This window comes from Amycolatopsis sp. NPDC051373 (genome assembly GCF_040689465.1).
Lineage (GTDB): Bacteria > Actinomycetota > Actinomycetes > Mycobacteriales > Pseudonocardiaceae > Amycolatopsis.
The window spans coordinates 111,939-202,728 of sequence record NZ_JBFBAE010000017.1; the positions used below are offsets into that span (position 1 = coordinate 111,939).

Here is a 90,790-nt window from a genome sequence, read left to right on the forward strand (position 1 = left end):
CAAGTTCGACGGCATCCACAACCGCTTTTTCCTCGACCCCGTCCTCGGCCGCGGCTACCCGGCCGACGTGATGGCCGACGTCGAACACCACGGCGGCCGGTTCGCGGCGTCCATTCAGGACGGTGACACCGACCTCATCGCCGCCGCGATCGACTGGCTCGGCGTGAATTACTACGCCCCCGCCCGCGTCGCACCGCTGGACGACCCGCTCGCCACGAGCAACTGCCCGCTGCCCGGCCTACGAGGCATGGACGTCCTGCCCGCCCGCGGCCCGCTGACGTCGTTCGGCTGGGAGCAGACGCCGTCGTCGCTCACCGATCTGCTGGTGTGGCTGAACTCCCACACCGGCGGCCTGCCCCTGGTCGTCGCCGAGAACGGCGCCTCCTTCGAGGACACCGTCGTCGACGGCCGCGTCCACGACCCCGCCCGCGTCGCCTACCTCGACACCCACATCCGCGCCGTCCACGACGCCATGGCCCAGGGCGCCGACGTCCGCGGCTTCCTGGCGTGGTCCCTTCTGGACAACTTCGAGTGGGGCATGGGCTACACCCAGCGCTTCGGCGTGATCCACGTGGACTTCGACACGCAGGTCCGCACGATCAAGGACTCGGGCCGCTTCCTGGGCGAGGTTGCGAAGCTCAACCGATTGCCGTCCTGAGGAACGACGCCAGCGCCCTTCGCTGAACTGCAATGCTGGTTCGGGGATCGATCGTGCCGATCCTGAGCCACCGCGTCCGAGGATCGGCGGGCACCTGCGGGAGGATGGCCTGGACGTCGGTGAAGCTGTAGTGCACGGCGTCGGGCAGGGTGGCGTCCGGCTTGGGGCCGGTGGTGTTGTCCCACAACAGCTTCCACGCCGGCGCCGTGTGGTGGTTGCGTGGGGTTCCGTCCACCGCCCCCACGGCGCTGCGCCGGCCCGGGCGTGCGCGGCGATCCTCTTCCACTCCACAGTGCCGGCCTCGATACCCAACGCCGGCGCCGCGCCCTGGTCGAAGTAGCCGGCCGCCACGGCCGGCAGGTAGCGCGCCCTGGGCTCGGCCCAGGGGCGGCGGGATACCAGACACTGATCATCAGCTCGCGCCCGCCGCGCGCGGGGGCGACCAACCGCACGTCGCGCTCGCCGATCGCGCGGGGCCCGCCGGGTTCCGGCAACCGGACCACCATCTCCGCCCGGGCGGGAGCAACCGTCGCGGCCATCGCGAGCAGGCTTACCAGGAGCACCAAGGTTTTTCTCATGCCGCCTACCCTGGTGGCCGGGTCACCTGCGGCGCTTCACCCGACAGTCCACCCGGATCCCCGACTTTCGTCGACCCTCAGCCGATCCGCCGCGCCACAGCATTCGCGACACCGGACCGCGACGGCGACTCCAGCTTCCCCAGCAATCGCGCCACATGCGCCTGCACCGTTCGTCGCGGCAAAGCCAGCTCCGTCGCGATGTCCGGGTTCGACCGGCCCTCCGCCACGAGCGTCGCGATCCGGACCTCCAGCGGCGACAGCGAATCCCACCCACGCCCCGGCCGGGCGGCGGCCACGAGCCGCCCACCGCGGCGGACGCCGAGTTCGCGCAGGCGCTTCTCCGCCCGCTGCAAGTCCCAGCGGGCCGACAGCGACGCGTACAGCTCCGCGGCCTCGTCCAGCGCCGCGTGGGCCGCGGGCAGGTCCTCGGACCGGGCGAGCAGCACCGCCGCGTCCTCCAGCGCCCCGGCCAGCTCCGGGCGGCGGCCGACCGAGCGGAAGTGCTCCACGGTCCGCAGCACCGGTGCCGGGTCGCCGTCGATCAGGCCGCGGCACCAGTCCATCGCCGCGTGGGCCCGGGCCGGCTCGCGTTCCTTGGCGGCCTCTTCCTCGCACACCGCCAACCCGCGCAACGCGAGCGCCTGGTCGCCGGCCTCCAATGCCAAGCCGACGAACATCGGCAGCCACTGGTGTCGCAACATCATCTGGGCGTACGTCGGGTTGAGGATCGGCTCGAGGACGGCCAGCGCTTCCTTGATTTCCCCGCGCTGCCACGCGACCACCGAGTTGGCCACCAGCAGGAAGTCGAAACTCTCCCGCTCGGCACCGGTCGCCGGCGCGTACTCCTCGGCCGCGTCCAGATGCGCCGCGGCCTGCCCGCGCTCGCCGCGCCGGGCGGCGATCAGCGACGCCACTCCGTGCAGCAGCAACGCCGCCGCGCCGGGCTCACGCAGGCCGTAGAAGGTGATCGCCGGTCCGTCTTCCGTCACGGTGTCGAGCTCGACCAGCGCCTCGTCCCAGCGCCCTTCCCAGTACCGGTGGACCGCCACCGACACCTGCAAGCCGATCGGCATCGAATGCCGCTGCGCGATCTCGCCCGCCGCCTGCAGCGTGCGGTCCGCCTCGCCGAGCCGGTCGAGGTTCTGCAGCGTGAACACGCGGTTGTCCAGGAGATCCAGGTGCAGGTCGGCCAGCTCGTGTTCGTCGCCGACAGCGTCGACGGCCTCGTCGATGTGCGCCAGCGCGCTTTCGTGGTGGCGGCGCACGGAATCCACCAGCCACAACGTCTGCAAAGCGTGCGCCGACAGGTACGGGTCGCCGTCGGCCTCCGCGAGGGCCTGGTGCGCGCTGGCCTCCGCGACGTCGAGGTCGTCGAGCCCACCGCGGCGGAAGTTCGCCAGCAGGTGCCGGCGCCGCACGTGCCAGATCTCGGGCAGCGCCGGATCGTCCTCGGCCTCTTCGAGCGTCTGCACGGCGAACGCGACCGCCCCGCGCCGGAACCGCAGTGTGGCCAGCAGGTGCCGCATCTCGGCGACGTTCTCCGGATCCTGCGACAGCTCAAGCGCTTGCACGGCAAGGGTTTCCGGGTTGCGCTCCAGCCGGAAGAGCACCTTCGCCAACGCGGTGATCAGCGCCTCGCGCCGCGGGTCGGAGGCCGAGCACGCGGTGAGCGCCCGCTCCAGCAGCTCCACGGCGATCAGCGGCGCCCGGTTGGTCACGGCCGTCTGGTTCTCCGTGAGCCAGTCCAGCACCCATGGGTCCACAGTGGACGGAGCCGCCACGAGCTGCTCCGCCACCCGCTTCACGGGCGCGCCGATCCGCGCCAGCGCCTCCGCGGCCTGCCGGTGCAGGGCGGCGCGAGTGCCCGAAAGCAGCCGGTTGTAGAGCGCCTGGCGCAGCAATGGGTGCCGGAACGCGAGCTGCGTGCCCGTGTCGATGAGGACGTTGGCCGCCACCGCTTCTTCCAACGGCCCCAGCAGGTCCGACGGCCGGATGCCGAGCACCGCCGCGATGTCGCCCACCGCGAACTCCATGCCCAGCAGCGCACCCCAGCGCAGCACGTCCTGCGTCTCGGCCGGCAGGAAGTCGAGCCGCCGGTCGACGGCCGCCACGAGCGAGCGCGGCGTCTCGAACTCGGCGGGGTCGTCGACGTCGGCGTAGCCGCTGTCCACCTCCACCGCACCCGCACGCACGAGGACGTCGACCATTTCCTTGACGTACAACGGGTTTCCCGCGGCACGAGCGGCCAGCTCACGCAGGCCGGGGCCGGGATCCGCGCCGAGCAGCCCTTCGATCAGCCGCACGACGTCGTCCGACACCAGCGGTTCGAGGTCCAGCACCACGCCGTCGCGCGACTCGACGCCGCGCCGCAGCTGGGCGAGCTCCGCGCGATCGGGCGCCGGCCGGGTCGCGGCCACGAGCAGCAACGGCAGCTGCCGCGTCGCCGCGCACAGGCGGTGCCACACGAGCACGCTCGACTCGTCGGCCCACTGCAGGTCGTCGATCACGAGCACCAGCGGGACGTCGGCGCACAGCTCGTCCACCAGGGACAACAGCCGGTCGACCGCTCCGAGTACCGGGTCGCTCGAACCCCACGCGCGTTGCGCCGGCCCCTCGCCCACCAGCTCTTTCGCCACACGCGCGCGTCGCGGATCCGGTGAGGCGGCGTCGATCGCGAGGCACTCCAGCATCACCTGCAGCGGGAACCGGGTGCTCAGCTCGTCCGCCGCGACCCAGGCGAGCTGCAGCCCGCCGCCGGTGGCGTGGCTGAACACGCGGGTGAGCAGCTCCGACTTCCCGATGCCCGGCTCGCCCTCGATCCACACGGCCCGGCCCCGCCCGTCGCGGACCTCGGCCAGCAGCTCGCTCAGCTGCGCCGACTCGGCTTCGCGGCCGTACAACGGGCTGTCGTCCCCGTCGTCCAGCGCCCGGCTGACGCGCGGTGGCAGCACGGAAATCGGCTCCGGGCCGGCCGCGGGCTCCGGTGCCTTCGCCTTGGGCAGGTCCAGCGCGGGGTCCTGCTCCAGCACGCGCTGGTGCAGCTCCCGCAGCCGCGGCCCGGGCTCCACGCCGAGCTCCGCGCGCAGGGTGGCGCGGGCGTCGCGGAACACGTCGAGCGCGTCGGAGTGCCGGCCGCTGCGGTAGAGCGCGAGCATCAGCGGCTCGCGCACCGCCTCCCGTAGCGGGTGCTCACCGACCAGCACCGTCAGCTCTGCGATCAGATCTTGGTGGCCGCCGAGCTCCAGGACGGCAGCGGCGCGGCGCTCCAGCGTGTCGAGCCGCAGCTCGGCCAGGTGCTCGCGGTGGCGCTCGGCGAACTCGCCGGGCACGCCGGACAGCGCTTCGCCGTGCCAGAGGGCGAGCGCGGCGTCGTACTCCGCGGCGGCCTTGTCGTGATCACCGGCGGCGGCGTGCTGCTGCGCCTGCTCGCGGTGACGTTCGAACACCGCCGCGTCGAGGCCTTCGGGCTCCAGCGCGAGTGAATAGCCTCCGGCATCGGACACGAGCACGCCCGAGGCCGCCCACTTCGTGCGCTCGGGATCGAGCGCACGCCGCAGCCCCGAGACGTAGGTGTGCACGCTGCCCTCGACACTGGCGGGCGGCGAGTCGCCCCACACCCCCGCGATGAGCTCCGCGCGCGGCACGGAGCGGCCGGCGTTGACCGCGAGCATCGCGAAGATGGCACGCTGGCGCGCTGGCCCGAGCTTGATCTCGGCCGGACCCCGCCAGGCCCGCAACGGGCCGAGCACGTCCACCCGCAACCCGCTGTGCGCATCCCCTGGCATGCCGTTCCATTCGACGTACCGGTCTGACTCGACGAGCTTACCGGGAGCCGGTGATCACCCGGCATCGTACGAGTGGCCAGTTCCATCCGGGCCTAACGGCCAGTCCCGCTCAGCGGAGCGCTGTGGTGGCAAAAGCGGGATCATTCCCCCGCCGCGCGGCTGCGCACGGGATTCGCGCGGCGGATGCCGTGCGGGTGCATCCGGGTTTCGGCCCGGCGCACGTCCCACGCCGCGCCGAGCGTGGTGTAGCTGGTGAGCGCCGCGCGGAACGCCGAGCGGGCTTCGTCGAGGCGGCCGTGTTCCGCCAGCAGGATCGCGGCGTCCTCGGTGGCGCGCGCGTGTTTCAGCACCCGGCCGGCGGCCTCGTAGTGCGCGGCCGCGCCGAGGATCGCGTCGGGATCACCCGCGACCAGGCCGCGGCAGTGGGCCGCGGCGGCGGTGTGCGCGGGTGGGACGTCGGAGCCGTCGGTGTCACCCATCAGCCGCAGCGCCTGGTACGCGTAGTGCGTCTCGCCCAGCTGCATCGCCAGGCGCACCAGGTCCGGCAGCCACTGCTGGCGCGCCGAAGGCGGATAACCCTGGTCCAGCAACGGGGTCAGCGCGGCGAGCGCCGCCTCCGGGTTGCCCTCCAGTTCGGACAGCTGCGCCTCGGCGGCCAGCAGGTAGTCGCCGCCGTTGGGCTCCAGGCCCTGCGGCCAGTGCTGGTGCGCAGCGGCGTCGAGGTGCGCGCTCGCTTCTTCCGGCTCGTCGCGGTGGCTCGCGATCAACGCGCCGACGCCGTGCACGAGCAGTGCGGAACCGGGGCTGCGCAACACGTACGACGCCGTCTCGGCGCCGCCCTTGATCACCGTGTCGAGCTCGGCCAGCGCCTCGGGCCAGCGGCCGCGCCAGTAGTAGTGCACGGCGCCCGCGAGGTGCATCTCGCCGGGCACGGCGCGGGTTGCGGCCAGCCGGCGCGCGGTGCTCAGCGGTTCGGCGGCGTCGTCGAGGCCGTCGAGCACACCGAGTTCCGACAAGTCCGGTTCGGACGTTTCGTCCACGGCCAGCCGTTCCAGCGTCGCGCGCAACGTCTCGTGCCGGCCGCGCCACATCTCGGGGACACCTCTGTCGGCGAGCGTGCGCCGGACCTCTTCGGACGCTTCGGCGAACTCGCCGCGGCGGTAGTAGATGTAGGCGAGGATCCAGCGCATCTCCGCGGCCTGCCTGCTGTCCTCGGTCCGCGCGACGACCGAGCGCGCCTCGGCTTCCGGTTCGCGGCCGAGCCAGAACAGCAGCCGCGCGAGCGTGGCCGTGAGCGGTTCGCGGGCGTCGGCGGGCAACGAGGCCTGGGTGACCACGTGCTTGAGCAGATCGACGGCCATGCGCGGCGCCTCGGTGGCGACGGTGCCGATGTGCTCGGTGAGCCAGCCCGTGACCCACGGGTCGACCTGCACGGGCGCGGCGGCCAGCTGCTCGGCCACGCGCTCGGGCGACGCACCCGCGCCCTGGAACGCCTCGGCGAGCTGGCGGTGCAACGCGACGCGCATTGCGGCCGGCGTCTTTTCGTAGAGCACGCGGCGCAGCAGCGGGTGGCGGAAGGCGAGCAGCTCGTCGGACTCGGTGAGCACGCCTGCCGCGAGCGCCTCCTCCACGGCGCCGACGAGCGCGGTCGCCTGCCGCTCGGTGGCGATCGCGATGTCCGACAGCGAGAACTCCTTGCCCAGCAAGGCCGCCCAGCGCAGGACGTCGCGCGTGCCGCTGGAGAGGAAGCTCAGGTACAGCGTGATGCGCGAACCCAGCGGCGCCGGGATCGTGCGGCAGCTGTTGCCATCGACGATCGCCTGCGCGCCGTCGAGCATGATCATCGCGTTGGAGAGCAGCGTCTCCACGATTTCCTTGGCGTAGCGCGGGTTTCCCGACGCGAACGAGATCAGCGTGCGCAGCACCTGGCCCGGCGGGGCGCCGGCGAGATCATCCGCGAGGTCGCGGATCGCGCTTTCGGGCAGCGGCCCGAGCGTGAGCAGCTCCGTGCCGTCGGCCGCCAGCTCCGCGCGCAGGCCGTCCAGCTCGGCGGGACGGGGGACCGGGCGGCACGCGCCGATGAGCAGCAGCGGCAGCCGCCGCGTCTCGCGGCTCAGGTAGCGCCACACGCGCACCGTCGTGTCGTCGGCCCACTGCAGGTCGTCGACCACGAGCGCGAGCGGTTCGTCCGCGCACAGCTCGCGCACGAGCCCCAGGATGCCCTCCAGCGGGTCGGCGCCGGGGTTCTCGGCGAGCGCGACGGCGAGCTCCGCGCGTCGCAGATCCGACGCGCGCGGGTGCACACCCAGTGCGTCGAGCAGCGGCCGCAGGGCGAAGCGCTGGTCGAGCGCGTCGGCGGAGGCGAACAGCGGTTTGACGCCCGCGTCCTGGGCCATGAACAGGGTTTCGGCGAGCAGCGCCGTCTTGCCGATGCCGGGTTCGCCCTCGACCCACACCGAACGGCCGAGCCCGCCGGCGAGACCGGCGACGGTTTCGCGCAGCAGCAAAGTCTCGCTCGCGCGGTCGAAGAAGACTTCCGCGCGCGGCGGCAGTACCGGCAACGGGAAGCGCGGCACGCGGGCGGGCGTCGGCGCCGGCCGGGGCGCCGGCGCCGGGGTCTCCACCGCGGAACCGCCGCCCAGCAGGCGCTCGTACAGCTCGCGCAGCGCCGGCCCCGGCTCGGTGCCGAAGCCCTCGATCAGCTTGTCCTGCAAGTCCGTGTAGACGGCCAGCGCTTCGGCGCGACGGTCACCGAGCGCGAGCGCTCGCATGAGCAGCCCGTGCAGTGGTTCGCGGAACGGGTGTTCGCGCGCCGACTCGAGCAGTTCGTCGACCAGCTCCCGGTGTCCGCCGTTGTCAAGCACGACCTCCGCGCGACGCTCGACCGTCGCGAGGCGCAGCTCCTCCAGCCGGGTGCGCTGCGACGCCGCGAACGGGCCGGGCAGGTTCTGCAGCGGCTCGCCGTGCCACAGCGCGAGCGCTTCGTCGAGCTTCGCCAGCGCCGGGCCGCGTTCGCCGGCCGACAGGTGGCGCTGAGCCTGGTCACGCAGGGCCTCGAAGTGGTGCACGTCGATGGTTGCGGGCTCCACGCACAGCGAGTAACCCGACCCGATGGACGCGAGCAGTTGCGGCCCGGTGCCTTTCGCGCGGCCGGGTTCGAGCGCGCGGCGCAGGCCGGAGATGTAGGTGTAGATGCTGCCCTGCGCGCTGGCCGGGGGCGAGTCGCCCCACACGGCGTCGATCAGCTCTTCGCGGGAAACGGTGCGGTTGGGCGACATCGCCAGCACCGCGAGAACTGTGCGGCGGTGGGCGGAGCCGAGATCGAGCTCGGCGCTGTCGAGTTCTGTGCCGCCGCGCCGGGCGCGGACCGGGCCGAGCAGCCGGATCTTCGGCGCGGTGATACCGCCTGCCGCGCCGTCCGCTGCCGACATCGGTCTCCCTTCACGCGTTGACGGATCGTCACACGCCGGATGCCAGTGGTGATCTTACGCCCGAACGGGTGGTGGAGCGGGCCGGGGCCGGGTCTCGCCGGCCGCCCTGACCGTCAGTCTCGGGGCGCGGTGTAACGGCCACTCGGCGTAACGGCGAACACCCGGGAAACTCCGCTGCCGAGGCGCCGGTGGAACGGCAGGCAAGGATATCCGAAAATCGGGCATACCACCTGGTCTCCGGTTTCGCCACCCTCCGGTGGTGGGTCACGCTCGCATGAGCAGCCCGCGCGGCACGGGCGCGGGTTCTGGGGACGTGGTGGTGAGGAGAGCGTCGTGAAATCGATCCCTCCGACGGTGGTGCCGGACGGCATGCGCGGTGCGGCGGGTGAGTTCGCCCGCGCCATAGACTCGGCCAACGCCCATTTGAGGCGGGTCAACAGCGAGATGGCGGCGCTGCAGGCGTCGTGGCGGGGCGACGCTTCGGTGCGCTTCGGCCAGGCGATGAACGACTGGGAACAGCAGTACGACCTCATCCTGGGCCGGCTCGCCGACCTGCTCACGGTCACCGGCGGCGCGGCGGACGCGCGCCCGGCCGCCGACGAGCGGGCGACGCCGTGGACGGGTGGCCTGAGCGGGATATGAGCCCAGGGCGTTTCGACTTCACCGACGCCGACGAGATCCTCGACCGGATGGGCAGGACGACCGGCGGGATCCGGGCCGTGCTGGCGGAGCTGGAGTCCACTGTGGAACGAAATCTGGCGGGCTGGACGCCGGAGGCGCAGGCGCGCTACTGGGCGGCCAAGCAGGCCTGGACCGAGGCCGTCGGCCGCATGCCCGACTGCGTCGAGCGGGCGCGGGAGGCGTTCCGGGAGATCGCCGGGAACTCCGGCGCGGCGGGGCCGAACGCATGCGGGGTGTGCCGGGAGGCGTGAAGGCCGGCGTGAAGCCCGGGCCGACGGGCGGCTCAACCCTGCCGTCAAGACCTTCGTGAAGCAGTGCGTAGAGGACGTTGACCTGCGATTATAGGGATATTCTTCACGATCGCGGCGGGCGTGAAGAATCTTGGTAAGAAAACGTGAAGTCGTCCGCGCGAGACTTATCACCGTCAACCTGGAGTGGTGGTAGGAGATCTCGTGAAGCTCGTCAAAGTCGCTGTTCTCGCCTCGGACCCGATCACCAAGGCCGGCGCCGCGAGCCTGCTGGGTACCCGCGCCGAGCTGCAGGTCCTCCCCGAGGACTCGGCCGCGCAGGCCGACGTGGTCCTCGTGATGGAGGAGCACGTGACCGATCGAGTGCTGTCGCGGGTCAAGGAGCTGGGGCGCGAGTCCGAGCAGCTGGCCGGACCGCACCTCGTCATCGTCGCCGACCACTTTCGGGAGAGCGACCTGATGACCGCCATCGAGTGCGGCGTCGTCGCGATCCTGCCGCGCCGCGAGACCGGTGGCGCCGAACTGGTGTCCGCCGTGCTCGCCGCAGGCGACGGCACCGCCAGCCTGCCGCCGCGGCTGCAGGGCGCGCTGCTCGGCCAGGTCCAGCGCATGCGCCGCGACGTGCTCGAGCCCAACGGCCTCACCCTGTCCGGCCTCGCCGCCCGCGAGTGCGACGTGCTGAGGCTCGTCGCCGAGGGCTACGGCACGGAGGAGATCGCGACGAAGCTCTGCTACTCGGAGCGGACCGTGAAGAACGTCCTGTACGGCCTGATGACCCGCTGCGGCCTCAACAACCGTGCGCACGCCGTGGCCTACGCCCTGCGTGCCGGCGCCATCTGAACCACTCTCGCCGGGCGGCGACCGGGGCGGTGCCGCCACCCTTGCTTCGGGCCTTCTCCTTTTCGTGGGGAAGGCCCTTTACGTGTCTGTCCGTGGTGGTTCAGACGTCCAGGACGCGCAGGCAGAGGCGGCGAAGGGTGGCGCGCAGGTCGTCGTCGGAGAGGTGGTCCAGTCCTCGCAGCGCGGGGCCGAGTTCGGTCGCCGTCCAGTAGGCGGCTGTCTGGTCTGGCGTCGGGTGGTCGCCGAAGAGCAGGCGCAGGCCGCGCCGGGCCTGGTCGTCGAGCGCCTGGCCGATGCTCTCGTGCCGCCGTGCGCCCGGGTCGGTGCGGTTGAGCGGAGAGACGGACCGGTGGGCCACGACCTGGTCCACGAAACCGTCGACAAGCAGCTCGCGCCGCTGCTGTCCGGTTTGGACCTTCGCGGCCGCTTCGAGGAGTTCGTCGAACGCCGTGATGCTGCTCTGTAGGAGAGCCGCGAGAATGTCGGCCTTCGAGCGGAAGTAGTAGTAGACGTTGGCTTTCGTGACGCCCATCGTGTCGGCGATCAGCTGCAGTGACGTGGCGTCGAACCCGTGCTCGGCGAACAGCTCCTGCGCCGTGGCGAGCACGGCCCGCCTGGTCTTCTCGGCCTGTTCAGCCCGGGTGGGTGACACCCGGCGATGCTAACCCACGGCGTTCGGTGCGGGGATGGGCTACGGTGGTTTCATTAGCCGAATGGCTAATGAAATTCGAGGAGAGACACATGCGCGTACTGGTGACCGGCGGGACCGGCTACGTCGCCGGCTGGTGCCTCGCCGAGCTGCTGCGGCGTGGCTACGACGTGCGGACGACGGTGCGTTCGGCCGCCAAGGAAGCCGCGGTGCGCCGCGCGGTCGGCAGCGAGATCGACCCCGGTGACCGGCTGGAGGTCGTGGTCGCCGACCTGACGTCCGACGCCGGCTGGGCCGAGGCCGTGGCCGGCTGCACCTACGTGCTGCACGTCGCTTCGCCGCTGGGCGGCGAGGGTTCGCGCGACCCCGACGCGTTCATCGGCCCCGCGCGCGACGGTGCCCTGCGGGTGCTGAAGGCCGCGACCGAGGCCGGGGTGTCGCGAGTAGTGATGACGTCCTCGCTGGCCGCCGCCGCGCCGCCGATCGGCACGCGCAGCGCCGAGGTGTTCGACGAGACCCTGTGGACCGACCCCGACGATCGCCGCCTCAACCCGTACCGCCGTTCCAAGGCCGTGGCCGAGCGCGCGGCGTGGGACTTCATCGAGTCCGCCGGCGGTGGCACTTCGCTGGCGACGGTGCTGCCGGGCGCGATCCTCGGCCCGGTGCTGGAAGGCCAGGCGCTCGGCTCCGTGCAGCTGATCGGCGCCCTGCTCGACGGCCGCCTCCCCGGCGTCCCGCGGCTCGGCTACAGCGTCACCGACGTCCGTGACCTCGCCGATCTCCACCTTCGAGCCATGCTCGCGCCCGAGGCCGCGGGCGAGCGGTTCGTCGCCGTCGGCGAGTTCCTGTGGCTGCGCGAGGCGGCGCGCGAGATCCGCGCGAAGCTCGGCCCCGACGCCGCCAAGGTGCCCACGCGCGGTCTGCCCGACTTCGTGCTGCGCGGCTTCTCGCTCATCAATGCCGGCGTGCGCGAGGTGGCGCCGGACCTCGGCCGGAAGAACGTGTACACCTCGGCCAAGGCGCAGAAGCTGCTCGGCTGGCAGCCCCGGCCCGCGGCCGCGACCGTCGTCGACTGCGCGCGGAGCCTTGTCGCTGTCCACTGAGGACGGTTAGGGTGCGCATCATGGTGCAGACTGCGGTGGAGATCGCGCGCGCGGTGCGCGCCGGTGAGCTGGATCCCGTCCAGGTGACCAAGGAAGCCCTCGCCCGCATCGCGGCGGCCGACGGCGTGGTCGGCGCGTTCCGGCGCGTGCGCGCGGCGGAGGCCCTCGCGGAGGCGGCGGAGGTCGCCGCCCGCCCGGACCTGCGTGATTTGCCGTTGGCGGGTGTTCCGGTGGCGGTCAAGGACGTCACGGAGGTCGCCGGCGAATACGCGGGCTGGGGCTCGGTCGCCGGTCCGCGGACGCCGTTTTCTTCCGACGGGGTGATCGCCGCCCGCCTGCGCGCGGCGGGCGCCGTGATCGTCGGTCTCACCCGCGTGCCCGAGCTCTGCCTGTACCCGATGAGCGACGACCCCACCGCCGTCTCCCGCAACCCGTGGGAACCCGCGTACACGGCCGGCGGCTCCTCGGGCGGCAGCGCAGCCGCCGTCGCCGCCGGCCTCGTCCCCATCGCCCACGGCACCGACGGCCTCGGCTCCGTGCGCCTGCCCGCCGCCATGTGCGGCCTCGTCGGCCTCAAGCCCGGCCGCGGCGTCGTCCAGGAGCCCACCGAGGGCTGGTACGGCATGTCCACGCACGGCCCGCTGGCCACCACCACCGCCGACGCGGCCTTGCTGATGTCCGTGCTGGGCGCGCAACCTTCGCTGGCCGACGTTCCGGTGCCCGGCCCGCAACGCATCGCCTTCTCCACCCAGGTCCCCGTCACGCGCGCCCCGCTCCCGCGCCCGCTCGGCCAGGCCGTCACCCAAGCCTCGACGGTGCTGACCGGTTTTGGTCATTCGCTGACGGAAGCCACCCCGGCCTACGGCTTCGACACCATGCTCGCCCTCGTCGCCCGCTGGTTCGCCGGCCCCGCCTCCCAAGCCGACGCGGAGTTCACCTTCCGCCACCTCCAGCCCCGCACCCGCACCCACGTCCGCCTGGGCCACCTCACGCGCGCCTTCGTCCGCGACCGCTCCCGCACCACGTGGATCTCCCGCGCCGAGGCGTTCTTCGACTCCCACGACGTCCTCATCACCCCGACGCTCGCCACGCTGCCCCCGAAAGCCCAGCGCTGGCACCGCCGCTCCTGGCTCGCGAACGCCCTGCCGGCCGTCCGCGTCGCCGACTTCACGGGCTTCTGGAACCTCGCGGGCTTCCCCGCCCTCTCCGTGCCCGTCGGTCACCACCCGACCCTCGACCTCGCCACCTCGGTCCAGCTCATCGCCCCACCCGGCGGCGAATCGCTACTGCTGGGCCTCGCGGCTCAACTCGAGGCGGCAAACCCCTGGCCCCGCAGCCGCTGACCCTCGCCCCGGTGGCATGGCCCCGCCCTCCCAGGGGGGCGTCCCACGTCCAGTCTATCGGCCACCCCCGACAAAACCCGCTGGTAGCAAGGGAATCCGGCATTTCCTGTGGATAGGCGGCTGCCTGTGGACAACTGCGGGGCGGGGGTTGACAGACGCTCGCGCGGCCACCGTAAGAAACGACGAAGGCCGCTTCCCCGTCGGAGGGGGAGCGGCCTTCGGTCGTGAAGTGCGGGTCAGGAGTTGGACTTGCCGGCCACCTGGGAGACCGGCTGAGGCGTGGAGCCGTTGGCGTTCCCGGTGGGCTTCGCGGCGGTGGCGGCGTTGCCGTTTGCCGGTACGGGCTTGGGTTTCACCGTCGGGGCCGGGGTGGTCGGGGAGTCGACCGAGACGACCTCGGGCTTTGGCTTCGGGACCGGAACGGGCTTCGGCGCGGCAGCGGGCTTGGCAGAAGCAGCGGGTGCCGGCGCGGCAGCGGGCTCGGCAGAAGCAGCCGGGGCAGGCGCAGGCTTGGCAGCAGGCGCAGCAGCAGCAGGCTTGGCCGACATAGAAGAAGCAGCCGGATCATCCCCGCCCACCAGCTTCGACGCCGACGGGATCACCGACTCCGCCGGAAGCGCCGCCAGCAGGGTCTCGCTGCTCTTCAGCACCTCGTCCGCCATCGCCAGGTTCTTGCGCGCCTGCTCGCGGATCTCGGCGAGGCGTTCGACCTTGCGGGTCGCCGCGGTGGTGCGCTGGGCGGCCTGAGTGGTGGCTTCGTCGAGGCGCCGCTTGGCTTCCGCGGTGGCGTCGTCGACGCGGCGCTTGGCCTCGGCCGTCGCCTCGGCGATGCGGCGTTCGGCCTGGTTCTTGCTCGCCGTGCGCTGGTCGGCGATCAGCTTCTCGTGCGCGGTGCGCTCGGCGGTGATCTTCGAGTCGAAGTCGCGCTCGATCTTGCGGCGCTTGCGCTCGGCTTCGTTGTCGAGGAGTTCCCGGCGTTGCGCCGCCTCGACGGTGAGCCGCTGCACCTCGGCGCGCGTCTCCTTCAAAGCCTCTTCGTGCTCGGAGTGCAGCGCCTCGGCCTGCTTGTCGAGCTCCGAGACCAGACGCGTGTAGCGCTCGCGCAGCTTCGTCGACGCCTCGGTGGACGAAGCCCAGTGCTTCTCCGCCGCCACCTGCGCGCGCTTGGTGATCTCGTCCGCGCGCGCCTGCGCGAGCTGCACCGTGCGCTGCATGCGCTCGTCCAAGTCCTCGAGCCGCTCGGGCGGCTTCATCAGCTCCTCGACGCGGCCCTGCAGCTTGGTCACCTCGCCGCGCGCGGCCTCGAGCTCGCGCGACAGCGTGGCGACCTGCGTCGCCGCCGCGTCGCGATCACTGAGCAGCCGGCGCAGCTGCGCCTCGATGTGATCGAGGTACTGGCGCACCTCGTTGCGGTCGAAGCCGTGCCAGGCTTGGGTGTACTCGCGCCGCAGGGGCAGGAGGCCGTTGTCTCGCTCGGGAACCATGGGCCCGACGGTACCCGCGCACATTGTGTCGTCGGCGTCAGGACTGGTGATTCACCGCCACGTGTCGGGCCCTACCTGGTGATCGTCGCCTGAACGGCCTCACCCCGGAAACGCACCGTGACTACCAGTGGAACCCGCGCGACAGCCGCGCAAGCGCCATCGCAGCCCGAGACAGGTGTTTCTCGCCACGGCCGATCTTGAGCCGGCCCGAACCGCCGGCCGCCGTCGAGTCGGGGAAGATGCGGAAACCCTGGTACGCGATCGCGTCAGTGAGGCCCGGCGCCAGCGTGTAGGTGAGCCCGATGGCCTGCCCCGCCGGGGTGCCGATGTGCTTGGGCCGGTCGATCAGCGCCTTCATGACCATGTCGGCCGCCTGCTCCGGCGACTTCGTGGGGAACGCGTCGTAGATCTTCGTCGGCCGGATCATCGGCGTGCGCACCAGTGGCATGTGGATCGTGGTGAACGTGATGCCGTCACCGTGCGTCTCCGTCGCCGCGATTCGCGAGAAGTAGTCGAGCGCGGCCTTCGACGCGGCGTACGCGGAGAACCGCGGTGCGATGCCCTGCACACCGATCGACGAAACATTCACGATGTGCCCGAACTTCCGCTCCGACATGTGAGGCAGCACCGCGAGAATCAGCCGCACCGCGCCGAAGTAGTTGATCGCCATCGCGCGCTCGTAGTCGTGGATCCGGTCGTACGACAGCTTGATCGACCGGCGGATCGAGCGCCCGGCGTTGTTCACGAGCATGTCGATCCGGCCGTGCTCGGCCAGCATCGCGTCCACGGCCTTGTGCACCGACTCCTCGTCGGTCAGGTCCGCCGGGTACACCGACGCCGTGCCGCCGGCCGCGATGATCTCGTCGCGCACCTCTTCCAGCTCGTGCTGCCGCCGCGCCACCAGCAGCGGCACACCGCCCGCCGCCGCGACCTTCAGCGCCGTCGCTCGCCCGATGCCCGAAGACGCGCCGGTGATGATCACGCGCCGCCCGTCCAGCTCACCGCGCGGGCCGTGCTTGCGGGCGCGGAACGGGTCGAGGTGCTCGCGCCAGTAGCGCCACAGCGTGGCCGCGTAGTCCTCGAGCCGCGGCACCTCCACGCCCGTGCCCGCCAGCGCCTTGCGCGTCTCGGTCGACGCGAACACCGACGGGAACGCCATCGTCTCCAGCAGCACCGGCGGGATGCCGAGGCGCTCCATCACCGCGTCGCGCGCGATCGTGAAGCCGGGGATGTGCTCGCTGAGCTTCACCAGCCCGACGAGCCCCTTCGACACGCCCTCGCCCAGCTGCACCGTGATCGTCGGCGCGCCCGCGGACCGCGCGAACGCGTTGTACACCGACACCACCGGCTGCGGCTCGGGGTTCACGAGGTGGAAGGCGCGCCCGTCGAGGCCTGGCGTGGTCACCAGCTCCAGCAGCGCCTTGGCCACGTAGTCGACCGGCACCACGTTGGTGTCGCCGAGGTCCGGCCCGACGATCGGCACGTCGGGCAGCCCGGCGAGCTTGCTGATGGCCGGGAATAGGTAGTACGGGCCGTCGATCTTGTCCATCTCGCCGGTCTTCGAGTCACCGACCACGACGGCGGGCCGGTACACGCGCCACGGCACCTCGTGCTGCTCGCGCACCAGCTTCTCGGCCTCGAACTTCGTGCGGTGGTACGGCGTGATCAGCCGCTGCCCGACGTCGAACATGTCCTCGGTGAACAGGCCCTCGTGATCACCGGCCACGGCCACCGACGACACGTGGTGCAGTCCGCCGGCGCGCAGGTCCGCGGCGAGGTCGACGACGTGCTGCGTACCGTCCACATTGGCCTTGATGCTGATCTCGTCGTCGGCGGTGATGTCGTAGAGCGCGGCCAGGTGCACCACGTGGTCGACACCGCGCAGGGCGTCGCGGTCCTCCTCGGACACACCCAGCATCGGTTCGCCGAGGTCGCCGGTCACGAGCGTCACGCGGTCCGCGTGCGGCCACCCGTCGACCAGCTTCGCCAGCTTCTCCCTCGACGACGCGCGCACCACGAGGGCGACGCGTTCCGCGTCCGGCCGCATGAGCAGCAGCCGGGTGAACTGGCGGCCGATCAACCCGGTCGCACCCGTCACCAAGAACGTCGCCATCTCCATCACCCTCCGCCGTACAACGCTGGACCCTTGCCGCATTCTGCTGCATGGAAGCCGCGCTGACCACAGCGCGCCCGAGTGATGTTACTCGCTAGTAACTTGCGGTGAAACCCGGGTCCCGCAGGTCGGAGGCACCTTTTCCGGCGACGGTGTCCCGATGGGCGGTACGAAGTGACCGTTCGCGACACCCGCCGCGCGGAGCGAACGGTCCCCTCGCATCAGGTGAACTGCACGCCGTTGCCTGCCACGCAGGAGAAAAAGGCAGAAAAACCGGTGCCCCGGCGAAATCCCGCCGGGGCACCCTCGTCGAATAGCACGGCGCGAAAAGCGCGGTGAAAACTCGGTGGAAAGGATCAGACCGGATCCGCGATGACGACCCGGTTCTCCTCGTACCCGTCGGTCCCGCCGACCCACCGGCCGCCACAGGTCACGAGCACCACCCGGTGTGGCCCAGCCTGCCCGAAGAGGTCGTCGGCGCGGGCCGGCAGATCGTCCTTGTGCACGGTGACCAGTTGCGAGATCCGGTATTTCGAGCTCTTCCCCGAACTGTCCACAATGGTCACTTCGCCGCCGATACGCTCGTTCCACAGCTCGGCGAACGGCCCCGTCGCGCCCTTCCAGTTCACGTGCCCCGCGAAGACGCTGGCGCCGCTCACCGCGTCGAGCGCGGCGCCCCACCAGGCCGCCTGCCCGATGTCCGAGGGCACCGGCAGCGTGTTGCCCGGCCCGAGGCTCTGGCGCACCATCGCGGCCGTCCCGCCGCCGGGCAGCCGGAGCGTGCCCGGCTTCTGCGGCGCGAGCGGGGGCTGCTTGTGCTCCACCGGCGCGGCGGGCGGCGGCCCGGCCGGCGCGGTGGACGGTAGTGAAGGCGGCGCCGAAGAAGAAGGCGCCTCCGAAGGCGCAGCCGGCCGCAGACCCGCGAGGGCGGCGGCGGCCGGCTGAGCGCTGCCGGCCACCATCGCCATCGGGGGTGCGCTGATCACGACGGTGGCGAGCTCCACCACGAGAACGCTCGCCGCGCCGAGGACGAAACCGGTGATCAACCGGCTCTTGCTTGCCATACCCGTTCCGCTCTCACTACCTCCGGGACGCGCGCCGCGCGGCGAACCCGACCAGACCCGAACCGACGAGCGCGAGCACCGCGAGGCCGATCAGCCCCGGCGCGGAGAAGCTCGTCTCGACGGCGCCCTTCGCCATCGCCACCGGCTGGTCGCCCGCGGGGATCGCGTGGGGGACCTCGTTCGGCGTGTTGGCGAGGCTGAGCGCCAGTGTCTCGCCCGGCTTCAGCGAGCCGCACACCGAGGGCGGGTTCTTCGGGTCGAACGCGTTCTCGTAGCCCGGCGGTGCGTTGACCTCGACGACGCAGATGTCCTGCGGCGCCAGCAGGTTGTCCACGGTCACCGCACCGGTGTCGCCGGCGGTCGTGACGACCACGGGCTTGCCGTCGGGGCCGCTGAGCGGCTTGCCGTCCTGCCCGGTGGCGGCGGTCTTCTTGTCCTTGCCGGTGATCCGCAGCGTCGCGCCGCCGATGCCCTTGCCGGTCTTCGCGTCGGTCTTGGTCACCTGGACCTTGCCCGGCTTCGCGACGGCGACGACGCCTTCCGCGGTCAGCGTCTTCTCGCCGCCGGTGGAGACCACGTTCTGGATGCCGGTGTTCACCGGGTTCTGCACGTACGGCCGGTCGGCCGGGGCCGAGAGCGACGTCGCGAGCTTCGGCTGGTCACCGGTCGGCGTGAGCTTCACCGAGATCGTGCCGTCGGCGCCCGTCTTGAGCGTGGTCTCCGTCTGCGCGCCCTGGACGGTGGCGCTGCCGCCGGCCGTGTCGGTGGCCTGGGCGTCGTCCTGCGAGTCGGAGTCGGTGCCGGTCGTCAGCGTCGCGTCGGTGGCGTCGAGCTTGACCGCGACGTCCGGGACGCCGGTGCCCTTGGCGTTCTTCACGGTGACCGTCCAGGTCGCCGCGCTGCCGAGGTGCTGGTCCTCCTTCGGCGGCGTGACCGACGCGGTCCACGGGCCGCGGTTGGCCTCGGCGTCGGTGGTCAGCTTGGCGACGTCGTCGTACGCCGTGGGGGCCTTGTCCTTCAGCCCCTGCAGGTGCATGTCGATGTCGTAGCCGATCTTGTCCGCGGGCAGCGCCTGGTTGAGGTCGTCGTGCCCGGGCCGCGGCGCGGAGGTGTACGAGTGCAGCAGGTGCGCCAGCGCGGCGGCGATGTTCGCGTCCTTGGTGTCGCCGTAGCGCAGCAGCAGGTACGAGATGTTGGCCGCCTTGTCGGCGGGGATCTCGTCGCCCCACTTGGTGAGCAGCTTGTCGCCGGGCTTGTACTTCTCGTTCGAGTCCGGTGCCTTCAGCTGGAAGCTGACGCAGAACACCTGCTTGCCGGCGACGAGGTAGGACCCGAGCCAGTTGCCGCTGTGGTCCTTGTTGTCGAACCGTTGTGCCGGGACCTCGACGCCGATGCCCTGCTGGGTCGCGGCGTCGGCGGCGGTCGGGCCGAGTGCGGTGAGGGAGAGTGCGCCGAGCACGGCCGTGGCGACCAGACCGGCGGCCGCGCGCAGGCGAGCGCGCGGGCGTGAAGACCACCCCATGGTGTGTTGACTCCTTCAACATGCTCTGCAGTGACGCCTTTGCGTCGACGCAGGTCACACGATCGAACAACTCCCCGACACGCGTTCGGTCACATTCCGAACACGCGAAGTGAAGGTTCGCGGCTGATCACCCGGATTGTCTAGGGGGCCATCGGGTGACCTGCGGTGAACGGTCGTGATCTCAGTCGCATACGGTGTAGCCCGGCGCGGGTCCGGTCCCCTGATCGGGCAAAAGGGTAAAGTCTCCTTTACTCGACCGTCTCGACGGGAACCAGCAGGCCCGAGCGGTCGTTGAACCCCATGCAAGGTGCCAGCAGATCCAGGAGGATCAGGTGCGTTCCAGTAGCAACCCGGCGTTCCGCAACCTGTCCCGCGGTTCGGCCGCTTCAGGGCAGTACGGGCCGAACGTGGGCTTCGACCAGCGGCCCTACGGCACTCCGCAGGGCCAGGGCGGTGTGCCCGGCTACGGTCCCGGGCAGATGGCCGCCGGTTCCGCCGACCGTCCGATGACGGTCGACGACGTCGTCGTCAAGACCGGTCTTTCGCTGGGCACCGCGCTGGTGTTCGGTGTCGTCACGGCCCTGTGGGCCCAGACCCAGCTGGTGACCGACGCGCTCGGCCGCGTCACCGGCATGAACGGCGCGCTGCTCGGTGCGCTGTTCGGCGGCCTGATCGTCGGGCTCGTGCTGTCGCTCGTGATCATCTTCGGGCAGAAGGCGAGCGGTCCGCTCACGCTGGCCTACTCGGCCGCCGAGGGTATTTTCCTCGGTGCGCTCAGCGGGCTGTTCGAGCTGCTCTACCCGGGGATCGCGCTGCAGGCGCTGATCGGCACGGCGGGTGTGTTCATCGCGATGCTGGTGGTCTACAAGACCGGCGCCGTGAAGGTCACGCCGAAGCTGACCAAGTGGATCGTCGGCGCCGTGGGCGGCGTCGTGGTCCTGATGCTGGTCAACCTGCTCACCGCGCTGTTCTTCGGCTTCAACCCGCTGCGCGACGGCGGGCCGATCGCGATCATCTTCAGCCTGGTGGTCATCGGCATCGCGGCGTTCAGCTTCCTGCTCGACTTCGACCAGGCCGACCGCATGATCCGGTCGGGGATGCCGGCCAAGTGGGCGTGGTTCGCGGCTTTCGGCCTCATGACCACGCTGGTGTGGCTGTACCTCGAGATTCTGCGGCTGTTGTCCTACCTGCGCGACTAGTACTCGCGTCGGACTCCCGAGAAGGCGCTCCGTGTACTACGGGGCGCCTTTTCTGTGTACGCGTTCTGTACGCGGAGAAATGCTCTTCGCGCGACGGAGCGCGTACGCAGAGTGCTTGTGCGAGGCCAATTCCTGGCCGTGTCGGTGCAGGTGGAGGACTTTCCGCAGGGGCGCCGAGAACGCGAAAAGCCGCCTTCGCCGTGCTTCGGGCGAAATCGATGGCTTTTTGTCGGTGGCGTCCTCTAGCCTCGACGGCGTCACGCAAGGGGGACCCGCTGCCGTGGGCTTGCGTGCCTTTTTTCGCTCTCGACGATGGGGATGGTCCACCGCATGTCCGAACAACCGAGTCCGGCCGCGCCGGGCGCAGCCGGGCTCGACGACAAACTCGACCGTGGCGTGCTCAAGATCGCCTCCGTGGTGGTGCTCGGCGCCATCATGGCGATCCTCGACACCACGGTCGTCAACGTCGCGCTGCAGAAGCTCACGATCCAGTTCTCCACGTCGTTCGACACGATCCAGTGGGTCGCCACGGGCTACATGCTCGCGCTGGCCACGGTCATCCCGGTCACGGGCTGGGCGTCGGACCGCTTCGGCACCAAGCGGCTGTACCTGCTGGCCATCGGCACGTTCCTCGTCGGTTCGATGCTCGCGGGGCTCGCGTGGAACGTGGAGTCCCTGATCATCTTCCGGGTCGTGCAGGGGCTCGGCGGCGGCATGCTGATGCCCGCGGGCATGACGATTCTGACGCGCACGGCGGGTCCGCAGCGCATCGGCCGGGTGATGTCCGTGCTCGGCGTGCCGATGCTGCTGGGCCCGATCTGCGGCCCGATCCTCGGCGGCTGGCTCGTCGACGCCGTGAGCTGGCGCTGGATCTTCTACATCAACGTGCCGATCGGCGTCATCGCGTTCGTGCTCGCGCTGCGCCTGCTGCCGAAGGACAAGGCGACGAAGTCGGGCCGCTTCGACTTCGCGGGCCTGCTGATGGTGTCGCCGGGCCTGGCGGCCCTGATCTTCGGCGTCTCGCGCATCCCGTCCACCGGCACGGTCACGGCGATCCAGGTGTGGCTGCCGGCGGTCGCGGGCATCGTGCTGCTGGTGAGCTTCGTGCTGCGCGCGCTGCGGGTGGCGGACCCGTTGATGGACCTGAGCCTGTTCCGCAACCGGACGTTCTCGGTCTCGATGATCACGCTTTCGGTGTTCTGCATGGGCTTCTTCGGCGCGATGCTGCTACTGCCCACGTACTTCACCCTGGTGCGCGGCGAATCCGCGCTGCACGCCGGCCTGCTGCTCGCACCGCAGGGCTTCGGCGCGATGATCATGATGCCGATCGCGGGCCGCTTGTTCGACAAGTTCGCGGCCCGCCGCATCGTGCTGCCGGGCCTGGCGCTGATCGTAGTGGGCATGGTGCCGTTCACCCAGGTCACGTCGACCACGCCGTACGCGCTGCTGCTGTCGGCCGCGTTCGTCATGGGCCTCGGCATGGGCTGCACGATGATGCCGATCACGTCAGCCGCCCTGCAGACGCTGCGCTCCGAGGACATGGCCAAGGCCTCGACCACCACGAGCATCCTGCAGCAGACGTCGGGTGCCATCGGCTCCGCGATCATGTCCATCGTTTTGGCCGCCCTGCTCGGCTCCCGCTTCAGCGTCCCGACGAGCCAGGGCCAGCTGGCGGCCACGGTGGCCACCCTGAACCCCGCCACGCACACCGCCGCGTCCGCCCTCGCCGCCGGCGCCTTCGCGACGCCCTTCTTGATCGCCACGGTGATCCTCGCCGTGTGCCTGGTGCCCGCCGCGTTCCTGCCGAACCGACGCTTCGTCCCGTCGCCCCCTCCGGCACGCTCGGACGACGCGGCGGCCCCGATCCCGGTGGCGCCGCTGCACTGACTGGGTTTGCTTCACGCGAGAGGGCCGCTTCGCGCTTGCCACGGGCGGCCCTTTTCTTCGCGTGACCGGGCTTGCTTGGGCTGCGCCGTCGTGCTGCCTCCGAATATGGCCGTCACGGTGGCGCGTCGTCCGGCGACCGGTTTCCCGGCTGTCGCGGGATCATCGCGAGAACGGGCGCTCGCCACTCATTTTGCGGCCGACTTCAGCACTCTCGCGGAATCGCGCCAACGAACAAGTTGTGAGCAGCCTTTCCCGTCGGCGCTCGGTTTGCTTCGGCGGAAGGCGGCTTCGTCGACTATGGCGAGCACGGCCGGAGCCCGCAAGCACTGCGAGGAACCATCGAACGACCGTCGCGAGTCGCGAACGCGCCGTTGCCCGCGACCTGTTCATCCAGCAGTGCCCGAAGCGGCAAAAGGGCCGCCCGCAGCCAAAGTCGCGGGCGGCCCAAGCGCGCTACCTCAAAAAGCGGTCTACTTCAGGAAAGGCGCTCCAGCACCATCGCCATCCCCTGCCCGCCACCAACACACATCGTCTCCAGTCCGAACTGCTTGTCGTGGTGCTGCAGAGAGTTGATCAACGTCGACGTGATGCGTGCCCCCGTCATGCCGAACGGGTGGCCGACCGCGATGGCGCCGCCGTTGACGTTGAGGCGATCGAGGTCGATGCCGAGGTCGCGGTAGGACGGGATGACCTGCGCGGCGAACGCCTCGTTGATCTCGACGAGGTCGATGTCCGAAATGGACAGACCCGCGCGAGACAGTGCCTGCTTCGAAGCCTCGACCGGGCCGTAGCCCATGATCTCCGGCGACAGGCCCGTCACGCCCGTCGACACGATGCGGGCCAGCGGCGTGAGGCCGAGCTCGCGCGCCTTGGTGTCGGACATGACGATCACGGCGGCGGCGCCGTCGTTGAGTGGGCAGCAGTTGCCGGCGGTGATGCGGCCGTCGGGGCGGAACACGGGCTTCAGGCCGGATACGCCCTCGATGGTCACGCCGGCGCGCGGGCCGTCGTCCTTGGACACGACGGTGCCGTCGGGGAGGGTGACCGGCGTGATGTCCTTGGCCCAGAAGCCGTCGGCGATCGCCTTCTCTGCGAGGTTCTGCGAGCGCACGCCGAACTCGTCCATCTCCTCGCGCGTGATGCCCTTGAGCCGCGCCAGGTTCTCGGCGGTCTGGCCCATGGCGATGTAGACGTCGGGCACAGCGCCCTCACCGCGCGGATCGGTCCAGGTGTCCGTGCCCGACGAAGCGGTCGCCACGGTGCGGGCCTCGGCGTCGGCGAAGAGCGGGTTGTGCGTGTCGGGCCAGGAGTCCGAGCTGCCCTTCGCGAAGCGCGACACGGCCTCGACGCCCGCGGAGATGAAGACGTCACCCTCGCCGGCCTTGATCGCGTGCATCGCCATGCGGGTGGTCTGGAGGCTGGAGGAGCAGTACCGGGTGATCGTGCAGCCGGGCAGGTGGTCGTAACCGAGCTCGACGGCCACCGCTCGGCCCATGTTGAACCCCGACTCGCCGCCGGGCAGGCCACAGCCGAGCATCAGGTCGTCGATGTCGGCGGGGTCCAGCTGCGGCACCTTGTCGAGCGCCGCCCGGATCATCTGCACGGCGAGGTCGTCGGGGCGCATGCTGACCAGCGAGCCCTTGGCGGCACGGCCGATCGGGGAGCGGGCGGTGGAGACGATTACGGCTTCGGGCATGGCGTGACACTTCCTCGGGTCGGTGGCAACGGGCGGGCGCTAAGCGGTTGCTCACCATAGTGCCGCCTGTCACGCCTCCCGCAAAGCCCAACGCGACGCGGACCACTATCGGGCGCCGGCAGGATCTCCGCCGTGACCGGTCGGAACAGGGCACTGCGCACGAGCACGATCGTGTGGTGGGGAGCCGGCCTGATCCTGGTGGCCGTGGCTGCCGCCTTCCTCTGCGGGCCACGCTCGGCGGCGGCACCCCACAGGACACCGCCCGGCTCGACGCCCTGCGCACCGCCGCGAGCGTCGTAGGCACCGGCGGCGCGGCCGCCCTGCTGCTCGCCGCCCGTCGCCGGCGCTCGGCCGAGCTCGACCTCGAGCAGAAGGACCACGACGCGACCCAGCGCCGCATCACCGAGATGTGCGGCAAGGCCGCCGACCAGCTCGGCAGCGAGAAGGCCCCGGTCCGCCTCGCCGGCCTCTACGCGTTGAAGCGCCTCGCCCAGGAACACCCGCTCCAGCGCCAGACGATTGTCAACCTGCTCTGCGCCTACCTGCGGATGCCGTTCCGACGGCGGTCCGGACGAGCGGCAGGTCCGCAAGGTCGCGCAGCGGATCCTGACCCTGCACCTCCGCCCCGCAGAGGACGGCGACAGCTGGTTCTGGCCGAACGTCGACCTGGACCTCACCGGTGCGAAGCTCGTCGACCTGTCGCTGAAGTACTGCCGCGTCCACGTCGGCGGTGTTCGCCGACGTGGAGTTCACCGGGGCCACGACGTTCCGCTACACCAGCTTCGCGACCAAGGCGGATTTCACCGCGGCGACGTTCGCCGAGCCGCCCGACGCCGCGGGATCGAGCGCCGCCCGGAACGCCCACCCCGGGCGGGACTGTCACCGAAGAGTCGAGCCGCCCCGCCTGAGTGGACCGCGCCGCAGGTCCAGCGTTTAGGCTGGGCCTCGCCGCCGAGATCCGGCGCGGAAGGGCAGGAGCGCAGTCGTGGAGTACGCCGAGCACATCGTCGACCTCGTGGGGAACACCCCGCTGGTCAAGCTGAACTCCCTCACCAAGGGGCTCAAGCCGCTGGTGCTCGCGAAGGTCGAGTACGTGAACCCGGGCGGCAGCGTGAAGGACCGCATCGCGCTGCGGATGATCGAGGCCGCCGAGGCGTCGGGCGCCCTCAAGCCGGGCGGCACGATCGTGGAGCCGACGTCGGGCAACACCGGCGTGGGCCTGGCGATGGTCGCGCAGCGCAAGGGTTACAAGTGCGTGTTCGTCTGCCCGGACAAGGTGAGCGAGGACAAGCGCAACGTCCTGCGCGCGTACGGCGCGCGCGTCGTCGTGTGCCCGACGGCCGTCCCGCCCGAGCACCCCGACTCCTACTACAACGTCTCCGACCGCCTCGTCCGCGAGATCGACGGCGCCTGGAAGCCCAACCAGTACGCCAATCCCGCGAACCCCGAGAGTCACTACCTCTCCACCGGCCCGGAAATCTGGCGCCAGACCGAGGGCAAGGTGACGCACTTCGTCGCCGGCGTCGGCACCGGCGGCACGATCTCGGGCACCGGCCGCTTCCTCAAGGAGGCCAGCGACGGCCGCGTACAGGTCGTCGGCGCCGACCCCGAGGGCTCCGTCTACTCCGGCGGCAGCGGCCGCCCGTACCTGGTCGAGGGCGTGGGCGAGGACTTCTGGCCCGAGACCTACGACCGCGGCATCGCCGACCGGATCATCCCGATCTCCGACGCGCACTCGTTCGACACCACCCGCCGCCTCGCGGTGGAAGAGGGCCTGCTGGTCGGCGGCTCGTGCGGCATGGCCGTCGCCGCCGCGCTGAAGCTCGCCGAGAGCCTGACCGAGGACGACGTCGTGGTGGTCCTCCTGCCCGACGGCGGCCGCGGCTACCTCACCAAGGTTTTCAACGACGACTGGATGTCGTCCTACGGCTTCCTCCCGCCCGACTCCTCGGGCGCGACGGTGGGCGACGTGCTCACCAAGAAGAGTGGCTCCCTGCCCAGCCTCGTGCACACGCACCCGAACGAGACCGTGGCGGAGGCCGTCGCGATCCTGTCGGAGTTCGGTGTGAGCCAGATGCCCGTGGTCAGCGCGGAGCCGCCGGTCATGGCCGCCGAGGTGGTGGGCGCCGTCAACGAGCGCGACCTGCTCGACGCGCTGTTCACCGGCAAGGCCCAGCTCGCCGACAAGCTCGAGACGCACATGTCGCCGCCGCTGCCGACGATCGGTGCCGGCGAACAGGTCGGCTCCGCGATGAAGGCGCTCGAGGGCGCGGACGGCGCGTTGGTCTTGATCGACGGCAAGCCCGCGGGCGTCGTCACCAGGCACGATCTGCTCGGGTTCCTCGCCGGGCGCTGAGGGCGACACTGCGCTCTTCGTTACCGATCCGGCCACAGTCACGGCGGGGAAGGTTGCCGGCTGCGGCACTGTCCGGACAGGTTCCCGCCTGCTTCTGGTCGGATCGGTAATTGGCCTACCTGGGCCGGGGCGTTCCGAGCGCCCTGCCCCGCTATCCGATAGCGTGGGCGCGATAGAACTTTTTCGCGTCCTCGTCAAGGGGGTTCAAGACCCACATGAGTGCTCCGCAGCCACCGAACCAGCCCGGGGACGGCGGCGAGCAACCGCCGCAGGGCCCACCGAGTGGTCCCACACCTCAGCAGGACAGTCCTTTCGGCGCGTCGGAGCCGACCCAGGTGGTCCAGCCGGGCCAGCCGTACCCGTCGGCCCCGCCTTCGGGCGATGGCGGACTATTCGGCGAAGCCCCCGAGCCCACGCAGGTCGTGCGGCCCGGTGACGCGAACGCCGGCGGCGAAAGCCACTTCGGCGCCGAGTCGACGCAGCTCGTCCCGCCCGGCTCGCAGCCGCCGGCCATCCCGTACTCCCCGCCGCCGAGCGCGGCCGACAACCCCGCTGCCATGGGCGGCGGGTTCGGCCAGCAAGGCTTCGGGGCACAGCCCGGTGCTCCGGGTGCACCTGGTGGCTTCGGCCAGCCGGGCCAGCCGCAGGGCTTCGGCGCCCCGGGCGGGTTCGACCAGGGCCAGGGTGCCTTCGGTGCCCCGCCGCAGGGCGGTTTCGGTCAGCCGGGTCAGCCCGGGCAGCCGGGTCAGCCGGGCGGTTTCGGAGCGCCCCCGGCCTTCGGTGCCGCGCCTGTCGCGTCCGGTGGCGGCAACAGCATGTACGGCTTCATTGCCGGTGGCGTGGTGGCGCTGCTGGGTGTGCTGTCGCTGATCTGGTCGTTCCTCTACATGGGCGACGCGAGCGACTACTCGTCCAGCCTCGACCAGGCCCGCCAGTCGGCCGGTGACGCGAAGGTCGACGAGCTGCTGGGCCAGTCCGGCCTCGCCTCGCCGGGCGCCATCTGGTTCTACGTGATCATGGTCCTGGTCGGCGCGGTCGTCTCCATCGCGGGCGGCGCCGGGCTCATCCTGGCCGGGCGCCTCGGCGGGATCAAGAAGATCGTGCCAATCGTGGTCGCCGTGGGCGGCGTGCTTCTGGGCGTCTTCGGCGTCCTGCTCATCGCCGGCTCCACGCCGAACCAGGAGCTCCTCGACCAGGCCGGCGGCAACGGCGCCGACAGCATCGGCATGCCCACGCTCATCTTCGGCATCCTGATCTTCATCGTCGGGCTCCTCGGCCTGATCCCGCCCACCGCCCAGTTCGTCGGCCTCGGCGGCGGCACCCCGGGCGGCGCGGGCGGCTTCGGCGGCCCCGCGGGTGGTGCCGGTGGCTTCGGCCAGCCGGGTCCCTTCGGCCAGCCGCAGCAGGGTTTCGGTCAGCCTGGCCCCTTCGGCCAGCCGGGTCAGCCGGGTCAGCCTGGCTTCGGCCAGCCCGGCGAGCAGCCCCCGTTCGGCCAGCCCGGCTTCGGCCAGCAGCCCAACCCGAGCAGCGGCGGCTTCCCCCAGCCCGGCGGCTACGGCCAGCCTCCGCAGCCCGGCTACGGCCAGCCCGGCGAACAGCCCGGCAGCGGCGGTTTCCCGCAGCCGGGCCAGCCCCAGCCCGGCCAGGCCCAGCCCGGTTACGGCCAGCAGCCCCCTCCGGGCTACGGCCCGCCCCCCGGTTACGGTCAGCCCCAGCCGGGTCAGCAGCCGCCCCCGGGCTACGGCCCCCAGCCCGGGCAGCAGCCCCCGGGTTACGGCCAGCCGCCGCAGCAACAGCAGTGGTGACCAGCTGAGCTTCACGTGAAGGGCCCCTTCGGTGCATGGCATCGAAGGGGCTTTTTGCTGTCCGGCGGCTCTTCGGCTCCGCAACTGGTCGGACCCGCGCTCGCTTTTTGCGTCGCCGCCGGGCGATCGCTGCGGCCTGTCGTCTCGCCGGTCGCACGGCGGCCCGCGCCGCGCGGTGGCGGACCGTCGCGCTTGGTTGGCGCAACGGACTCCGCGGGGCGCAGGAGCATGGCGTCGAAGGCGCTTTGCCGCCGGCGGGTCTTCGGCTCTGCAGCTGGTCGGACCCGTGCTCGCGTTCGCGCCGCCGCCGGGCGATCGCTCGTGCCTGTCCTCTCGCAGGTCGCACGGCGGCCCGCACCGCGCGGCGGCGGTCCGCTGCGCTTGGCTGGCGCGATCGACTTCGCGGGGCGGCGGAGCACGGCATCGAAGGGGCCTTTTGGGCTGCTCGGTGGCTCTTCGGCTCTGCAACTGGTCCGACCCGCGCTCGCTTTCGCGTCGCCGCCCGGCAATCGCTGCGGCCGCTCTTTCGCAGGTCGCACCGCGGCCCGTGCCCGCCCGAGCCCGCCCGCGCCGCTCGGTGGCGGACCGTCGCGCTTGGCTGGCGCGATCGACTTCGCGGGCGGCAGAGCACGGTATTGAAGGGGCTTTTGCTGCCGGCGGCTTCAGCTCTGCAGCTGGCTCGACCCGTGCTCGCTTTCGCGCTGCCGCCGGGCGATCGCTGAGGCCTGTCCTCTCGCAGGTCGACGGCGGGCCCGTGCCCGCGCGCGGCGCGGGAGTGGCGGACTGGCGCGATTGGTTGGCGCGATCGGCTTCGCGGGGCGGCGGAGCACGGTATTGAAGGGGCTTTTGCTGCCGGCGGCTTCAGCTCTGCAGCTGGCTCGACCCGTGCTCGCTTTCGCGTCGCTGCCGGGCGATCGCTGCGGCCGCCCTTTGGCAGGTCGCACGGCGGCCCGTGCCCGGCGCGCCGCGCGGCGGCGGACCGTCCGCCTGGTTGGCGCAATTGGCTTCGCGGGGCAGCGGAGCACGGCATCGAAGGCGCTTTCGCTGTCCGGCGGACCATTGGCCCTGTAACTGGACCGACCCGCGCTCGCTTTCGCGCTGCCGCTCGGCGATCGCTGAGGCCTGTCCTCTCGCCGGTCGCACGGCGGCCCGTGCCGCGCGGTGGCGGATCGTGGCGCTTGGCTGGCGCAATCGACTTCGCAGGGTGGAGGACCAGGCTGGGCACCAGCGCGGCGTTGCGGAGAAGCAGTGAGCCGCGGAGTTCCGCAGGCCGCGATTGACCTCGCGGCGCGGAGGACGCGGCCAGGTCTCGCTCGTCGGGTTCGGATCGGCGATGCGCCCCGCCATAAAGGGCGAGCCGTGATGATTGGGAACCCGCGAAGCGTTGCTGCCTACAGTCGCCTCCGCGACCCTGCACCCGTTAGCCGGATCCCGGCACGGTTCGGGTTTGCGACCTTGGCCGCGGGCGGTGGCACGCCCGCCTTGATGAACTGCCGGACGTTGCCACCAACCGCCGACCTTTCGTGACCGGAAGACTGGTCGGCCCGTCGAATACCACACGGTATCGCGGTCTGCTCCGGCCGAATCAGTCCGCACCCCACCTCCGCGGGCATTTCCCCACTGTCGGCACTTCTCCCGTTGCGCTCCGGGAGCGTGGAGCCGCAACACGGCACCCCGGTCACCCACACAGCCGATCTTTGCGAAAAATTGAGAAATGCTGTTTTTCAGTAACGCTTCACCCTCCTGATCTTGAACTATTACCCGACCTGGGCGAAACGGGCACTGGTTGTTCATCGCTTCACCATTTCTCGTCCATGATCGCGATTTCCGGGCTAGGGTGAGCCGTTCGTTTTCGCCTTCGGCCCGAGGGGGAGCAGAGTTGAGCGGCCCGTACGGATCTCCAGCGCAGCAGCGGTCAGGTCCCGCGCACGGGGAACCGCCTGCGCGGCGCGGCCGTCCGTCCGGGGCGACGGCGTTGGTCGCGGCGCTGCTGGGGCTCGTGGCGGCCGGGGCGGCGGGCTACTTGCCGGTGACGTTGTTCATCGACATCCCTTCGGGGTTCAGCCTCGGCGACCTTCCTGTGTGGACACTCGTGGACCTCGGCGGCTACCTGGGTGCCGGGCTCTTCCTGCTCGTCGGCGCGCTTGCCACGATCTTCCGCGCCACCGCCGGCGCCGTACTGCTGATCCTCGGCGCGGTCATCGCCATCGGCGCGATTCTGCTGGAGCCGACGCTCGGCAACGGCGGCTACGCGGCCTACTTCGAGGTCGTGTTCGCGCTGAACGGCTTCGCGGCCGTCGACCGGGCCGTGCTGGTGGTGCTGGCGCCGCTCGTGCTGGTGCTGGCGGCGCTGCGCCCGACGTTCTCGTATCTCAGGTACCGGGCGTACGTGCCCGGACAGTGGTGATTTTCGCCCCGAAAACGGCTCCGGCCTGGCACGATACGAGGACATCTCCCCGCAGCCGGTGGGGGCCGGATTCCCGAGGACTTCCGTGAGCTATCCCCAGAACCCCGGCCAGGGGCAGAATCCGCAGCAGCCGTACGGTCAGCAGCCCTCCGGCCCACAGCCCATCCCCGGCCAGCAGCCCTACGGTCAGCCGTACCCGGGCCAGCAGCCGGCGCCCTACTCCGGTCCGCAGCCGATGCCGGGGCAGCCGTACCCGGGCCAGCAGCCCGTGCCCGGCCAGTACCCCCAGCAGTACGGTCAGCCGAGCCAGCCGTTCCCCGCGTACCCGGGCGGCCCGGGCGTGCTCCAGCAGAAGCCGGGCGGCGGAACCGCGATCACCGCGGCCGTGCTGGCGATCCTGGGTGGCGTCGTCGCGCTGATCGGGGTGATCGGCTCGATCGTCGGGCTGTCGGCGCTGCGCGGTACCGAGGTGCTCCTCATCGTCTCGCTGGTCGTCGAACTCGCGCTCGCCGGTCTGCTGCTCTACGGCGCCATCGCGCTGATCATGCACAAGCCGGCGGGCCGGATGTGCGTGATCATCGGCTGCGGCGTCTCGATCGCGTTCTCCGTGATCTCGGTGATCCTGACCGCGGCCGGCGCCACCGCTCTCGGTTCGTCGGCCGAGTTCCTGGGCTACGGCGTCGCGAGCGGCCTCGTCGCGCTCATCCCGCCGGTGGCCACGCTGGTCCTGGCGATCGTGAAGCCCACCCAGCTGTGGGTCGGGCTCGGCGCACCGGCGCAGCCGCAGTACCCGGGCACCTACCCTCCGCAACAAGGCTGGTGACGGACCGGTCCCGCCAGGCGCAATCGCCGCCGGGTGGGACCGCACCGGCGGGACCTGCGGTGACAGGTGGCAGCAGGCGTGAATTCCATCCCACCTGGCGGGATTGTCGGTACCGGGCCGTACCCTGGAACCATGGTCGACGACTACTCCGTGCTGGGCTTCGAAACACGCGCCATCCACGCCGGGCAGCAGCCCGATCCGCGGACGGGCGCCGTCATCGTGCCTATTTACCAGACGTCGACCTACGCGCAGGACGGCGTCGGGGGCACCCGCGAGGGTGACTACGAGTACTCGCGCACGGCGAACCCCACGCGCACCGCGCTGGAGCAGGCCTTGGCCTCGCTGGAGGGCGCTCGGCACGCGCTGGCGTTCGCGTCCGGCATGGCGGCGTCCGACGCGGTGCTGCGCACGACCCTGCGCCCGGGCGACCACCTGGTGCTGGGCAACGACGCGTACGGCGGCACGTTCCGCCTGATCGACAAGGTGCTGAGCCTCTGGGGCATCGAGCACACCGTCGCCAACCTCGCGAACGTCGACGAGGTCCGCGCCGCCCTGCGACCCGAGACCAAGCTGATCTGGTGCGAGACGCCCACCAACCCGCTGCTCGGCATCGCCGACATCGCGGCCCTGGCCGGCGTGGCCCACGACGCGGGCGCGCGCCTGGTCGTCGACAACACCTTCGCCACGCCGTACCTGCAGACGCCGCTGGCCCTCGGCGCCGACATCGTGGTCCACTCCACGACCAAATACCTCGGCGGCCACTCCGACGTCGTCGGCGGCGCCGTGCTGACCAACGAGGACGAGGTCCGCGAGCAGCTCTTCTACCTCCGCAACGCCGCCGGCGCCGTCCCCGGTCCCTTCGACGCGTGGCTCACGCTGCGCGGCCTGAAGACGCTGGCGCTGCGCATGGAGCGGCACAGCGACAACGCCGAGCTGATCGTGCAGACGCTCGCCAAGCACCCGAAGGTCTCCAAGGTCTACTACCCGGGCCTGCCCGAACACCCCGGCCACGAGGTCGCGGCCAAGCAGATGCGCCGCTTCGGCGGCATGGTGTCCTTCCGCCACGCCGACGGCGAGCAGGCCGCGCTGGAAGTCGCGTCGCGCACCAAACTCTTCATCCTGGCCGAGTCCCTGGGTGGCATCGAGTCCCTCGTCGAGCACCCGGGCCGCATGACCCACGCCTCCACGGCGGGCTCCACGCTCCAGGTCCCGGCCGACCTGCTCCGCCTCTCCGTCGGCATCGAGGACGGCACCGACCTGGTCGCCGACCTCACGGCTGCGCTGGGCTGAGCCCTGCGTTCTTGCGAAACCCCCGTGCCAACTGGTTGTGGCGCGGGGGTTTCTGTTGTGGCCCTCGCACCACAATCAGGTGGCACAGAGCCCTCGACTGGTGGACAGAGCGGTCGTCTGGTGGAGAGACGTCCGGTGGGCGGAGCGCTTGCCGGTGGACAGAGCGCTCGCCTGGTGGAGAGACGCCCGGTGGGCAGAGCCCTCGCCGGTGGACAGACGTCCGGTGGGCAGACGTCCGGTGGGCAGACGTCCGGTGGGCAGACGTCCGGTGGGCAGACGTCCGGTGGGCAGACGTCCGGTGGGCAGACGCCCGGTGGGCAGACGCCCGGTGGGCAGACGCCCGGTGGGCAGAGCCCTCGCCCGTGAACAGAGCGCTCGCCCGGTGGAGAGACACCAGGCGGACAGACCCCCGCCCTCCTCGGGGGGACTGCCCTGCTCCAGTTTATCGAGGTCACGGGCCTCAAAACGGTGGTCTGGAAATCTGTGGACAACTCAGGGTCGGCGGGATCTGCTGTGGATAACTCGGACGGACCGCGGACGGACCCCGGACGAACTTCGGACGGCGGGTGCCTGGACGTGGTCGCGCGCCGATGAATCGGGCGGACCCGAACACACAAGAACCCCGCACGAACTTCGAGGTGCGGGGTTCGAAGGACAGGTCTGGACCAGTCAGGGCCGGTAGCTGCTCGGCTGCGGACCCGCCGTGTGCATCGAGTGGTGGACCGCCTCCTGTTGCTCGGCGGGCGCGGCCGGGAGCTCGGAGCCGTCGATGCAGCCGCCGACGAGCTCGACGTGGTTGTCGTGGCGGATGTATTGGGGGTGGGCGCCGCAGCCGGCCGCGTCGACGGTGAAGTAAGCGGCGCCGGTGAGGGCGACGGCGGAGGCGACGCCCAGCACGACGGGCAGGACTCCGGCCGAACGGGTCGCGCGCGTCCCGCGAGGGGTCGTCGCGTTTTTCGCGCGGGCCATGGTCGCACTCCCTGATCACGTGAGGTTGCCGTTATCAGAGTACCGGTCCCGCGGCCGTGGCACCTCGGCCATCCGTCGGTGGCATCATCGCGACCTATGGAACTGGTCAGCATCGAGCGGATCGAGGAGGCGCGCAAGCTCCTCGAGGGCATCACCAGGGTGACCCCCATGGAACACGCCCGTGACCTGCGGCGCTTACACGGCGGCCCGGTCTACCTCAAGTGTGAAAACCTGCAGCGCACCGGCTCGTTCAAGATCCGCGGCGCCTACACCCGCATCCACGGACTCACTCAGGAGGAACGAGCCCGTGGCGTCGTCGCGGCCAGCGCCGGCAACCACGCGCAGGGCGTGGCGCTGGCGTCGTCGCTGTTGGGGATCTCGTCGACGGTCTTCATGCCGCTGCGCGCGCCCCTGCCCAAACTCGCGGCCACCCGCGGCTACGGCGCCGACGTGCACCTCCACGGCGCCGTCCTCGAAGAGACGCTGGCGGAGGCCATCGCGTTCTCCGAGCGCACCGGGGCGGTGTTCATCCACCCGTTCGACCACGTCGACGTGATCGCCGGGCAGGGCACCGTCGGCCTGGAGATCCTGGAGCAGGTGCCCGGCGTGAAGACCGTGCTCGTGGCCACGGGCGGCGGCGGCCTGGTCGGCGGCGTCGCGGCGGCGGTGAAGGGCCTGCGGCCAGACATTCGCGTGGTCGGCGTGCAGGCCGAGGATGCCGCCGCGTACCCGCCTTCGCTGGCCGCCGGCTCGCCCGTGCGCCTGCGTGAGTTGCACACGATGGCCGACGGGATCGCGGTCGGCGAGCCGGGCCCGGTGAGCTACGCGCACGTTTCTTCGTTGGTCGACGACGTCGTCACGGTCAGCGAGGAGTCGCTGTCCCGCGCGGTGCTGCTGTGTCTCGAGCGGCGCAAGCTCGTGGTCGAGCCTGCCGGCGCCGCGACGGTGGCGGCGCTGATGCAGCACCCGGGCGCCTTCGAGCCGCCCGTGGTGGCGATCCTGTCGGGCGGCAACGTCGACCCCGTGCTGCTCCAGCAGATCATCCAGCACGGCATGACGGCCGGCGGCCGCTACCTCAAGCTCCACCTGCGCGTGCCCGACCGGCCTGGCTCGCTCGTCTCCGTGCTGACGTGCGTGAAGGAGCTGGGCGCCAACGTCCTCGACGTCGAGCACTCCCGCATCTCCGGCAGCCTCGCCCTCGGCGAGGTCGACGTGGCGCTCGCACTGGAAACCCGCGGCCCCGAACACTGCAAGGAGGTCGAGGCCGCCCTCGCCGACGCCGGGTTCACCATCGTCCCGTGACCGTCCTCAGTGGACTGGTTGTTCCCCGGTGACCGCCGCCAGCGCCAGCTCTCGTGCCGGCTCACCGACCTCGGGCACCTCGAACCGCCGCCCGCGGATGTGGCTCAGCAGCTCGGGGTCCGGCGCCACGGCGTGCTCGCGCAGGTAGTACGCGACGGCGCCGGGCCACACCCAGCTGCCATCGGTTCGGAACGTCAACGGCACCACGTCCGCGCGCCCCGGATCGAACGCGTCGACGTCGAAACTCCGCGACGCCAACACGGCGGGAGCGGATTCGAGGTAGGCCAGCACCCGCTCGCGCTCCGCCTCGGGCAGCGCCTCCCGCTCCACCACGGGCCGCCCGGCTTCGTCGAGCCCGTCGTAGACCCGCGGCGTCCGCATCTCGGCCGCGGTCGTCGCCGGCGGATCCGCGACGCCGGGCTCAGCCGGTGCGACCGGGCTGGCTGCTTCCTCGGGTGGTGCGACGGGGCTGGCTGTTTGCTCGGGTGGTGCAGCGGGGCTGGCCGCTTCGTTCGGCGGTGCCGTGGGGGCAGCGCCACTTTCCGGTGCCAACGGAATGTCCTCTGGCGGCGCGACGGTTGCCGCCTCGGCCGCCGGTACGGGCGCGGTCGAGTCCTGCTGCTGAGTTGCGGGCGTTGCGCCCGTGTCCGGGCGCGGTTCAGTGCCGCTCTCGGTTGGTATGGAGGCTGCCATGCCGGCCGTGTCTCGCTGCTGTGCTGTGGGGGTGCCACCGCTCGCCGGCGCCGCGGCGGTGTTCTCCTGTGGCGAGGCGGGGGCTGCGCTTCCGTTCGTCGGCGCCGAAGTGGCGGCATCCTGTCTCGGCGTGGCAGGTGCGTCGGTGTGAATCGGCGGCACAAGGGGCGGTGGCGCCGCGCTCTGCGGTGCTGAGGTGCCTTCTTGCGCGGCTGCCGTGCGCTCGTCCGTCGGCACTGGCGCGGTGGTGTTTGTGCTGCTGCTCGCCGGCACTGCGGTGGCGTTGAGCTGCGGCGCGGCGGGTGCGACGCCGCTCGCCGGTGAGGCGGGCGCGTCGGCGTGAGGTAGCGGCGCAACGGGCGGAGGTGCCGCAGCCGGTCCGCCTTGCGGAGCTACCGCGCGGTCGGGCGGCGGAGGTGGTGTGTCAGGCGTCCACGGCGCCGGAAGTGGCGGCAGCCCCGCGCGGGTCCGCAGCCAAGGCGGGATGAAGGCCTCCGAGCGCGGGAAGAACCGCAGCTCGTCCTGGAAGCCGAGTTGCGGGGGCGGCCGGCGCCAGATCGGCTCGACGTCCGGGCGGAAGTCGAGGCGCGGTGGCTGCTGGGGGGTGAACAGGAGCGTCGCGCTGAGCCAGGTGCCGCGGCCGCGGCGGTACATGCCGCCGCGGAGGACGGCGAGGAGACGGACGGCCTCGGGGTGCGGGCGGGCCGGGTAGTCGCGCCCGTCCGGGGCCGTGGTGACGACGTCGGCCTCGACGTGCCGCCCCACGGCCCGGTACTCGACCCGCAGCTGCCGCCACCCGGGCGGCACGGCCGAGGCGCACGCGTGGCCGATCCGCTGGACGAGGTCCTGCTGCTGGGCCGGGCTCAGGGATACCGGCGGTTGGCTCAATGCGTCTCCCCGCGGTGAGGTCAGTTGCCGGCGGCGGCGAGCCGCTCGCGGAACCAGTCGGGCATGAACTCCTCGGCGCGGGGAAACCGCTCCTGCTCGATCGCGAACTGCTCCGCGGCCGGGTACGGGTCGAAGTCCGGCTCGTTGCGCCAGTTGTACTGGATCGTGAACCGGCTCGGCGGCTCGATGCCGAAGCGCGCGGAGAACCACGTCCCCTCGCCCTCGGTGTACATCCCGCCGCGCAGGCGCTGGAACATCTTCCACACGTCAACCGGCGGGTCCCACGGGCGGAACGTGCCACTGGGGTCCTTGACCCCGACCGCGACGTCGACGTTGCGGCCGACCATGCGGTAGTCGATCATCACCTGCTGCCAGCCCGGCGGCAGGGCTTCGACCACGGCCGTGGTGATCTCACCCAGCAGCTCGTTCTGCTGGATCGGGTCCAGCTCCGGCCACTTGAACGGCATCGGTCGTGTCCTCCTGATCGTTCGGACTTTTCGGGCGGGCCCATCATGGCACGGGCCCCGCGGTCACTCCTGGGCCCGCAGGCGGTCCTGCTCGCCGCCCTCGTCGAGCAGCTTCCGCAGCCACGCCGGCACGTGCTCGTCGTCGCGCGGGTACGCCTCCAGATCACGCGTGAACGCGCTGGGGTGCAAGGGCGGCCACCAGTTCGGGTCGAGGTCGAGGTCGTAGGTGAACTCCGGCGACGAATCGGGGCGCAGGACGACCTTCGCGGAGAACCACGTGCCACGGCCGGGTTCGTACATCTGGTCGCGCAGCGCGCGGAACGCGGTTTTGACGGGCGCGGGCAGCTCCATCGAGCCGGGGGAGCCGTCGCGCATCCGCACCTGCAGCGCGAAGTCGTTGGCCACCACGGTCGCCGACACCGTGAGCGCGATCTCCGCCCACCCGGGCGGCGCGGCGTTCCCCAGCGCCGTCGCGATTTCAGCGGGAACGGGATCGGTCACTGTACTGCCTGTTCTTTCCGAAGTTGATGTCCGCGGGGTTGTTCGGGAACTCGCGCTCCTTGGTCACGCGCGAGATTTCGACGGGTTTCCCGTTTTCCAGGACGAGGTGCCCGCCGGCGTCGGTCTTGTAGACCACTTCCTGCCAGCGCATCGTGACGCTCTCCGGCACGCCGTTGCTCTCGCCGTGCATGGCCACCTGGTAGTTCTGGATGTCCTGGCCTTCGGTGTTCGCGAACTTGCCGAGCTCTGTCTCCTGGTTGCGCCACGAAGCCTCGTGGATCCAGCCGTCGCGGTAGTTGCCGCTGTTGGACGCCGCCATCTGCGGGTGCATGTTGACGTACTCACCCGGGCCGCCCATCTCGTTGGCCGCGAGGTGACCGCCCGCCCAGCGCACCTTCTCGTACTTGTCGCCGTATTCGGGGTGGTCGGCGAACGCCTCCTTGCCCTCGCCGCCGGAGCGGTTCTGCGAGTTGGTGTCGCGGAAGGTGTCGTTGCGGCCGTCGAAGCTCGGGTCGCCCGTCATCGCGTCGGGCTTGCCGTTCTCGCCGATGTGGAACGTCCACGACTTGTCCGCGTCGTGGAAGTTCGGCACGCGGTACTGCGCGCCCGGGATCAGCGGGTAGCGCAGGTCGGGGTTGTGGTTGGGCGAGGAGGTGCCGGGCGTGGCCTCGACGTGCGTGACGTGGCCGTCGGCGTCGGTGTAGAACCGTGTGCTGGCACCGTTTTCGTAGGACACGTGGTACTCGGCGTGGCCCGCCAGCGGACGCTCGCCGTGCAGCGTCTGCGGCACGCCGTCCGGGTCCGGGTCGGCGTTGCTGGTCCGCGCGGGTACGTCGTCGATGTCGCGCGGCGAGTCGATGTCCGGGTGGCCGTCGCGGTGGCGCGGGCCGGCGAACTCGGAGTCGTCGGGCCGGTCCCAGTCCACGAACCGCCGGTCGAACTCCGGCGAGTCCGGGTTGTACGTGCGGGTCGCCGGAGGAAGGTCGAACTCCTCCTCGGGGATGTCCGCGGCGTCGTCGTCTCCCCGGGCGTGGGCGCTTTCGGCGTCGACGTCGTGCGGGTCGTGGTGGTGCGACTCGGGCGCGAATCCGTCCTGGCCGGCGTGGTGCGACGTGCCGTCCGGGTGGTGCACGGACCACTCGCCGTCCGGTGGGATCCGCGGCCGCATCCGGCCGTCCGGCCCGATCTCGTAGTCGGACGAGAAGACCCGGCCGTTCGAGTCGGTCCAGGCCGGTTTGGTCGGGGCCATGACGTCGGTGTCGAGCTCGCGCGAGAGCCGGTTGGCGAAGTCGTTGGAGCCGGCGTCGCAGCCGATCAGGCGGATGGGACGGCCGTCGTAGTCCGCGTTGTGGCGCAGGACGTCGGCGAACTCCTCCGGCGTGTAGTGCCGGTCGCCGATGCGCGCGTGCCCGTCTGCTGTCACGTGCACGTCGACGGTGTAGCGCCCGTCCGGATCCGGCTGCACGCGGTGGGGGAGGTCGCCCAGGTCCGTGTCACCGCGGTGGTACGAGCTGCCCGCCGGCGTGCTTTCGGAGTGGTGCTGGTTGACCTCGTCCGGCGTCAGCGGTTCGTCGTCGTGGTGGTGCGGTCCGCCGTCGTGATCGGGCGTGTCGTGGTGATCGGCTGGGCCGTGGTGATCGGGATTGTCGTGATCGGGCGTGTCGTGGTGGTCGGGTGAGCCGTCGGTGTCGTGGTGAGGTGCCCTGTCGTCCGGCTCGTTGTGATGGGGAGCGCGGTCGTTCGGCTCCCCGTGGTGCGGGATCCCGTCGCCCGGCTTGCCGCCGGGCGTCCGATGTGGACTGTCGGCCTCCGGGCGGGTCGCGGCCGGCGAGCCGCCACGCGCGATGGGCTCCGGCGTGTCGCTCGGCCGCCGCGGTCCGCCCGCAGCCGGGTCGCCCGGGCGGCGCGAGCCATCGGGGCCCTGGGGTGAGCGCGTGTTCGGGTCGCTCGGGCGGCGCGGTGAACCCGAGTCGGGTCGTCGCGACGAGGGCTCAGGACCCTCACCGGGCCGCCGTGACCAGGGCCCGCGATCGGGGCCGGTGCGAGGACCTGAGGGTTCCGGAGTGCGCGCGCCCGGGCTGCCCGGCGTGCCCGTCCAGCCACCGCCGCTGCCGGGCCGAGCTGCCGGTGTGCCACCGGGGACACCGCCCGAGGGCGAACCCGCCGGAGCGCCACCACCCTGCGGCGGCATCCCACCGGCGACGGGCTGATTCGGCGTGGCGGAGCCCGACGGGCTTCCGCCATCACCGGTGCGCGGAGCGGGCGCGCTGGGCGCCGGCTCGTCGACCTTCGGCGGCGCGTAGCCCGACGCCGAGGTCGAGCTGTCTCCCGAGCTTTGATGCGCGGACGGCGAGCTGCTCCCGGAAGAGCCGCCGCCCGAGTGGGCCGGTGCGCCGCCTCCGGACCCGCCGGTGCTGTGGGGTGCGGAGCCGCCGGACGGCGAGCTGCCGGCGTGTGACGAGCTCGGCGCGTCACCGGTGTGGGCGCTCGGCGCGTCGCCCGTGTGCGAGGGCGCGGAACTGCCGCCACCGGACGGCGAAGAGCTGCCCGCGTGGCTCGGCGAGCTCGGCGAAGAACCGGCGTGACTTGGCGACTCGCCACCGGACGGACCGCTGGTGCTGTGCGGCGCAGAGGTGCTGGAGGAAGGGGAATCGCCGCTGAACGTCGACGCCGAGTTGTCGCCGCCGGCCCCGCCCGTGTCGCCGTCGTGGGTGCCGTTGCCCGTGCTGCGGCGCGACGAGTCACCGGAAGAACCGTCCCTTGTGGAGGGACCGCCACCGTCGGGGCTCGACGACGCGGAGTCACCGTCACCGGAGTGCGAGCTGCCGGAATCCGAGCCGTCGGCGTCCGAGCCATCGGATTGCGAGTCGCCGGAATCAGAGTCGCTGGACCGCGAGCTGCCGGAGTCCGGATCACCGGAGTGGGAACTGTCGGCGTCCGAGTCCCCCGAATGCGAACTGTCCGAGCCATCCGGGCTGTCCGAACCCTCGCCGCTGGGCGAGTCCCCGTCACCGTCGGAACCGCTGTGGTGCGAACCGCCACCTGAGCCGCCACCGCCCGTGCGGTGCGCGAACCCGCCGGCCTTGATGTTCTTCGTGCTGATCACGTCGAGGCCCGTGACCTTGCCGGCCAGCTTGCCCAGGATCTTGATGATCTTCGTGAAGACGTCGGCCAGCTTGCCCAGCAGCGGCGACACCCGGCGCATCGTGTCGCACAGCTTGGTCAGCAGGCCGCTGATCTTCTCGCCCCACTTGGAGATCGCCGTGACGGCCTGCGCGACAACCAGCGGCGTGCCGAAGCCGAGGGAGAAGACCTCCTCCATCACCCACGAGATCAGCTTGCCCACCAGGTCGGCGATCAGCTGCCGCACGGTCTCCCGCACGAACGACACGACCTGGCCCATGATCATCGTGACGGTGCCGATCGCGCTCGCCACCGTGGCGGCTCCGCCGAGGGCCTCCGCGCACTCCGCTGCGCCCTTGCGGTACGCGTCGGCCGCGTCGCCCGTCCAATCCGCGGTGCCGGTCTTGACCGCGTTGGTGTAGTCGGCCTGCCTGTCCTGCAACGATTTCGCGACGTTGCCCCAGGTGTCCGCATAGGACTGGATCACGGGCGGGTTGCCCGCCACCGAGTCGAGCATGTGCTTCAGCGGCTGCACGTGCTCCATGAGGAACGACGCCACCGACGACATCAGGTAGCCGAACGGGTCGATCGCCGCGCCCGCGATCTCTCCCGCGAGGCTCAGCACCCCGAGGCCGCCCGAGACCCAGTCGCCGTCCTTGATGCCGTTGAACGCGTCCATCGCCGACTCGGCCACGCCGATGCCCGTGGCGTAGCCGTAGTCGCCGTTGCCCGCAGTGAGCGGCCCGGGGCCGTCCCCGTCCTGCTTCGCCTGGACGACGAGCGGGTTGCCGTCGGCCATCAGTCGGGGACCTTCGTGGAAGCGATGGCGTCGGTCGTGCCCGTTTCGTAGGTCTGGTACGCCTGTGCGGCATTGCGGACCTTCTGCGCCTGCGCGTCCATCGCCGTCACGGTGTTCTGCAACGCGTTGATGCCGAACTCCTCCACCGGGTCGAGCATGGCCCGGAACGGCTGGCAGAGGATGCCGTACGCGTCGGTGGGCATGCTGACCTGGTTCGCGGCGTCGACGGCCTGCCGCAGCCCGTCGCTGATCCCGTCGAGCTGGCCCGCGTGTGCCTCGAGGTCGCTGCCGACCTCGTATCCCTTAGGTGCCATGGTGTTCATCCCCCAGGATGGCTGTGTAAAACCGGAATCAAGACAGGATCGAGCCGCCGAAATCGTCGTCATCGTCGGACGTCTCGGCCCGGCGACGACGCGGTGGTGGCGGAGGCGGCGCCTGCTGCCGCGGCGGTGCGGCCGGCGGCGGGGGAGGCGGGTCGGAATCCTCGGGTCCGAACCGGTGCACCGGTGCCGGCGGCGGAGGTGGCTCTTCCGGCGGCGGCGCGGGGAACGTGCTCTTCGCGTCTTCCACGAGCTTGTCGCCGGTGGCGTCGCTGCCCAGCGTTTCGCTCGCGACCTGTTGCAGCAGCTCGGGAATCCGCGCCTGCGCCTTCTGCACGAGCCGCATCACCTGTGCCGACACCTCGGCCATCCGCTTGCCGCCGGCGGACTCAGAGATCACCAGGTTCTTCAGCAGTCCCTTGGCATCCACGGTCACCGTGACCGAGCCGTCCTTCGCCCGCTCGGTCACGGTCTGGCCCTGCATGCGGTCGGCCATCGCCTGGTAGCGCGCAGCCGTCTCCTGCAGCTGCCGGGTCCACCCGTCCACCATCCGCTGACTGGCGTCGACGCCGTCCGACATCGGGCCCCCGTTCCTCTCGAGCCGACTTCCCCACAGTGATATCCCCACAGTGACGGATCCGGTCCGCCCCAGGTTCCGGTGCCGTCCGAATTGATCCGATCGGCCCAGTTTGCCATCCGGGTCAACCGGTCTCTCCGGCACCTGAATCGACTGTACGTGCTCGCACCGACACAAAACGTGGCAAGCGGCCCGCCCGCGACGTTTTGTCGCGAACGGGCCGCTCGCACCACTCAATCCTTGACAAGCGCGCCGATCGAGGGTTTCCTGTGGCGCTGCAAGGGCGTCAGAGATTGCCCCGGCGCTCCTGCTCCCGCTCGATCGCCTCGAACAGCGCCTTGAAGTTCCCCTTCCCGAAGCCCAGCGAACCGTGCCGCTCGATGAGCTCGTAGAACACCGTGGGCCGGTCGCCGATCGGCTTCGTGAAGATCTGCAGCAGGTACCCGTCCTCGTCGCGGTCGACCAGAACCTTGTGCTCCTGCAACGTTTCGATCGACACGCGCACCTCGCCGATCCGCGCGCGCAGCTCCGGGTCCTCGTAGTACGAGTCAGGGGTGTCGAGGAATTCGACGCCCGCGGCCCGCATCGCGGTGATCGTCGCGATGATGTCGTTGGTGGCCAACGCGATGTGCTGGCAGCCGGCGCCCTCGTAGAACTCGAGGTACTCATCGATCTGCGACTTCTTCTTCGCCACAGCGGGTTCGTTGAGCGGGAACTTCACGCGGTGGTTGCCGTTGGACACGACCTTGCTCATCAGCGCCGAGTAGTCGGTGGCGATGTCGTCGCCGACGAACTCCGCCATGTTCACGAAGCCCATCACGCGGTGGTACCAATCGACCCAGTAGTCCATCTTGCCGAGCTCGACGTTGCCCACACAGTGATCCACTGCCTGGAACAGCCGCTTCGGCGCACCTTCAGGCCGCGTCACCGTGCTCTCGCGCGCCTCGAAGCCGGGCAGGTACACGCCGTCGTAGCGCGACCGGTCGATCAGCGAGTGGCGGGTTTCGCCGTACGTCGCGATCGCGGCCATCCGCACGGTGCCGTGCTCGTCGGAGACGTCGTGCGGCTCCTCGAGGATCGTCGCGCCCTGCGCGCGAGCGTGCTCCACGCATTTGTCCACGTCGGTCGTCTCCAGCGCGAGGTCGCTCACGCCGTCGCCGTGGCGGCGGTGGTGGTCGAGCAGCGGTGAGTCCGGCCGCACGCCGCCGGTGATCACGAACCGCGCCGAGCCGGACTTGAGTACGAACGCCTTGCGGTCGAAGCGGCCCGTCTCCGGCCCGGAGTACGCGACGAGCTGCATGCCGAACGCGACCTGGTAGAACCACGCGGTCTGCGTCGCGTTGCCGGCGACGAAAACCACCGCGTCGAGAGCCTTGACCGGGAACGGGTCGTTGGTGGCGTCGTGCTCGACGAGCCCCACGAGCTGACGGAGCTGGTCGAAGCTGACGTCGTCGAGTGCGCCCTGCGGATCCATGGTGTGGGTCATGCCCTGAAGCATGGGTCCGCCACGGCAAGATGAGCAACGGTCACCGAATTTGCTGGACAATCTGCTCAGCGGCAAGCCGTAAGCTGCGGTCAACATGGACAACCTGCGCAGGGAGGAAACCGTGCTCGACGAGCTCGACGCCCGGCTGTTGCTGCTGCTCACCGACTCGCCGCGCCTCGGCGTACTGGAGTGCGCGCGCCGCCTCGGCGTCGCGCGCGGCACCGTGCAAGCGCGCCTGGACCGGCTCACCGAACGCGGCATCCTCGGCGGTTTTCCGCCCGAGCTCGACCTCGCCGCGATGGGCTACGGGCTCACCGCGTTCGCCGTGCTCGAGATCGCGCAGGGCCGCCGTGGCAGCGTCGCCGAGGCGCTTGCCGCCATCGAGGAGGTGTGCGAGGTGCACGCCACCACCGGGCAGGGCGACCTGTTCGTCCGCTTGGTCGCGCGTGACAACGACGACCTGCAGCGCGTGATCGACGAGGTGGTCGGCGTGGACGGGGTGCTGCGCACGTCGACGTCGATCGCGCTGTCCACGCCGGTGCCGCCGCGTGTGCGTCCGCTGCTGGAACGCACCGCGCGCGGTTAGAACGCCTCGAGAGCGTGAGCCAGGTACCGCTTCGCCGAACGCTGCACGACCTCGTGCCCGTCGCTGCGCACGATCCGGTCCCACCACGCGCCGTAGATCGCGTCGAACGCGTAGGGCTCCAGCAGCTCGGCCGCGCGGCGCACCACGCTCGGGCGCTCGGGGATCAGGTTCGGGTAGCTGTACATGAAAGCGACGTGGGTGCGGTCGGGGATGACCTGCACGATGTCGCCCGACAGCAGCGCCCCGCGGCCCTCTTCTCCGGCCGGCCAGTGCAGCACCGTGCCGCCGGTGAAGTGCACGCCGAGGTTGATCAGTCGCAGGTCGTCGGCCACGTCGAGCGTGGTGCCCGACCAGAGCCGGATCGACGGATCGGGCCGCCCGATCCACTCCTGGTCGGCTTCGTGCAGGTAGATCGGCGCGTCGAACGCCTGGGCCCACTCGACCATCGTCGAGTAGTAGTGCGGGTGGCTGATCGCGATGCCGGTGATGCCGCCGAGGTCGTTGACCTGCCGCACCAGCTCGTCGTCGAGGTAGGCGGCGCAGTCCCAGAGGAAGTTGCCGGATTCGGCCCGTACGAGCAGTGCCCGCTGGCCGATCGCGAAACCGGGTTCGGAACCGATGCCGATCACGCCCGGCCCCTGCTCCTCGACGCGTGGGCGATACTCGCCACTCGATCGCAGCGTCGCGAGGTCGGTCCACGCCTGGCCGGTGAGCGGGACGTACTGGCGTTCGTCCTCGCAGATCGGGCAGTCGTCACGGGGCTCGGAGTACTGCATCGCGCAAGTGCGGCACATCGGTTCGGTGCTCATCGTGGCCTCCCAGTGGTGTTCAGGAGCCACGCTAGTCGCGTACCCGGCTCACGCGAGCCGGGTACGCGAAGACCGCGGTGGGTCAGGCCTCGCTGTAGGGCACTGCCTTGACCAGCGTGACCTGCTGCGTACGGCCGTTGGGCAGCTCGTACTCGCGCGACTCGCCTTCCTTGGCGCCGAGCAGGGCCTTGCCCAGCGGCGACTCCGGGGAGTACACGTCGAGCGCGCCCTCGGCGCCCTCTTCGCGGGTGGCGAGGAGGAACTTCTCCTCATCGTCGTCGCCCGCGTATTTCACGGTGAGGACCTTGCCCGGACCGGCGGTGCCGTCGTCCGCGGGGGCCTCGCCGACCTTCGCCGAACGCAGGAGTTCCTGCAAGTGGCGGATGCGCGCCTCGGCCTGGCCCTGCTCTTCGCGCGCCGCGTGGTAGCCGCCGTTTTCCTTGAGGTCTCCCTCTTCGCGGCTGTCGTTGATGCGCGCAGCGATGACCGGACGATTCTCGATCATTTCGTCGAGCTCGTGCTTGAGCCTGTCGTAGGCATCCTGGGTCAGCCAGGTCACCTTGTCGCTCACGGTCACCATCTCCTCGTCGGGCCTGCCAGGCTTGGGTGTTCAAGCCGGCCTCCGCACGGGCTCACTGCGCCCGCACGGCTGGGATAAAGGAAAAACACGGCCCGCCTCGGGCCGTGCTGGTGTGTCAGCTTATCACGGCACGCTGCAGCGACGCCGGTCCATTCCACGTCGCGCGGACACTCGCCGCGCATTTCACCCCGTTGGCCGCTATGGGGTTGACATGTAACGTGGTATGGAGTACGAGCAACCGTACACGTCGGCCGTCACCGGTTCCCCGATGCTCTTCACGACTGTGCTCACTCGGCTGTGGCCGGCCCCGGCGGGAACCAGCACCTCTCTCCGGCCGCTCTCGGAGCCGGACCTGTCCTGCACCCGCACAACGCACACCCCGGCCTTGTCGGGGTCGTCACGCGTGACGTTGATGGTGATCTCCATCGCGTTGCCCGGGCGGGGTTCGAACGCCACGCGCTCGGCGTCGATCGACGTCTGGCCGAGGTTGACGTAGGCGATCCACGCCACGCCGAAGCTCGCGACCACGGCGACCGCACCGAAAACCCGGCGCTTCCAGCGCTTCGACCCGGTCTTGGCGGGCGAGCCGTACCGGTCCGCGGGCGGCGCCGGGCGGGCGTCTCCCTCGGCGGTTGCGGTCTCTCCGGTCTGCAAGTCCGGGCCTCCGGTCGTTCTTGTCGTACCCGTGGGGACAATGGGTGGAGCCCGACTGGGGGCACCACCTGTCGTCGAGTATCCGCGAGCCGTTCCGGTGGCGTGGAGCCGGGGCAGGGTACGACGGAATAACGGACCACGAAAGGGTCGTTCGGAACATGGTGCGAGCTGACGAGCTGACGACGAGCGACCGTATCTCGAACCTGCGTCTCATGGCGGTGCACGCGCACCCCGACGACGAGTCGAGCAAGGGTGCCGCCACGATGGCCAAGTACGTGGCCGAGGGCCACGAGGTCATGGTCGTGACGTGCACGGGCGGTGAGGCGGGCAGCATCCTCAACCCCGCCATGGACCGCCCCGAGGTGCTGGCCAACATGACCGAGATCCGCCGCGATGAGATGGCGCGGGCCGCGAAGATCCTGGGGGTGCAGCACCGCTGGCTCGGCTTCGTCGACTCGGGGCTGCCCGAGGGTGACCCGCTGCCGCCGGTGCCCGAGGGTTCGTTCGCCGTGGTGCCGCTGGAGGAGTCCACCGAGGCGCTGGTGAGCGTGGTGCGGGAGTTCCGCCCTCACGTGCTGATCACCTACGACGAGAACGGCGGGTACCCCCACCCGGACCACATCCGCACCCACGAGGTGTCGATGGCGGCCTTCGACGCGGCGGGCGACCCGAACCGCTTCCCGGACGCCGGTGACCCGTGGCAGCCGCTCAAGCTCTACTACGTGCACGGCTTCTCCAAGGCCCGGATGACCGCCTTCGACACCGCGCTCAAGGCGGCCGGTCTGCCCTCGCCGTACGAGGAGTGGCTCAAGTCCTGGGACCCCGACCGGGCCGACATCATGGAGCGGGTGACCACTCGGATCGAGTGCGGTGAATACTTCGAGGTGCGCGACGAGGCGCTGAAGGCGCACGCCACGCAGATCGACCCGACCAGCCGCTGGTTCGCGGTCCCGCTCGAGATCCAGCGCGAGACGTGGCCGACCGAGGAGTACGAGCTGAACCGCTCCCTGGTGGACAGCACGCTGCCGGAGGATGATCTGTTCGCCGGCATCAAGGAGAAGGTGAGTCCATGAGTTTCGGTGTGCCGGCCGTCGCGGTCGCCCCGCTGACGGCGTCGGCCCTGTTCCTGGCCCAGCAGCCCGACAGCGGCGACAACGGCGGTCAGGGTGAGGACTTCGGCAAGTCGTCGCCCGTCGGCTTCCTCGTGCTGATCCTGTTCCTGATCGCGGTCGCGTTCCTCATCCGGTCGATGAGTAAGCACCTGAAGAAGGTGCCGGCGAGCTTCGACAAGGAAGAGCCGTCCTCGGATGCTTCGGGCGAAACGCCGGAGTCGGACGGCGCGGGCGAACGGGCCGAGGTGAAGGCCGCCGAGCCGGCCGACCCGGCGCGGGCCAAGTCCGACTGACCTCGCCCGCCGGGCGGGTTCGCCGACGCGCCTGACTCGCCTCGGCGAGCGCCATGTCACCCTGGAGGCATGGCGAACCGACTGGCGGACGCGACCAGCCCGTACCTCCTGCAGCACGCGGGCAACCCTGTCGACTGGCGTGAGTGGGGGCCCGAAGCGCTGGCGGAGGCGCGGCAGCGCAATGTGCCGATCCTGCTGTCGGTCGGCTACGCGGCGTGCCACTGGTGTCACGTGATGGCCCACGAGTCCTTCGAAGACGAGGGCACCGCGGCGCTGATGAACGCGCACTTCGTGAACATCAAGGTCGACCGCGAGGAGCGGCCGGACATCGACGCGGTGTACATGTCCGCCACCCAGGCCATGACCGGCCAGGGCGGCTGGCCGATGACCTGTTTCCTCACGCCCGAGGGCGAGCCGTTCCACTGCGGCACCTACTACCCGCCGACGCCGCGGCCGGGCATCCCGTCGTTCGGGCAGCTGCTCGTGGCCGTCTCGGAGGCGTGGGCCGAGCGTCCCGAAGACCTGCGCGAGGGCGCGCAGCGGCTGATCGGGCACCTCACCGAGCAGAGCGGGCCGTTGCAGGCTTCGGCGGTGGACGCCGGCGTGCTGGCCGGCGCCGTCGAGAAGCTCGCGGCCGAGGTAGACCCCGTTCACGGCGGGTTCGGCGGCGCGCCGAAGTTCCCGCCGTCGATGGTGCTGGAGTTCCTGCTGCGCCACCACGAGCGCACAGGCTCGGCCGAAGCGTTGGTGCTCGCTTCGTCGACCGCGGAGGCCATGGCTCGCGGCGGCATCCACGACCAGCTCGCCGGCGGCTTCGCGCGGTACTCCGTGGACGCCGAGTGGATCGTGCCGCACTTCGAGAAGATGTTGTACGACAACGCTTTGCTGCTCCGCGTTTACGCCCATTTGGCGCGGCGGGGGTCTTCATTCGCTCTGGGTGTCGCCGAGGGGATCGTCCGGTTCCTGGAGGCGGATCTGCTGACCGCGGGGGGCGGCTTCGCGGCGTCACTGGACGCGGACACCGACGGCGTCGAGGGACTCACCTACGTCTGGACGCCCGCCGAGCTGCGCGAAGTGCTCGGGGACGAGGACGGCGTGTGGGCGGCTTCGGTGTTTTCGGTGACGGAGTCCGGGACGTTCGAAAAGGGCTCGTCGACGCTGCAGCTGCCGGGTGCGCCGGAGTCTGCCGACCGGTTCGAGCACGTCCGCCAGACGCTGCTGGCCGCGCGGGCTTCGCGGCCGCAGCCGGCGCGCGACGACAAAGTGGTGGCCGCGTGGAACGGCCTCGCCATCACCGCGCTCGCCGAGGGGGGTGTCGCGTTGGAGCGTCCACAGTGGATCGAGCTGGCGCGTGGGGCGGCGTCGCTGCTGCTTTCCACTCACCTCGTGGACGGCCGATTGCGGCGCAGCTCGCGAGACGGCGTGGTCGGCGTGCCGGCGGGCGTCCTCGAGGACTACGCGTGCCTGGCCGACGGGCTGCTCGCGCTGCACCAGGCCACGGGGGAGCCGCGGTGGCTGGAGGAGGCCTCGCGGCTGCTGGACCTGGCGTTGACGCACTTCGCTTCGGACGCCGTGGGCGCGTATCACGACACCGCGGACGACGCGGAAACGTTGGTACAGCGGCCATCCGACCCCACGGACAACGCGAGCCCTTCGGGGGCTTCAGCGTTGGCGGGCGCGTTGCTGACGGCCTCGGCGTTGGCCGGGTTCGAGCAGGCCGCGCGGTATCGTGACGCGGCCGATGCGGCGTTGCAGCGCGCCGGCCTGCTCGTGGATCGGGCGCCGCGCTTCGCCGGGCACTGGCTTTCGGTGGCTGAAGCGGCGCAGTCGGGGCCGGTGCAGGTGGCCGTCGTGGGGGAGGCGCGAGCGGAGTTGGTCGCGGCGGCCGCGCGGCAGATCCACGGCGGCGGCGTGGTGCTGGGCGGCGCTCCGGATGCGCCCGGCGTGCCGCTGCTGGCGGACCGTCCGCTGGTGGACGGCGCTGCGGCGGCGTACGTCTGCCGCGGTTATGTCTGCGATCGCCCGGTGACCTCGGCGGAGGACCTGCTGGCGCAGCTCTGAGTTCCGCCCCTGGTGAACAGTGCCCTGTCTGACGTGTATTCGGCGTAGCTTGAGTAGCGAGGTAATCATGTAATCGCCGAGGCGAACATGTACACGCACGCACTTCAAGGTGGTGGGACACATGGGACGAGGTTGGAAGGGCCGCGGCGGCTGGCAGCAGGCCGAGGTGCCGTCGGCCGAAGACGCGGCCGCCTGGTTCGGCGGGCGCCTCCCGGACGGCTGGTTCACGGGCGACCCGGAGGTCACGGTCGACCGCGAGGAGATCATCATCGTGGGCGAGCTGCCCGCGCTGACCGGCGAGTTTGCCGACGACGCGGCCCGCGCGGCCGCCGAGGACGGCCGCATCAGCCGGTTCCGCGAGGACACGCGCGACGAGCGCATCGAGATCGCCCGGCAGGCCGAGCACCGCTACCAGCGCAAGGTCGCGTGGGGCGCCAAGCTGGGCGGCACGCAGGTGCTGTTCACGACGCTGTCCGCGCCCGTGATGACGCGCCTGCGTCAGCCCGAACGGCTGGTCCTCGACACGCTCGTCGCGGCCGGGGTCGCCCGCTCACGCTCCGAGGCGCTGGCCTGGGCCGTCCGGCTCGTGGGCGAACACGCCGACACGTGGCTCGCCGAGCTGCGCGACGCGATGACCAAGGTCGACGACCTGCGCTCGAAGGGCCCGGACCTGAGCTGACGGCCGGATATCGGCGGGGACTCTCGTGCTTCGGCGCGAGAGTCCCTTTCGTGTGTGTGGGGGCTTCGTGTGTGTGGGCGGCCGACGAATGCGCCCGGCCCGCGCGGGCCGTGGTCGGTGTGGGGTTGGCCTACGGAGCGAAGGTCCCCTTCGCGCGTGAGCCGAGCACCATCCGTCGCCGACGCTCGTTTGTGTCCGCAGCGACGCCGCGGCGCACAGCTTCTCGCCGCGGTGCAAAAGTCCCTCGTGCACAGGGGTCGCGCGCGTTTGTCGGCTGGGGTCGGTCGCCCGAACGTCCCCGTCCGGCCCGGGAACGCCACTGTCCCGGCAGAGTCCGCAGATCTGTCCGGGCCGGCCACCCGCCCGAGTCCCGCCGCCCCAGTACCCGCCGTGGTTGAGCGGCGGTGACTGACGAACTCATCGCCACGCGCTTTCCCCACCGGGACAGCCACCAAACGATCGAGTCGTCTTCGTCACCTCGACCTGCGACGACGCGGCGGCGCGGGCAGGCTTACCAGTGAGTAGCCGCCAGCCGCATCGGAGGAATCGTGGACATCCCTGCCGTTCCCGCGAAGGTGGACCCGGACGCGCTCACCGCCGTTCTCGACGGCCGCTGGGCCGAGCTGCGCCGCGGCGTACGCGTGCAGATGTCGGGCGAGGAGTTCCGCGACCCCGTGGACCTCGATGTGGAGGCGCACCGCGCACAGGTGCTCGACCAGCTGCGCGAACTCGCCGCCACGGACCGGCTGGCGCTCGGGTTCGACCGTGCGTACGGCGGGCAGAGCGACATCGGCGGTTCGGTGGTGTCGTTCGAGATGCTCGGCCTCGGCGACCTGTCGCTGATGGTGAAGGCCGGCGTGCAGTGGGGGCTGTTCGGCGGCGCCGTGCAACTCCTTGGCACGCAGCGCCACCACGAGAAGTACCTGCGGCGCATCATGGACCTCGATCTGCTCGGCTGCTTCGCCATGACCGAGCACGGCCACGGCTCCGACGTGCAGCACCTGCACACCACAGCGACGTACGACCCGGCGTCGCAGGAGTTCGTGGTCCACAGCCCGGATCCCGGCGCCACCAAGGAATACATCGGCAACGCGGCGCGCGACGGCCACGCCGCAGTGGTATTCGCGCAGCTCGTGACAGGCGGCGACTCCCGCGGCGTGCACGCGTTTTTCGTGCCCATCCGCGACGACTCCGGCGCGCCGATGCCCGGCGTCACGATCGAGGACTGCGGCCGCAAGGCGGGCCTCAACGGCGTCGACAACGGCCGCCTGGCGTTCGACCACGTCCGCGTCCCGCGCGAAGCGTTGCTGAACCGCTTCGGCGACGTCGCCGAGGACGGCACCTACTCCAGCCCCATCGAAAGCGACGGCCGCCGCTTCTTCACGATGCTCGGCACGCTCATCCGCGGCCGCGTGAGCGTCGGCGGCAGCGCAGGCAGCGCCACGAAACGCGCGCTGACGCTCGCCATCCGCTACGGCGAGCAGCGCCGGCAGTTCAAGAGCCCCGACGGCGAGGAGGTCGTGATCCTCGACTACCTCGGCCACCAGCGCAAGCTCCTGCCGGCACTCGCGAAGACGTACGCGCTGCACTTCGCGCAGGAAGAGCTCGTCGCGAAGCTGAACGACATCGCGCCCGACGCGCCCGAAGAGGAACAACGCGAACTGGAATCCCGCGCGGCCGGCCTGAAAGCCGCCAACACCTGGCACGCAACCGCCACGATCCAGGCCGCCCGCGAAGCCTGCGGCGGCGCCGGATACCTGTCGGAAAACCTGCTGGCCGGCCTCAAAGCCGACACCGACGTCTTCACCACCTTCGAAGGCGACAACACGGTGCTGCTCCAGCTCGTGGCCAAAGGCCTTCTCACGCAATACAAAGAGCACTTCGCGGACCTCAGTCCACTAGCGACCGCGCGCTTCGTCGCCGAACAACTCATGGACGTGGTCCTGGAACGCACCTCCGCCCGCAAGTTCGTGGAACGCCTGACGGAATTCGACGACGCCAAGGTGCTCTTCGACCGCGAATGGCAGCTGCGCCTCTTCGAGGACCGTGAGGAACATGTGCTGGACGGCGTCGCGAACCGCCTGCGCAAAGCCGGCGACGACCCGTTCGGGGTGTTCAACGCCGCGCAGGACCACGTGCTGCGCGCCGGCCGGGTGCACGTGGATCACCTTGTGCTGTCGGCGTTTGCGCGCGCGGTGGACGCTTGCTCCGATCCGGAGGCCGCCGCTTTGCTCTCGCGGGTGTGCGATCTGTACGCCCTGTCGGCGATCGAGGAGGACCGGGCTTGGTTCCTCGAGCACGGCCGCCTCACGACTTCGCGGTCGAAGGCGGTGAGCGCCGCGGTGAACGGTTTGTGCGCTGAGCTGCGTCCCCACGCGGGCACCCTCGTGGACGCTTTCGCGATACCTTCGCAATTCTTGGCCGCACCTATGCTGCGGGACTGACGCTCGGTAGTCCTTGTCTCGACGAGCGGCCGATCGGAAGCCACCTGATCGGCCGCTCGCTCACGCCGGGGTACCGTCGCTATTCTTGTGGCCTGGCACCATGGTGCGCCGGGGGGTTTCGCAGTCCGCAACCACCGGAGGTCCTGGCCTTGACCGCCACACGGGGGACCACTTTGTTAGCCGCCGCCACTGCCGGTTGGGCTACAACCTTTCGCTACGCCCTGCTGGTGCTGATCACCCGAGGAACTGTCGGGGCGGCGGTGTTGTTGTTGGTGCGGTAATCGGCGGTGACCAGCCGGCTGCCGAGCCGCGCCCGACGCAGGAACCCTGGTGGACACGTTCGCGGTCCCGTCCCCATTCCTGCCCGCATCTACGCCGCGGGACTGAGCCGGTATTGCCCGGGCGCGACGCCGAAGTGGCGTTTGAACGCGTGGGAAAACGCGTACGGAGAGCCATAGCCGACTTGGTGCGCGATGGCGGGCAGCGGACGGTCGCCGTCGCGTAGGAGCCGGGCGGCGGTGGCCATGCGCCACCACGCGAGGTAGGCCATCGGTGCGCGCCCGGTGAGGGTGGTGAAGCGGCGGGCGAGCGTCGCGCGGGAGAGGCCGACCTCGTCGGCGAGGTCTTCGAGCCGCCACGCACGGGCGGGATTGGTGTGCAGGAGGTCCAGCGCGGCGGCGATTTCGGGGTCCGCCAAGGCTTTCGGCCAGCCCGCACCAGGGTTTTCGGCGAACCACGCGCGCAGCAGGTACACCAGCAGGAGGTCGAGCAACCCGGCGACGGCGGCGTCGCGGCCCGGGTGGGCGCCGTTCACCTCGCCGCCGAGCAGCGTGATGGCCGCTCCCAGTTCGCGGTGCGCGCCGACGCGCGCGGGCAGATGCACGAGGTCGGGGAGACCCTCGACGAGGAAGTGCGCGCGTGAGCGGTCGAAGCGGTACTTGCCGCACAACAGGTCGGTGGGGCCGGAGGGATCGTCGACGGCCGTTTCGAACGGGACGGCGCGGCGGTCGTCGGGCGTGGCCGACAGCACGTGGGTGGCGCCGTGGGGCAGGAGGACGGCGTCACCGGGGCTGAGCTGGACCGGCTCGCCGCCGCCGCGCAGCCAGCCCGTGCCGCGGAGCACGACGTGAAAGCCCGCGCCGGCGTAGGGCGCGAACCGGTAGCACCAGTCGCCGCCGACGCGCAGCCGGTTCGACGACGGCTCACCCGTGCGCATCACGGCGATCGCGTCGCTGAGGACGTCCATGCGGCACAGTGTACTCCGGTGAGACTTTCGAGCATCAAACAGCGCATCTGACGCATTGGAATGCTCACAGGTGAGGATTACCGTCGAACGCATGAAACTCGGTGAAGTCGAAGTGACCAAGGTCGTCGAATGGGCGGGTGACATCGCGCCCATCCGGTCCGTACTGCCGGACACCCCGGCCGAGCTCTGGCGCGACAACCAGAGCTGGCTCGCGCCGCGCCACTGGCACCCGGAGGCCGACGCGTACCACGCCGCCGTGCAGACGTGGGTGCTGCGCAGCGAGGGCAAGGTGGTGCTCGTGGACACCGGCGTCGGCAACGACCGCGCGCGGCCGCAGATCCCGCTGTTCGACCACCTGGCCACGGACTTCCTGGCCGGGCTGGCCGCTGTGGGTGTCGGCCCCGAAGACGTGGACGTCGTGGTCAACACCCACGTGCACTACGACCACGTCGGCTGGAACACCCGTCCCGACGGCGACGGCTGGGTGCCGACCTTCCCGAACGCGACGTACCTCATTCCGCGCGCCGACGCGGAGTGGTTCGATCCGCGCAACGCCCACCGTCGCGCCGGCGTCGACCCGCTGCGGCTGCGCGGCAGCCACCTGGTCTACACCGACAGCATCACGCCGGTCCTGGACCGCGCCGTGCTGTGGGAGGACTCCCACCGCATCGACGGCAACCTCGTCCTCGAGCCGGCACCCGGCCACACTCCCGGCTCTTCCTTGCTGCGCCTGACTTCCGGCACAGACCGTGCGGTGTTCGTCGGGGATCTGCTGCACAGCCCCGTGCAAATCCTGGAACCCTCGTACAGCAGCTGCTTTTGCGAAGACCGCGCCCTGGCAGCTTCGACGCGCACCCGCGTGCTGGGCCGCGCCGCCGACCTGCACGAACTGGTCATCCCAGCGCACTTCGCGGAGGCTTCGGTCGCGGAAATCGAGCGCTCCGGTGACCGCTTCGCCATCCGCGCCTGGCGCGACGACGCCTGATCAGCCGCTCGCCGCAAACCGGCTACGCGTAGAGCGCCAACCAAATCGCCACATAATGCGACACCGCCGCCAACACCGTGCACGCATGGAAGTACTCGTGGTACCCGAAAGTCTCCGGCCAGTGGTTCGGCCACTTCACCGCGTAGAACACCGCGCCCATTGTGTAGAAGAGGCCGCCGACGCAGATCAGCACCAGGGCGGCGACGCCGGCGTGCTGGGCGAGCTCCGGCATGACGAAGACCGCCACCCAGCCCAGGGCGATGTAGATCGGCACCCCCAGCCAGCGAGGCGCGTTCGGCCACAGCATCTTCATCGCGACGCCCAAGATGGCGCCGCCCCAGACGATGGCCAGGATGATGTAGCCCGTGGGCTTCGACATGGCCAGCAGGGTGAACGGGGTGTACGTGCCGGCGATGAACAGGAAGATCATGGAGTGGTCGGCGCGCTTCATCCACTTGTACGCGCGCGGGCCCCACAGGCGGCGGTGGTACAGCGCGCTCACGCCGAAGACGCCGAGCACGGTCAGGCCGTAGACGGACGTCGCGAGGGCGGCCAGGGGCGAGACGGTCGACGCGGCGAGGCTCACCAGAGCGGCGGCGCCCACGAGGGCACCGAAGAAGGACCAGAAGTGGATGTGGCCGCGCAGGCGCGGGCGGGTGTCCACAGGCGCCGGGTCGGACGGTGGGGGTTCGGTCGTCACGCTCACCCGGCCAAGGCTACGGGAGCGTAGGTTTTTCGCCACCCCCCGTGGCGCGTCACACGTGTGGCGCGGGGGTGCGTACGCTCAGCCGACGTGAGCCTCCGGTCCTTGTTGTCCGACGTCGTCTACAGCGTCTACGGCCGCCGCCTGATCCAGCAGGCGCGGGGCCGCCATCCGCGGCACATCGCGATCATGCTCGACGGAAATCGCAGGTGGGCGCGGGAAGCCGGGTTCGCCGACGTGGCCGACGGGCACCGTGCGGGTGCCAAGAAGATCGCCGATTTCCTCAGCTGGTGCCGCGAGGCCGACGTCGAGGTCGTCACCATGTGGCTGCTCTCGACCGACAACCTCAACCGCGACCCCGACGAGCTGGAGCCGCTGCTCAAGATCATCACCGACGTCACCGACGAGCTCGCGGGTCCCGCCGTGCCGTGGCGGCTGCGGATCATGGGGGCGCTGGACCTGTTGCCACTGGACGTCGCGAAGAAGCTCACCGCCGCCGCGGCCCGCACGGAGGACCGGACGGGCATGGAGGTGAACATCGCGGTCGGCTACGGCGGGCGGCAGGAGATCGCCGACGCCGTGCGCAAGCTGCTGCTGCAGCACGCCGACGAGGGCACGTCGATCCGCGAGCTGGCGAAAATCCTCGACGTGGACCACATCTCGGAACACCTCTACACGTCCGGCCAGCCGGATCCCGACCTTATTATCCGAACGTCAGGAGAGCAGCGGCTTTCCGGATTCCTGCTTTGGCAGTCGGCGCATTCGGAATTCTGGTTCACAGAGGCTTACTGGCCCGCGTTCCGGCGGGTGGACTTCCTTCGCGCGCTTCGCGATTACGCGTGGCGCCACCGCCGGTTCGGCACCTGAGCCACCCGAGCCGCACTGGACTGGACATGAACGCAGCAGAAAGGCCCCGGAGTCGAGACTCCGGGGCCCTTCCATAGCCGAGATCGGCTATCAGCCGTGGTGCTCCAGCGAGTGGAGGACCAGCGCCGGGGTGGTGGCGATGCCCGTGTAGGCACCGGCGACCAGCGAGGCCGCGCCGAAGCCCAGGGCCCCGCCACCCTCGATGAAGGTCGCGTAGGCGTCGCCGAACGTCGGGTCCGGGGTGTAGCTGTGGTCTGCCGGCGAGGCGAACGCCGTGCCGCCGATCATCAGCAGGCCTGCGGCGGCACCGGCGACGATTCCAGCCTTCTTCAGCACTTCGCACACTCCTAGGTAGAGATATCTGGGATCCGGGGCACCGAAGTTTCCGGTGGTGTGTCCCGCAGTGAGAAAATTACCCGCTCCGAGGCCGAAATGAATGCCGGGTACGCCCATTGTGTGAGGCCGAAATCGCGTGGTTCACCCGGTCCGGTCCTGTCTTCAGGACGCGAAATGCATTCTCGTCCACCCCGTGGTACAAGCCTTTGCGCTGATCTTTCGAACGCGTTCGGTGATCTTTTTTCCATGATCACGCGACCGCGTGATCACTCGATTGCCAACTTGGTGACGTAGCGTGACAGTGACGGGGCGTCGATGTCGGACGACCTACGGTGAGATGACGAATGAGCGAATCACCTGTGTGGCTGCCTGCACGAACCGCGATCCGTCGGTACCTTCCGGAAGTGAGGGCACGCGTTCCGTGCGGGTCCTCACGGGAGGCCCTGGTCGTGGCGTTGATCGAGGGGGCGGCACAGCCGCCCACACGATGCACGAGGGGGCCGGCACCCGGCCCTCGTGGCCGCGCGCGCTGACGTAGCCAACGTCAGGGAGTGCGGACCCAGCCAGGGAGGTGCCCGGCCCAGCGAGTGCGGGCGTGGGGTGCAACACGCCCTCGAGGGAGATGCCGTCGTGACTGCGCAGCGTTCACCCCGCAAGGCCTCTGGCCGTTCTTCGACCGGTGCCTCTGGCCCGGAGAAAGCCTCGATCTCGCCCGAATCCGGGCAGTCCACTTACGTGCTCGACACGTCTGTGCTGCTCTCCGACCCGTGGGCGGTGACGCGGTTCGCCGAACACGCGGTCGTGCTGCCCCTGGTCGTCATCAGTGAACTGGAGGCGAAGCGCCACCACCCCGAGCTCGGCTGGTTCGCCCGCGAGTCGCTCAGGTTGCTCGACGACCTGCGGCTCAAGCACGGCCGGCTCGACGCGCCGATCCCGATCGGCGAAGAGGGCGGCACCCTGCAGGTGGAGCTCAACCACACCGATCCGTCGGTGCTGCCTGTGGGCTTCCGGACCGACTCCAACGACCACCGCATCCTCGCGTGCGCGCTCAACCTCGCGGTGGAACGGCCGTCGGTCACGCTGGTGACGAAGGACATCCCGCTGCGGGTCAAGGCGGGGGCCGTGGGTCTGGCCGCCGACGAGTACCGCGCGGGCGAGGTCACGCCGTCGGGCTGGACGGGCATGGCCGACGTGGACGCCCCTCAGGAACTGATCGACAGCCTCTTCTCGGGCGGCACCGTCGACCCGGTCGAGTACGGCGTGCCCGAGGTGGGTGAGCTCCCGTGCCACACCGGCCTGCGGCTGCTCGCGGGCAGCTCCAGCGCCCTGGGCCGCGTCACGGCGGACAAGCGTGTGCGGCTGGTGCGCGGCGACCGCGAGGCGTTCGGCCTGCACGGCCGCTCCGCCGAGCAGCGCGTGGCACTCGACCTGCTGCTCGACTCGGACGTCGGCATCGTCTCGCTCGGCGGACGCGCGGGCACCGGCAAGTCGGCGCTCGCGCTGTGCGCCGGCCTCGAGTCGGTGATGGAACGCCGCCAGCACCGCAAGGTCGTGGTGTTTCGCCCCGTTTACGCCGTCGGCGGCCAGGACCTCGGCTACCTGCCCGGGTCCGAGAGCGAGAAGATGCAGCCCTGGGCGCAGGCCGTGTTCGACACCCTCGGCGCGCTGGTCAGCCAGGACGTGCTCGACGAGGTCTTCGACCGCGGCATGCTCGAGGTGCTCCCGCTGACCCACATCCGCGGACGCTCGCTGCACGACTCCTTCGTGATCGTCGACGAGGCACAGTCACTGGAACGCAACGTGCTCCTCACGGTGCTCTCCCGCCTCGGCACCGCGTCACGCGTGGTCCTCACCCACGACGTCGCCCAGCGCGACAACCTCCGCGTCGGCCGCCACGACGGCGTCTCGGCGGTGATCGAGAAGCTGAAGGGGCATCCGTTGTTCGCGCACGTCACGCTGACGCGCTCGGAGCGGTCGCCGATTGCGGCGCTGGTCACGGAGATGCTGGAGGATCACGGCTGATCTGCTCGCGAGCCTGCCCGTCCCGATCTGGGGCGGGCAGGCTCCGGGCGGTGTCGGCCCATCGCTGGCGATTGCCCTGAGAACGGGCTTCCCGTGGCGCTGATTTCGGAAGTTGCGTGGCCGAGCACCCCGGCCGGGGTGGCGGTGACCCTCGGTCTCACCAGCCTGAAGGAAGCGGCCGCCCCTCCGCGAACCCCGCAGCCGACTGCACCCCGAGCAACGCGCGCTCGTGGAATTCCTCCATCGTGCGCGCGCCGGCGTAGGTGCAGGAGGAGCGGACGCCCGAGCAGATGGAGTCGAGCAGGTCCTCCACGCCGGGGCGGTTGGGGTCCAGGGCCATGCGCGACGTGGAGATGCCCTCTTCGAACAGCGCCTTGCGGGCGCGCTCGAAGACGTTGTCCGTGCGGGTGCGGGCGCCGACGGCGCGCTTGGACGCCATGCCGAAGGACTCCTTGTACGGGCGGCCCTGCTCGTCGTAGCGCAGGTCGCCCGGGGATTCGTGGGTGCCGGCGAACCAGGAGCCCACCATGGCGGCCGAGGCGCCCGCGGCGAGGGCCAGGGCGACGTCGCGCGGGTGGCGGACGCCGCCGTCGGCCCAGACGTGCTTGCCCAGCTCGCGCGCGGCGGCGGCGCACTCGGCGACGGCGGAGAACTGCGGCCGGCCGACGCCGGTCATCATGCGCGTGGTGCACATCGCGCCCGGGCCGACGCCGACCTTCACGACGTCCGCGCCCGCGTGGATGAGGTCGCGGGTGCCCTCGGCGGTGACGACGTTGCCCGCCACCACCGGCACGCTCGGCGAGATCGTGCGGACGGCCTTCAGCGCGGCGATCATCTTCTCCTGGTGCCCGTGGGCCGTGTCGACGACCAGCGTGTCGACGCCCGCGGCCAGCACGGCCTCGGCCTTCGCGGCCACGTCGCCGTTCACGCCGATCGCGGCGGCCACGCGCAGGTGGCCGCCGGCGTCGGTGGCGGGGGTGTAGACGCCCGCGCGCAGTGCGCCGACGCTGGTCAGCACGCCGGCGAGGCGGCCTTCGGCGTCGAGGCCGAGCGCGAGGCGCCCGCCGTGGGTGTGGAGCAGGTCGAAGACCTCGCGCGGCGGCGTGTCCAGCGGCACGGCGACGGTCGCGGGCTCCGCGATCTCGGCCAGGCGCGCGAAGCGGTCGACACCGGCGCACGCGGCTTCGTCGACAACGCCGACGGGGCGGCCTTCGCCGTCCACGATCACGACGGCGCCGTGGGCGCGCTTGTGGACCAGGTTGAGGGCGTCGGCCACGGCGTCACCGCCGGTGAGCACGAGCGGGGTGTCCCACACGGTGTGGCGGCTCTTCACCCACGTCACGATCTCGGCGACCGCCTCCGTGTCCACGTCCTGCGGCAGCACCACCAAGCCGCCGCGGCGGGCCACCGTCTCGGCCATCCGCCGTCCGGCGACGGCCGTCATGTTGGCCACCACCACGGGGATCGTCGCACCGGTGCCGTCCACAGTGGACAGGTCGACGTCGAAGCGGGACTCCACGTCCGAACGGTTCGGCAGCAGGAACACGTCGTCGTAGGTCAGGTCGTGAGCGGGCACGTGCCCGTCGAGAAAGCGCACGAGTCCCCAGACTACGTGCCTGACGCCGCAGACGCGAACCCGGCGTGACCCGTGGAACAATGCCGTTATGAACGGCCGTGACCGCGACGAATCGGGCCGAGCGCGCAACGCCCGCCCGCGCGACGGCCTCGGCCGGCCCCTGCCGTACGGCGCCGACGGCGTCGCCCGCCAGCCGGAAGGCGTGGTCCGTACCCCGGGCGAGACGCTCGCCGAAGCTCAGCTGCTCCTCGACGAGGGCCGTCCGTTCCACGCCCACGAGGTCTTCGAGGACGCGTGGAAGGCGACGGACAGCCCCGAACGCGAGCTCTGGCGCGGCCTGGCGCAGCTGGCCGTCGGCATGACCCACGCCCTGCGCGGCAACGGCACGGGCGCCGTCGCGTTGCTGGAGCGCGGTGCGGCGAACCTCGAGCCGTTCGCGGCCGCTCCGCCGCACGGGATCGACGTCCCCGGCTTGCAGGCGTGGGCTCGCGGGCTGGCCGGCGAGGCAAAGTCGCGCGCGCGGGCCGAACCGGTGGCACCGCGGCTGATCGGCTGATCCCTGTCGGTGCCGGCCGGCACACCGCTGCCGTGCTGACCGCTGTGGGTGCCGCGATCATCGTGGCCGTCGACGGCGGGCGTGACGCTGGGGGCTTTCGTGGAGCCGGTGAAGCTGCGCGCGGCCGACGCGCGCGGTTGCTGCAGGACCGCGCCGACCGTTGCGCGGGGTTGTTCCGGCCTGCTCGGGATGAGGGCGACTACATCGGGGCCGAGGCCTCGGCGTGCTTGCGTACGTGGGGGGCATCGGCCGGTGTCGCAGCGGAGCAGTGATCGTGCCGCGCGAGAATTGAAGCGGGCTCACCTCGGCAGGAGGAGCGGTGTTCCGGGCTCGATGACGCGCAGCGCGTGCTGGGGCACGGTCACCTCCACCTCGCCGTCGAACCCGTCCAGCCCGTCGAGGTCACGGTGCAACACGAGTGCGGTCAGGGGTGGTGTGGTGGCGAGCAGAACCCGGGCGAGCGGGAGCGTGCGGACGACCTCGACGACCTGGGTCCACACCCGCAGCGCGGGGGACGAGATCCGGTCCGGACCACCGATGAGGACTTCTTCCGGTCGATAGAACACCGTTCCCGGAGTCGCGGCGTCGCCGCGGACCGCCTGGTCGATCGGCAGGTTGCCGACGCGCAGGCCTTCGGGGCCGGGGGCCGCGGGGCCGAGTTCCGCCCAGCCGAGCAGGCGGGCGGTGACCGTGTCGGTGGGGTGGCGGGTGAGCTCGTCGGTGGGGCCGGTCTGGCGGAGGGTGCCGGCGTCGAGGATGGCCAGGTCGTCGGCGAGGCGGAGTGCTTCGTCGCGGTCGTGGGTGACGTGGATGGCGGGCACGGCCAGGTCCTGCAGTGTCGCCCGGAGCACTTCGCGCAGCTCTTCGCGGACGGGTTGGTCGAGTGCCGAGAGGGGTTCGTCCAGGAGCAGGGCGGCCGGTCGGGCGGCGAGGGCGCGGGCCAGTGCGACTCGTTGCCGCTCGCCGCCGCTGAGCGAGCGTGGCGCTCGGTGGGAGAGGTGCGTGATGCCGAACCGGTCGAGCAGCTCGTCGACTTCCGGGCTGCGCCGGCGGCCACGCAAGGCGGGTGCGAAGCCGACGTTGCCGCGAACTGACAGGTGCGGGAACAGGGCCGCGTCTTGGAACACCACGCCGATCCGGCGCTGGTCGGCGGGCCGGCCGGTGATGTCCTGACCGTCAAGGAGCACGCGGCCGCGTCCGGGGGTGCGGAATCCGGCGATGGTGTCGAGCAGCATGCTCTTGCCCGCGCCGGAGGGGCCGAGCACGACCAGGACGCGGCCCGGGGACACGGTGAGGTCCACGGGGCCGAGCCGGAATGATCCCGCCTCGGTGCGCAGGTCGGACACGATGAGCACGAGTCACCGCCGCGCGCGGGTGTTCCCCGCGACGAGCCAGCCCGAGGCGAGAGTGCGCAGCACGAGGAACGTGGCCAGGGCGACGAGCAGGAGCAGTACCGCGGCCGACGCGGATTCGGCGAGGCCCGAGGAGAGGAACAGGTTGTAGATCGTCACGGGGGCGGTGGCCGGGTAGTAGGCGAGGATGACGACGGCGCCGAACTCGCTGATCGAGCGGGCGTACACGAGCACCGCGCCGGTCAGGACTCCACGCCAGGCCAGCGGGAGGCTGACTCGCCGGAACGTCTGCCCGGCCGAGGCGCCCAGACTCCGCGCGGCGCGTTCCACGTTCGGGTCCAGTGCTTCGAACGCAACGCGTGCGCTGTTCACGGCGAATGGCGCGCTGACGAACAGCATCGCCACGATGATCCCGGCCTGCGTGCCGTAGAAGGACAAGCCGGTGGCCTGCAGCGGGGCGCCGAGCCAGCCCGTGCGGCCGAACACGAACAGCAGGGAGATCCCGGCGACGGTGTGCGGGACGGCCAGTGGCAGGTCCACGATCGCCTGTACGAGTGCGTGCCCGGGGAATCGCCGCGTCGCGAGCAGGTAGGCCAGCGGGACACCGAGCACCGTGGCGATCACCGCGGTGATCGCGGCGTCCTGGACGCTCAGCAACAGGGCGTCGCGGATCTCGTCGTTGGCCGCGGCGGCTCGGAGGCCGCCGGGCGAGGTGGCGGTGACCAGGCCGAGCACGGGCAGCAGGATGAACCCGAGCAGCAGCCCGCCGGCGACCCACAGCAGTGCCGGGAACAGCCCGTGCACCCGCCGGGGCACCACGCGTTCGGCCTTGTCGCTCATTCAGCCCCCGGACAGCTTGGCCGGAACTGTCTGCGGCTGCACCGACGCGGGCAGCTGCGCGCCGTTCGCGGTTCCCGCGACCGCCGGGTTGACCACGGTGAACCCGTTGTCACTCATGATCTTCTGCCCTGCCGGGGAGAGCACGAACTCGACGAACCGCAGCCCCGCGGCGGAGTTCGGTGCGTTGGTCGGCACGGTCAGCGCGTACACGATCGGCTTGCCCGTCCGCGGCCCGGACGACGTCGGCACGCTGACGGTCGCGTACGTCGCGGCCAGCGCGGGGTCGGAAAGGTCGATCTGTGCGGGCAGGTCCAGGAATTTCAGGTGGTGCTGCAAGGCGTCGGAGCGGTAGATCCCGAGGTAGTCGATCTGCCCCGAGGACACCGCGGGCAGCAGCTGCGTCTCGGTGCCGACCATGGTCTCCGGCGGAGAGTTCGCCAGCACCCCGGCCGACAGGTTCGGCTGGTGGTAGTAGGCCTGCGCCAGCGCGAGCATCTGCAACGTCTGGTAGCCGGACGGGTCGGTGTCCGGATTGGACCGGCCGACTTTCACCCCCGGCTGCGCGAGCACCTGGTACCAGTTGTCCGCGGTCAGGCCGGCAGCGCCTTTGCTCTGGTCGGTGTAGGCGAAGGTGATGCGGTTCGAGGCGAACCCGACGTACCAGTTCGCGAACTGCGTGCCACCGTTCGTGCCGTACATCTTCGACGGGATCAGCGAGTAGTCCGCCACGCCCAGCACGTCGACCGGGTTGTGCAGCTCGGTGATGCCCCGCACCACCTCGACACTCCCGGCGAACCGCGACTGCACCGTCACGCCCGGGTTCTGCGCCTTGAACGCCGCGATCATCGCCGCGAACGGCTTGGCCAACGTGCCCGCCCCGTTCACGATCAACGTGCCGGTGACCGGAGGAGCGGGCCCACTCGCCGGCGCCGCCGGCGACGACCCACACGCGGTCACCACCGCCGCCACCGCACCGATTGCCAGCACTCTGAGCCCGAAGCCCCGTCGCACCGTGCTACCTCCTGCCTCGTCGCAGAGTAAGCAAGGCTAGCGACCGTGAGGTATGGACGACAGCACCGAACAGCTCACGCGCCACAATCAGGACACTCGCGACGGCCTCGCTCGGCGGCCATCCCACCAGGCGCCTGGTGGACTGCCTCTGCCGCAAGCTGTCGCGGTCGCGCGACGACAGGAAGGGCAGCAGTGAGCTGGTCGACGGAGGTGCTCGCGTTCCTCGCGGGCCTGATCATCTCGACGGTGACCACTCCCGCCGGCGTGTCCGGTGCGGTATTCCTCCTTCCCGTGCAGGTCAGCATCCTCGGCGTCCCCAACCCGGCCGTCACCCCGACGAACCTGCTGTTCAACGTCGTCGCCGGCCCCGGAGCCCTCGTCCGGCACCGCCGGAGCGTGCACCTTCGCGGCAGGCTGACGCGTCTGCTGCTCGCCGGCACCGTGCCCGGGGTTGTGATCGGAGCTGTCATCCGCGTGTTCGCGGTGCCTGGCCCGCAGGTGTTCCGCCTCCTGGCCGCGGCCTTCCTCCTGCCCCTCGGCCTGTGGATCTGCGTCCGCACGCTGCACCCTCGCCCGCAGCGCTCCGACACACCACCGTCGCCGCGCGCGACCGTCGCTCTGGCGCTCGTGGTCGGCATCGTGGGCGGGATCTACGGCATCGGCGGCGGCTCGCTGCTCAGCCCGATCCTGGTCAGCCGCGGAGTCCCCGTCACCACCGCCGCCCCGGCCGCACTGGCATCGACCTTCGTCACCTCGCTCGTCGGCGCCGCCTCGTTCGCCGTGCTCGCGATGACCTCGACCGGCGACATCGCACCCGACTGGCTCGTCGGCCTCGCCTGCGGGCTCGGCGGGTTGCTCGGCGGCTACCTCGGCACCCGCCTGCAGCCCCGGTTACCCGAAACCGGGCTCCGCCTCCTGCTCGGCATCCTCGCCATGAGCATCGGCGCGCTCTACCTCATCGAAGCCACGCTCGCCTGATCCGACGGGCGAGAGTGCGCAGCTGATCAGGCGTTCGGCGTTTCGACCACAACGGTGGTCGCTTTGATCACCGCGACGGCCGGCGACCCGGGTTCGAGGCCGAGTTCCCTGACCGCGTCCGTGCTCATCAGGGAGACCACGCGGTCGCGGCCGCATTGGATCTCGACCTGGTCGGCGACGATCGACGTGACCAGCCCGACCATGCGGTTACGCGCCGAGCTCCCCACCGAGGTCGGGTCAGGCGCGGACTCGCCCTGGAGGCGAGCGAACTCGGCGAGTTCCGCACCGTCGATCACGGACCGGTTGACCTTGTCCTTGGTCGCGGCGAGCGTTCCGGCGTCGATGTGGCGCCGGACGGTGTCATCGCTGACGCCGAGCAGCCTCGCTGCCTCGGAGATCCGGTACTGCGACACCTCGGCAGCATAAACGGGCGGACGACCACGACACGGAATTTCCGAAGCGATAGAGAGCCACCTCGCCGCCCGAAACGGGGTGCGTTCACGAGCCCGGCGGCACACGTCCTGAGGTCACCAGGGCACGGGGCCGTCCTCGTTGAGGAACGTCCCGGTCGGCGCCCCGGCGCCCTGCGCGACCAGCTCGAGGACCACGCGCGCGCCCTGTTCGGCGGTGCGGGGGCCGGTGTGGCCGTTGAGATCGGAGGCGATGAAGCCGGGGGTGACGGCGTTGACGCGCAAGTGCGTGTACGCGGGGTCGGCGCGGAAGGTGGTCGCGTAGCGGATGGTGAGCATGACGAGCGCGGTCTTCGACGACGAGTAGGCGATGGTGTCCGTCGCGGCCGCGAACTGCGAGCCCTCGGCGGTGGTGAGGGCCAGCGACGCGGAGGTGCTGGCGACGTTGATCACGTGCGGAGCTTGCGCGGCTCGCAGGAGGCCCAGCATCCGGTGCGTGACGGCGGCGACGCTGAAGAGGTTCGTTTCGTACGCGCGGCGAAGGTGGTCCGCGGTCAGCTCGGCGGGCTCGACGGAGAAGCGGGCACCGGCGTTGTTGACGAGGACGTCGAGCTTGCCGTGGTGGGTTTCGAGGTGGCGGGCGACGTCGTCGATGTCCGCTGTGGACGTCACGTCGAGCCGGACCGGTGTCACGGCCAGGCCTTCGGCGCGGAGTTCGGCGGCGGTCTTCTCGCCGAGGGCGAGGTCGCGGCTGCCGAGCAGGACGGTGGCGCCCCGGCGGGCCAGACCGCGGGCGATTTCGCGGCCCAGACCCTTGTTGGCGCCGCTCACGAGGGCTGTGATCATGGCCCCAGCGTCGTCGCAAGGGCCGACGGTCACCAGGCCGCGACAGGGCCACCCGCGGTTAACCTGGGGAGATGAACGCCATCGGCGAGTTCCTGCGCGCCCGGCGGGCGCTGGTCAGCCCCGCCGACGTCGGCCTGCCCGACGACGGCTCGAGGCGCGTGCCGGGCCTACGGCGCGAGGAGCTGGCCGCGGTGGCGGGCGTGAGCGTGGACTACTACGTGCGCCTCGAGCAGGGCCGCGACCGGCACCCGTCGCCCCAGGTGCTCGACGCGCTGGCCCGCGCGCTCCGCCTGGGCGACGACGGCGCCGCCCACCTGCACCGGCTCGCTTCGCCACCCCGGGTCACCGGCGGGGAGCTGCCCGCGGGCGTGCGCGAGCTGGTCGAGCTCGGTGGCGCCCCGGCGCTCGCGTGGGGGCGGCGGATGGACGTGCTCGCCGCCAGCCCGCTCGCCGTCGCACTGGCGCCGATGTACCGCCCGGGCACGAATCTCGCCCGCGCGTTTTTCCTCGACCCCTTGGTGCGTTCGCTGCATCCGGATTGGGCCACGATGGCCCTCAACGTGACCGCGATGCTCCGCGCCCGGACGGCGTTGCGCGTTCCGGCGCTGGACACCCTCGTTGCCGAGCTGCTGGCCGCCAGCCCGGACTTCGCTCGGCTGTGGCCCCGCCACGACGTGCGCACGAACGCCGCGCCGCGCAAGGTTTTCCGCCACCCGGTGGTGGGCGAGTTGTCGTTGGGGCGTCAGGTGCTGACGGTGCCGGGCGGGGAGTGGGATGTGCTGATCTACCACGCCGAACCGGGCAGCCCTTCTGCCCACGCGTTGGCCCGGCTGGCTTAGCTTTCGGCCGGTGGCCGTGAATTGTCGCTGGGCTGCGAGTGGCCAGGCGGGGTGCCGACTGCCACGCCGAGCAGGGCGGTCCGTTCGGCCCGGCGCGCTCGCGGTCGGCATGGCTTCCGGGTGGCCTGCCGTGCGGTGGTCGGCGAGCTGTCGTTGAGGCGCCAGGTGCCCAGCGCGCCGGGGTTGCGCGCGCGGTTCAGCTTGCCGGCCAGTCCTTCGACGCCGACTTCTCCTCGCCGATCGTCGTGCCCTCGCCGTGGCCGGTGCGGACGGAAGTGGCGTCCGGGAGGGAGAAAAGGCGTTCGCGAATGGACTTGACGATGGTGGGGTAGTCCGAATAGGACCGTCCGGTGGCGCCGGGGCCGCCGTGGAACAGGGTGTCGCCTGTGAACAGGACGGAGAGGTCCGGGGCGTGCAGGCAGACGGCGCCGGGGGCGTGACCCGGGGTGTGGATCACCTTGAGGTCGGTGCCGGCGACGGTGATGGTCTGACCGTCGGCAAGGTCGCCGTCCGGGGCGCGGTCCGGGTGCGTCAGGTTCCAGACGACGCGGTCGGCCGGGTGCAGCAGGATCGGCGCGCCGGTGCGCTCGGCGAGGGCGGGCGCGGCGTTGACGTGGTCGTTGTGGGCATGGGTGCACACGATGGCGCGCAGCGCGCGGTCCCCGACCACGTCGGCGATCGCGTCGGCGTCGTGCGCCGCGTCGATCACGATCACCTCCGAGTCGTCGCCGACGATCCACACGTTGTTGTCCACGTCCCAGCTGCCGCCGTCGAGCTCGAACACGCCTGACGTGACCAGGTTCTGCACTATCGCCGTCATGGTCTGCAGACCCTAGTGCCCACGCGCCCGTCCAGCAGACATACCGCCGGTATCTACTTCCGAGTAGACTTACTAGCGGTAAGTTATCCGCGAAGACGGGAGCGCCCATGACCGCCGCTCGGGATCTGCTGGCCGAACCCCTCAAGCTGCGCTGCGGCGCTGTGCTGCCGCACCGCCTGGGGAAGTCGGCGCTGAGTGAGCAGCTCGGCGACCGCCGCAACGCCCCGACGCGTGAACTCGCCGAGCTGTATCGCGCGTGGGCGCACGGCGGGGCGGGACTGCTCGTGACCGGCAACGTGATGGTCGACCCCGCAGCCCTCGGCGAACCCCGCAACGTCGCCCTGCCCGCCGTCCCCGATCCCGCCGCGTACGAGCCGTGGGCGCGCAGCGTGGCCGGCACCGACGCGCAGCTGTGGGTGCAGCTTAACCACCCCGGCCGGCAGAGCCCGCGATTCCTTTCACGCCAACCGGTTGCGCCGTCTGCGGTGCCGTTCGGCGACCGCGGCGTCCGGACCGCGTTCGCGGCACCGCGGGCGCTGACCGGCGACGAGATCGAGTCGATCGTGGACCGCTTCGCGTTGGCAGCGCGAACGTTCGTCGACGCCGGGTTCACCGGCGTGCAGCTGCACGGCGCCCACGGTTACCTGATCTCGCAGTTCCTCTCGCCGCTCACGAACCTTCGCGACGACGAGTGGGGCCGCGACCGCAGCCGCTTCCTGCTGGAGCTCGTGCGCCGCGTGCGCGCGGCGGTCGGCGACGGCGTGCCCGTGTCGGTGAAACTCAACAGTGCCGACTTCCAGCGCGGCGGCTTCGACGAGGACGAGTCGCTGCGTGTGGTCCGCGCGCTGAGCGACGCGGGCATCGACCTGCTCGAGATTTCGGGCGGTACCTACGAAAAAGCCGTGATGATGGGCTCCGGACGCGAGAGCACCACGCGGCGCGAGGCGTACTTCCTCGACTATGCGGCGAAAGCGCGGCAGGTCAGCGACGTCGCGCTGATGGTCACCGGCGGCTTCACCACGGCCGCCGGGATGGCCGAAGCGTTGCGGTCAGGGGCCTTGGACGTGATCGGGCTGGGCCGGCCGCTGACCGTCGACCCGGATCTGCCGGCGCGGTTGCTCGCCGGCGACGACGTGCGCGCGGAACGGCTGTGCCCGCACATCGGGATCCGCCTGGCCGACAGTCTGCTCGAAGTCCAGTGGCACACGCAGCAGCTGCACCGCTTGGCCGCGGGCAAACCGGCGGATCGCAGCCGCGGCGCGTGGCGCGCGCTGGTGCACACAGGGATCAACGATCCGCTGAACGCGTTTCGGCGGGTGCGTGCGTGAGCCAGCCGTCGAGGACCTTCGCGACGCTCGCCAGCGCGACGAACAGCACGGCGATGAGCACGCAGTTCACGGCCACACGGCCGTAACCGAGCTCGGCGGCGTTGACGAACGGGTACGGGTAGAAGCCGCCCTGCGCGCCACGGATCAGCGTGAACGCGAGCCACGCCAGGGGCCAGCATGCTGACCAGGCGACCGTGCGCCATCGTAGGATGCGCGGCGAAGCGACCAGGAACCCGAGCACGGCGATGATCGGCGCCACGGTGTGCAGCATGACGTCGGCGAACAGGGCCGCGCCGCTCAGATCGAGCAGCCCTGACAGCGCGACGTGGTAGACGACGCCGGTCACCGCGATGCCGACCAGCGCGTCGAGCCACAGCACGCGTACCAGCCCGTCGGCCCGCGCGCCCGCCACGAACGCGACGGAAGCCAGCAGCACCAGCACGTTCGACTCGATGGTGAAGTACGCGAACATGTTGGCGACGCGCGCGCCCGCCGACGCGTAGCGGCCCGGCGTTCCGGCGCTCACTAAGCCCTGCGTGACGAGGCCGATCAGCACGACGAGGGCCGTCACCCCGAACCAGATCCGGGTCAGTCGCGTCGGTGGCATGCGGTGAGATTACGGTTCCGGCCTGCTCGGACCCAGCCGAAACGGCCCGGTGTCACCCCGTCGGGGTGCTCAGGCGGGAGGCTCGCGCAGGCGTTGCGTGACCGTGCGGAGGGTGTGCAGCTCCGCGGCGGACAGCCGGGAGGTCACGAGCCGGCGGACGCCGTCGAAGTGGGTGTCCATCGCCGTGGCGAGCAGCGCCTCGCCGGTCTCGGTCAGCTGCGCGTCGACGGCTTGCTGACCGGGCTGCGACACGCGGGCCACGAGCCCGCGGCTGCGGAGCCGGGTGATCAGCTTGGTCACCCCGCCGCGGCTGACCAGCAGTTTCTCCGCGAGGTCCTTCATGCGGCACCGGCCGCCGGGCTGGAGCCACAGCTGGTAGAGCGTGTCGAACTCGGCGACCGACAGGTCGTGGTCCGCGCGCAGTTCGGCGTCGAGTACGCCGAGCACGCGTGCTTCCAGTTCGAGCAGTCCGCGCCAGGCGAGCAGCTCGTCCTCCGAAAGGTGGGGCACCGGGCGTTCCCCGTGCGTCGCGGTCACGTCCTCACCGTAACCGAGCGTGCGCGCGTTGGGCCGGCAGGGTCCTTTGCGGAAATCTTGTTGACGTGGAAACAAGATTGCGCGTACTGTCATTCTCACATCGCCGGGAACAGTGAGAGGAATCGTCATGGGGATTCGGACGACCGGGTGTCACCACATGGCTTTCGTGACCAACAACATGGAAGAAACCGTGAAGTTCTACAATGGGGTGCTGGGGTTTCCCATTGTCGTGACGCTGCAATTGCCGGACCCGGACCCGTTCCCCGGTGCGGTGCCGGGGAACCTTGCCGGCAGCAGGCATTACTTCTTCCGCATCAGCGAGCAGGACACGATCGCGTTCTTCGAGTTCAAGGACGTCGAGATCGCCGCGGACAACTCGTTGCTCGGAGCGGGAAACCACCTCGCGATCACGGTGCCTTCCGAGGGTGAACTGCAGCACGCGAAATCGGTGCTGGAGGAGAACGGGATCAAGGTCAACAGCGAACTCGACCACGGGTTCTGCCACTCGATCTACTTCGAGGACCCGGTGAACAAGATCGCCCTGGAGTTCGCCACGTGGCAGCACCCGTGCGACGTCGCGCAGCCCTTCCTGCAGGACCCCGAGCCGGTGCCGGCTGCGCTGGCCGCGATCGGCTCGGACGTTTACGGACACCACCTGCTGCAGTACACGCCGGATGGCCACGGTGGCGCGGACCGCTGAACCCGTCCGCCGGTCCCAGGACGCCGCGCCCGAGCAGAACCTGGTGTGGGGCAGCGGATCCCTGGGAGAACTCCCGGAGGTCGCCAACGCCCTGGGTTGCCGCCGCGTGCTGGCGGTGGCTTCCCGGTCGGCGGACCCGGTCGTCGCCCGGCTGCCGGGTCTGCTCGGCGGGCGCTACCTCGGCCGGTGGTCGGACGTGCCCGCGCACGTGCCGGCCCACCAGGCCAACCTCGCCGTCGGCTCGGCTCAGGAAACGCACGCCGACGCGGTCCTGGCCATCGGCGGCGGCTCGGCGATCGGGCTGGGCAAGATCGTTTCGCTCGCGCTGCGGCTGCCGCTGATCGCGGTCCCGACCACCTTCTCCGGCGCGGAACGCACATCGCGCTACTTCGTCACCACCGACCGCGGCAAGGAAACGGGCACGTCCGGCCGCGCACTGCCCCGCGCGGTGCTCTACGACCCCGACCTCGTCGGGGGGCTGCCCCGCGAGGTGGTGGCGAGCAGCGGCATCACCGCCGTCGCGCACTGCCTGGAGGTGCTGTGCCATCCAGCGAGCGAGGAAGCGCTGGCGTCGGCTCGCGAAGGCCTGCTTCTGCTGTGGAGCAGCCTCGCCCCGCTCGCGGCCGGGGATCTCGCGACGTGCCAAGACGCGTTGGCCGGCGCCGCCCTGGCGGGCCACGCACTGCACGAACTGGGCCGGCCCGGTGTGGTGCACCAGGTGTGCGACCTGGTGTCCACGCGGCGTGGGCTCGAGTACGGCCGTTCGCACGCGCTGTTTCTTCCGCTCGTGCTGCGGGCGCACGGCGAGGCCGCCGCCGGGGCGCGCGCGGCGCTGGCGGAGCTGCGACCCGGAGTGCCGGCCGAGCAGGCGGTGGCCGAGTTCGCGGTGACGATGGGGCTGACCGCGGAGGTCGACCCAGGGCGGATTGCGGGCGCGGTTGGCCTTGGCGTAGCGGAGCTTCGGGTGTTGCTGGCGGAGTTGTCCGTGGTGGCGGCGGCGGATCGACCGGAGGCGGAGGTTTTCGAGCGGCTGGTTGCGGGCTGTTGACTTGCCTCGGCGGCAAGCGCGGGCCGCGCCGTTCGTTGAGTGGTTCAGCGAATAGCCGCCGCCGGGGCCGCCGGCACGAAGACGGAGGAGCCGGCGGCCCCGGCCGCTCGTGATGTGAAGGCCGACAAGACGCGAGGTGCCGGCGCCCTCGGCCTCGCTGTGAGCGGCGGCCATTGTTTGGCGAGTGGCTGTAGCGGAGGGCGGGGCGGCGTCTGAGGTGCTTGAGCAGTTGGTTGCGACGTGCTGGCTTGTCTCGGTGGCGCAGCTTGGGCTGCGGCGTTCGGTGGTTGGTTTGGTGGCGGTTGTTGTTGGGCGAGTGGCTGTAGCCGCGGGCGGGCTGCGTCTGAGGTGCTTGAGCGGCCGGTCGCGACGTGCCGGCTTGTCTCGGTGGCGCAGCGCGGGCTGCGTCGTTCGGTGAGTGGTTCGGCAGCGGTCGTGCTCGGCGCGTTGGCGGCCGTAGCCGGGGGCCGGGCTGTGGTGGAGGTGCTTCAGCGTCGCGTAGCGGGCTGTTGATTTGCCGGGGCGACAAGCACGACGAAGGGCGCGGCCCGTAGGTCGCGCCCTGCGCAGTAGTTGTTCACCAGCCGCGTCAGCGAAGCGCCTTCACCAAGGCGGGGACGAAGACCGACGCGTCGACCGTGCCCCAGCCGCTGGCGATGTCGAAGCCCGGGGCCGCGGTGAAGCCCTCGACGCCGTCCTGGCTGTTGTCGCCGGTGGTGACGTCGACGATGCCGGCTTTGGCGCCCTTCGGGCCGAGCTTTTCGTAGAGGGCGGGGTTGATCTGGCCGAGCTTGCCGTGGTTGGCCTGGACCGCCAGGGCGAGCACGCCGGCGAACAGCGGTGCCGACTGCGAAGTGCCCTGCACGCCTTCCATGCTGATGTCCGGGAACGAGCGCATCTTGCTGCCGGTGATCTTCTTGACGCTGTCCTGCCACGACGGGCGCGCGTAGGCCTTCGACAGGCCCGCGCCTTCGCCGAAGCCGTTGTCGGCCACGTTCACCAGGTCGTCCGGCTTCGTGCGGGTGCCGGTGGAGTCGAGGTGCAGCTGCGTGCCGCCGAGGGTGGTCACGCGCGGGTCGCTGGCCGGCCAGCTCGCGACGCGGTACGGGTAGTTGCCCGGGCCCTGCAGGAAGCCGCCGGTCGGGCCGTCGTCACCCGAGGACGCGACCATCGTGATGCCCGCCTTGCTCGCACGTTCCAGCGCCGGGTCGAGCGTCTTGATGGACTGGAACGACGGGAAGTTCTCCTCCGTGGTGCCGAAGCTCATCGAGATCACGTCGGTGAGCTTGTGCTTCGTGAGGTAGTCGACGGCGTTCATCATCTCGGGCAGCCCGGTGAAGCCCTGCGTCTCGGCAACCGGCGTCGCGGCGACGATGATCTTCGCGTTGGGCGCCATCGCGTGCATCATCGTGACGTCGAGGTCGGTCTCGCCGCACCAGGACTCGCAGGTCGCCGTGTCGACGCCCGGGTCGGTGCACGCCGGGACCGAGCCCGACGGCTGGAGCACCTCGACGTTGGCCGGCGGCAACCCGTGGCGCTGGGAGTACTCGTCGAGCACCTGCTTCACCTGGTCGTCGCCGAACGACACCAGCGTGGTGACGGTGGCGCCCGCTCCCGTGATGCCCTGGTTCCACAGCTTCGTGGCGTTGTACGCGACGCTTTCCCTGGGCAGCGCGGACATCGCGGCGTCGAGCTTCGCGACGCGGTCGGCCACCGTGCGCGCGCCGATGAACGACTTCGCCGCCGCCGAGAAATGGTGCAACGCGGGAGCCGGCGCGTTCGTGGCCGCGCCGGCCGGAGCCGCCACGGCCGTGACGGCCAGCGCGACACCCGCGAGCAGGGTCATCGGCCGGACGGCGGACCGAACCCGAAAAGTCATGTCGTCTCCCCAGTGGTGAGCGGTGCGGTACAGCCCACTCTCATGCATCACCGGAGGGCACAACATCGACTTTCGTCTGGCCTTTCGGCCTCGGCCGGGCGAATTGGCCGCTGGTGTCCGGATGTCACTCCGTCCGATCACCCCGCTCGATCACCCCGCAGCAGACCGCGCACGGTGTCGATCGTGTCGGCGTCGGCCGCTTCCTTGTCCGGCCGGTACCGCACCACGCGCGCGAACCGCAGCGCCAGCCCGCCGGGATACCGCGTGCTGATCTGCGCACCGTCGAGCTCGATCTCCACGACCACCTCGGGCCGCACGTACACGGTGTAGCTGTCGCGGTGGGTCTCGATCTCCTGGAACCGCTTCGTCTGCCACACGAGCAGCTCGTCGGTCATGCCCTTGAACGTCTTGCCCACCATGATCGGCGGCCCGCCGTCCGGGTCGCGCGCGCCGAGGTGCAGGTTGGACAGCGTGCCCGTGCGCCGCCCGTGCCCCCACTCCACCGCGAGCACGACCAGGTCGATGGTGTGCACCGGCTTCACCTTCAGCCACGCCCGGCCCCGGCGCCCCGCCGCGTACGGCGACGCCAGGTCCTTCACCATCACGCCCTCGTGGCCACCCGCCATCGCCGCGTCGAGCACCGCCGCCGCGTCGGCCGGCTCCACCTCGCCGGGGATCACGTGCTCGCCCGCGACCTTCCGCAACGCCGCGTTGCGTTCCGACAGCGGCGCGTCGAGCAGGTCCACACCGTCGAGGTGCAGGCAGTCGAAGAAGTACGGCCGGAGCAGCAGCGCCCGCACCTGTTCCTCCCGCGTGCTGCCGAAGCGGCTCATCGTCTCCTGGAACGGCCTCGGCCGGCCGTCGTCGGTGAGCGCGAGCGTCTCGCCGTCGAGCACCACCGACTCGCATGGCAGCGCCCGCACGAGGTCCACCAGCTCGGAGACGCTGGACGTGATCTCCCGCAACGTGCGCGTGTAGACGTGTACTTCCTCGCCGACCCGGTGCACCTGGATGCGCGCACCGTCCATTTTGTACTCGACGATCGCGTGCTCGTGTTCCGCCACCGCCTCGTCGAGCGATTCCGCGGGCGACGCGAGCATCGGCTTGATCGGGCGCCCCAGCGTGAGCCGGAACTCGGCCAGCCGCGCCGCACCGCCCGTCATCGCCGCATAGCCCGTGACGGAAAGCTTGCCGGACAACATGAACGCCCGCCGCACGTCCGCGGCTTCGACCTCGGCCGCCGCCGCGACGGCGTCGACCATCACGCCCTCCAGCGCCCCCTGCCGCAGCTCTCCGGTGACCAGCCGGAAGAGAAACTCCTGCTCGCCTCGAGTGAGCCGCGTGAACAACGCCGTGAGCACCTTCGCGCGCCGCTTCACCGACCCCGCCCCCGAAGCCGCCGCGACCTCCGTGAGCGCCTCGTCGACCTCCCGCACCTCGACGCTCGGCTCCGGGGCCGGCTCGACGGCCAGCTCCGCGAGTGTGCGCCACCCCGCGCCCAGCCGGTCCTGCGCCGTCTGCCCCGTGAGGTACGCGATCACCGCCGGCAGCTCGGTCGTCTCGGCGGCGCGCAGCACCGCGGCGAGGGTGGCGATCTTCGCCTTCCTCGACCGGGTGGCCGCCAGCTCGGCGGACGCGGTGACGATCTGGGTGAGCAGCACCCGACCATCATGACCCGAGGCACCGACAGTTTCCCGGTGGAATGGTCCTGAACTGGGAAAACACCCTCAGGTGGGGTACGGCTCGGCCTCGCGCGCCGTCCTCAGCGCGCCCGCCCACCAGGCCAGTTGGTCGAGCATCGTCTTCGCGTACGCAGGGGCCTGCGGGTCGAGCGGCCGGCTGGCCTCCCATGCGGTGAAGTAGTTCGGGAAAGTGAGGCCGTCGCGAATCGTCACCGCGTGCAGCTCGGTCAGCACGTTCTCCAGGTGGAGCACGGCGTGCCGCCCGCCGGCCGCGCCGCCGTAGCTCACGAATGCGACGGGCTTGGCCGTCCACTGCGAGAAGTGCCAGTCGATGGCCGCCTTGAGCGACGCCGGGTAGCTGTGGTTGTACTCCGGGGTGACCACGATGAACGCGGCCGCGCTCTCCAGTGCCGCCGTCAGCGTCGCCATCCCGGCGGGGCGCGGGTAGCTGCCGCCGGCGTACTTGGGGGATGCCTCGGGCAGCGACAGCGGGATCTCGACGTCCACCAGGTCGACGACCTCGACCTCGAACCCGCCGTGTTCCCGGGCCTGCTCGGCCACCCATGAGGTGACGGTGGGGCCGAACCGGCCGTCGCGGACGCTGCCGACGATGATCACGAGTTTGTTCGCCATGGTCACCACCGTGGGGTTCAGCCGCGCCCGCAACCAGACCGCGCTCAGGCTGGCCCCCTTACGGCCACGCTGAGCACGCCGGAATCGGCTTATGCTCGGTGACATGGGGACACCGCTGGGGGACTTTATCCGGGCCAAGCGCGACAGCACCCAGCCGGACACGCTGGGCCTGCCCTCGCACGGCCGTCGCCGCTCGCCCGGCCTGCGGCGGTCCGACCTCGCAGCGCGGGCCGGCGTCAGCGTCGAATACCTCACGCGAATCGAGCAGGGCCGCGACCGCAACCCCTCCGTATCGGTTGTGAACGCCCTCGCCGACGCGCTCAGCCTGGCCGCCGTCGAACGCACCCACCTGCGCTACCTCACGAAGATCACCGGCGGGGAGTGCACGGCCCACGTCCGGCCCGAACCCGTGCGGCGGGACGTGCGTGCCCCGGTCCTCCAAACGCTCCGGCTGCTCGAACCCGGCATCGCCGCGGTGACCAACCGGCTGGGCGACGTCCTCGCCCACACCAGCGGCTTCGCCGCGGTGACGAGCGGAACGGGGCTGCTCGACGCCGAGGCCCCGAACCTCACCCGCTACGTCTTCACCGACCCCCGTGCCCGCGCGTTCTTCGCCGACTGGGCCGAGGTCGCGGACGAGCGGGCGTTCGACCTGTGGCTGGGCCCCGCGGTCGAGAACTCGGAGTGGCTCACGGTGGAACTCGCGCCCGTCGCCGGTCCGGAGTTCACCAGCCGGCTGAACTCGACCGTCGTGCCACCACGTGGAGTTCTGCGGCTGAACCACCCGGGCGGACGTTCGTTGCGGCTGAACAGGGAGACGCTGGAACTCGCGGAGGACGCGCAGCAGCTGGTCGTCTTCCTGCCGGACGACGAAGAAACGGCTCGGGCGGTCGCGGAACTCCGCCTCCGGCCACCGGAGCGGCTCCGGGTCATCTCCTGAAACATTCGGGCGCCCGCCGGCGTGCGCCGACTCGACCAGGGTCGCGGCTTGCCCGACGGACCAGGGCGTGCCAATCGCCGGCGGGTGACCCGGTCTGGCCCGCCCCGCGTACGAGGTTTTCCTTCGCTCGTGCCGATCACGAAGGGCTGTCACTTCGAACTGTAGGAATGCTTGCCGGTCCCGGCCAGGCTGCCTCCTTCGACGATCAGGTACTCGTCGCGGATCGGGTGGCCCGCGAAGTAGCACTCGAGGATTTCTCGCGTCCCGGCGGCATACCTGGCCTGCGCCGACAGCGAGGTGCCGGACGTGTGCGGGGTCATGCCGTGGTGCGGCATCGTCCGCCACCGGTGGACCTGTGGCGCGGGCTGCGGGAACCACACGTCGCCGGCATACCCGGCCAGCTGACCGGATTCCAGGGCCCGCACGACCGCGTCCCGGTCGCAGATCTTTCCCCGCGCCGTGTTGACCAGGTAGGCGCCCCGCTTGATCTGGCCGCTCCTCCGGGAGCGGTGCCGGTCGGTGTAGTGCACTCGGACGTCGAACGGCTTCAGCCGCCGCAGCACCGCGGTCCCGATCCGACCCGCGGCGACAGTGCCGACGTCCATTGCCTCGAGGTCGTAGGAGCGGGCGACGCAGTCGGCGATGTTCCCGCCGCCGTCGAGCACCCGCTGGTGCGCCGGAAGGTAGTTGCGCACCAGGGAAAGGATCATCATCACGACGTGTTCGGACACGCTGACGCTGTTGGAGTAGGTGACCTCCGCGACCGTGATCCCGGTCGATCGCGGCGGCGAGGTCGACGTGGTCCGAGCCGATCCCCGCCGTGATCGCGAGCTTCAGCTTCGGCGCATTCGCGGTGCGGACAGGTACGCCGGCCAGAGGTTCCCTTCAGCCCAGCCGAGTGACCGGACAGGTCACGGGGTTTCGGTTTGCCGCTGGGGGTTGCTGGAGGCCGCCATGGCGTGTTCGCGGTGCGCGCGCCGCAGGTGTTCCTCAGGGGTGACGACCTCCGCGGGCGGCACCCACTCGAAGTACTTCGACGTGCCCTTCAGCAGCACGAACGTCAGCGTCCCGAAGACGAACGGCAGGGTGAGCGCGGGCAGGCCCCACGGCACGAAGATCGACCCGATGCCGCCGAAGAGCAAGGCGGTGAAGATCGCACACAGCACACCGAGTATTGCCGAGCGCCAGGTCAGCACGTAGAACACACCGGCAATCGCCAGCGCGGCGTCGAACGAGTTGAAGCCCCACAGGCCGTTGTAGATCAGCACGCCGTCGGCACCGAGGGCCATGCCGGTCAGCATCCCGACCGCCGAGCCCACCAGCGCGAAGATCGCCGCGATCCGCGAGCAGAACGCGATCCCGACGATGATCAGGACCCCGGCCAAAATGCTGTTGCAGAAGAACAGCTGGCCGATGCCGCGGAAGATGGCGTTGATCACGGCCACAACGTCGGTGTTGCCGACCGCGTCGGCGCTCGCCCGCAGTGACGTCCGCACAGCGGGCCCGTTTACCTCGGGCGCCGCCGGGGTGATCGCCTCGCCGAGCCGCCCACGCGTGATGTGCAGTGCAGTGATCAGGAACAGCAGCGTGATGATGTTGAAGGCCAGTGTGAAGGGGGGCACGCCCCACGCGCCGCCGAACGCCGCTGCGAGCGCGGCCATCAGGATCGACGACGCCGCGCTCAGCACGATGATCCACACGATGACAATCGCGTCCCATTCGGGTGCGAGGAACAGCGCGAGCCCGAGGCCGACGAGCACACCGTTGAACCCGTAGAGACCCGCGTGGATCGCGTCTCTGTCGAACCCCAGTGCCAGTGCGGCGAGGGTCGAGGCCAATACCCCCACTGTGGCGCCGAATCCGAGCCACGGCTCCTGGAGCCACGTGGCCAGCAGGATGAACGCGCCCGTGATCGGGCTGTTCATGAACACCACCTGCCCGATCCCGCGCAGGCAGTACTCGACGAACCCGACTACGGGCACCTTCAGCGCCCGTTCGTCGACCTCGGGCATGGTGCCGTTGATCCATCGCCACGGCCCGTGGTGGCCGCGTTCAGGTGGTGCTGTGGTCATGACCGCCTCCTCCGGCGGGTGGAGTGCTTTCTCGACGTGCCGGACCGGGCGGGAGACAGGCCGCCTCCCGCCCGGTCACCGAGCCGGTGCGGGCGTCAGAAACTCGCCGTCGGCACGCTCATTCCCTGTTCGACCTGCGCCGGGCCGGAGGCCGAAGGACGCACGTCGATGTCGAAGATCGCAGTGGGCAGATACACGGTGGAGCACGAGTTCGGGATGTCGACCACGCCCGAGAGCCTGCCCTCGATCGGCGCGGAGCCAAGGATCATGTACGCCTGGATCGCGCTGTAGCCGAACTTCTGCAGGTAGTCGATGGCGTGCAGGCAGGCCCGCTGGTACGACAGGTGCGAGTCGAGGTAGTGCTGGGTTCCGTCGAGCGTGACCGAGGTGCCGGAGAATGCGAGCCACTGGCTGTACAGCGGTTCCACGTTGCCCGGCATGAAGATCGCGTTCTCGGAGACGCCGTAGGTCTCCATCCCGCCCTTGATCAGGTCGACGTGCAGGTCCATGAACCCGCCCATCTCGATGGCGCCGCAGAACGTGATTTCGCCGTCGCCCTGCGAGAAGTGCAGGTCGCCCATCGAGAGTTTCGCGCCGTCGACGAAGACCGGGTAGAACACCCGGGTTCCCTTGGTGAAGTTCTTGATGTCCTGGTTCCCGCCGTTCTCCCGCGGCGGTGCGGTGCGTGCGGCCTCCGCCGCGACCCGGTCGAAGTCGGCACCGGTGAGGCTGCCGAGGATCGCGGAATCCGGCAGCGGGGGCAGCGCCAGCGGTGGCACCCGGTCCGGGTCGGTGTCGATCAGCGCCTGTTCGCGCGCGTTCCACTTGGCGAGCAGCTCACCGGAAGGAGCCGTGCCCATCAGCCCGGGGTGCACGATGCCGGTGTACGAGACCCCGGGGACGTGCCGCGAGGTGGCGACCCCGCCCATGAAGTCCCAGACCACCTTGTACGCGTCGGGGAACCACTCCGTGAGGAAGCCGCCGCCGTTCTTGGTGGCGAAGACGCCGGTGTAGCCCCAGCCCTGGCCGGCGAGCGGTCCCGAGTCCTCCTGCGGGATGGGGCCGACGTCGAGGATGTCGACGATGAGGAGGTCGCCCGGCTGTGCGCCCTCGACCGCGATCGGCCCGCTGAGCACGTGCACGGTGGGCAGCGGCGCGTTCAGCACGTCTTCGGCGGAATCGTCGTTGTGGATCGCGCCGTCGAACCATTCGCGGCAGTCGACGCGGAACGAGTCTCCCGGCTTGACCTGAACCTGGGCGGGAATATCCCCGTGCCACCGGTTGTGGCCGACAATTGCTTGTTCAGAGAATTTCTTTGTGGAATCGAGTGAGAAAACAACTTGCGGCATGGTATCTCCCGACAGCTTGGTGGGTGACCGACCCGGCAATGTGCGTGCTGCGCGCCTCCGCAACGCGGAGCGTGGCGGCTCCGCAGAGCACTCCGGGCATCAGCCGCAAATTGTTCTTCGCCGGCCCAGCGAGCGGGCCATTGCCCGGCAGGGCGCAGGCTGGGCCGCGTTCGCCTACGGTCTCGGCAGACGTCGCAGCGCGGGGTTCGAAGTCGGTGCCGGCCCGCGCGACCGGCCACGAGCGGGAGGTATCGCGGACACCACAGCCGGCTCGTCGCGAGTTTTCTCGGTCCGGTCGATGGCCGTGACCAGCTCACGTGGCGCCAGTGACAGCATCGGCGCGCAGTAGTTCCGGGCCGCTTCGCCACCGCAGGCCGGACACGGTGAGCTCGGTGAGGCCGTCCCCATCGGCAGGCGCACCTCGAAGACACCGTCCCGGGCGCATCGATATTGATACGTCGCCATCGCAGCCTCCCAACTGCTTGCTCTCTCTTCGCGGCGGAATTGATCAAACTGCGCTGTGATCAAACTGCGCTGCGGAAAAGGAAATCAGAGCGGTGAGCGACGTTACCAGCCCTGTGTTTCACGCACAATGAAGCGATACGCCGGAATGAATTTGTGCGTAGAGATACGCCTTGTCCACTTGCGGTGACGGGTTCGTCGGCCGCACAGCGCGGTGAAACGACTAACGGCCCGCTTCCCGGAAGAGCCGGGGAAGCGGGCCGTAAGGCGGAAATCCCTACTTGCCGCCGCGCGCCATGCGCAGGACGTCGAGAGCTTCGTCGAGCTGCTCTTCCGTCAGCTTGCCGTCCTTGACGAAGCCACGTTCGATCACGACCTCGCGAATGGTCTTGAGCTCCTTGAGTGCCTGCTTCGCCACCGCCGCCGCGGCTTCGTAGCCGATGTAGGAGTTCAGCGGAGTCACGATGGACGGCGAGCCTTCGGCGTATTGCCGGGTGCGCTCGACGTTGGCGGTGACACTGTTGAAGACCTTGTCCGCCAGCAGGCGCGAGACGGCGGCCAGCAGGCGGGCCGACTCGAGGACGTTGCGGGCGATGACGGGCAGGTTCACGTTGAGCTGGAAGTTGCCCGCCGCGCCGGCGAAGGCGACGGCCGCGTCGTTGCCGACGACCTGGGCCACGACCTGCAGCGTCGCCTCCGGGATGACCGGGTTGACCTTGCCCGGCATGATCGAGGAGCCCGGCTGGAGGTCTGGCAGGGCCAGCTCGGCGAGGCCGGTGCGCGGGCCGGAACCGAGCCAGCGCAGGTCGTTCGCGATCTTGTTGAGGGACACGGCGATGGTGCGCAGGTGGCCGGACGTCTCGACCACGCTGTCCTGCGTCGCCTGCGCCTCGAAGTGGTTGCGGGCCTCCGTGAGTGGCAGGCCCGTCAGCGCGGCCAGCTCCGCGGAGACGGCCGCGCCGAAGCCGTCGGGGGCGTTGAGGCCGGAGCCGACGGCGGTGCCGCCGATGGGCAGCTCGCCGAGGCGCCCGACGCCGGACTGCAGGCGCTCGATGCCGAAGCGGATCTGCGCGGCCCACGCGCCGGCTTCCTGGCCCAGCGTGATCGGCACGGCGTCCATCAGGTGCGTGCGGCCGGACTTCACGACGTCGGCCCACTCCTGCGCGCGCGTCTCGATCGCGCCGGCGAGGTGCTCCAGGGCCGGGATGACGTCGGTGAGCACGGCTTCCGTGGCGGCAACGTGGATGGTCGTCGGGAACGTGTCGTTGGACGACTGCGAGGCGTTGACGTGGTCGTTCGGGTGCACGTCGCGGCCGAGGGCGCGGGTGGCGAGCGTCGCGATGACCTCGTTGGCGTTCATGTTCGACGACGTGCCCGAGCCGGTCTGGAACACGTCGATCGGGAACTGGTCGTCGTACTTGCCCTCGGCGACGCCGTCGGCGGCCGCGGCGATGGCCTCGGCGACGTCCGCGTCCAGCACGCCCAGCTTCCGGTTCACGCGCGCGGCGGCGGCCTTCAACAGGCCCAGCGCGCGGATCTGAGCGCGCTCGAGACCGCGGCCGGAGACGGGGAAGTTCTCCACGGCACGCTGCGTCTGCGCGCGGTAGAGCGCGTCGACCGGGACGCGGACCTCACCCATCGTGTCGTGTTCGATCCGGTATTCCTGTTCTGCCATACCCTCGATTCTGGCCCTGTTTCGCGCATCCGGCGGGGTGGCGTCGCCCACCTCGATCCGGTAATTCACCCGCCGGATAGCACTAGGATGGCTGTGTTCTCGATCACCGCCAACCACCACTGGCTGGAGCGAGCTAAATGGACTACGACCTCGTGATCATCGGCGCCGGGCCGACCGGGCTGTTCGCCGCCTACTACGCGGGATTCCGCGGCCTTTCCATGGCCGTGGTCGATTCCCTGCCGGAGCCGGGCGGGCAGATCACCGCGATGTACCCCGAGAAGATGATCTACGACGTGGGTGGCTTCGCGGCCGTCCGCGGCCGTGACCTGGTGCAAGGCCTCGTCGACCAGGCCGCGCCGTGGAACCCCGCGTACCTGCTGGGCCGCAAGGCCGAGAAGCTGGAAACGGTGGGAGACCGCGTCGAGCTGACCCTCGACGGCGGCGACGTGCTGAGCGCCGGCGCCGTGCTGATCACGGCCGGGATCGGCGAGTTCACGCCCCGCCCGTTGCCCGCGGGCAACGGCTGGCTGGGGCGCGGAATGGTTCATTTCGTGCCGTCGCTGCAGGTCCACGCCGGGCAGCACGTGGTCGTGGTCGGCGGTGGGGACTCGGCGTTCGACTGGTGCCTGGCGCTGCACCCGGTGGCGGCGAGCGTGACGCTGGTGCACCGGCGCGGGAAGTTCCGCGCGGCCGAGTCGATCGTGCGGCAGGTGCGGGAGCTGGGCGTGCCGCTGGTCACCGACGCCGAGGTGACGCGGTTCGTCGAGTCGTCTTCGGGTGCTCTGGAGGGCGTCGAGGTGTCGGTGAAGGGCGGCGAGGACCTCACGCTGCCGGCCAACGCCGTGGTCGCCGCGCTGGGGTTCACGGCCGATCTGGGGCCGATCGAGAGCTGGGGCCTGGAGATCGACCACCGTGCCATCACGGTCGACTCGACGATGGCGACGGCCCGCTCGCGCGTGTACGCGGCCGGGGACGTGGCTCACTACCCGGGCAAGGTGAAGCTCATCGCGACCGGCTTCGGCGAGGCGGCGACGGCGGTGAACAACATCGCCGTGGCGCTCGACCCGGACGCGCATCTGTTCCCGGGCCACTCCAGCAACGCCGAGTGACTCAGCCGGTCTTCGACGCGATCCACGGCGCGTACGCGGGCACCGACGTGTAGATCGACGGGGCCGTCGCGCACGTCGGGGAGCCGTTGCCGGGGCGGCTGGTCACGCCGATGAGGGACCAGCGGTCGCCGTCGCGGGTGAGCTCGGGGCCGCCGGAGTCGCCGTAGCAGGAGCCGGCCTTGCCGGACGGGTTGTCGGTGCAGAGCTCGGCCGTGCCGTCGAAGGACGACGTGCACTTGGCGCCCTCGACGAGGTGCGTGTCGAGCTGCCGCAACGTCGGCACGGGGCCGCCGCAGCCGGGAGTGGCGCAGGTTTGGCCCCAGCCCAATACCCGGGTCGGGGTGCCCGGCGCGGCGGCGCCTCCGACGGTGATCGGCGCCGTCTTCGCGGGCGCGGCGAGGCGGACGAGCGCGATGTCACCCGTCTGCGTCGAGGCGTTGAAGTGCGGGTTGAGCACGATCTCCGCCGGCTGGGCCGTCTCGCCGCCGGAGTCGCTTTCGTTGGTGCCCAAGCGGAACGTGAGCGTCGCCGGGTCCTTTCCGGACACGCAGTGGGCCGCGGTTACCACCCACGTGGGTGCGATCAGCGAGCCGGCACAGAAGAGCGTGCCCGATTCGGTGTGCATCGACACCGCGAACGGGTAGGGCTCGTCGGCGCCGGTCCCGCCGACGATCGCCGGCCCGGCGGTCGCGCTGCCGGCGGCGAGCGCCGCTGCGGTCAATGCCACTGCGGCGAACAACGTGAGCAGCAGCGCGAACAACCGCTTGGGCACCTGGCGACTCCTTGGGGTCAGGGCAGAGGCGGGACGACGTCTTCGTCCTCGCGCACGTCGAGGTTGCCGTCGAAGTTCACGGACGAGTAGGCCCGCAGCTTCTCCAGCCGGTGGTAACCGTCGATCATTCTGACGGTGCCGGACTTGGACCGCATCACGATCGACTGCGTGGTGGCGCCGCCCGCGCGGTAGTGCACGCCGCGCAGCAGGTCTCCGTCGGTGACGCCGGTGGCGCAGAAGAAGATGTTGTCGCCGCGCACGAGGTCGTCGTTGGTGAGCACGCGGTCGAGGTCGTGGCCCGCGGCCAGCGCCTTCTCGCGCTCCAGGTCGTCCTTGGGCCACAGCCGGCCCTGCAGCTCACCGCCGAGGCACTTCATCGCGCACGCGGCGATGATGCCTTCCGGCGTGCCGCCGATGCCGATCAACATGTCGACACCGGTCGTCGGGCGGGCCGCGGCGATGGCGCCGGCGACGTCGCCGTCGGAGATGAACCGGATGCGCGCGCCGGCCTCGCGGATCTCCTTGATGATCTGCTCGTGGCGCGGCCGGTCGAGCACGCACACGGTCACGTCGCCGACGCTGGAGTTCTTGGCCTTCGCCACGCGCCGGATGTTCTCGGCGATCGGCGCGGCCAGGTCCACCTTGCCCGCGGCGTCCGGCCCGACGGCCAGCTTCTCCATGTAGAACACGGCCGACGGGTCGAACATCGCCCCGCGCTCGGCCACGGCCAGCACGGCCAGCGCGTTGGGCATGCCCTTGGCCATCAGGGTGGTGCCGTCGACGGGGTCGACCGCGACGTCGCAGTCGGGGCCGTCGCCGTTGCCCACCTCTTCGCCGTTGAACAGCATGGGCGCTTCGTCCTTCTCGCCCTCGCCGATGACGACGACACCGCGCATCGAGACGGTGGAGACGAGCTGGCGCATCGCGTCGACGGCGGCTCCGTCGCCTCCGATCTTGTCGCCGCGGCCGACCCAACGGCCGGCGGCCATCGCCCCGGCTTCGGTCACGCGGACCAGCTCCATGGCGAGGTTGCGGTCGGGTGCTTCGCGACGTGGGTCACTGGCGGTGCTCATGCGGGCCTCCCGGATCGCGGAATTCGGCGGGAGAACAGTGTCTCAGATGATCGCGTCACCTGAACGATTCAGTCGCGCATGGTGCACATCACTGTGCGTCGTCGGAATTCTCAGTGTTCTCGACGGACGCCAACGCGGCCTCGATCCGCTCGCGCGCGCCCTCCAGGTGGCGTTCGCAGACCTTGGCGAGCTCCTCGCCCTTTTCCCACAACGCCAGTGACTGCTCCAGGGACAGGCCGCCGGCTTCGAGCTCCCTGACCACCTCGACCAGCCGGTCGCGCGCCTGCTCGTAACCGAGTCCGGCGGTTTCGCTGCCTGCTTCGCTCACGCTCGACGCTCTCCGATGTTCCGATGCCCAGGGCTGTCCGGGCACAGTACCGCGCTGGTGTCGGTCGGCGCTGGACCGCTACGCCGGCTGGGCACGGCCTCCCGCCTGCAGACACCGCTTGAGACCGGGCGCTGGTGCGAGCGGAGCGACTTGTCCCGCATGTGCACGGTGGGTGACGTCCATCGTGGACGCGCGTGCCGACCCGCTCGAAACCGGGCCGGCGGACGATGTGGCGGTACAGGGCCACCGGACCCGCGGCCGCGATCACGCACCCCACGAGCGTCAACGCGAGCGCCACGAAGAGTTCGAAACCCACATTGGCGTCCAGTCTTCGCCGCGGCGAGCCGCGCCCGGCGCTTTCACGACCGGTGATCGACCCGGTGCCGTCCGCCCGTTCGCGGGGGTGGTGGGGTCGGCGGGGGGTTGCGGGTCTGTTCGCGGCAGACGAGGGCGCTGGCCATCGCGTTGTCGTAGCCGACGAAGGCCAGAGCGAACTCCTGGCCGTCACCGTCCGCGATCGCGGCCTCGAGAGTTTCTTGGGCGCCCGCGACGCGGCGGCGGTGGTCGGCGCCCTCGGCGAACCACCAGCGGGTGCCGACGTGGACGGACGTGGCCTCGGACAGGCGGCGCAGCTGGGGGCCGAGCTGGCGGCGGGCGGCGGTGCCGCAGCCGGCGAGCAGGGCGGTCCAGCATTCGCTGGCGGCGCTGTCGGTGACGCGCGCCTGGCGGAGCAGGGCGCGGGCGTCGAGGCGGGCAGCGGCGTCGACGGTGAGCGGGAGGAACGCCGGTGCCCTGGTGGTCACGGCCCGTCTCCTTCCTGGCTCGACGCGGTGGACTCGGTGACGGCGTGGATCGCCCCGTCGGCGATCCGCACGCGCAGGCGCGCGCCGTCCTCGATCTGGGAGACGGAGCGCAGCACCTGGAGGTTGCCTGCGTCGTCGGTGAATTGCACGACGGCGTAGCCGCGGGCCATCGTCGCGGCCGGGCCGAGGGCCGTCAGCCGGCCGCGCGCACTGGCGATTTCGGCCTGGTCCTTCGCGAGCAGGCCGAGCATGGCGCGCCGGCCGCGTTCGCGGTGTATCTCGACGTCGTCGAGGCGGCGCTGGATCGGCCCGAGGGGGTCGGCGAGCGACGGGCGGCTGCGCAGCTGGGTGAGCAGCCGCGTCTGCGTGTCGACCCAGCCGTGCAGCGCGCGGCGGCCGCGGTCGCGCATCTGGCGGACGCGGGCGGTCTCCTCGCGCACGTCGGGCACGATGCGCTTGCTCGCGTCGGTCGGCGTGGAGCAGCGCAGGTCGGCGACGTGGTCGAGCAAGGGCGTGTCCGGCTCGTGCCCGATGGCGCTCACCACCGGCGTGCCCGCGGACGCGACGGCCCGGCACAGCGCCTCATCGGAAAACGGCAGCAGGTCCTCCACGCTGCCGCCACCGCGGGCGATCACGATCACGTCCACTTCCGGGTCTTTGTCCAACGTGGACAGAGCGCGGAGGATCTGCGGCACGGCCTGCGGGCCCTGCACGGCGGTGTTCACGACCTTGAACAGCACGTGCGGCCAGCGGGCCTGCGCATTGACGAGCACATCTCGCTCCGCCGCCGAAGCGCGGCCCGTGATGAGGCCGATGCCTTGGGGCAGAAAGGGAATCGGCCGCTTTCGCTCGGGGGAGAACAGGCCTTCGGCCGCGAGCAGCTTGCGCAGCCGTTCGATGCGCGCGAGCAACTCGCCGATGCCAACGGCGCGGATCTCGTCGGCGCGCAGGCTGAGCGTGCCGCGCCCGAAGAAGAACGACGGCTTCGCGTGCACCACCACGCGGTCGCCTTCGCGCAGCGGCGTCGCGAGCTCGCGCACGAGCCACATCGGCGCGGTCACGGACATCGAGACGTCGGCCGACGGGTCGCGCAGCGTCAGGAACGCCGTCTGCGTGCCGGGGCGCGCGTTGATCTGCGTGACCTGGCCCTCCACCCACACGGCGCCGAGGCGGTGGATCCAGTCGCCGATCTTGCGGGCGACGGTGCGGACGGGCCAGGGGTTCTCGGCGCTGGTCGAGGGGTCGCTGCTCACTGGCCTTCCGCGTCGTCGCCCTGCTGGCTCGCTTCTTCTTCCGCCTTGCGCGCGTTGCCGATGCGGCGCGCGAGCATGCCGACGAACGACGCGCGGTCGGCGTTGGCCTTCTCGTAGTCGAGGATCTCCTCGAGCTGCGGCACGGTCAGGCGACGCAGGCGGGCGCGCAGCTGGGGCAGCGTGAGGTCGTCGTAGCCGGTCAGGCCCGCGGGGTCGCCGGCGCTGTCGTTCTCGCCGTCGGCGTGGTCTTCGGCCAGCGCGCGCTCTTCCTGCGTCCACGGGTCTTCGGGTTCGTCCGTGAGCCCCGGCAGGCTCGGGCGGTGGCCGTTGGCCTGGGGGTCGGGCAGGTCGTCGACGGGTACCAGGGTGGGACGCGTGGGCAGGTCGGGCTCGACGTCCTCGTCGAACGTCGCCCAGCTCGGCGTGTCCTCGACCGGGCGCAGGCCGGACAGTGCGTCGTCGCCCTTGATCGCCAGCTCGGTGACGTGCTGCTGCACGCGCATGGACAGCTGGAGGACCTGGCTGACGACGGTCACGGGCAGGCCGGTGATCTGCTTCGGGAGCTCACGAACCCGCTCGGCGGTGGTGACGGCGAGGCCCGCGGCGACCCGGAGGGGGAGCGGGAGTGGCTTCATGCCGTCTAGCGTGCCGTATGTGGGCCATCCTGCCCAACCGAACGGGTGGGTTGGGGCACAGGACGTGACTCCCGGCACAGCGCGGATGGCCGCCGACGTCATCCGAAAGAGGACTTCGAAGCCGGTACGGCACAGCCCGTACCCTGGGGGCATGACTTCTGCGAGTCCCGGAACCGAGCCCGCCGGTACCCCGACGATCTCCCAGTCCGGCGCCGCCAAACGCGTGTTGCTCGCGAAGCCGCGCGGCTACTGCGCCGGAGTGGACCGCGCGGTGATCGCCGTGGAGAAGGCGCTGGAGCTCTACGGCGCGCCCGTCTACGTGCGCAAGGAGATCGTCCACAACCGCCACGTCGTCGAGACCCTGCGCGAACGCGGCGCGATCTTCGTGGACGAGACGTCGGAGGTGCCCGAGGGCGCGCTCGTCGTGTTCTCGGCCCACGGTGTTTCGCCCGCGGTGCACACCGAGGCGGCCGACCGCAACCTCCGCACCATCGACGCGACCTGCCCGCTCGTGACGAAGGTGCACAAAGAGGTCAACCGCTTCGCCAAGGACGACTACGACATCCTGCTGATCGGCCACGAAGGCCACGAAGAGGTCGAGGGCACCGCGGGCGAGGCACCCGACAAGGTGCAGCTCGTGGACAAGGCCGAGGACGTCGACAAGGTCGAGGTGCGCGACCCGTCCAAGGTGATCTGGCTCTCCCAGACCACCCTTTCGGTCGACGAGACGATGGAACGCGTCGACCAGCTGCGCGAACGCTTCCCCGGCCTGGCCGACCCGCCCAGCGACGACATCTGCTACGCCACCACCAACCGCCAGGTGGCCGTGAAGGCCATGGCGCCGGAGTGCGACCTGGTGCTGGTGGTGGGCTCCTCGAACTCCTCGAACTCCAAGCGCCTCGTCGAGGTCGCCCTGAAGGCGGGCGCGCGGTCGTCGTACCTGATCGACTTCGCTTCGGAGGTCGATGAGGCCTGGCTTTCGGGGGTGTCGACGGTGGGGGTCACTTCGGGCGCCTCGGTGCCGGACGTGCTGGTGATGGACCTGCTGACCTGGCTGGCCGAGCGCGGTTATGGGCAGGTTGACGAAGTGACGACGGCGAACGAGAAGATCGCGTTCGCGTTGCCGAAGGAGCTTCGGAAGGCTGCGAAGTCGGAGTCCTGACGCGGTTTTCGGCTTTGAGGCCGCGGTGGCCGCCGGATTTTCCGGCGGCCA

77 protein-coding genes and 1 pseudogene (1 of these 78 running past the window's edge) are annotated in these 90,790 nt (G+C 70.8%); 32 read left to right on the top strand and 46 right to left on the bottom strand.

The features are described 5' to 3' along the window. Positions 1-658, top strand: the end of a protein-coding gene (locus AB0383_RS29675; RefSeq protein WP_366189111.1) for a GH1 family beta-glucosidase. 719 nt of this gene lie to the left of the window's left edge; only the last 658 of its 1,377 coding nucleotides appear in the window; its start codon lies beyond the left edge, outside the window; its stop codon occupies positions 656-658. Here the strand turns inward: AB0383_RS29675 and AB0383_RS29680 are convergent. From AB0383_RS29680 to AB0383_RS29690, 3 genes are all read right to left on the bottom strand, one after another. Beyond that, the gene (locus AB0383_RS29680) at positions 639-893 is read right to left on the bottom strand and encodes a hypothetical protein (RefSeq protein ID WP_364172308.1); all 255 of its coding nucleotides are present in this window, start codon (positions 891-893) and stop codon (positions 639-641) included. The genes AB0383_RS29675 and AB0383_RS29680 overlap by 20 nt on opposite strands. Positions 894-1,313: 420 nt before the next feature. Further along, the gene (locus AB0383_RS29685) at positions 1,314-5,021 is read right to left on the bottom strand and encodes a BTAD domain-containing putative transcriptional regulator (RefSeq protein WP_366189112.1); all 3,708 of its coding nucleotides are present in this window, start codon (positions 5,019-5,021) and stop codon (positions 1,314-1,316) included. A gap of 140 nt (positions 5,022-5,161) precedes the next feature. After that, positions 5,162-8,452, bottom strand: a complete 3,291-nt coding sequence (locus AB0383_RS29690; RefSeq protein WP_366189113.1) for a BTAD domain-containing putative transcriptional regulator — start codon at positions 8,450-8,452, stop codon at positions 5,162-5,164. A 333-nt stretch (positions 8,453-8,785) separates the two neighbouring features. On the opposite strand from AB0383_RS29690, the gene AB0383_RS29695 reads away from it, so the two are divergent. The 3 genes from AB0383_RS29695 to AB0383_RS29705 all read left to right on the top strand — a co-directional run bounded on the left by AB0383_RS29695 (position 8,786) and on the right by AB0383_RS29705 (position 10,221). Beyond that, on the top strand, positions 8,786-9,094 hold the full coding sequence (locus AB0383_RS29695) for a WXG100 family type VII secretion target (RefSeq protein ID WP_364172303.1): 309 nt from the start codon (positions 8,786-8,788) through the stop codon (positions 9,092-9,094). Then, on the top strand, positions 9,091-9,384 hold the full coding sequence (locus AB0383_RS29700; protein ID WP_364172301.1) for a hypothetical protein: 294 nt from the start codon (positions 9,091-9,093) through the stop codon (positions 9,382-9,384). The genes AB0383_RS29695 and AB0383_RS29700 overlap by 4 nt, the downstream gene beginning before the upstream one ends. A gap of 201 nt (positions 9,385-9,585) precedes the next feature. Then, positions 9,586-10,221, top strand: a complete 636-nt coding sequence (locus tag AB0383_RS29705; RefSeq protein ID WP_220244148.1) for a response regulator transcription factor — start codon at positions 9,586-9,588, stop codon at positions 10,219-10,221. Positions 10,222-10,321: 100 nt separating this feature from the next. Here the strand turns inward: AB0383_RS29705 and AB0383_RS29710 are convergent, their stop codons facing one another. Further along, positions 10,322-10,873 carry a TetR/AcrR family transcriptional regulator gene (locus AB0383_RS29710; RefSeq protein ID WP_366189114.1) on the bottom strand — a complete coding sequence of 184 codons (552 nt, stop codon included), beginning with the start codon at positions 10,871-10,873 and terminating at the stop codon, positions 10,322-10,324. A gap of 89 nt (positions 10,874-10,962) precedes the next feature. On the opposite strand from AB0383_RS29710, the gene AB0383_RS29715 reads away from it, so the two are divergent. Beyond that, entirely contained in the window at positions 10,963-11,973 is a 1,011-nt protein-coding gene (locus AB0383_RS29715; protein WP_366189115.1) for an NAD-dependent epimerase/dehydratase family protein, read from the top strand. A gap of 20 nt (positions 11,974-11,993) precedes the next feature. Then, positions 11,994-13,316 (top strand): amidase family protein, encoded by a 1,323-nt coding sequence (locus tag AB0383_RS29720; RefSeq protein WP_366189116.1) that lies wholly within the window; start codon positions 11,994-11,996, stop codon positions 13,314-13,316. A 236-nt stretch (positions 13,317-13,552) separates the two neighbouring features. Here AB0383_RS29720 and AB0383_RS29725 read toward each other — a convergent pair whose 3' ends face one another. The 4 genes from AB0383_RS29725 to AB0383_RS29740 form a co-directional block, all read right to left on the bottom strand. Beyond that, on the bottom strand, positions 13,553-14,800 hold the full coding sequence (locus AB0383_RS29725; protein WP_366189117.1) for a cell division protein DivIVA: 1,248 nt from the start codon (positions 14,798-14,800) through the stop codon (positions 13,553-13,555). A gap of 121 nt (positions 14,801-14,921) precedes the next feature. Next, a complete protein-coding gene (locus AB0383_RS29730) occupies positions 14,922-16,913 on the bottom strand; it encodes an SDR family oxidoreductase (RefSeq protein ID WP_364172292.1) in 1,992 nt (663 codons plus the stop codon). 356 nt (positions 16,914-17,269) lie between these two features. Next, the gene (locus AB0383_RS29735; RefSeq protein ID WP_364172290.1) at positions 17,270-17,977 is read right to left on the bottom strand and encodes a class F sortase; all 708 of its coding nucleotides are present in this window, start codon (positions 17,975-17,977) and stop codon (positions 17,270-17,272) included. Between the two features lie 16 nt (positions 17,978-17,993). Beyond that, on the bottom strand, positions 17,994-19,499 hold the full coding sequence (locus AB0383_RS29740) for a hypothetical protein (protein ID WP_364172289.1): 1,506 nt from the start codon (positions 19,497-19,499) through the stop codon (positions 17,994-17,996). Between the two features lie 332 nt (positions 19,500-19,831). On the opposite strand from AB0383_RS29740, the gene AB0383_RS29745 reads away from it, so the two are divergent. After that, the gene (locus AB0383_RS29745; protein WP_364172287.1) at positions 19,832-20,698 is read left to right on the top strand and encodes a Bax inhibitor-1/YccA family protein; all 867 of its coding nucleotides are present in this window, start codon (positions 19,832-19,834) and stop codon (positions 20,696-20,698) included. 330 nt (positions 20,699-21,028) lie between these two features. After that, positions 21,029-22,585 carry a DHA2 family efflux MFS transporter permease subunit gene (locus tag AB0383_RS29750; RefSeq protein WP_364172285.1) on the top strand — a complete coding sequence of 519 codons (1,557 nt, stop codon included), beginning with the start codon at positions 21,029-21,031 and terminating at the stop codon, positions 22,583-22,585. A 475-nt stretch (positions 22,586-23,060) separates the two neighbouring features. Here the strand turns inward: AB0383_RS29750 and AB0383_RS29755 are convergent, their stop codons facing one another. After that, positions 23,061-24,281: an acetyl-CoA C-acetyltransferase gene (locus AB0383_RS29755; RefSeq protein WP_364172283.1), complete on the bottom strand. Its 1,221-nt coding sequence runs from the start codon at positions 24,279-24,281 to the stop codon at positions 23,061-23,063. Between the two features lie 985 nt (positions 24,282-25,266). Here AB0383_RS29755 and AB0383_RS29760 point away from each other — a divergent pair. The 5 genes from AB0383_RS29760 to AB0383_RS29780 all read left to right on the top strand — a co-directional run bounded on the left by AB0383_RS29760 (position 25,267) and on the right by AB0383_RS29780 (position 32,962). Beyond that, on the top strand, positions 25,267-26,637 hold the full coding sequence (locus AB0383_RS29760) for a cystathionine beta-synthase (protein ID WP_366189118.1): 1,371 nt from the start codon (positions 25,267-25,269) through the stop codon (positions 26,635-26,637). Positions 26,638-26,852: 215 nt separating this feature from the next. Then, positions 26,853-28,442: a hypothetical protein gene (locus AB0383_RS29765; protein WP_366189119.1), complete on the top strand. Its 1,590-nt coding sequence runs from the start codon at positions 26,853-26,855 to the stop codon at positions 28,440-28,442. A 1,879-nt stretch (positions 28,443-30,321) separates the two neighbouring features. After that, on the top strand, positions 30,322-30,849 hold the full coding sequence (locus AB0383_RS29770; protein ID WP_364172278.1) for a hypothetical protein: 528 nt from the start codon (positions 30,322-30,324) through the stop codon (positions 30,847-30,849). An 85-nt stretch (positions 30,850-30,934) separates the two neighbouring features. After that, positions 30,935-31,672, top strand: a complete 738-nt coding sequence (locus tag AB0383_RS29775; RefSeq protein WP_364172277.1) for a hypothetical protein — start codon at positions 30,935-30,937, stop codon at positions 31,670-31,672. A 132-nt stretch (positions 31,673-31,804) separates the two neighbouring features. Then, positions 31,805-32,962 carry a cystathionine gamma-synthase gene (locus AB0383_RS29780; RefSeq protein ID WP_364172275.1) on the top strand — a complete coding sequence of 386 codons (1,158 nt, stop codon included), beginning with the start codon at positions 31,805-31,807 and terminating at the stop codon, positions 32,960-32,962. A gap of 669 nt (positions 32,963-33,631) precedes the next feature. Here the strand turns inward: AB0383_RS29780 and AB0383_RS29785 are convergent. Further along, complete coding sequence (locus AB0383_RS29785) at positions 33,632-33,931, bottom strand: hypothetical protein (RefSeq protein ID WP_364172273.1); 300 nt, start codon at positions 33,929-33,931, stop codon at positions 33,632-33,634. Between the two features lie 96 nt (positions 33,932-34,027). Between AB0383_RS29785 and ilvA the strand changes: the two genes are divergently transcribed. Next, a complete protein-coding gene (ilvA, locus tag AB0383_RS29790; protein WP_364172272.1) occupies positions 34,028-35,233 on the top strand; it encodes a threonine ammonia-lyase in 1,206 nt (401 codons plus the stop codon). A gap of 6 nt (positions 35,234-35,239) precedes the next feature. Here the strand turns inward: ilvA and AB0383_RS29795 are convergent. The 7 genes and pseudogenes from AB0383_RS29795 to hppD form a co-directional block, all read right to left on the bottom strand. After that, positions 35,240-35,623: pseudogene (locus AB0383_RS29795) on the bottom strand (ferredoxin); the annotation flags it as partial. A gap of 1,211 nt (positions 35,624-36,834) precedes the next feature. Then, positions 36,835-37,281: a hypothetical protein gene (locus AB0383_RS29800; RefSeq protein WP_364172271.1), complete on the bottom strand. Its 447-nt coding sequence runs from the start codon at positions 37,279-37,281 to the stop codon at positions 36,835-36,837. Between the two features lie 63 nt (positions 37,282-37,344). After that, the gene (locus tag AB0383_RS29805; protein WP_364172269.1) at positions 37,345-37,782 is read right to left on the bottom strand and encodes a hypothetical protein; all 438 of its coding nucleotides are present in this window, start codon (positions 37,780-37,782) and stop codon (positions 37,345-37,347) included. Further along, the gene (locus AB0383_RS29810) at positions 37,760-41,704 is read right to left on the bottom strand and encodes a hypothetical protein (RefSeq protein WP_364172267.1); all 3,945 of its coding nucleotides are present in this window, start codon (positions 41,702-41,704) and stop codon (positions 37,760-37,762) included. Before AB0383_RS29810 ends, AB0383_RS29805 begins: the two co-directional genes overlap by 23 nt. Next, on the bottom strand, positions 41,704-42,018 hold the full coding sequence (locus AB0383_RS29815) for a type VII secretion target (protein WP_220244127.1): 315 nt from the start codon (positions 42,016-42,018) through the stop codon (positions 41,704-41,706). The genes AB0383_RS29810 and AB0383_RS29815 overlap by 1 nt, the downstream gene beginning before the upstream one ends. Before the next feature lie 37 nt (positions 42,019-42,055). Continuing rightward, entirely contained in the window at positions 42,056-42,604 is a 549-nt protein-coding gene (locus AB0383_RS29820) for a YbaB/EbfC family nucleoid-associated protein (protein ID WP_364172265.1), read from the bottom strand. Between the two features lie 283 nt (positions 42,605-42,887). Further along, complete coding sequence (gene hppD / locus AB0383_RS29825) at positions 42,888-44,087, bottom strand: 4-hydroxyphenylpyruvate dioxygenase (protein WP_364172263.1); 1,200 nt, start codon at positions 44,085-44,087, stop codon at positions 42,888-42,890. A gap of 94 nt (positions 44,088-44,181) precedes the next feature. Here hppD and AB0383_RS29830 point away from each other — a divergent pair, with 94 nt between their 5' ends. Beyond that, the gene (locus AB0383_RS29830; RefSeq protein ID WP_364172261.1) at positions 44,182-44,673 is read left to right on the top strand and encodes an Lrp/AsnC family transcriptional regulator; all 492 of its coding nucleotides are present in this window, start codon (positions 44,182-44,184) and stop codon (positions 44,671-44,673) included. On the opposite strand, the gene AB0383_RS29835 is transcribed toward AB0383_RS29830, so the two are convergent. The 3 genes from AB0383_RS29835 to AB0383_RS29845 form a co-directional block, all read right to left on the bottom strand. Beyond that, positions 44,670-45,482: an MBL fold metallo-hydrolase gene (locus tag AB0383_RS29835; protein ID WP_364172259.1), complete on the bottom strand. Its 813-nt coding sequence runs from the start codon at positions 45,480-45,482 to the stop codon at positions 44,670-44,672. The genes AB0383_RS29830 and AB0383_RS29835 overlap by 4 nt on opposite strands. An 82-nt stretch (positions 45,483-45,564) precedes the next feature. Beyond that, the gene (gene greA, locus AB0383_RS29840) at positions 45,565-46,062 is read right to left on the bottom strand and encodes a transcription elongation factor GreA (RefSeq protein WP_354864320.1); all 498 of its coding nucleotides are present in this window, start codon (positions 46,060-46,062) and stop codon (positions 45,565-45,567) included. Between the two features lie 198 nt (positions 46,063-46,260). After that, positions 46,261-46,716, bottom strand: a complete 456-nt coding sequence (locus AB0383_RS29845) for a DUF4307 domain-containing protein (protein ID WP_364172257.1) — start codon at positions 46,714-46,716, stop codon at positions 46,261-46,263. Positions 46,717-46,874: 158 nt separating this feature from the next. On the opposite strand from AB0383_RS29845, the gene mca reads away from it, so the two are divergent. The 5 genes from mca to AB0383_RS29870 all read left to right on the top strand — a co-directional run bounded on the left by mca (position 46,875) and on the right by AB0383_RS29870 (position 53,305). After that, entirely contained in the window at positions 46,875-47,789 is a 915-nt protein-coding gene (gene mca / locus AB0383_RS29850) for a mycothiol conjugate amidase Mca (RefSeq protein ID WP_364172256.1), read from the top strand. After that, a complete protein-coding gene (locus AB0383_RS29855) occupies positions 47,786-48,121 on the top strand; it encodes a hypothetical protein (protein WP_364172254.1) in 336 nt (111 codons plus the stop codon). The genes mca and AB0383_RS29855 overlap by 4 nt, the downstream gene beginning before the upstream one ends. A 69-nt stretch (positions 48,122-48,190) precedes the next feature. Then, positions 48,191-50,182 (top strand): thioredoxin domain-containing protein, encoded by a 1,992-nt coding sequence (locus tag AB0383_RS29860; protein ID WP_364172252.1) that lies wholly within the window; start codon positions 48,191-48,193, stop codon positions 50,180-50,182. A gap of 121 nt (positions 50,183-50,303) precedes the next feature. Then, positions 50,304-50,861, top strand: coding sequence for a hypothetical protein (locus AB0383_RS29865; RefSeq protein ID WP_360592192.1), 558 nt, complete (start codon positions 50,304-50,306; stop codon positions 50,859-50,861). 548 nt (positions 50,862-51,409) lie between these two features. Continuing rightward, positions 51,410-53,305 (top strand): acyl-CoA dehydrogenase, encoded by a 1,896-nt coding sequence (locus AB0383_RS29870; RefSeq protein WP_366189120.1) that lies wholly within the window; start codon positions 51,410-51,412, stop codon positions 53,303-53,305. 370 nt (positions 53,306-53,675) lie between these two features. On the opposite strand, the gene AB0383_RS29875 is transcribed toward AB0383_RS29870, so the two are convergent. Next, on the bottom strand, positions 53,676-54,551 hold the full coding sequence (locus AB0383_RS29875) for an AraC family transcriptional regulator (RefSeq protein ID WP_366189121.1): 876 nt from the start codon (positions 54,549-54,551) through the stop codon (positions 53,676-53,678). A 91-nt stretch (positions 54,552-54,642) separates the two neighbouring features. Between AB0383_RS29875 and AB0383_RS29880 the strand changes: the two genes are divergently transcribed. Then, complete coding sequence (locus AB0383_RS29880; protein WP_366189122.1) at positions 54,643-55,536, top strand: MBL fold metallo-hydrolase; 894 nt, start codon at positions 54,643-54,645, stop codon at positions 55,534-55,536. A gap of 22 nt (positions 55,537-55,558) precedes the next feature. Here the strand turns inward: AB0383_RS29880 and AB0383_RS29885 are convergent, their stop codons facing one another. Further along, positions 55,559-56,200 (bottom strand): hemolysin III family protein, encoded by a 642-nt coding sequence (locus tag AB0383_RS29885; protein WP_366189137.1) that lies wholly within the window; start codon positions 56,198-56,200, stop codon positions 55,559-55,561. 129 nt (positions 56,201-56,329) lie between these two features. On the opposite strand from AB0383_RS29885, the gene AB0383_RS29890 reads away from it, so the two are divergent. After that, complete coding sequence (locus tag AB0383_RS29890; protein WP_366189123.1) at positions 56,330-57,106, top strand: isoprenyl transferase; 777 nt, start codon at positions 56,330-56,332, stop codon at positions 57,104-57,106. A 90-nt stretch (positions 57,107-57,196) separates the two neighbouring features. On the opposite strand, the gene AB0383_RS29895 is transcribed toward AB0383_RS29890, so the two are convergent. Beyond that, positions 57,197-57,442 (bottom strand): hypothetical protein, encoded by a 246-nt coding sequence (locus tag AB0383_RS29895; protein ID WP_364172242.1) that lies wholly within the window; start codon positions 57,440-57,442, stop codon positions 57,197-57,199. 735 nt (positions 57,443-58,177) lie between these two features. Here AB0383_RS29895 and AB0383_RS29900 point away from each other — a divergent pair. After that, positions 58,178-59,464, top strand: a complete 1,287-nt coding sequence (locus AB0383_RS29900; RefSeq protein WP_364172610.1) for a PhoH family protein — start codon at positions 58,178-58,180, stop codon at positions 59,462-59,464. A gap of 157 nt (positions 59,465-59,621) precedes the next feature. Here AB0383_RS29900 and AB0383_RS29905 read toward each other — a convergent pair whose 3' ends face one another. Continuing rightward, the gene (locus AB0383_RS29905; protein WP_364172240.1) at positions 59,622-61,061 is read right to left on the bottom strand and encodes a GuaB1 family IMP dehydrogenase-related protein; all 1,440 of its coding nucleotides are present in this window, start codon (positions 61,059-61,061) and stop codon (positions 59,622-59,624) included. Between the two features lie 67 nt (positions 61,062-61,128). Between AB0383_RS29905 and AB0383_RS29910 the strand changes: the two genes are divergently transcribed. Beyond that, positions 61,129-61,596 (top strand): DUF309 domain-containing protein, encoded by a 468-nt coding sequence (locus AB0383_RS29910; protein WP_366189124.1) that lies wholly within the window; start codon positions 61,129-61,131, stop codon positions 61,594-61,596. A 299-nt stretch (positions 61,597-61,895) separates the two neighbouring features. Here the strand turns inward: AB0383_RS29910 and AB0383_RS29915 are convergent, their stop codons facing one another. From AB0383_RS29915 to AB0383_RS29925, 3 genes are read right to left on the bottom strand one after another with little or no spacing between them, the layout of a single operon-like run. Further along, positions 61,896-62,951 (bottom strand): ABC transporter ATP-binding protein, encoded by a 1,056-nt coding sequence (locus AB0383_RS29915; RefSeq protein ID WP_366189125.1) that lies wholly within the window; start codon positions 62,949-62,951, stop codon positions 61,896-61,898. Between the two features lie 3 nt (positions 62,952-62,954). Beyond that, the gene (locus AB0383_RS29920; protein ID WP_364172234.1) at positions 62,955-63,788 is read right to left on the bottom strand and encodes an ABC transporter permease; all 834 of its coding nucleotides are present in this window, start codon (positions 63,786-63,788) and stop codon (positions 62,955-62,957) included. Then, positions 63,789-64,799, bottom strand: a complete 1,011-nt coding sequence (locus tag AB0383_RS29925) for an extracellular solute-binding protein (protein WP_364172232.1) — start codon at positions 64,797-64,799, stop codon at positions 63,789-63,791. It lies immediately after the preceding gene. 192 nt (positions 64,800-64,991) lie between these two features. Here AB0383_RS29925 and AB0383_RS29930 point away from each other — a divergent pair, with 192 nt between their 5' ends. Next, complete coding sequence (locus tag AB0383_RS29930) at positions 64,992-65,777, top strand: sulfite exporter TauE/SafE family protein (RefSeq protein ID WP_364172231.1); 786 nt, start codon at positions 64,992-64,994, stop codon at positions 65,775-65,777. Between the two features lie 26 nt (positions 65,778-65,803). Here AB0383_RS29930 and AB0383_RS29935 read toward each other — a convergent pair whose 3' ends face one another. Both AB0383_RS29935 and AB0383_RS29940 read right to left on the bottom strand, forming a co-directional pair. Continuing rightward, positions 65,804-66,190 carry a helix-turn-helix domain-containing protein gene (locus AB0383_RS29935; protein WP_364172229.1) on the bottom strand — a complete coding sequence of 129 codons (387 nt, stop codon included), beginning with the start codon at positions 66,188-66,190 and terminating at the stop codon, positions 65,804-65,806. A 114-nt stretch (positions 66,191-66,304) separates the two neighbouring features. After that, the gene (locus AB0383_RS29940; protein WP_364172227.1) at positions 66,305-67,033 is read right to left on the bottom strand and encodes an SDR family NAD(P)-dependent oxidoreductase; all 729 of its coding nucleotides are present in this window, start codon (positions 67,031-67,033) and stop codon (positions 66,305-66,307) included. A 71-nt stretch (positions 67,034-67,104) separates the two neighbouring features. Here AB0383_RS29940 and AB0383_RS29945 point away from each other — a divergent pair, with 71 nt between their 5' ends. Beyond that, complete coding sequence (locus AB0383_RS29945) at positions 67,105-67,872, top strand: helix-turn-helix transcriptional regulator (protein ID WP_364172225.1); 768 nt, start codon at positions 67,105-67,107, stop codon at positions 67,870-67,872. Positions 67,873-68,068: 196 nt separating this feature from the next. Here the strand turns inward: AB0383_RS29945 and AB0383_RS29950 are convergent, their stop codons facing one another. After that, entirely contained in the window at positions 68,069-68,692 is a 624-nt protein-coding gene (locus AB0383_RS29950) for an MBL fold metallo-hydrolase (protein ID WP_364172223.1), read from the bottom strand. A 107-nt stretch (positions 68,693-68,799) separates the two neighbouring features. On the opposite strand from AB0383_RS29950, the gene AB0383_RS29955 reads away from it, so the two are divergent. Beyond that, complete coding sequence (locus AB0383_RS29955) at positions 68,800-70,020, top strand: NADH:flavin oxidoreductase/NADH oxidase family protein (protein WP_366189126.1); 1,221 nt, start codon at positions 68,800-68,802, stop codon at positions 70,018-70,020. On the opposite strand, the gene AB0383_RS29960 is transcribed toward AB0383_RS29955, so the two are convergent. Then, positions 69,980-70,627 carry a Pr6Pr family membrane protein gene (locus tag AB0383_RS29960; protein ID WP_366189127.1) on the bottom strand — a complete coding sequence of 216 codons (648 nt, stop codon included), beginning with the start codon at positions 70,625-70,627 and terminating at the stop codon, positions 69,980-69,982. The two genes, AB0383_RS29955 and AB0383_RS29960, sit on opposite strands and share 41 nt — an antisense overlap. A gap of 69 nt (positions 70,628-70,696) precedes the next feature. Beyond that, the gene (locus AB0383_RS29965) at positions 70,697-71,164 is read right to left on the bottom strand and encodes a MarR family transcriptional regulator (protein WP_364172218.1); all 468 of its coding nucleotides are present in this window, start codon (positions 71,162-71,164) and stop codon (positions 70,697-70,699) included. Between the two features lie 157 nt (positions 71,165-71,321). On the opposite strand from AB0383_RS29965, the gene AB0383_RS29970 reads away from it, so the two are divergent. Both AB0383_RS29970 and AB0383_RS29975 read left to right on the top strand, forming a co-directional pair. After that, positions 71,322-71,864: a VOC family protein gene (locus tag AB0383_RS29970; RefSeq protein WP_364172216.1), complete on the top strand. Its 543-nt coding sequence runs from the start codon at positions 71,322-71,324 to the stop codon at positions 71,862-71,864. After that, a complete protein-coding gene (locus AB0383_RS29975) occupies positions 71,848-72,912 on the top strand; it encodes an iron-containing alcohol dehydrogenase (protein WP_366189128.1) in 1,065 nt (354 codons plus the stop codon). Before AB0383_RS29970 ends, AB0383_RS29975 begins: the two co-directional genes overlap by 17 nt. Before the next feature lie 589 nt (positions 72,913-73,501). Here the strand turns inward: AB0383_RS29975 and AB0383_RS29980 are convergent. From AB0383_RS29980 to AB0383_RS29990, 3 genes are all read right to left on the bottom strand, one after another. Next, the gene (locus AB0383_RS29980) at positions 73,502-74,791 is read right to left on the bottom strand and encodes a S53 family peptidase (RefSeq protein ID WP_366189129.1); all 1,290 of its coding nucleotides are present in this window, start codon (positions 74,789-74,791) and stop codon (positions 73,502-73,504) included. Positions 74,792-74,928: 137 nt separating this feature from the next. Beyond that, on the bottom strand, positions 74,929-76,452 hold the full coding sequence (locus AB0383_RS29985; protein ID WP_366189130.1) for an ATP-dependent DNA ligase: 1,524 nt from the start codon (positions 76,450-76,452) through the stop codon (positions 74,929-74,931). A gap of 66 nt (positions 76,453-76,518) precedes the next feature. Next, positions 76,519-77,106 (bottom strand): NAD(P)H-dependent oxidoreductase, encoded by a 588-nt coding sequence (locus tag AB0383_RS29990; protein WP_366189131.1) that lies wholly within the window; start codon positions 77,104-77,106, stop codon positions 76,519-76,521. Positions 77,107-77,209: 103 nt separating this feature from the next. Between AB0383_RS29990 and AB0383_RS29995 the strand changes: the two genes are divergently transcribed. Then, a complete protein-coding gene (locus AB0383_RS29995) occupies positions 77,210-78,046 on the top strand; it encodes a helix-turn-helix domain-containing protein (protein WP_364172209.1) in 837 nt (278 codons plus the stop codon). A 149-nt stretch (positions 78,047-78,195) separates the two neighbouring features. On the opposite strand, the gene AB0383_RS30000 is transcribed toward AB0383_RS29995, so the two are convergent. The 5 genes from AB0383_RS30000 to AB0383_RS30020 all read right to left on the bottom strand — a co-directional run bounded on the left by AB0383_RS30000 (position 78,196) and on the right by AB0383_RS30020 (position 83,604). Then, complete coding sequence (locus AB0383_RS30000) at positions 78,196-78,777, bottom strand: NAD(P)-dependent oxidoreductase (protein ID WP_364172207.1); 582 nt, start codon at positions 78,775-78,777, stop codon at positions 78,196-78,198. A 180-nt stretch (positions 78,778-78,957) separates the two neighbouring features. Then, on the bottom strand, positions 78,958-80,118 hold the full coding sequence (locus AB0383_RS30005; protein ID WP_364172205.1) for an urea transporter: 1,161 nt from the start codon (positions 80,116-80,118) through the stop codon (positions 78,958-78,960). Positions 80,119-80,213: 95 nt separating this feature from the next. Beyond that, positions 80,214-81,467 (bottom strand): formamidase, encoded by a 1,254-nt coding sequence (gene fmdA, locus AB0383_RS30010; protein WP_364172203.1) that lies wholly within the window; start codon positions 81,465-81,467, stop codon positions 80,214-80,216. Between the two features lie 174 nt (positions 81,468-81,641). After that, positions 81,642-81,932, bottom strand: coding sequence for an FmdB family zinc ribbon protein (locus AB0383_RS30015; protein WP_364172201.1), 291 nt, complete (start codon positions 81,930-81,932; stop codon positions 81,642-81,644). A gap of 274 nt (positions 81,933-82,206) precedes the next feature. Further along, a complete protein-coding gene (locus AB0383_RS30020; RefSeq protein WP_366189132.1) occupies positions 82,207-83,604 on the bottom strand; it encodes a class II fumarate hydratase in 1,398 nt (465 codons plus the stop codon). 137 nt (positions 83,605-83,741) lie between these two features. On the opposite strand from AB0383_RS30020, the gene AB0383_RS30025 reads away from it, so the two are divergent. After that, complete coding sequence (locus AB0383_RS30025) at positions 83,742-84,713, top strand: NAD(P)/FAD-dependent oxidoreductase (RefSeq protein ID WP_366189133.1); 972 nt, start codon at positions 83,742-83,744, stop codon at positions 84,711-84,713. A gap of 1 nt (position 84,714) precedes the next feature. Here AB0383_RS30025 and AB0383_RS30030 read toward each other — a convergent pair whose 3' ends face one another. The 6 genes from AB0383_RS30030 to AB0383_RS30055 form a co-directional block, all read right to left on the bottom strand. Further along, entirely contained in the window at positions 84,715-85,485 is a 771-nt protein-coding gene (locus AB0383_RS30030; protein WP_364172196.1) for a serine protease, read from the bottom strand. A 17-nt stretch (positions 85,486-85,502) separates the two neighbouring features. Beyond that, on the bottom strand, positions 85,503-86,558 hold the full coding sequence (gene glpX, locus AB0383_RS30035; RefSeq protein ID WP_364172195.1) for a class II fructose-bisphosphatase: 1,056 nt from the start codon (positions 86,556-86,558) through the stop codon (positions 85,503-85,505). A gap of 88 nt (positions 86,559-86,646) precedes the next feature. Next, positions 86,647-86,886: an exodeoxyribonuclease VII small subunit gene (locus tag AB0383_RS30040; RefSeq protein ID WP_354864395.1), complete on the bottom strand. Its 240-nt coding sequence runs from the start codon at positions 86,884-86,886 to the stop codon at positions 86,647-86,649. A 359-nt stretch (positions 86,887-87,245) separates the two neighbouring features. Beyond that, the gene (locus AB0383_RS30045) at positions 87,246-87,689 is read right to left on the bottom strand and encodes a hypothetical protein (protein WP_366189134.1); all 444 of its coding nucleotides are present in this window, start codon (positions 87,687-87,689) and stop codon (positions 87,246-87,248) included. Beyond that, positions 87,686-88,942, bottom strand: a complete 1,257-nt coding sequence (xseA, locus tag AB0383_RS30050; protein ID WP_366189135.1) for an exodeoxyribonuclease VII large subunit — start codon at positions 88,940-88,942, stop codon at positions 87,686-87,688. The genes AB0383_RS30045 and xseA overlap by 4 nt, the downstream gene beginning before the upstream one ends. Continuing rightward, on the bottom strand, positions 88,939-89,577 hold the full coding sequence (locus AB0383_RS30055) for a lipid droplet-associated protein (RefSeq protein ID WP_366189136.1): 639 nt from the start codon (positions 89,575-89,577) through the stop codon (positions 88,939-88,941). Before AB0383_RS30055 ends, xseA begins: the two co-directional genes overlap by 4 nt. 151 nt (positions 89,578-89,728) lie before the next feature. On the opposite strand from AB0383_RS30055, the gene AB0383_RS30060 reads away from it, so the two are divergent. Next, positions 89,729-90,739, top strand: coding sequence for a 4-hydroxy-3-methylbut-2-enyl diphosphate reductase (locus tag AB0383_RS30060; RefSeq protein WP_364172187.1), 1,011 nt, complete (start codon positions 89,729-89,731; stop codon positions 90,737-90,739). Positions 90,740-90,790: the final 51 nt, after the last annotated feature.

What these genes read in the sequence shown, in the direction of transcription:
- AB0383_RS29780 (WP_364172275.1), top strand. Translation starts at nt 31,805, where the DNA reads ATGGTCGACGACTACTCCGTGCTGGGCTTCGAAACACGCGCCATCCAC.
- AB0383_RS29785 (WP_364172273.1), bottom strand. Translation starts at nt 33,931, where the DNA reads ATGGCCCGCGCGAAAAACGCGACGACCCCTCGCGGGACGCGCGCGACC.
- fmdA (WP_364172203.1), bottom strand. Translation starts at nt 81,467, where the DNA reads ATGCCGCAAGTTGTTTTCTCACTCGATTCCACAAAGAAATTCTCTGAA.
- AB0383_RS30005 (WP_364172205.1), bottom strand. Translation starts at nt 80,118, where the DNA reads ATGACCACAGCACCACCTGAACGCGGCCACCACGGGCCGTGGCGATGG.
- ilvA (WP_364172272.1), top strand. Translation starts at nt 34,028, where the DNA reads ATGGAACTGGTCAGCATCGAGCGGATCGAGGAGGCGCGCAAGCTCCTC.
- AB0383_RS29750 (WP_364172285.1), top strand. Translation starts at nt 21,029, where the DNA reads ATGTCCGAACAACCGAGTCCGGCCGCGCCGGGCGCAGCCGGGCTCGAC.
- AB0383_RS29920 (WP_364172234.1), bottom strand. Translation starts at nt 63,788, where the DNA reads ATGAGCGACAAGGCCGAACGCGTGGTGCCCCGGCGGGTGCACGGGCTG.
- AB0383_RS29865 (WP_360592192.1), top strand. Translation starts at nt 50,304, where the DNA reads ATGGGACGAGGTTGGAAGGGCCGCGGCGGCTGGCAGCAGGCCGAGGTG.
- AB0383_RS29740 (WP_364172289.1), bottom strand. Translation starts at nt 19,499, where the DNA reads ATGGGGTGGTCTTCACGCCCGCGCGCTCGCCTGCGCGCGGCCGCCGGT.
- mca (WP_364172256.1), top strand. Translation starts at nt 46,875, where the DNA reads ATGGTGCGAGCTGACGAGCTGACGACGAGCGACCGTATCTCGAACCTG.
- hppD (WP_364172263.1), bottom strand. Translation starts at nt 44,087, where the DNA reads ATGACCCACACCATGGATCCGCAGGGCGCACTCGACGACGTCAGCTTC.
- AB0383_RS30060 (WP_364172187.1), top strand. Translation starts at nt 89,729, where the DNA reads ATGACTTCTGCGAGTCCCGGAACCGAGCCCGCCGGTACCCCGACGATC.
- AB0383_RS29970 (WP_364172216.1), top strand. Translation starts at nt 71,322, where the DNA reads ATGGCTTTCGTGACCAACAACATGGAAGAAACCGTGAAGTTCTACAAT.
- AB0383_RS29830 (WP_364172261.1), top strand. Translation starts at nt 44,182, where the DNA reads ATGGACAACCTGCGCAGGGAGGAAACCGTGCTCGACGAGCTCGACGCC.
- AB0383_RS29685 (WP_366189112.1), bottom strand. Translation starts at nt 5,021, where the DNA reads ATGCCAGGGGATGCGCACAGCGGGTTGCGGGTGGACGTGCTCGGCCCG.
- AB0383_RS29720 (WP_366189116.1), top strand. Translation starts at nt 11,994, where the DNA reads ATGGTGCAGACTGCGGTGGAGATCGCGCGCGCGGTGCGCGCCGGTGAG.
- AB0383_RS29700 (WP_364172301.1), top strand. Translation starts at nt 9,091, where the DNA reads ATGAGCCCAGGGCGTTTCGACTTCACCGACGCCGACGAGATCCTCGAC.
- AB0383_RS29800 (WP_364172271.1), bottom strand. Translation starts at nt 37,281, where the DNA reads ATGCCGTTCAAGTGGCCGGAGCTGGACCCGATCCAGCAGAACGAGCTG.
- AB0383_RS29730 (WP_364172292.1), bottom strand. Translation starts at nt 16,913, where the DNA reads ATGGCGACGTTCTTGGTGACGGGTGCGACCGGGTTGATCGGCCGCCAG.
- greA (WP_354864320.1), bottom strand. Translation starts at nt 46,062, where the DNA reads ATGGTGACCGTGAGCGACAAGGTGACCTGGCTGACCCAGGATGCCTAC.
- AB0383_RS29755 (WP_364172283.1), bottom strand. Translation starts at nt 24,281, where the DNA reads ATGCCCGAAGCCGTAATCGTCTCCACCGCCCGCTCCCCGATCGGCCGT.
- glpX (WP_364172195.1), bottom strand. Translation starts at nt 86,558, where the DNA reads ATGAGCACCGCCAGTGACCCACGTCGCGAAGCACCCGACCGCAACCTC.
- AB0383_RS29690 (WP_366189113.1), bottom strand. Translation starts at nt 8,452, where the DNA reads ATGTCGGCAGCGGACGGCGCGGCAGGCGGTATCACCGCGCCGAAGATC.
- AB0383_RS30015 (WP_364172201.1), bottom strand. Translation starts at nt 81,932, where the DNA reads ATGGCGACGTATCAATATCGATGCGCCCGGGACGGTGTCTTCGAGGTG.
- AB0383_RS29835 (WP_364172259.1), bottom strand. Translation starts at nt 45,482, where the DNA reads ATGAGCACCGAACCGATGTGCCGCACTTGCGCGATGCAGTACTCCGAG.
- AB0383_RS29980 (WP_366189129.1), bottom strand. Translation starts at nt 74,791, where the DNA reads ATGACTTTTCGGGTTCGGTCCGCCGTCCGGCCGATGACCCTGCTCGCG.
- AB0383_RS29990 (WP_366189131.1), bottom strand. Translation starts at nt 77,106, where the DNA reads ATGGCGAACAAACTCGTGATCATCGTCGGCAGCGTCCGCGACGGCCGG.
- AB0383_RS30020 (WP_366189132.1), bottom strand. Translation starts at nt 83,604, where the DNA reads ATGGCAGAACAGGAATACCGGATCGAACACGACACGATGGGTGAGGTC.
- AB0383_RS29810 (WP_364172267.1), bottom strand. Translation starts at nt 41,704, where the DNA reads ATGGCCGACGGCAACCCGCTCGTCGTCCAGGCGAAGCAGGACGGGGAC.
- AB0383_RS29820 (WP_364172265.1), bottom strand. Translation starts at nt 42,604, where the DNA reads ATGTCGGACGGCGTCGACGCCAGTCAGCGGATGGTGGACGGGTGGACC.
- AB0383_RS29715 (WP_366189115.1), top strand. Translation starts at nt 10,963, where the DNA reads ATGCGCGTACTGGTGACCGGCGGGACCGGCTACGTCGCCGGCTGGTGC.
- AB0383_RS29880 (WP_366189122.1), top strand. Translation starts at nt 54,643, where the DNA reads ATGAAACTCGGTGAAGTCGAAGTGACCAAGGTCGTCGAATGGGCGGGT.
- AB0383_RS29995 (WP_364172209.1), top strand. Translation starts at nt 77,210, where the DNA reads ATGGGGACACCGCTGGGGGACTTTATCCGGGCCAAGCGCGACAGCACC.
- AB0383_RS29960 (WP_366189127.1), bottom strand. Translation starts at nt 70,627, where the DNA reads ATGCCACCGACGCGACTGACCCGGATCTGGTTCGGGGTGACGGCCCTC.
- AB0383_RS29860 (WP_364172252.1), top strand. Translation starts at nt 48,191, where the DNA reads ATGGCGAACCGACTGGCGGACGCGACCAGCCCGTACCTCCTGCAGCAC.
- AB0383_RS29855 (WP_364172254.1), top strand. Translation starts at nt 47,786, where the DNA reads ATGAGTTTCGGTGTGCCGGCCGTCGCGGTCGCCCCGCTGACGGCGTCG.
- AB0383_RS29765 (WP_366189119.1), top strand. Translation starts at nt 26,853, where the DNA reads ATGAGTGCTCCGCAGCCACCGAACCAGCCCGGGGACGGCGGCGAGCAA.
- AB0383_RS29940 (WP_364172227.1), bottom strand. Translation starts at nt 67,033, where the DNA reads ATGATCACAGCCCTCGTGAGCGGCGCCAACAAGGGTCTGGGCCGCGAA.
- AB0383_RS29955 (WP_366189126.1), top strand. Translation starts at nt 68,800, where the DNA reads ATGACCGCCGCTCGGGATCTGCTGGCCGAACCCCTCAAGCTGCGCTGC.
- AB0383_RS29945 (WP_364172225.1), top strand. Translation starts at nt 67,105, where the DNA reads ATGAACGCCATCGGCGAGTTCCTGCGCGCCCGGCGGGCGCTGGTCAGC.
- AB0383_RS29725 (WP_366189117.1), bottom strand. Translation starts at nt 14,800, where the DNA reads ATGGTTCCCGAGCGAGACAACGGCCTCCTGCCCCTGCGGCGCGAGTAC.
- AB0383_RS30055 (WP_366189136.1), bottom strand. Translation starts at nt 89,577, where the DNA reads ATGAAGCCACTCCCGCTCCCCCTCCGGGTCGCCGCGGGCCTCGCCGTC.
- AB0383_RS29875 (WP_366189121.1), bottom strand. Translation starts at nt 54,551, where the DNA reads ATGGACGTCCTCAGCGACGCGATCGCCGTGATGCGCACGGGTGAGCCG.
- AB0383_RS29950 (WP_364172223.1), bottom strand. Translation starts at nt 68,692, where the DNA reads ATGACGGCGATAGTGCAGAACCTGGTCACGTCAGGCGTGTTCGAGCTC.
- AB0383_RS29735 (WP_364172290.1), bottom strand. Translation starts at nt 17,977, where the DNA reads ATGGCAAGCAAGAGCCGGTTGATCACCGGTTTCGTCCTCGGCGCGGCG.
- AB0383_RS29910 (WP_366189124.1), top strand. Translation starts at nt 61,129, where the DNA reads ATGAACGGCCGTGACCGCGACGAATCGGGCCGAGCGCGCAACGCCCGC.
- AB0383_RS29815 (WP_220244127.1), bottom strand. Translation starts at nt 42,018, where the DNA reads ATGGCACCTAAGGGATACGAGGTCGGCAGCGACCTCGAGGCACACGCG.
- AB0383_RS30025 (WP_366189133.1), top strand. Translation starts at nt 83,742, where the DNA reads ATGGACTACGACCTCGTGATCATCGGCGCCGGGCCGACCGGGCTGTTC.